General features: G+C 40.1%; 73 protein-coding genes, 1 pseudogene and 1 CRISPR repeat array. Of the genes and pseudogenes, 47 read left to right on the top strand and 27 right to left on the bottom strand.

What is annotated here, in order from left to right; translation table 11 throughout:
* The 7 genes and pseudogenes from ACTQ53_RS06105 to ACTQ53_RS06135 form a co-directional block, all read left to right on the top strand.
* A pseudogene (locus ACTQ53_RS06105) lies at window positions 1–259 on the top strand (transposase); the annotation flags it as partial.
* A gap of 134 nt (window positions 260–393) precedes the next feature.
* Entirely contained in the window at window positions 394–1005 is a 612-nt protein-coding gene (locus tag ACTQ53_RS06110; protein ID WP_441932429.1) for a DUF559 domain-containing protein, read from the top strand.
* Between the two features lie 94 nt (window positions 1006–1099).
* Window positions 1100–1525 carry a SprT-like domain-containing protein gene (locus ACTQ53_RS06115; protein WP_441932430.1) on the top strand — a complete coding sequence of 142 codons (426 nt, stop codon included), beginning with the start codon at window positions 1100–1102 and terminating at the stop codon, window positions 1523–1525.
* A gap of 97 nt (window positions 1526–1622) precedes the next feature.
* Complete coding sequence (locus ACTQ53_RS06120; protein ID WP_441932431.1) at window positions 1623–2120, top strand: DnaB-like helicase N-terminal domain-containing protein; 498 nt, start codon at window positions 1623–1625, stop codon at window positions 2118–2120.
* A gap of 227 nt (window positions 2121–2347) precedes the next feature.
* Entirely contained in the window at window positions 2348–3055 is a 708-nt protein-coding gene (locus ACTQ53_RS06125; protein WP_441932432.1) for an SDR family NAD(P)-dependent oxidoreductase, read from the top strand.
* A gap of 279 nt (window positions 3056–3334) precedes the next feature.
* Entirely contained in the window at window positions 3335–4234 is a 900-nt protein-coding gene (locus tag ACTQ53_RS06130; RefSeq protein WP_441932433.1) for a hypothetical protein, read from the top strand.
* A gap of 148 nt (window positions 4235–4382) precedes the next feature.
* Window positions 4383–4679, top strand: coding sequence for a tetratricopeptide repeat protein (locus ACTQ53_RS06135; RefSeq protein WP_441932491.1), 297 nt, complete (start codon window positions 4383–4385; stop codon window positions 4677–4679).
* Between the two features lie 60 nt (window positions 4680–4739).
* Here the strand turns inward: ACTQ53_RS06135 and ACTQ53_RS06140 are convergent, their stop codons facing one another.
* Window positions 4740–4925, bottom strand: coding sequence for a hypothetical protein (locus tag ACTQ53_RS06140; protein WP_441932434.1), 186 nt, complete (start codon window positions 4923–4925; stop codon window positions 4740–4742).
* A gap of 441 nt (window positions 4926–5366) precedes the next feature.
* Window positions 5367–6351: a CRISPR direct-repeat array (repeat unit 37 nt; unit sequence GTACGAGACCATCTTCCACTACAATAAGGATTAAGAC).
* 110 nt (window positions 6352–6461) lie between these two features.
* Here ACTQ53_RS06140 and ACTQ53_RS06145 point away from each other — a divergent pair.
* Window positions 6462–6938, top strand: coding sequence for a hypothetical protein (locus ACTQ53_RS06145; protein WP_441932435.1), 477 nt, complete (start codon window positions 6462–6464; stop codon window positions 6936–6938).
* A 65-nt stretch (window positions 6939–7003) separates the two neighbouring features.
* Here ACTQ53_RS06145 and ACTQ53_RS06150 read toward each other — a convergent pair whose 3' ends face one another.
* Genes ACTQ53_RS06150 through ACTQ53_RS06175 form a run of 6 tightly spaced genes read right to left on the bottom strand, consistent with a single transcriptional unit; the run spans window position 7004 to window position 14590 of the window.
* On the bottom strand, window positions 7004–9268 hold the full coding sequence (locus ACTQ53_RS06150; RefSeq protein ID WP_441932436.1) for a TIGR03986 family type III CRISPR-associated RAMP protein: 2265 nt from the start codon (window positions 9266–9268) through the stop codon (window positions 7004–7006).
* Window positions 9269–9283: 15 nt separating this feature from the next.
* Complete coding sequence (locus ACTQ53_RS06155) at window positions 9284–9682, bottom strand: TIGR04423 family type III CRISPR-associated protein (protein WP_287624273.1); 399 nt, start codon at window positions 9680–9682, stop codon at window positions 9284–9286.
* A gap of 2 nt (window positions 9683–9684) precedes the next feature.
* Entirely contained in the window at window positions 9685–11016 is a 1332-nt protein-coding gene (locus tag ACTQ53_RS06160) for an RAMP superfamily CRISPR-associated protein (protein ID WP_441932437.1), read from the bottom strand.
* A 4-nt stretch (window positions 11017–11020) separates the two neighbouring features.
* The gene (locus ACTQ53_RS06165) at window positions 11021–12541 is read right to left on the bottom strand and encodes a hypothetical protein (protein WP_441932438.1); all 1521 of its coding nucleotides are present in this window, start codon (window positions 12539–12541) and stop codon (window positions 11021–11023) included.
* Window positions 12538–13101 carry an RAMP superfamily CRISPR-associated protein gene (locus ACTQ53_RS06170; protein ID WP_441932439.1) on the bottom strand — a complete coding sequence of 188 codons (564 nt, stop codon included), beginning with the start codon at window positions 13099–13101 and terminating at the stop codon, window positions 12538–12540. The genes ACTQ53_RS06165 and ACTQ53_RS06170 overlap by 4 nt, the downstream gene beginning before the upstream one ends.
* A 4-nt stretch (window positions 13102–13105) precedes the next feature.
* Window positions 13106–14590: a Cas10/Cmr2 second palm domain-containing protein gene (locus ACTQ53_RS06175; protein WP_441932440.1), complete on the bottom strand. Its 1485-nt coding sequence runs from the start codon at window positions 14588–14590 to the stop codon at window positions 13106–13108.
* 120 nt (window positions 14591–14710) lie between these two features.
* Between ACTQ53_RS06175 and ACTQ53_RS06180 the strand changes: the two genes are divergently transcribed.
* The 16 genes from ACTQ53_RS06180 (at window position 14711) to ACTQ53_RS06255 (ending at window position 30102) form a co-directional block, all read left to right on the top strand.
* Window positions 14711–15406 carry a CRISPR-associated endonuclease Cas6 gene (locus ACTQ53_RS06180; protein WP_441932441.1) on the top strand — a complete coding sequence of 232 codons (696 nt, stop codon included), beginning with the start codon at window positions 14711–14713 and terminating at the stop codon, window positions 15404–15406.
* 4 nt (window positions 15407–15410) lie between these two features.
* Window positions 15411–16655 (top strand): TIGR02221 family CRISPR-associated protein, encoded by a 1245-nt coding sequence (gene csx2 / locus ACTQ53_RS06185; protein ID WP_441932442.1) that lies wholly within the window; start codon window positions 15411–15413, stop codon window positions 16653–16655.
* A gap of 13 nt (window positions 16656–16668) precedes the next feature.
* The gene (locus tag ACTQ53_RS06190) at window positions 16669–17697 is read left to right on the top strand and encodes a helix-turn-helix transcriptional regulator (protein WP_441932443.1); all 1029 of its coding nucleotides are present in this window, start codon (window positions 16669–16671) and stop codon (window positions 17695–17697) included.
* Between the two features lie 5 nt (window positions 17698–17702).
* A complete protein-coding gene (gene csx2 / locus ACTQ53_RS06195; protein ID WP_441932444.1) occupies window positions 17703–18998 on the top strand; it encodes a TIGR02221 family CRISPR-associated protein in 1296 nt (431 codons plus the stop codon).
* Between the two features lie 983 nt (window positions 18999–19981).
* Complete coding sequence (locus ACTQ53_RS06200) at window positions 19982–20200, top strand: hypothetical protein (protein ID WP_441932492.1); 219 nt, start codon at window positions 19982–19984, stop codon at window positions 20198–20200.
* An 18-nt stretch (window positions 20201–20218) separates the two neighbouring features.
* A complete protein-coding gene (locus ACTQ53_RS06205) occupies window positions 20219–20581 on the top strand; it encodes a hypothetical protein (RefSeq protein ID WP_441932445.1) in 363 nt (120 codons plus the stop codon).
* 80 nt (window positions 20582–20661) lie between these two features.
* Window positions 20662–20991, top strand: a complete 330-nt coding sequence (locus tag ACTQ53_RS06210; RefSeq protein ID WP_441932446.1) for a hypothetical protein — start codon at window positions 20662–20664, stop codon at window positions 20989–20991.
* Between the two features lie 37 nt (window positions 20992–21028).
* The gene (locus tag ACTQ53_RS06215; RefSeq protein WP_441932447.1) at window positions 21029–21343 is read left to right on the top strand and encodes a hypothetical protein; all 315 of its coding nucleotides are present in this window, start codon (window positions 21029–21031) and stop codon (window positions 21341–21343) included.
* Between the two features lie 557 nt (window positions 21344–21900).
* Window positions 21901–22443 carry a hypothetical protein gene (locus tag ACTQ53_RS06220; protein WP_441932448.1) on the top strand — a complete coding sequence of 181 codons (543 nt, stop codon included), beginning with the start codon at window positions 21901–21903 and terminating at the stop codon, window positions 22441–22443.
* Between the two features lie 381 nt (window positions 22444–22824).
* Window positions 22825–23343 (top strand): hypothetical protein, encoded by a 519-nt coding sequence (locus tag ACTQ53_RS06225; protein ID WP_441932449.1) that lies wholly within the window; start codon window positions 22825–22827, stop codon window positions 23341–23343.
* Entirely contained in the window at window positions 23343–24455 is a 1113-nt protein-coding gene (locus tag ACTQ53_RS06230; protein ID WP_441932450.1) for a hypothetical protein, read from the top strand. The genes ACTQ53_RS06225 and ACTQ53_RS06230 overlap by 1 nt, the downstream gene beginning before the upstream one ends.
* A complete protein-coding gene (locus tag ACTQ53_RS06235; protein ID WP_441932451.1) occupies window positions 24452–25741 on the top strand; it encodes an MBL fold metallo-hydrolase in 1290 nt (429 codons plus the stop codon). The genes ACTQ53_RS06230 and ACTQ53_RS06235 overlap by 4 nt, the downstream gene beginning before the upstream one ends.
* 4 nt (window positions 25742–25745) lie before the next feature.
* Complete coding sequence (locus ACTQ53_RS06240) at window positions 25746–26318, top strand: metallophosphatase domain-containing protein (RefSeq protein ID WP_441932452.1); 573 nt, start codon at window positions 25746–25748, stop codon at window positions 26316–26318.
* Between the two features lie 300 nt (window positions 26319–26618).
* Entirely contained in the window at window positions 26619–27920 is a 1302-nt protein-coding gene (locus ACTQ53_RS06245; RefSeq protein WP_441932453.1) for an AAA family ATPase, read from the top strand.
* On the top strand, window positions 27917–28522 hold the full coding sequence (locus ACTQ53_RS06250) for a hypothetical protein (RefSeq protein ID WP_441932454.1): 606 nt from the start codon (window positions 27917–27919) through the stop codon (window positions 28520–28522). The genes ACTQ53_RS06245 and ACTQ53_RS06250 overlap by 4 nt, the downstream gene beginning before the upstream one ends.
* Before the next feature lie 146 nt (window positions 28523–28668).
* Complete coding sequence (locus tag ACTQ53_RS06255) at window positions 28669–30102, top strand: hypothetical protein (protein ID WP_441932455.1); 1434 nt, start codon at window positions 28669–28671, stop codon at window positions 30100–30102.
* Between the two features lie 179 nt (window positions 30103–30281).
* On the opposite strand, the gene ACTQ53_RS06260 is transcribed toward ACTQ53_RS06255, so the two are convergent.
* The gene (locus ACTQ53_RS06260) at window positions 30282–31631 is read right to left on the bottom strand and encodes an ATP-binding protein (RefSeq protein ID WP_441932456.1); all 1350 of its coding nucleotides are present in this window, start codon (window positions 31629–31631) and stop codon (window positions 30282–30284) included.
* 474 nt (window positions 31632–32105) lie between these two features.
* On the opposite strand from ACTQ53_RS06260, the gene ACTQ53_RS06265 reads away from it, so the two are divergent.
* The 3 genes from ACTQ53_RS06265 (at window position 32106) to ACTQ53_RS06275 (ending at window position 34878) form a co-directional block, all read left to right on the top strand.
* A complete protein-coding gene (locus ACTQ53_RS06265) occupies window positions 32106–32423 on the top strand; it encodes a hypothetical protein (protein ID WP_006847953.1) in 318 nt (105 codons plus the stop codon).
* A gap of 140 nt (window positions 32424–32563) precedes the next feature.
* On the top strand, window positions 32564–34207 hold the full coding sequence (locus ACTQ53_RS06270) for an ATP-binding protein (RefSeq protein WP_441932457.1): 1644 nt from the start codon (window positions 32564–32566) through the stop codon (window positions 34205–34207).
* 26 nt (window positions 34208–34233) lie between these two features.
* Window positions 34234–34878, top strand: a complete 645-nt coding sequence (locus tag ACTQ53_RS06275) for an HAD domain-containing protein (protein WP_441932458.1) — start codon at window positions 34234–34236, stop codon at window positions 34876–34878.
* Window positions 34879–34935: 57 nt separating this feature from the next.
* On the opposite strand, the gene ACTQ53_RS06280 is transcribed toward ACTQ53_RS06275, so the two are convergent.
* Entirely contained in the window at window positions 34936–35853 is a 918-nt protein-coding gene (locus ACTQ53_RS06280; RefSeq protein ID WP_441932459.1) for a helix-turn-helix transcriptional regulator, read from the bottom strand.
* A 148-nt stretch (window positions 35854–36001) separates the two neighbouring features.
* Between ACTQ53_RS06280 and ACTQ53_RS06285 the strand changes: the two genes are divergently transcribed.
* Window positions 36002–36331: a hypothetical protein gene (locus tag ACTQ53_RS06285; RefSeq protein ID WP_441932460.1), complete on the top strand. Its 330-nt coding sequence runs from the start codon at window positions 36002–36004 to the stop codon at window positions 36329–36331.
* Window positions 36332–36626: 295 nt separating this feature from the next.
* Here ACTQ53_RS06285 and ACTQ53_RS06290 read toward each other — a convergent pair whose 3' ends face one another.
* From ACTQ53_RS06290 to ACTQ53_RS06310, 5 genes are all read right to left on the bottom strand, one after another.
* Window positions 36627–38933 (bottom strand): DUF262 domain-containing protein, encoded by a 2307-nt coding sequence (locus tag ACTQ53_RS06290; protein WP_441932461.1) that lies wholly within the window; start codon window positions 38931–38933, stop codon window positions 36627–36629.
* A 2-nt stretch (window positions 38934–38935) separates the two neighbouring features.
* Complete coding sequence (locus ACTQ53_RS06295) at window positions 38936–40720, bottom strand: GmrSD restriction endonuclease domain-containing protein (protein WP_441932462.1); 1785 nt, start codon at window positions 40718–40720, stop codon at window positions 38936–38938.
* Between the two features lie 450 nt (window positions 40721–41170).
* Window positions 41171–41488, bottom strand: coding sequence for a nucleotidyltransferase domain-containing protein (locus ACTQ53_RS06300; protein ID WP_441932463.1), 318 nt, complete (start codon window positions 41486–41488; stop codon window positions 41171–41173).
* A gap of 26 nt (window positions 41489–41514) precedes the next feature.
* A complete protein-coding gene (locus tag ACTQ53_RS06305) occupies window positions 41515–42555 on the bottom strand; it encodes a helix-turn-helix transcriptional regulator (RefSeq protein ID WP_441932464.1) in 1041 nt (346 codons plus the stop codon).
* A gap of 263 nt (window positions 42556–42818) precedes the next feature.
* The gene (locus ACTQ53_RS06310; protein WP_287594451.1) at window positions 42819–42974 is read right to left on the bottom strand and encodes a hypothetical protein; all 156 of its coding nucleotides are present in this window, start codon (window positions 42972–42974) and stop codon (window positions 42819–42821) included.
* Between the two features lie 243 nt (window positions 42975–43217).
* Between ACTQ53_RS06310 and ACTQ53_RS06315 the strand changes: the two genes are divergently transcribed.
* Entirely contained in the window at window positions 43218–43415 is a 198-nt protein-coding gene (locus ACTQ53_RS06315) for a hypothetical protein (RefSeq protein ID WP_441932465.1), read from the top strand.
* A gap of 68 nt (window positions 43416–43483) precedes the next feature.
* Here ACTQ53_RS06315 and ACTQ53_RS06320 read toward each other — a convergent pair whose 3' ends face one another.
* Both ACTQ53_RS06320 and ACTQ53_RS06325 read right to left on the bottom strand, forming a co-directional pair.
* Window positions 43484–44602 (bottom strand): porin, encoded by a 1119-nt coding sequence (locus ACTQ53_RS06320; RefSeq protein ID WP_441932466.1) that lies wholly within the window; start codon window positions 44600–44602, stop codon window positions 43484–43486.
* 19 nt (window positions 44603–44621) lie between these two features.
* Window positions 44622–45281, bottom strand: coding sequence for a cysteine hydrolase family protein (locus ACTQ53_RS06325; RefSeq protein WP_006847929.1), 660 nt, complete (start codon window positions 45279–45281; stop codon window positions 44622–44624).
* A 635-nt stretch (window positions 45282–45916) separates the two neighbouring features.
* Here ACTQ53_RS06325 and ACTQ53_RS06330 point away from each other — a divergent pair.
* The 4 genes from ACTQ53_RS06330 to ACTQ53_RS06345 all read left to right on the top strand — a co-directional run bounded on the left by ACTQ53_RS06330 (window position 45917) and on the right by ACTQ53_RS06345 (window position 50592).
* Window positions 45917–49111, top strand: coding sequence for a leucine-rich repeat domain-containing protein (locus tag ACTQ53_RS06330; protein ID WP_441932467.1), 3195 nt, complete (start codon window positions 45917–45919; stop codon window positions 49109–49111).
* A 562-nt stretch (window positions 49112–49673) separates the two neighbouring features.
* On the top strand, window positions 49674–49889 hold the full coding sequence (locus ACTQ53_RS06335; protein ID WP_006847925.1) for a DUF3791 domain-containing protein: 216 nt from the start codon (window positions 49674–49676) through the stop codon (window positions 49887–49889).
* On the top strand, window positions 49886–50374 hold the full coding sequence (locus ACTQ53_RS06340; protein WP_006847924.1) for a DUF3990 domain-containing protein: 489 nt from the start codon (window positions 49886–49888) through the stop codon (window positions 50372–50374). Before ACTQ53_RS06335 ends, ACTQ53_RS06340 begins: the two co-directional genes overlap by 4 nt.
* Window positions 50371–50592, top strand: a complete 222-nt coding sequence (locus ACTQ53_RS06345) for a hypothetical protein (protein ID WP_006847923.1) — start codon at window positions 50371–50373, stop codon at window positions 50590–50592. Before ACTQ53_RS06340 ends, ACTQ53_RS06345 begins: the two co-directional genes overlap by 4 nt.
* 123 nt (window positions 50593–50715) lie before the next feature.
* Here the strand turns inward: ACTQ53_RS06345 and ACTQ53_RS06350 are convergent, their stop codons facing one another.
* The 4 genes from ACTQ53_RS06350 to ACTQ53_RS06365 form a co-directional block, all read right to left on the bottom strand.
* A complete protein-coding gene (locus tag ACTQ53_RS06350) occupies window positions 50716–51279 on the bottom strand; it encodes a hypothetical protein (RefSeq protein WP_441932468.1) in 564 nt (187 codons plus the stop codon).
* A gap of 63 nt (window positions 51280–51342) precedes the next feature.
* Window positions 51343–53211, bottom strand: coding sequence for a WG repeat-containing protein (locus tag ACTQ53_RS06355; protein ID WP_441932469.1), 1869 nt, complete (start codon window positions 53209–53211; stop codon window positions 51343–51345).
* A 32-nt stretch (window positions 53212–53243) separates the two neighbouring features.
* On the bottom strand, window positions 53244–53501 hold the full coding sequence (locus ACTQ53_RS06360; protein WP_441932470.1) for a hypothetical protein: 258 nt from the start codon (window positions 53499–53501) through the stop codon (window positions 53244–53246).
* A 182-nt stretch (window positions 53502–53683) separates the two neighbouring features.
* Window positions 53684–54583, bottom strand: coding sequence for a hypothetical protein (locus ACTQ53_RS06365; RefSeq protein ID WP_441932471.1), 900 nt, complete (start codon window positions 54581–54583; stop codon window positions 53684–53686).
* 647 nt (window positions 54584–55230) lie between these two features.
* Between ACTQ53_RS06365 and ACTQ53_RS06370 the strand changes: the two genes are divergently transcribed.
* From ACTQ53_RS06370 to ACTQ53_RS06425, 12 genes are all read left to right on the top strand, one after another.
* Window positions 55231–58023, top strand: coding sequence for a helicase-related protein (locus ACTQ53_RS06370; protein WP_441932472.1), 2793 nt, complete (start codon window positions 55231–55233; stop codon window positions 58021–58023).
* A gap of 21 nt (window positions 58024–58044) precedes the next feature.
* Window positions 58045–62997: a type II restriction endonuclease subunit M gene (locus ACTQ53_RS06375; RefSeq protein ID WP_441932473.1), complete on the top strand. Its 4953-nt coding sequence runs from the start codon at window positions 58045–58047 to the stop codon at window positions 62995–62997.
* 21 nt (window positions 62998–63018) lie between these two features.
* Complete coding sequence (locus ACTQ53_RS06380; protein ID WP_441932474.1) at window positions 63019–70005, top strand: sacsin N-terminal ATP-binding-like domain-containing protein; 6987 nt, start codon at window positions 63019–63021, stop codon at window positions 70003–70005.
* Window positions 69989–72073 (top strand): AAA domain-containing protein, encoded by a 2085-nt coding sequence (locus ACTQ53_RS06385; RefSeq protein ID WP_441932475.1) that lies wholly within the window; start codon window positions 69989–69991, stop codon window positions 72071–72073. Before ACTQ53_RS06380 ends, ACTQ53_RS06385 begins: the two co-directional genes overlap by 17 nt.
* A gap of 7 nt (window positions 72074–72080) precedes the next feature.
* Window positions 72081–78212, top strand: a complete 6132-nt coding sequence (locus tag ACTQ53_RS06390) for a DEAD/DEAH box helicase (protein ID WP_441932476.1) — start codon at window positions 72081–72083, stop codon at window positions 78210–78212.
* A 7-nt stretch (window positions 78213–78219) separates the two neighbouring features.
* Window positions 78220–80316, top strand: coding sequence for a UvrD-helicase domain-containing protein (locus ACTQ53_RS06395; protein ID WP_441932477.1), 2097 nt, complete (start codon window positions 78220–78222; stop codon window positions 80314–80316).
* A 653-nt stretch (window positions 80317–80969) separates the two neighbouring features.
* Complete coding sequence (locus ACTQ53_RS06400; protein WP_441932478.1) at window positions 80970–81422, top strand: A1S_2505 family phage non-structural protein; 453 nt, start codon at window positions 80970–80972, stop codon at window positions 81420–81422.
* Window positions 81423–81492: 70 nt separating this feature from the next.
* On the top strand, window positions 81493–82479 hold the full coding sequence (locus ACTQ53_RS06405; RefSeq protein WP_441932479.1) for a hypothetical protein: 987 nt from the start codon (window positions 81493–81495) through the stop codon (window positions 82477–82479).
* Between the two features lie 51 nt (window positions 82480–82530).
* Window positions 82531–83739, top strand: coding sequence for a hypothetical protein (locus tag ACTQ53_RS06410; protein WP_441932480.1), 1209 nt, complete (start codon window positions 82531–82533; stop codon window positions 83737–83739).
* Window positions 83740–83813: 74 nt separating this feature from the next.
* Window positions 83814–84524, top strand: coding sequence for a hypothetical protein (locus ACTQ53_RS06415; protein ID WP_441932481.1), 711 nt, complete (start codon window positions 83814–83816; stop codon window positions 84522–84524).
* A 214-nt stretch (window positions 84525–84738) separates the two neighbouring features.
* Window positions 84739–87462: a hypothetical protein gene (locus tag ACTQ53_RS06420; protein WP_441932482.1), complete on the top strand. Its 2724-nt coding sequence runs from the start codon at window positions 84739–84741 to the stop codon at window positions 87460–87462.
* A 109-nt stretch (window positions 87463–87571) separates the two neighbouring features.
* On the top strand, window positions 87572–87862 hold the full coding sequence (locus tag ACTQ53_RS06425; RefSeq protein WP_441932483.1) for an HU family DNA-binding protein: 291 nt from the start codon (window positions 87572–87574) through the stop codon (window positions 87860–87862).
* A gap of 351 nt (window positions 87863–88213) precedes the next feature.
* Here ACTQ53_RS06425 and ACTQ53_RS06430 read toward each other — a convergent pair whose 3' ends face one another.
* From ACTQ53_RS06430 to ACTQ53_RS06460, 7 genes are all read right to left on the bottom strand, one after another.
* Window positions 88214–90433 (bottom strand): type IV secretory system conjugative DNA transfer family protein, encoded by a 2220-nt coding sequence (locus tag ACTQ53_RS06430; RefSeq protein WP_441932484.1) that lies wholly within the window; start codon window positions 90431–90433, stop codon window positions 88214–88216.
* Between the two features lie 8 nt (window positions 90434–90441).
* Window positions 90442–91152, bottom strand: a complete 711-nt coding sequence (locus ACTQ53_RS06435; protein ID WP_287594468.1) for a hypothetical protein — start codon at window positions 91150–91152, stop codon at window positions 90442–90444.
* A gap of 13 nt (window positions 91153–91165) precedes the next feature.
* A complete protein-coding gene (locus ACTQ53_RS06440; RefSeq protein WP_418323936.1) occupies window positions 91166–91741 on the bottom strand; it encodes a hypothetical protein in 576 nt (191 codons plus the stop codon).
* Window positions 91742–91892: 151 nt separating this feature from the next.
* On the bottom strand, window positions 91893–92273 hold the full coding sequence (locus ACTQ53_RS06445) for a PH domain-containing protein (protein WP_441932485.1): 381 nt from the start codon (window positions 92271–92273) through the stop codon (window positions 91893–91895).
* Window positions 92274–92432: 159 nt separating this feature from the next.
* A complete protein-coding gene (locus tag ACTQ53_RS06450; protein ID WP_441932486.1) occupies window positions 92433–94892 on the bottom strand; it encodes a hypothetical protein in 2460 nt (819 codons plus the stop codon).
* A gap of 3 nt (window positions 94893–94895) precedes the next feature.
* Window positions 94896–96098 carry an OmpA family protein gene (locus tag ACTQ53_RS06455; protein ID WP_441932487.1) on the bottom strand — a complete coding sequence of 401 codons (1203 nt, stop codon included), beginning with the start codon at window positions 96096–96098 and terminating at the stop codon, window positions 94896–94898.
* 56 nt (window positions 96099–96154) lie between these two features.
* On the bottom strand, window positions 96155–97156 hold the full coding sequence (locus tag ACTQ53_RS06460) for a glucosaminidase domain-containing protein (RefSeq protein WP_441932488.1): 1002 nt from the start codon (window positions 97154–97156) through the stop codon (window positions 96155–96157).
* A gap of 207 nt (window positions 97157–97363) precedes the next feature.
* On the opposite strand from ACTQ53_RS06460, the gene ACTQ53_RS06465 reads away from it, so the two are divergent.
* Window positions 97364–98098, top strand: coding sequence for a DUF4099 domain-containing protein (locus ACTQ53_RS06465; RefSeq protein ID WP_441932489.1), 735 nt, complete (start codon window positions 97364–97366; stop codon window positions 98096–98098).
* Between the two features lie 25 nt (window positions 98099–98123).
* Window positions 98124–98645, top strand: coding sequence for a hypothetical protein (locus ACTQ53_RS06470; RefSeq protein ID WP_441932490.1), 522 nt, complete (start codon window positions 98124–98126; stop codon window positions 98643–98645).
* Window positions 98646–98915 lie beyond the last annotated feature (270 nt).

A 98915-nucleotide genomic window follows, 5' to 3' on the forward strand; every position in this document is an offset into this window, starting at 1 on the left:
CGTTGAAGCAGCCATGTTCCAATACAGTTTTCATACACGTAATGGCAAGACCCGATACAGGGGCTTGCTCAAACATCGTATGCATGCATATAGCAGATGTATGTGGATGAACCTCCGAAGGATGGTAATATTCCAGATTTCAACATTTCAAAGATCGATATTTGCCCTTTTCGGGCCTATCAGAGAAGCTTTCGGCTCTTTCAAGGCAATTTCTCGAAAGATATTCACCAGCGGAGCCGATTGCTATGTTTCACTCTGAATGACCACACTGGTCAGACTGAATTCAAAATATGCCCCTTTTTAAAGTGGGCTCAGTAATATTATACGTATAACCGATTTTATTCTCCAAGAAAAAAGCAGTAACTTTGCAACCGAAATAAAAAAGTTATTATTATGAATGATAAACTTCAAAAAAATCCGAAAGGTACATACATCAGAGAAACCAGAGAGATGGCAGAAAATGCCGCAAAGAAGAATCCGGAATGCAATTTCATTGGACTGGATGAATATTTACCTACCCTGTATCCCGGTAAAACCTGGATTCACGATAAACCATTCGGAAAACGCAGCGGAAAGAGCTACCGAATTCGTCCGGACTACCTATGTGAAGAAGAAAAGATCATCATAGAGTTTGACGGACTCCAGCACTATACAAATCCAGCGAACATCAGAAAAGACCGTAAGAACCAGGCCATCTATGAAGGCGAAGGGTTCAAGGTGATACGTATCCCCTACTTCATCAATCTCACTAAAGAGGTCATTCAAGAGATGTTCGGCATTACAGTAATAGATGAAAAGTTTGATCCTGCAGTACCATCCATGTCTGCAAAATGGTCCAATACACCTGCTTACTGCTGCTATCAGGGAATCATGCGTATGGCCGAGGAATTCAAACGCTATCCTCAGCAATATAAAGTGAACATTGACCAACTGGAAGCTGACAATGATGAAGAGCTATCAGGGGCAGAGCTTTTAAAAGCTGCTATGAAAGGAAAACTGTTTTAGAAACCAAAAAATAGAAGAACAGATGAGAACATTTTTTCCAATGTCAGACGGTTCATACGGAGAATGGGAGATGACACCGTTGAATATACTTGCAATGAAATTGCAACTTCAATCAGCATATTTATTGGAGAATCTCTTCAATCTATACAATATGCAATTGTTTGATTTCTCACTTGAGACTCCAACATTCATAATCAACAACTCCAAGACAATAATTGGTAACTTCAGATATGAGTATATAGGGCAGAATGACAATTTCATTGTCATAGAAATCTGCGGGAGATACAGATACACCATGTATCAGCTGCTCAGTATCTTGATACATGAAATGCTTCATTACTACTTGTCAGCAGTCTATCATTTAAATACAGCCAACCATGATAAGATTTTCATGGATATGGCTGACAAACTTAATGAGAGCAATGATTTCCATATTACGCCTACTATAGATCTGACTGACTACGAAAGAATAAAAAGTAAATCTTCAATGAATAAACTGTGCGATTGGTTGTTTGGGTAAAGTAAGAAAACACTTCCTACAATACAAAAACTTTTAGTAACTTTGCACTTGCTTATTAAAGTAATAAACAATGAGTAAATAAGAAAGCGAAGTCATTATGACAGATAATAGACAAAGAAATAATGGAAAAAAAGGAGCTCCCCCGATTGATCCTAATTTCGCACATGTTCAGCCGCAGGCTGTAGAAATCGAGAGGGTGGTGCTCGGTGCTTTGATGGTTGACTCTGATGCCTTTTCTGTGGTATCGGAGCTGCTCAAACCCGAAACTTTCTACGAACCTCGCCATCAGAAGATATACGAGGCTATCCGTAATATGAATATGGACGAACGTCCTGTGGATATTATGACGCTGAACGATGAGCTCTCCAAGATGGGCGAGATTGACAAAGTGGGTGGTGTACACTATCTGATGGAGATTTCTTCACAGGTGGCTCCTGCTGCCCATGTGGAGTCTCATGCCCGTATCCTGGCGGAGAAAAAGTCATCAAACGTTACATTTATTATCCTGTCAACGGATTATTGGTGGAACTGGCTGATTAAATATATGAAAAGCAGGGCTAAGGAAGATTTACAACTCCTTAGTCCTGCTTTCTAACTCCAGCTTTTCTACACCAGTTATAATAACTGATGTTTTGTAAGTGCATTCTTATTGTAAGAATATAAGTATAGTCATTTTATGCAAACTATATTTATGACACAATTAGTATTAAAGAAATTTGGAAAATCATTCGTCTTTTAAATGAAAAAATCGTATCTTTGCATTGGCAATAAATGGTTTCTATTTAGAATTCATTTTACTGAACTTTTAAATAATTATAAGGAATGAATAAAACAGCTTTTATTACTGGTGCCAACAAAGGTATTGGCTTTGGAATCAGTAAATATCTTGGCCAGTCTGGCTGGGACATTATTATCGGAGCTCGCAATGAAGCAAGAGCTTTGGATGCAATGAGCAAGTTACAGGACGCAGGATGTACTGTTCTGGGATGGGTGGAAATAGAACTGAGTAACCAGACTAGTATCAGCAAGGCAGCAAAGGAAATCAATGAGAAATATCCTTCGCTCAATCTCCTGGTAAATAATGCAGGTATTCCGGGAGATATGTCAAAGACAAGTTGGGATACTGATATGAAGAATATCAAGGAAACTACTGATGTAAATTACTTTGGGACATTAGCCATCACCCAGGCACTCCTTCCGCTCATCAAGCAAAACGAAGGTAGAATTGTGAATGTGACAGTACCAAGCGAAATCAGTCCTTATTGGCATCCATTGGCTTACGTAGCAAGCAAAGCAGCCCAGAATGCTATGATGGGTGTGATGGCAATGGAGTTTAAGCAGAATAACATTCCTGTGGAGATTTTCAGCGTACATCCTGGACCTACCACTACAGATTTGAATGGCAATATGGACTTGCCGGGGTTTCATACGACTGACAAGGTGGGCGAGAAATTTGCCAAACTCATCAATGATGGTAAGTCTCATAATGGCGAGTTTATTGAATTATACCCTATTGTAAAAGAAGATTAGAGACTTTGCAATAGGAAAAAGTAAGTATTGTATTATCTTAATGCTATTGTCAATATGCTTGGAATTAGATCATACAAAGATTTGCACTATTGGGAATCATTGTGGCCCAATAGTAATCCTGGTAAACATAACTGGTATATTATTCTTTTGAGCAATTTAAACTATCAAACTCCGGCAATGCGATTGGTTTTTAATAACTATGAATATCTGCATTATAGGACTAAGAATATCCGTTATTTCATTCCAGGTCTTTTGAATGAAGAAAAAGGTATATATCCTTTGAAAAATAGAGATACTACAAAGCCTCTTGCCTTCTCTGAAAGATTTCATGTAGATGGATTCATAGAGACTGTGCAGTGGCTAGAAAATAATAATCCAGCTTACACATACAATGAAGGCATAGATATGATTCTGCTTCCATATACACGCCGGGAAGATTCTGCTACTGGCGAGGAAGGGTATGACTTCAAACACATGCTGTGGTATTGTCTGGATGACATCATGAATCAAGGAATCAATCTGATTTCGTTCATGAAAAAAGCGATGGATGTTGTTAGTGAAGACATGTCCTATGAGGAAACAAAAGCTCATTTGAATATTGCTGTTTCTACTGGGCTTTTAGAGGCACCTAAAATCAAGGTATCAATCGTTAAAATGCCGGAACAATGGAAACTTCCTGAAGGAAGGAGAACCAAGGAACTTTGGGCTATCAAGATTAATGTAAACGGGGAGTCTTTCAACATCAAGGTTGGTTCAAAAGACCAAAGAATGGTGTATGTATGTACACTCATCAGACAGAAACTCGGTGAACATATGTACCTTCATGAATTCTTCAGAAACGGTAGAGGTAGATATTGTAAATTTACCAAGCAAGGTTCCAAAGAATGGCTAAGGGATGTTTACAATCTGCTTTTCAATCATCCTGCAAGGGATTTTAGTGAATGGATGGAAAGAGTGGATGACTCTGAAAACAGGGGACGCAGCATCAATCAGGGAAAATCGCAGATTAATGCCTATATCAAGGATAGACTTAATGCGTTTGAGTTGGATGTATCAGAAATGCCAATCATAGACAAAATGGAGGATGAACATCAAGATTCTTACTACACCACTTACCTTCAGCCTGAAGATATAGAGATACCGGAAGATTTTTTGTCCATTCCTTTATCAGTAAGATGATGCAGAAGCGATGGACTGTTAAAACTTTGCTCATAATTAAGGCTCCTGTATGAAAAAAGATCGTGAAACAGCAAGTAAATATCGCCAGCAGGCCCTGGAAGGAGATCTGATGGCAATGAACAACATGGGTGTGTGATATGCACAGGGCATCGGTGTTGTGGAGAATCATGCCACTGCTTTTGAATGGTACATGAAAGCCGCTACACTGGGCGATATTTATGCCTGTTACAATGTGGCAGAATGCTATTATCTAGGTGACGGGGTAGAACAGGACTACGAAAAAGCACTTCATTGGTATCTTATAGCTGCAGAAAAAGGAGATGTACAGTCACAGGTAAATGCTGCCAATGCCTATTATCTTGGGCAGGGAACCACAGAAAATCATGCCAAGGCTCATGAGTGGTGGCTCAAGGCTGCCCAGCGAGGACACTTGCAAAGATACTGATGAGAAGTTTTCCTTTCTTCTGTAGTCTGGGTCAAAGTGGGCACAGACAAAGTAGGGGAGTTATTTTTTCATCAGGTTGTATTTGGCACTGTCCATGCGCTGGATACTGCGCAGGACTTCTGCCTGATTTCTGAGTGATGGCTCTGGGTGAGCAAGCATCTCGAATAGGTCTATCATGTTGATAGATGTATATTTTTCATTGGCAGCCACGATCTTGGTTCCCAATGATACAGTCTGCTCTTTCATATTAGTAGTGTTTTAATTGTTGTGCGAATTTTTGCATATAGAGAAATATATGGGTTTCTCTGCTTCTGGTCATTCCCTTGATGGATTCATTCTCTGAGAGGTAGTCATTGACTGGAATCTCTAATGGTTGGGAGTGATGGATATGCTAGATTTATGGTAGGAGATAGCCTTCTTTTTCTGATGTTTGTTTGTGCAGAATAGTGGTTTGGGGGGTGGTCTTGTCGTTTGTCTTTAGGTTTCTGTCTCCCCATTTTGTTAACAGAGTTAAATTTTGGGGATAAAAATGGCTAAATATTTAAGAATAATTGGCTTGCATATCTTGAAAAAAAGTCGTACCTTTGCACTCGCTAAGAAATAGTTAATTTTCGGTTAAGGAAAGTGAATATTTGTTTAGCGAAGTTCTTTAACTTATTGATAATCAGTAAAGTCTTATAAGGTCGAGTACGAGACCATCTTCCACTACAATAAGGATTAAGACGCCCTCCTTGATGAGCACGTAAATCTCTAAAAGATGTACGAGACCATCTTCCACTACAATAAGGATTAAGACCGTTCTCCCTCCAAATTACCAACGGTGATACCGCTGTACGAGACCATCTTCCACTACAATAAGGATTAAGACAACAAGTCCCATTGCAACATAGCGAATTCTATATGTACGAGACCATCTTCCACTACAATAAGGATTAAGACATCATAATGGTAATGTGTTAAAGAGTTATGAGAAAGGTACGAGACCATCTTCCACTACAATAAGGATTAAGACCAGTGTCACCACATACAAAGAAGAATGAACCTGCTTGTACGAGACCATCTTCCACTACAATAAGGATTAAGACTAAGTCCAATTTTACACATTGTAAGATCATCACCTAGTACGAGACCATCTTCCACTACAATAAGGATTAAGACTTGGAAAGCTGTCTACACAAACCAGATTGATGAATTGGTACGAGACTATCTTCCACTACAATAAGGATTAAGACCTGTTCCCATAAATGCAAACACCTTAATAAGAATTAAGTACGAGACCATCTTCCACTACAATAAGGATTAAGACACGCTGCAAAGATAAAATCAATATTTAATTGCATACCTTGTACGAGACCATCCTCAACTACAACAAGGATTTTGATACGAGACTCAGAATGTACAACCGTAACTTTTATAGTACGAGACCTTCTTCAACTACAATAAGGATTAAGACAAATATATTGCCCCTATTGTTGCCTCTACTTTGTGTACGAGACTATCTACCACTACAACAAGGATTAAGACTTTGCTTCTTCAAACATGTCTACTGTATTAATTACGGGTACGAGACCATTGTCCACTACAACAAGGATTAAGACATTGCTGTATGGCTCAATGTAGTGAGTTACACCATTTGTACGAGACCATCGTCCACTACAACAAGGATTAAGACATTGCTAATTCACACAAAGCTTTTTAGGGTTAGTTTGTGCTAGACCATAGGTCACTGCAAGTTGACAGGACTATGTTTAAACCTGCAAATAACTTAATGATATAACAATAATGAAACGATACAACATTTGGAATAAAATTTTCCATAGCAGTGAAGTAATCAAGGATATTGAAGATTACAAACTTCAACAAAGTCTTGTTAATAACTATGAGTGTTGGCTTACTAAAATAGGTAATGCTAACACTCTAATTGAGTGTATGACACTCCATAAGTATATATGGAGACAAGGGTTTAAAAATACTAACTTGGGTCCAGATAAATATGGGATGTTTAGAACTAAGGATATAAACTTTATGACTACAAATGAAGTTTATATAGGAGGATTTAACGGTCTTAAAATCTTAACTATTGAAGAATGGGAAGAGTGTAAAGAAGAATTATATGATTCTGAGCAAACTTGTTATAGTTTTATCTTAAGTAGTTATAAAAGATTATTAAAAGCTAATATTATAAATATTACAGATAAAGCTAAAATATTGGTAGAACAATATCAACAAAATAACTATAAATTATATAATGAGTATTAGAGTATCTACCTCAAAAAATCCCATATCAAGGTAGGGTGACCTTGGTATGGGATTAATATTCTTTCTTACTTTTGGTAGGAATCATAAAGTTCCTTGGCCTTGTCTTCGCCAAGGAAGCCTGTCAGCTTTCTCCAGATGCCACTCTTGTCAAATGGCTTGGCAAGTTCCTTCACTTCCTTCTTGGATGGTTCCTGTAGCAAGCGCATTGAGGTATTGAAGAGGTCGTTGCTGTCGGATTCTTTGAGCTGTGATGCCTTGGAGTCTTTCAGCCATTTCTCCACCTTTTGGAAGCATACCTTGAAGTCCTTGATGCTATAGTTTACGCCATCTCCTGCGAGTTTGTCAAGGGTGGCGCCAAGACCAGCTTCAAGTTTATTTGTTATAGTTATCAGGACATCTTGTTCTGCTTGTTGCTTTTTCTCTTCTTCCTGCTTGGCAATCTGTTCATCGATATCGGCAACTATTTGTCTTTCTTCCTGGATGTTAATTCCTTTTTTGAGAAGTTCATCCATGATGTCGTTATAGAGTTTCTTAGCCTCTTGGTATTCCTTGGCTTCTACACAGCTCTTGGCGAGCGCATATTGCTCGGAGAGTGATCTGCGGGCTTCTTTTTCTGCTCTTTCACCTTTAGCCTTGAGTGCAAGGTCTCTGATCTTATCCTTGTCTTCATCCGTAAGCCATGAGTGGATTGGTGTACCTTTTTCCTGAATCTTGTTGAAAGGATTCTTCTTCTCGAACTTGCTGTCTCCATACTCTTTCATCTCCATCATTCTGACTTCATCGTCTGTATGTTCACTGAGGATATTGACGAGTTGGGTGATGCTTTCGGTTTGTGCCCACAATTGCTGGTAGTTCTCATAAGTGAACACCGACATCATTTCTTCAAAGCGCTGCATATAGTAGTTCATGTCCTGGCTAAAGCCGCGAAGGGTGATGTCTTCCTTATCGATGTGGCATTTGCCGAAGCCAAAAGCCTTGGCCATACCCAGGTTGAAGAATACCTCTGGAGTCATATTGAAAGTAAGGGCAGCCAATATAGCTCCAATCTCAGCTTCTCTTGTGTTATGCAAGGAGATTCTCAGGGTAAAGGTTTGTCCAGCAGGAAGGGCCTTGAATGTTGTTCCCACATTCTTGTTTTCTCCTTGTGGAAGCTGGGTGGTGGTTCCCTTAGAGTGGATTCGATATAGCTTTCTTCCTGCGATACCCTCGTTTTCATCATAGGTCTTGTATGGTGAATGCTGTTGCTTCAGATACAGAGGATAGTAGGAGGCCTTAGGGGTTCCCAGAATTCCCTTTGTCTCAATAAGCTCAGAGTCCTCTACAGTTCCCTCCATGAAGGCATGGCTGATTTGTACTCTTCCCTTCAGGTTGTCGTCACCAGTGTATCCGAACAGGGTTTCTCCCAGGTCGTGTCTGGTCTTGTCGGCCTTTTGCAGGATTTCTACCTGTTGGCGTACATTGTTTCTGAATGGGAGTTTGAACATTCTGGACATACCGAGGATCTCCTGACCATTTTGCATCTTGAGATAGAATACCGGTATTTCATAACCCTTTTCAAGAGCCATTAGGAAACAGCCTTTTCCTTCTTTTTCCTTGGCGAAATCTGGAGTTCCTTCATAGATACTCTTGAAGGCTCTGATGGTTTCTTCGCTTAAAGGGATGCTCTCACCTCTGTCTGAAGGGAACAGCAGTTCATGTTTTTTACCTTGCATGAGTCCTGTGCAGACGATTCGGTAGTTTATTCCATCTTTTTCTCTCTCAGGATAGGTAGGATAATGGTTGGAATCCGAGCCTACTGAAACATTGGTTTCCCAGACAGAGCCATTTGGCTTATATCCTGGGAAATTCAAGCCTACTTCTATGCTATTGATCTTTTCCAGTTGTCCATCGCATGGGGTGAAGAAATATCTTTCACCTTCCTTTGAGAGCCAGCCTGGTATGGCATTATTTACCTTATTGAGGTATTCGGCGCTTTTAGCCTTATTCATTCTGTTGGCCACATCACGATAACCAAACCATCTGTTCTGGAAGTCCTTGTCCTCCTGCATCTTGCCAAAGGACATGATTTCTATGATTTCACGCAACATTCCCTTGATGGTGGTGCCTGGGATGAAGTAGTGGCGTTTTCCGTCCTTACCCATGATATGGGCAGAGTGCTCATTCAGTGCACCGTCGCGTGTGAAGAGAGGAGATACGTTCTTGATTTTCACCTCGATCACTCCATCCTCTGAGTCTGAGAATGGCAAGTCCTGAGTTACCTGCTCACTCCAGGAAGGGTAGAACACCTTTTCATTGAGTGGCACGAAATTATAGGGTGCTGTAATTTTCATTTTGCAGTTCCTCCATTATTTTTCAAATCCAACGAATATGTTTGCCTTGAGCTGAAGGGTAGGCATGTTTTCACAAAGCTCATCCTTCACCTCTTCCCACTGGCGCAGGAACTTTAGTGCCTTCACGCCAGGAAGACGGTGTGGCAGGTAGGTAACCGGAGTTGTGGTGGCAGAGCCATCCAGTTCTTCCTGCTTTACCTCGTATGTTGTTACGAAGTAATTTCCATCCACATAACGGATCTGGATAGAAGTGTTTTCTTCCGGGTTCCACAGCAGTCCCTCTACGACGAAAGGATTCTCGCCGTCTGTAAGGGTAAGAGAAAGAGGTTCTCCTTCTCCTATGATTCTTGGTTTGCTCTGGTCGCTTTGCCAGAGGTAGCCTTCATATTTTGCATTTTTTATCTGATGTTCCATGCTTACTCTTGTATGTTAAGTGTTCCGATGAATATACCATTTCCTCTGTTGGTACCACCGCCCAGTGGCAGGAGGCCGTCGCAGATGTCCTGGAGGGCTTTCTCGAATGCCTTTCTGACATCTTCGTCTTGAAGGGCTTCCTTTTCAACCCAGATCTCTTCCACGAGTTCCTGGTTTTCCGCTGTGCTTACCTTTTCCTGGAACAGGGCACCGTCCATCACTCCACCGGTAAACTTATCTACCCTGATGTGAGGAAGAACCTTTGAGTCCGTGTTCTCAATGAAGACATCTGAGAAGATGGCCTTTCCTCTGGATGGTTTGATGTCTCCTTCGTCCAGTGTGGTGCCGAAGATATCCAGGCATGCCTTGTTTCTGTCGCTTGCGATAGCCTCTGCGTTGTCTACAAAGTGCTTCGTGAGGCGGTTCCAGTGGTAGGCTGTACGGTGTGAAATGGCTCCTTTGACGGATGTTGCCGGTATCAGGCTCTTGGCCTCCTTGATTTCTGGCTTGCCGGTTGACCAGTCCACATAGTTTTCCTTGACGGGTGTCATATCGGCATCTTCGTCTCCGAATCCTGATGAGAACAGGAAGAAGTTCAAAGGCTTGAGAGTGAGGGTATATTTGATCCAGTCAGCCCCCTGCAGTTCGCTTGGCTTCTTCTCGATGGCCTCATTCCAGTCCTCTTCCAGCGATGATGACTTTTTCAGGTAGGCATCGAGGTCCTTTTCCTGGGTCAGGTCATAGCTTGCGTATTTCAAGCTCACGACCTTCATGCTTCCGAAACCGTTTCTCGTTCCGCTGCCGACTCTGAAGGTAGGAGAGGAGATGGTGTTCAGAATGTTCTGCATATTCTCGTCATCCTTCGTTTCTGAGAGGAGTTCCATCTCGAAGATGAATCGGGTGCCTTTATACACAACCTGTTCGTCGAACTTGCCATGGTTGGCGCCTGTACCCTTTTCCGTGATTCTTACATGCTGGCGGATTGGCAGTACCTCAAAGGCCTTGAGATACTCATCCTGCTCTATATTCTTAAGTCCGTCCATGGCCTTCTGGTTGCTGCCTAGAAGCAGTGCGTCGGAAATGAGGACCTTGGAGCCTTCTCCCTTGTCTCCTTTCTGATATCCGAAGATAGAGTCTCTCTCCTTCAGGTCTTTCAGGCTGTGACGGATGATGCCCATGAGTGATGTGCCCGGGATATATGGCAGGTCATTCACGTCTCTTGCCACGGGTGCATCTGTAATGATGTCCTTCTCGCCGCTACCCACTGCCAGAGGTGATGTTGCCTCCAGGGTGATGCGCGCGATCATGCGATATTTATATTTTGTTATCTGCATTGCTCTATTGTTTTTTTGCCATTTCAGAGGCAAGGTTCACTAATGCTCTTTGAGACAGGTCTCCATACTCCTGGTTGTTACCCATCTTCTCTATAAACTCTCTGAGGATTTTGTCTCTCTGCTTGGCTTTCCAGTCCTTGGCCTTGATTCCATGGGTAATATAGCCGATTGACTCTATGACTTCGGTTCTTGGATCTGTTGGAGACGGCTCTCGCTTTTTCAATTCCTTCTTGTCGAAGAGTTCAAGGAGAATCTTGTTCATGGTAGCATGCTGGAGGGCGATGCTGCGGATGGCTCCCCATTGAGAAGAGAACTTGCCTTGTGAGAACAATGGCTTGTACTTACTGACGAAATTGTTCACCTGTTCATAGATATAGACAGAAGAACTGTTCTTGTGCTTCTTTCTTGCCAGGAATGCTAGCAGCGGTGTTCCCTCCAGCGCTCTAGTCTCTGTAACCTGAGCTTTTGTCTTATGGGTGAGTTGAAGGGCTGTCTGACCATTTTCCCCTGCCTTTTGCAGCAGGTTCCATCCGTAGATGACCTTACCGAATCCCTCATTCTTATAGTTGCCTACATAGGAAGGAAGCTGTGAGAGTGTTGGCAGCTCATCAAGCTTGACAACGAAGACACTACCTTTTTCGATACCCACACGGTCTGCATCTCTGGTTTGGCGCTTGCCATTCCAGGGAGCATATTGGAAGGTTCTGATCTGTGACTTCTCCCAGTCGATTTCTCCGTTGAGTCCCAGCATCTGGGCTGTTGGCTGGAAGGTTGCCGTTCCTGTTTCATCCAGGAAGATGAGTCTGCCATCGGCATAGACCGTGATATAGTTGCTTCCATTGATGGAGAACTGTGATGCTGCAGATGGAATTTCCTGGAAGGAAGCTTTCGTGATTTCAATGAGGCCATACTGTGCCGTCTTGGATCTACCCACATGTTTTCTTCCTGTCAGCTTTTCCTCGATGATAGGGGCAAGGGCTTCATTGTCTATCTCTACAGAGAAATAGAATTCGCTTCCCTTCTCCAGTCCTTCATATCCGAACATCTGGCTGTCCTTACTCTTGCGAAGGGTTCTGTCATAGGCACTCTTGATGGCAAAGTTCTTCAGACTCTCTACTGCGTTAGCCTCGTTCTCTGCAAACTCATAGTAGCCTTCGCGGCATTGCTTGAGCTGCTGTGGCTGGCCTTGGATACCATTCTTGTCATCTGAGCGGCTATAGAAGTGGTGGATATAGCTTTCCTCACTCAAGGATTTGAGCTTTGGGTAGAAGAGGGATGCAGGAACATGGAGGCTTCTTGTCTTGGCATCCTTGGATGCCGGATGTGCGTCACCGAATCTTACATGTCCGCTATGGAAGATTTCTGCCTGCTCTTGGGGCTGGAAGTTCATGTAGTCTTTAGCTACGATGCCCAGGAAGCAGTTGCCTGGAATGAAGGTCAGGGATTCCTGGTTTCCTTCTGTGGCAGCTCGCTGGTTCAGGATGACATCTGAGAGCAGTTTACATTTGAATTGAAGAGTTTTCATGCCTTACCTCCTTTCTCTATACTGAATTTACATCTGCCCAGGCCTCTGTTTCTGCCTGTTCCCATATGTTTGATGAAGCCAAGTGCCGCTTCCAGTACGCTTTCCATGTCATCATCCACATAAAGGATTGTTGCATAGAGCGTGCATGGAATGGTGGTTTCGATGGTGCGAAGGCTATGCTCCTGGGTGATTCCGTTTTTTTCGTCAATGGCTGTTGCCACCTTATTTATATATAGCAGGTCTTCCACATGGTTGGAAAGGATACTTTCAGCCTCGTCTTCTTTGAGGGTAGCATTGGTGAAGAACAGGGTGCCGGATGGCAGCACTTCTTCAGCGGTAGCTGCCTTGCCGAAGGCTTTCTCCAGGTCCATGTCCAGACCTCTGAGGGCAGCATAGTCCTCTACAGCTTCTCGAATGAGGCCTTTGATCGTCTTGCCGGGAATATATGGCAGCCCTTTGGTGTCCTTGATGACGAGGGAGTCTGCGTCTGCTCCGGCAGAGAGTCCCGACCCGCAATGCCATGGTGAGAAGAACTCTATTTTTATATTTAAGTCTTTCATTGCTTTATCCTTCCTTTGTTTTTTGGGTGAGAATTGTATTTAAGTCCAGCAGATCCGCTGCAGGATAGAACGCATCTTCAGACAGTGTTCTCTTCTGAGGGGTGATGGCTTTTAGGAAAGTTCCCTTGGTAGAAGTTGAGAGCATGGTATAGCTGCGAGCAGCAGCCTGCTTGGCCATTTCTGTGTTCTGGTGCATGGCGGTCATCCATTTTCTGATGCTGGTCTTGGCTACGTTACCCTCTTTACCATTGAGTTGATTGGCTGCATCTTTCAGGTCTTCTATCGTCCAGTATTCCTCCGTCTGGTGCAGGAAGTAAGGTCCGAAGTTGAAGGATAGTCCCTTTTGTGGGGTCTTTTCCTTCAGGATCATATTAGGATAGCTTTCTATGAAGCTGCCCTGTACCTTATAGAACATCACACTCGATGGTGCATTTGGGGCATCTTTCTGGATGAGTGGATTCTTTGAAACGATTTTAGCCTGTGTACAGAGGGTTTCTGCCAGGTCATATCCGTAGTGGAATGGATAGGAAGACTTGATGAAGGCAATACCTGCGCATGCTGTGAGTCCGTTCTCTGCGCCCAGCTTTTGCTTGGTGGCATTCTCGAACTCTTCAAGATAGACCTTCACGTAGTCAAGGGCAAGGCTTGCCTTGCATATCATGGTCATGTCATCTCCACCCAATACTACAGGGCGGAAAGGGAAGATGCTTGAATCTTGTCTGTAGTCTTCAGCGGTATATACTTTCTTGAAGGCTGCATGAGCTGCCTGGCAGGTAGCCTGATTGAGGTTTGTTGAAAAACGCTCAAATTCTTTTGGGGAACCGCTGAACTTGGACAGAATTTGCCCCAGACCATTACCATCTGCATGGATAATGGCAATCCAGTCATTCTCTCCAGTGAGGTCCTTGATGTCCAAGGCGATGTTTTTAGGGGAGAGTTCCTTGATGCCAAAGCTCTTTTCTGCCAGGGTGATGGTAGCTTTGCCGCCGACTGATAAGTTGCGTTTCTTTAGTGTTCCCTCATCCAGGTATTCCTGACTTTCCTGAGTGACGGCTGGAAGACCTGTGGTCCTTGAACGTTCTACGCCCATGAAACCTACAGTCATGCTCTTGGAAGGTTTGTTGCGTTGGCTCTTCAGCTTTTTCTCCAGCTGATCCATGCAGGAAGCGAAGTTTGCTTTGAACTCTTCTTCCGTTACCTTTACAACAGCCTGGCTGATGGTGATACCGGGCGCAGCCAGCATCACTGTTTTTGGAAACTCCAGGACGGTTTTCTCACATTCCTGAAGGTTGTCATAGACACATTTGATGTTACCGGCTGCTTTGATGATTGACGTGCCCCCTTGCTCATAGGTGGATTCAAACAGAGTGGTACATACCTTCTCAACCAACTCACTGCCACCAACGACATCTTTAAGTGAGTTGGTTGAGAAGATAAATCCTTGAATGCCCTGTATGGAGGCTCCATATATGTATTTATTTTTCTCCATCTTGTTTTGTTTTAAGATTGTGGGTGTAAAAGTATAAAAAAAAGATGGGAAAAACTATTTTTTCAGCAAAAAAATGCGTTTTATCGGATTTTTTTTGTATTTTCGCCACAAAAACAAGAAATGGAAGCAACTAACATAGCGATATTGAAATTTAAGGAAAACCTGAGTTCAGTCGGGCTCAGGTGTTTTCGTGGGGCCATTATTGATTTGGCAGGCAGGGAAAATCCTTATTTTCACAATCATGAGGCAAATGGGCTGAGATATGGATATCCCTTGGTTCAGTACAAGGTGATAGACAGGCATGTTTGTCTCGTCGGAATAGCGGAAGCAGCCATGGCAGTGATGGAATTGGTGGGTAAGTTTCCTGCCAGTCTCAAGATAGGACAGAAGGAGATGGAGTTTCATGTTGAGGATTGTACGCTGACTCCTTATTTTCCTAAGATAGAAGAGTCTCCGAAGCTTTATCGACTGAGCTGTTATATCGCTCTTACTGATGAGAACTTCAAGAAATACCATTCCATGCTGGCTCTTACCGACAAGGTAAATTTTCTGGAGCAGGTCATCACAGGCAACATTCTTTCCTTTCTGAAGGGCATCGGCTATCATGCTGCTGAGCAGATAGAATGTGCCATCACTCAATTGAAAGAGCCTGTGGAACAGAGCTACAAGCATGTAAAGTTTGACACCTTTGATCTGATGTTTGTCAGCAACATGGAACTTCCTGACGGCATTGCGTTGGGAAAGAGTGGTAGCGTGGGCTTTGGTACGCTTTCCAGACGGGAGCTTCCTGATAGATTTAAAAACTTTAATCAGTAATATTATGGCAAAGGTACTCATATCATTTATCGGTACAGGTCCTCTGGTGAACAAGGGGACATTGGGGGAGGAGAAGTCTGCCCGTGAATATCGCAGGGCTTCTTATCATCTGGGTGAAGAGAATCTGGGTGAATACTCATTTATGGCAGCTGCTCTTTATGAAACACAGAATATAGATAAGGTCATATTGATCGGTACTGCCCATTGTATGTGGGAAGAGGTATATCGCTATTTTCAGGAGAAGAACGGCGGTGTGGTTGACGAGGATGTCTATTGTGAAATCGCAGAACATTGTGAAGCGGCAACCAGCAAGAGTGAATTGTATATCCCTCATGCCAAGGAGATAGAGGCGGCTATTGGAAAGGATGCCCATCTTGCTCTCATAAGATATGGCGTGAATGAGGAGGAAATCAATGAGAATATCAACAACATCCTGCAGCTGAACCAGTTGCTCTCTACGGGAGATGAACTCATCGTGGATGTTACCCATTCTTTCCGCTCATTGCCTATTACCATCATGAATCTGCTTCTTTATCTGAGGAATGTCAGCAGCAAGAATATCAAGATTTCTCATATATATTATGGTATGATAGAGATGAGCAAGGAATATGGTTATGCTCCGATTGTGGATTTGAAGAAAATCCTCAAACTCAATGACTGGATTGTGGGAGCCATGGCTTTCAAGCAGTATGGAAATGCCTATCAGATTGCAGGGCTCATTCAGCAGGAGGATCCGGATGTGACCAATCGTTTGAAGCATTTCTCGGATGTGATGAATCTCAATCATCTGTATGCCATCTCTCAGGAGACCCAGTCTTTGAGAGCTTTGATGAAAAAGGATTTTGATTCTATGCTTCCTGAAATGATTGTGAAGCCGGTGGTGAAGGATTTTCTCAATAATTTCAAGGGAACCGAGCAGGATCCAGCACGGTTCCAATATCAGCTGGCCCAGTGGCAGTTTAAGCACATGAACTATACGGCTGCCTTAATTTCCTTGCAGGAGAGCATTCTTTCCTATGCCTGTCAGCTTGCAAATCACGACCCTTTTGACAAGGATGAGCGTCAGAAAATTAAGGATGTTATTTGCAATGACAAGGAGTTCATACCATTTGAGTTGAGAGGAGTATATTTCGAGATTACCAAAAACAGAAATGTTGTGGCTCACGCTTTGGAGAGTAATTTCTCTTCGGGCAAGATTATTGAAAGTTTAAGAACATCGCTTATTACGGCGGGTAAATACATTAACTAATAATTTAATGATTATGGGAAAAGGTATCATAATGTATCAGAAGCGCTTGGAACTCATTGATGAATGTCTGCGCAATTATGAACGTCCAATGACTGTAAAGGAAATTTGTGACGAATGTAATCACAAACTAGGTGTGCAGTATACAGATCGTACGTATCGTAACGACTTGGAAAAAATCGAATTCGAGCTAGGCGGTAAAATAAACAGGGATCAGAAAAGAGATGGCTGCCAATGTTTGGTATATCAAAATGTTGGTTTCTCTATTAAGGGTGATACTGTTGCCAATCAAGTTGTTATATGCAATTTAGATAAAATCAAGAAAGCTTTGGGTGATTTCCTGGGATTGGGCTTGGAGTCTTCCTTGACCACCCTGACTGATGAAATCAACAAGTTCATGGGGTATGACGATAATAATCGTCCTGTCATTTCTTTTGAAAAAGTATTACTGGAGTCTCATGGAAGGGTGAAACCTCATGATTTGCTGGAGCTTTTACTCAAGGCTATCATACAGCATCAGACCATGGACATTAGATATGAGGTTCCTGGAAGAGGTAAGCGTGAGTGGACCGTATTTCCTCAGTTCCTCAAGCAGTATAACCAGCGATGGTATCTCATTGCCACCAAGCACAGAGACGAGGTGGAGGGCAAAATCTACAACCTGGCTCTGGACCGAATTCTCAAGATGGAGGCCAACCAGCATATTCATTATAAGGAATGTGACGTTGATTTTTCTGTTTACTTTGAAAATGTGGTGGGTGTAACCAAGCCGGATGGTGCGGAACCGATTTTAGTGAAGTTACGTATAGAACGCGGTGAGTATCCATATATAGAGAGCAAGCCTATCCATGCATCTCAGAAAGTAATTTCTGAATACGGAGACGACAAGGATTATGTTTACGTATCTTTATATGTGTATGACAACTTTGAGCTGAGAAGCAAAATCTTGTCATATGGAAGCAAGGTTACAGTCATGGAGCCTAAGAGTTTAAGAGATAAGCTTGTTCATGATTTGAAGAAGTCTCTTGAGAATTATCAGGATTAAGCATTATGGGAAGAAGGGTATTTTTATCTGTCTTGGGAGTGGCTTTCTATGAGACTTGCCGGTACCGAAAGGATGATTTTACGGGAAGTGAGACTCTTTTTGTACAGAAAAGTTTACTCGAATATCTACAGCAGCAGGAGAACTGGGGAGGAGAAAACGACCTGGTTCTTATGCTCCTGACGGATTTGGCAAGAAAGAATAACTGGGACAAGAATCTAAAGACCCGTTTCTGTGCCAAGCTTCAGAAGGAGGTAGCGTATCAGGGATTGGAGAAGATATTGCTGGATATGAATCTCTCTTACCGGGATATAGCGATTCCGGATGGGAAGGATAGTGAGCAGATGTGGGAGATATTTGAGGTTATCTTTGATGAGCTTCAGGACGGTGATGAACTGTATCTTGACATCACCAACAGCTTCCGTTATCTTCCTATGCTGCTGGTGGTGCTTGTCAACTATGCCAAGTTGCTTAAGAATGTGAAGGTGAAGGCTATCTTTTATGGTAATTACGAAGCACGTGACCAGGAGAGCAACATCGCGCCTATCATGGATCTGCTGCCACTTTCTGTTCTACAGGACTGGACGTTGGCGGCTTCTGATTATTTGCGTTATGGCCAGGTGCAGAAGCTTTATGAGTTGTCGGAATCTTCCATCAACCCTATTCTGAAAGATCCAAGTACCCGAACTGATGACGTCAAGCTATTGAGGGCTTTTGTCAATCGTCTGAAAGATTTGGTGGGTGAGCGTATCACTTGTAGGGGCTTGACTATCATTGAGAACAAGAATGTTGGCTTATTGGAAAAGGCTGCCAAAGATATACAGAAAGTCACGATTCCACAGCTAAAACCTGTGTTTGAAAAGATTAAAGAGTCCCTGGATATTTTTGGTGCGAAGGAAGATATCTTGAATTGTATCAAGGCAGCCAGATGGTGTTGTGATAATAAGATGTATCAGCAGACAACTACCTTATTGGAAGAAGGATTGATAACATTCTTATGTTGTCATTTCAAATTGGATTACAAAGAAGAGAACTTTCGTAATCTGATGGGACAGTGTTTAAGGGCAAAGACCCGTCCAAACGAGAAAACTGTTTTTAATGATCCGGCCTTGGCAGAGAAATTGTTAGATGACTCAGTAATCTGGGAGAATAAGCAGTTTGTTACAAGCTTTCAGAGTATAGGGAAGTTGCGCAATGATTACAATCATGCAGGATTCAATAAAAATCCAAAAGAAGTAAAGAATATCATCGATAACGTAGAGAGCTTAATGGATGATATAGAAAGTATTTTATCAAAAATATAGTTATTTTTTTGCCATCACTCTTTAGGAAATATCCTTTTATAGTGGTGGCAACTTTATATTTGGGTTTGTGATTTTTACTTATTTGTTAACTGTTGTGAAATTAAGCTTTCTTATTGGGTTATTTTTTAAGAATAATTGGCTTGCATATCTCAGGAAAAAGTCGTACCTTTGCACTCACTAAGAAATGGTTAAATTTCAGTTAAGAGAAGTGAATGTTTCTTTAGTGATGTTCTTTAACTTATTGATAATCAGTAATGTCTTATAAGGTCGAGTACGAGGCCATTGTCCACTACAACAAGGATTAAGACTCTGTTTCTCTGGCGATAGAGAATACTGCTTCTCGCAGGTACGAGGCCATTGTCCACTACAACAAGGATTAAGACATACTCCTATTCTTTTCAGGGTCTGAGCTTCTCAGCTCGTACGAGACCATTGTCCACTACAACAAGGATTAAGACTCCATATGAGGACCTGGCGGAGTAGCATTAACCATACGTACGAGACCATCTTCCACTACAATAAGGATTAAGACAGCAGCTTAACTCGGGCATATTCTGCCGGATTTTCGGTACGAGACCATCGTCCACTACAACAAGGATTAAAATTATACAGATACCTTTGGTATTCTATTAGTTGTTTCTTTCTTTTGATAACTTCTAATCATCTTGAAAGTGTAAAAAGTCAAAAATATTAGCTAATAGTTTGGTGGTTACTCTCGTTTTTTATACCTTTGTAGATACTTTGATATTGGAATGAAAGGGATATTGTTCTTCTTTAAAGATGAATAGTTGTAGATGATGCCTTATTATGTAATAGGTGTCAAACTTGGATTTTCGGTGGATAGTTTATGCAAGGAAGGCTTTGATACAAACGAGAGCCTTTAACTTGAAGTATAACTTATAAACAAACAATATAATGAGTATAGAAGAAGTAGATGCAGCTAACAGATTAATCATAATTTAATCTCTAAATACAGAGTCATCATTGCTGGATGCAGAGATTTCGATAACTATGAGTTGTTGAAAGAGAAGTGTGATTATTTCCTTCAAGACGAAAAGAAGGAAGATGTTGTAATCATCAGTGGTCATGCCTCTGGTGCCGATGCTCTCATCGCCTTCTGGGATGGTAAGAGCCGAGGCACAAAGAACATGATAGATACCGCTACCAAGCGAGGCTTACAGGTGGCTGTGGTTAGATATTAACAAATAAAATTTATAGATATGGATATTGTAAAGGAAATCATCAACTGTGAGACGAACACGAAGTTTGTTAGAGTTCACGACCATGGGTTTATTGATATACCAGACGTAATCTTCTACGTTCTCTACGAGAGCGGAGATACAGACGTAGTAGGATGTTGTATAGGTGAGGGATATCCTCAGATTGCCGGAGAGGTTGATGATGAAGACTGTCGTCTTCTTGGTGTCTTAACTGAAATCACGATAGATGACTATTTCAATTACCTTGAAGGTAGCTATGATGATGCGGTAGGTGCTGTAAAAGCATTTGTGGAAGAGGCAAAGAGAACACTTCCTCTTCTCCGCATAGATAAAAGCGTGGATGAATGGATGAAAGAACATTAATAAATATAATAGACTTTGTTCAAAATGTCAAATTGGCATCTTGAACAAGGCAGGGTAGTAACAATTTAAATATAATAATAATGAAACAGAAAGAAAACAACATAGATTGCGCTCCATCCAAGGATGAGGAAGGAGTAGCAAAGTGCTTAATACAGATGTGCAAGGACTCCAATGCTGCTATTACTTCCTTAAGTATGGACTGTGAAGATGGCTACGAAGTGACGATTTCTGCTCGCAAGAAGGGAAAGAGGACATATAACGAGTTCTCTCTAGAGCAGTTCGAGGCAATCAAGGCTATGGCAGAAGAGAAACTTGACCAGACTGAGGATAAGCAGAAGCTTCAGGACATCATCGATGTTTGCGATAGCAATATTGATGATATCAAGGAAAAGATGAAACCTACTTGCTAATATGTTTTTGAAGTTTTAATGTTTTAAATTTATAGATATGAAACAGAATGAAAATGAGATAAAGGGGAAAGAACTGTTTGAGTTATCGCTTACTTTCACAGAAGGTGACGAAGAGAAACAGTTCAGTGTAACCATGAAGGCTAAGAAGGACGGCAAGGAAACGTCTCTTGACCTGTTCGATAGTGACTTCCTCGAAATGAGCTATAATGGCGTGAAGATGGTGCTCAGCCAGATTACTTACCTATACGTGAAGAACCTTCATGATACAGGGCGAATGTCTGACGAAGAGTACAATGCTATCATGGCTCAGGCTGGACAGAAACCACAAGGCAAAGCTAAAAGTGGAGAGTAATCGTTCATATAGGAAATGGTATGATGCTGGGTGCGTACTGCCCAGCATCATACCATTTTCAAATATATTATTAAGGTATGTATAGAATCCTACATGTATCTGCAGACTATCTGCAATGTTCTTTCGAGCTTGAAAACATGAAAACACGAAAACAGGAAAACATGTGATGATTCTCTGCATGACTTGCTCTCTCTGTTTAAGTTGCAGCCTAATCATGAGTTTGAGGGAAAGGTAATATTCCTTTCTTGAAGTCAGTTTTCTCGTCTGTTTTTCGGCATTTAATTAAGTTCGTGTCTTTGGGAGGACATTAATTCTGTGAATGCTACATAGAATCTGATGTTTCTTTGATTGACTGTTAACATGGTGTTTGATTTAAAAAATAAACTGAGATGAAATACAAAGAGTATTCGGAAGAGGCTTATCAAAGCATTCTTTCTTACGTTATGAAATCCGTAGAGATAGATGAGAATGACCCTTATATCAAGCGTTTATATATTGCAGCTGCAAGGGTGCCAAAATTCTCTATAGAATATAGTTGTGAAGATATATCCCATATTATGCTTAAAATTGAAAAGGCTGTGTGGGCGTGGGAGAAAGAGAATACAGAAGGTGATTTCTTTGTTGATGGGGGGGAGAATTGGTGGATGGTAAAGAACCAAGTGGGAACCTTTACCTACACTACCAACCGTCTCTTTATGGATATATGCGATATCAAGGGTATCAAGGAACTGGTAAAGGACGTTATAGATAAATATAGGGTTATTATTTTAGCTAACCGTTATGTTTCCGACTATGAATTACTGCAGGAGTATTGTGATTATTATCTTCGGAAAAAGAAGAATATAGTTGTTATTTCTTGCCATTCTTCAGATTCTGATGCCCTGGATGTAAGATATGCTCAGGACAGAGGTTACGAGCTGGATATATACCCGGTTGACCGTGAAACCAACGGAGGGTTTGATGGATTTGACTATAACTCTCAGATGATTGTGAATGCTGATGGTCTTATAGTCTTATGGGATGGGTTTAATAGAAAGGTAAAGAATGTGATAGAAAAAGCTTGGGAGTATGACATCGAGCTGTATGAATTCAAGATTTAAAATATTACATGATGAAGAAGAGATTCATAAAGAAGAGGAAGGTGGACTTTGATATTTCCAAGGTGTGGTTTCTTTTTTAAACGAACATTGGATTTCACTACTGCCAGACTATCTGATAATGGCGTTTCTCAATTTAGGTGGAATCTATTGCACGAGCTAAGTGTTTACAAAGCTGGTCCATTATCGAAAAAATCCTATGGAAATGGTGGGGTTCTCGGATTTTATTTGTATCTTTGCTCCGTCTTTCAGAGTTTTGCCCTTCTATTCATGCAATACTAAGAACCGTGAAATTTCTGATATGATAAGATAATGAGCAACATAATGTTGTTCAGGTGTTTATAGAAAAAGAATTGTAGTGTTGCGTAATTTGGAGGAAGTTGAATGGAGAATGAGTATTACAAGAACTACAGCATTATCCCTACCGAATATGACAGTAGGGGTAGGAGAAAGTGTGATGGCAAGACTTTTCGTGATGTGGTAAAGGAGTTCGAATACGATTTTCACGAGACGTATAGCAGTGAGTATGCACTTAATTTTTATGCAAACTCCCGTACGATGGCACTTTTGGCGAAATCAAATGATGCGGCTCCTTTCCTGATTTACGGAATGGATTTGACTCAGGGAGACTCATTCGATCCGATACAGGACCCTTTTGTCACTCACGAAATGGAGAAGCATAGTCAGCATATTTACGTCTATGGCATTGACTCTGCCTTTATGACTGAGTTTGATGAATATGGTTATCCAGTTTGGGATGAAGATGGGGACATCTATCCGTTGACCTTGCTTGTTGACAATGCCATGAGTGATGGGATCGTTCGATTGGCTGTTCCAACAGGCGATGATGGAGATGAAATAGAAATAGCCCCAATAAATATAACACAATTTGAATATGCCTAATGGAAACGAAAGAACAGGAAAGAAACTGGCATCTGGTTCGCAACGATAATGGCGAATGGATAAGTGACAAGAATGTTGTCTTTCTTACGAAGCAGGAAGCAAGGTCGCTCCAGATAAAGGCCAGAATCTCAGGTAAGACATTATCTATTCAGCATGGATATGATGGTGATTTGTGGTGTTATAAGCATGAAATGGATTACATCAACCAAAAATTAATAGTTATGAACAATATCTCTTTATTGGAACCGGGACTTTTAGATGCAGGTCACAGCTTGTATCAATTGCTGAAAGGTGATCAGGCACCATCATGGTGGAAGCTTCTGACAAAGCATCATGAGCTTTATGTTGAAATCAGAAAGAAGAACGTGATTGACGTTTATTATTATGGGGGTAGAATGGCTGAAATATCATATGATAGGTTCAGCGATGGAGTTGTGGCTAAGGCTCATCCAAAATATTTAGGATATACTGATGTTAAGGATGAGAACTATTATAGAAGAAGCGTTGGCAAAGGTGGCAAGGAACAATTCACGCCCATCTATCAGGATTGCCTGAATTGGCTGGAATCAAGAGTAGAGGAACTCAAGGAAAATATCAGAAATATTTATTCTCAAGCTGAAAATGGAGAGAATACCAAGGAGAAATTCATTCAGGGAAAATTAATAACGGAAGGACGTGATAAATATCTGGATTCAGAATTTGCTCATCGTTTTCACGATCATGAGAAGGAGACGATCAGGATTGATATGGTAAAGATAGAGGATAACCGTATCATTTTTGAAGAACTTAAAAGAATTGGTGATAGCCGTTTGCGAACTAAGAATGGTGAACCGGAAATCTTGACCCAGATCAGAAATTATCGGGAGTTTCTTCAATGTAATAAAGACCGTCTTGCTGCGTATTACAAAATGTTATACCGCATTAAAAAGGAGCTGGACCTCCCTGTTCCTTCTGTTGATGACGTTGATAGTCTTACTGTTGACCCTGAGCCACAGTTGTTGATAGCTTGCAACTACAAGAAAGATACTGAAGGTCGTAAGAAACGTATAGACGATATAGAGAGAATCTTATCATCAGCAAATATTAACTACCGTATCGATAATTTCGTATGAATATCAAGGTTTATCGCGGCACCCACCAGATAGGTGGGTGTGTGACGGAATATGAATATCAGGGTAGGCATTTGTTTGTTGATTATGGCGAAGAACTGCCTGGTGGTCCTCAGACTGGAGATTTACAGGTTGAAGGATTAACGTATGGCGATATATCCAAGAGTGCCTTGCTGATTACTCACTATCATGGGGATCATATTGGCTGTATCCCAAAACTGCCGAAAGACCTGCCTATTTTCATGGGTAGAATCAGTCGTGATATTCAAATGGAACTTTCTAACCGTCTTCAGATGGTTGATGTTTTTCACCGGAATATGTCTGAACGTCTGAAAACTGTTCATACTTTTGAGCCAGGCAGACCTTTCAGCTGGGGGAGTTTTCACATCATGCCTGTTACTGTGGATCACTCTGCTTTTGATGCTTATGCTTTTAAGGTAGAGGCTGGTGGTGTTAGTGTCTTTCATACTGGTGATTTCCGCACTCATGGTTTTAGAAGTGGCAGGTTATCAGATGTCATCGAGAAATTTGTTGGCAAGGTGGATTATGCGGTCTGCGAAGCAACCAACATTTCTCGGCCTCTTGCTGCCAGTCAATCTGAGCATGATTTGCAGAAGGAGTACCAGGAGTTATTTAAAGAGAACACAGGCAATATTGTATATTCTTCATCTACCAACATAGATAGGCTGTTTGGTTTGTATCATGCTGCAAAGAATGCTGGGCGAGTGTTCATTATAGATGAGTACCAGAAGAAAATAATGGATATTGTTACTCAGCGGGATTCTTTGTGGAGTAAATCAAGGCTGTATCAGTTTTCGGAGCATTACAAGCCGTTTGTTCTTTCTGTGTTAAAAGGCGAATTCTGGATGAATGATAGATTCAAGGAACTTTTGGAGGAGAAAGGTTATGTGTTGATGGCTCGCTCTAATCCTAGGTTTGATAGTTTGATCAAAAGGATTCCCGGTGAGAAGCAGGTGTATTTGTCCATGTGGGATGGCTATGTTGATAAGAGCAAGGCTGCCTACAATGAGCAGTTGGCAAAATCTCTAGGAAAAGGCTATTTACGAATGCATACCAGTGGCCATTGCGACATGAATAGTTTGCGCGAGGTATTCCGGTTGTTGCATCCCAAGGCCATTGTTCCCATCCATACGGAGAAGCCGGAAGACTTTGCACAGTTGTTTGGTGACGAGTGGTCTGTTGTGGTGCTGAATGATGGAGAGAGCATCTCTTCTATATCGTCGGAAACTGCAGATGCTCATGATCCCATGGTTATATTAAAGAAATAGCAAAATGAAGATACTACATCTTTCAGATACTCATGGCTTGCATCATAGATTAGATGATATGCCAGAAGCTGATGTCATCGTTCACAGCGGTGACATCAGTAACAGTGGCACGGAAGAAGAGGTGCTTGACTTTCTGAACTGGTTCATCGGGTTGCCCTATCCGCACAAAATCTTTGTGACGGGCAACCATGATCTTTGTCTATGGGAGGCAGAGGGGATAGAGGACTTGCCTGGTAACATTCATTTTCTTCAGGACAGGGGAGTAGAGATAGGTGGCGTGAAGTTTTTCGGAATAGCCTACAATCATTCCGAAGCCATGATACCGGCAGATACGGATATTGTTGTGACACATGAACCGCCAGTCATGATTCTGGATCAGTCTAGTGGCATTCATTGGGGAAATGCTCCATTGCGAAACAGAATATTTGAGGTTAGTCCCAAATATCATCTCTTCGGTCACGCCCACCAGGATTATGGCACAGTGGAGCAGGAGGGTATCGTCTTTTCTAATGCGGCACTACTTGATGACATGAACCGATTGGTCAGAATGCCAAGACTATTCTCATGGGGTACTTAGGTCTATAGGTATATGTTTTTTCTTCTTTGTTGCTTATATCATTGAAATGATACCACTTCAATCAGTCTTTTCCTATTAAAGACATAACGATTTTGCCACTCATATATAAGATGGTGTGTATTTTTACCATACCAAAGTTCATCAATTTGTTTCAGATGATTGAATCTGCTATTATGAAGCAGTTGGCTCTCTTATGGCTATCAAAATAGCAGTAGGAAAAGCATGTGAAAAGAAAAAGTCCTCCAATTCTTTGCATATGTGATATTTTTTGTTTAGTTTTGCAGAAAAATTAGATAGAACATGAGATTACGCATTGAAAACATCAATAAGATCAAAGAAGCAGATATAGCTTTGAATGGTTTGACTGTGATCGTGGGGGAGAATGATATGGGCAAAAGTACCATAGGTAGAGCATTCTTTTCTACTATCAAGGCTGTCTCTAATATGAGAAGTTTGAGCAAAGAAAGTTCTGCCAACAAAGCTTCTAAGCACATTGATTCTTTATATAAGCACTTCTATGGGAAAAACATAATAGAAGGTGCTATGGATCTGTTGCCTCGTGTCAAATCTGAAATGGAAAGAATATGTCTGGATGAAGCTGAACGAAATGCTTTTCTGACTCATCTGAATGCTAGAATCGATGAGATTGATTTGTCTCCTCGCCAAAAGTCATTGCTCAAAGAAGACATAGTGAATATTCGGATTTGTTATGATCAGGTGGATAATCCTGCTGCTGTACTGAAAACGGAGTTGGCTTATCTCGTTGATTCAGAGTTTTTGGGGCAGTTCTGTTCTTCTAAGTCTGATTTTACCTGTGTTATGTTTGATACTGAAGAAGAGGGAAGTCTGGTATTTAAGGCTAAGAATAATCAAGTGACTGACGTCTCCTTTTCTGAAAGGGGATTCTATGAGGATATCACTTATGTTGAGTCCCCACTGTACTTCCATCTACTTGATAGCTTAAGAAATTCTGTTGCTTATCGGGAGATGAAGTCTGTTCCTGGATATAGACCAATGGTTCCTGCTCATGTGAAAGACTTTGTAGATAAGGTTTGGAACATCCAGAGCTTCCATGCTCAGCCAAGTCTGTTTGAACCTCAATCGAAGGAATATCACACAGAGGATATCATTCATGGTTCGTTTGCTTATGATAAGAGTTCACGTAGTATCGTTTATCAAAAGGATGGTATGAAAATCATGCCTATCAATGTGGCTTCTGGTATCAAGAGCTTTGGTGCCTTGCAGCTTCTGCTTGACGGTTATTGTATCTCTAACAACCGTCCTCTGATATGGGATGAGCCTGAGAATCATTTGCATCCTCAGTGGCAGGTGGAGTTAGCGAAGGTTATTGTTCAGATTGTTAATTCCGGTATTCCGGTGATGATCAGTACTCACAGTCCGTATTTTCTGCAAGCCGTGAGATATTATTCTGCAATGTACAGTATCGAGAAGTATGTGAACTACTATATGGCTGAGTTAGGCAAAGATGATATGGTAAGCATGAAGGAGGTTACTGATGACTTGAATCAGGTATTTCTTACTTTGGCTGAGCCTTTGAATCAAATCATGAACGTGGATGAAGTAAGGGGGAAACTGAAATGAAAGTTGCCAGTGAATTAATGTCGTATTTGGTGAAAGATAAGCATTTCTCCCTTTACTCTGTCTGTGAACTGCACAAACCTTGTGCTACGACTCCCCGGTGCTCTTTGGAGCCAGCAAGACGATTTGTGAATTTTGATGATGTAAAGACGGCCTACTGCAAGGAACACCAGATGATTTCCTGTGCTTCGGTAGATGGCTTGGCTGAAAAGAACGAAAAGCTGTTGTTCGTTGAAATTAAGGGGTGGGCTGACTTTCTGCAGTATCAAAAGAAAAATGTTGAGGAAAAGATTGCAAAACAGGTATCAGGCTATGATTTCATCAAAAAATTGAAAGATAGTATAGATATCTGCAATGATTATGCATCCAATGTAAATTTTTGTAATGCAGATAATCTTGCATATATCATAGTAACGGATATTGATATCAAAGAACAGCCTCTTCAGGCTTTCCAGAGTAATTTGATGGCATTGGCTCAAACATCTTCTTCTCTCGAAGTGCTATGTAACAAATATATGATGTCAAAAATTTGTTCTATAAAGGAAGTGCATACGTTCTATAAGCAGTGTAAAGAGTTGGATTCTTTCATTGATAATAGTCTCTAGGATTTGACATAAGGTAAACTAACGTTCTATTCCTGATCAGATGTTTTTCCTTTATGCTCAAGTGAGAGAAGTTTAGGCTTCCCGCCGGCAGGTGTTCAATACTTTTGTTACTGGAAAGATTGACAGATAAGATAAAATTAAAACGAATGGGAAAAAAGAACAATAAAACTGGTGCTCAGCCGATGAGTCCGGAGAAATATATCAAGGAGAAAGCACGTATGCTTCCTCTTGGCATGTGCTATACTTATGCCAACTGGGAAGATGCCGATGAAATTACGGTCATCGTGACACGTATTCACCCAAAGGGAACTGTAACATGTGCGGATTTCTGCATCGACAAGTTGTGCAGGGGTCTGATAAGAACCAGATATTTCTTCAACGTATCACCCAGAAAGTTGGCAGAAATTGTTGAGTACTACTCGGATAAAGAGAATGACAGGATGGTGGAGATATCATATGAGGTGGCTCACAATCTGATCTATGGTTCCATTGAATTTGCTGAGGAAGCCGGCATTGAACCTGTTGATGCATGGGACATTACTCAATATATCCTGGAAGAAGATGATGACAACGTTCCTCTCATTGAATATCAATGGGGCTTGAATGGTATGCATTATCTGCTTGCAGAAGACAGGTTGGAGGTATCTTGTTATCTTTCTACCATGCAGGAACATCTTGGCAGAAACTTCAAGTTCCGTGTAGGAGATAGTACGGCATATATTGGTGGATGGGATTGGCATGAAGAGGAATTTCAGGGTTGTGAATATGAAATCCATGAGGAAGTGTATGGCTACGAATTGCCATCATATCCAACTCATATCAAGCTGCTGCATCCCGAAGTGATGTCGTATCTGACTTTTCATGCCTATGAATGGATCCTGCCGGATCACATCATCGATCTCTTGCTGACTATAGATCACGAGGAGTTGCGTCAGGACTTGGAGAACATAATCAGGTATGGCTTGGGCAAATACCAGCATTTGAAAGCGACAGGGGAACTGTTTGCTGCCATACGTCATAGCATCATCCTTCTTGCAGAGGTGGGTAACATGGAATCTTTCCGTCTTCTGATGGATGTATTGAAGTTTGAAAGTGATTTCTTCGATCAGTTGAGCTGGCTGGCGACCAATTATCTCTTTGCCCCAACCCTCTACAAGTTGAATCCGGATCCTTTCTCTGAATTCACGAAATTCCTGCAGACGCCAAAGCTTGACCATTTCTGCCGCATGAACGTTTATGAATACGTGGAGTTCTATGTAGAGAAGAATCCTGCCTTGAAGGAACAGGCGACAGCGTGGGTGAAGGACATGCTCGTTTTCTATGATGGCAGATTGGAAACCTCTGACTGTTGTGATGGTTACGTGGTGGCTGCGGCTATTGATTTAGCTTGCAGCTTAGGAGCAAAGGATCTCATTCCTGTCATCAACAAGTTGCTTTGTACTTATCTTGTTGATTTTAGTGATTGTGGACTTACGGCAGAGGTGGTTGAAGGGCTTCTTCGGGGTGAACTGCTCAGGCAGGAGTATGCTCTTGATGTATATGAACGGTATCACAGGTTAGAGGAAGATAGCAACAGGTAATGGAGTAAAGGCATCATAGCATTCTTCCTTTGGCTGAGTTTTGGGCTTTAGAGGGTAGTGTTCTCTGCTAAATAGCATTGGTGATGCTTTTGTTTACATATCGTGCCAATTCATCAAAAAGGTCTTTTGCCTATGAGATGAATTGGCACTATTATATAAATAACATCAAAAATCTCATTCTACAACAGTCCTGCCATATATATTGGCAGATAGATCACTCCATCCTTCACCTCTACATCACCTGGGTGAAGCACATACGCTTCGGCAAGCATAGGAGCAAATTTGGCTCTTAGCTTATTAAGAGAGGTCGTGGTAAAGCTTTTACCTGATTTCACTTCTATAGGAGAGATGTTATGCCGATTCGTGATGACAGGCTTAGGAATCAGGAAATCTATCTCCATCCTATCTTCCGCACTTGTAGCAGAGTTCTTCGAAAAGAAAAACAATTCATAGCCAGAAGCTCTCAACATCTGCGCCACAACATTTTCGACCAACATACCTTCATTTAACTCCAGTTTTCCCAAAGCCAACTTCAGGTAAAGTTCATTTCCCATAATCGTCTTCAGGTTAAAAGCATGACTTATCAGCAAACCTGTATCAGCCATATAGCACTTCAAGGTGGTGCGTTCCTGATTCAATCGCAGTCCGATATCAGGGGCAGTAGAGTTATAGCAGATGTTTACCACCCTTGACTCAGCCAGCCAGAAAAATGAAGATTCATACTCCCGATAACGAGCCTTATCGCTAATGGCAGTCAACCGGAACTTCTTCTCATGTTTGCTGAGAGCCGAAGGAATCTCCTCGAAAATTGCTTTTACCTTGATTTCGTTGCCCACAGCATACTTCTCAATATCAGCCTTATACAGGGAAAGGATATTTCGCTTAACCATATCCACTTTCATGAAATCATGGGTTTCTACATATTCAATAACTGCCTGAGGCATACCTCCCACTATCATATAATGTCGGAAGTAATCCATGACCTTACGATGCAATGGCCCCAAAGCTTGCTTTTTCTCATAGCAATCGCGGATGAACGGCATCATTTGCTCATCTCCCATTGCCCATAGAAATTCCTCAAAATCCATAGGATACATATTCATGCGACATTCCTCCGATGGAATAACTATATCTTTCACATTCCTATTGATACTAACCAGTGAGCCTGTTTCAATATAATCGTACCGACCATCTTTTACCAGATACTTGATAGCAGCACGTGCTTTTGGATAAAGCTGTACTTCATCAAATATAATGGCGGTATTACGAGGATACAGCGTTACATTAAAATACAAAGCCAAGTAACTGAAAAACAAATCCAAGTTTTTCAGATACTTATCAAAAATTTCCATTAAATCACTATCTGCATTGTTGAAGTCAACCAGAATATATGATTTATATTCTTTTTGGGCAAACTCCTCCACAATATAGCTCTTACCTATTCGGCGTGCTCCATCTATCATCAAAGCAGATTTTCCTTGAGAATTCTGCTTCCATTGCAGCATTTCATTATATATTTTTCTCTTCATAATTTTCTGTTTATCACGTTATGACGACCTATTTATGCCCTATTTCTCACGTTTTGATGAGATAATAGTAGGCTATTTCTCACGTTTTGACGATTTTTTATGTTGCAAAGATATAAAAAAATGCCTTAAGTTATTCACCTAAGTCTTCTTTTTACATTATATTAACCTGTAATTTACAAATATTCTTTAAGAAACTGTCCTATTTATAGATTTTAATATGACTGATGGTAACAAAGAACATATATACAAATTGCTTCTTCGCTAAAAAGTTGCTTACCGAGTTAATGGTTAAGGCTATACTATCGGTCATATATCCAAAATTAGCTGAATGTTGAGAAAAATAGTTGCTCTGGAGAAAATATTTTCAACCTGTGAAACGAACTTTCATAGCTGCCCCGTAACTTTGCACCAGAATACAGAATCAGGCACAAAGTATATGAGTGTCAATTGTTTTACTTTTAAAATATCAGACAGATGAATACGGCATTAAAGATGAAATTGGAGGAAATGAACAGACGTCTGAATGAGGCTCTTGATACTGACCTCTTCGAAGAATCTGAGTCAGAATTTAATGAATTTCAGGCTGAAGTAGATTCCTTTGAGAGAGAGTTGGAGGAGATATCGGAGTTCAGGCAGGATCATCTGCAGCTTTCTGAGCTGAAGAAGATTGGTGCCATCCAGAAGAAAATCCGGCAGGTGAAGAATGGGTATAATTTTTATGACCCTGAGTATGAGAGAAGTGTTATGTTTCCTAATGGTGAGGACGAAGAAGAGGATGATTTCTTCATTTAAAAAAGATGACTGATGGGAAACAGACCTTATTTGAGAACCATATTGGGAGGAACTGACTTCAAAAGTCTTTCCCTCATGGAGAAAATTATATGTATTAATGTAGTGCTATTATGGTTATGCAAACGTCATGTAAGAAAGGTATGGAGCAGATGGACTTGCTCCAAGCCTTCGAGATTATCGTAGACAAGGCCAAGGGTTCTTCACTTGGTGAGAAGTTCTATCAGGAGGCAGACCCATATCTTGGATTTGTTTCTGACAAGTTGTGTATCTCCAAGCGTGCCAGTGCCATCATGGCATTGTTTGCCGACAGGTGTGATGACAATCACATCCAGTTTTCTGACTATACGGATTTTCTGGATTGCAGAATCCTTAGCTTGCTTCGATATTCCAAGGAGACAGAGGAACTTGTTGACAGGGAATATGTCTGCCGGAGTAAGGATGAAGGTCTTTACTACTGCATCCCCATGGAGGTGATGGAGGCATTTCAGCAGAATCAACGTTATATACCCTCTGATGTGGAGGAGCTTACAGCCAGGGAATTGTTTGACAAGTTCAATGAACTGTTCACAAAATGCCGTCGCAGGAAACTTGACAGGCAAATTTTGAAAAAGAAGCTCAGGGCATTGGTTCGCAAGAATGAGAACCTGGCTTTTGTCAAGGCCATATCTTCATTTGACATAGATGTGGAGGATACAGAATTTCCTCTTTTCCTGTTGTTCTGTACACTCTTTGTCATAGATGGTGATGACGATATCCGCTATCACGACTTGGAATTTCTCTACGAGGAGGGAGAGGCTGCCTGGAGATGGGCAAAGAGAGGCTTGAGCCAAGGTGACCATTTGTTCTTAGTGGAGAAGTTTATCGAGTATACCAATGATGATGGCTTTGTGGACAGGGAGTCCTTCAAGATTACAGACGATGCCAAGAAACTGCTCTTCTCTGAACTCAACCTGTCTTCCATGCGTGGTGTCCGGCCGAAGGGAGGGATGTTGTCATTTGAGGACATCAAACCCAAGCAGCTGTTCTACAACAGTAAGGAACGAAAGCAAGTTGATGAGCTGGCAACACTCTTGGAGGAAGAGCACTACCAGAGTATCAGAAATCGTCTGAGGGAAACCAATTTCAGGAGTGGCTTTGCTTGTCTTTTCTATGGCCCGCCTGGTACTGGCAAGACGGAGACTGTTCTTCAGATAGCAAGGAAGACAGGGCGTGACCTGATTCAGGTGAACGTGTCAGAGGTTAAGAGCATGTGGGTTGGCGAGAGCGAAAAGAACATCAAGGGTATCTTCGATGACTATAAGCAGAAGGTGAAGCAATCTGTCAAGGCTCCTATCCTGTTATTCAATGAGGCTGATGCTATCATCGGCAAGCGGCAGGTGGGAGCGGAAAGAGCTGTGGAGAAGATGGAGAACAGTATTCAGAACATCATCCTTCAGGAGATAGAGCAGCTGGATGGTATTCTCATCGCCACAACCAACCTCGCAGAGAACATGGACAAGGCTTTTGAGCGTCGTTTCCTCTATAAAGTTAAATTTGAGAAGCCTGATTTGGCTTGCCGCTCACAGATTTGGCAAGCGATGATACCTTCTTTGGAGGATGCTGATGCTTCTTTCCTTGCTGCCCGCTATGATTTCAGTGGTGGTGAGATTGAGAATATTGCCCGTCATTACACCATTCAGACCATTTTGCATGGTAGTCCGGAGAAGATGGTCAAGTCTCTTACCGAGTTTTGCGAGAGCGAGAGGTTGGAAGGAACCAGGGCCAAGAGAAAGATAGGATTCTAATGTATAATTAAAATTAAATATCCCCTATGGAGAAGTATATATTTTTGGATTTCGATGGAGTGCTCAATACTCCTAAAGGTAAGTTTGATCAGAAAGCGATAGGCAAGTTACGCCGCTTGTTGGAAAGATGTGATGCCAAGGTCATCATTTCTTCCACCTGGCGATTGCAAGGCGTGGAGTACATACGGCAATTATGGAAGGAGTATCATTTGCCAGGTGAAGTTACTGACTTGACTCCTTCATGTAATTCCATCACTTTCTGTAGTGCAGACGGTACTAAAGAGTGGCAATGCTTACATGAGGCAAAAGGATTGGAAATCGCAGAATGGTTGAGATTGAATGCCAAGGAGCCTTATCGTTATGTCATTTTAGATGATGAAGAGAATCTCCTGTTCAATCAACGTGAACATCTTGTAAAAGTTGATGGTAGCAAAGGTCTTAATAAGGCTGATGTGAGAGTTGCAATTCAAATCTTAAATACCAAAGAGATCAGTCAAATGAAACGTTGGTTTTATGGTGCCTTAAAATATATTGCTTTATATATTTTTATGGTGATACTTTTCATGACTTTTGTTTACTGGTATCCGGGGGAAAAAGTGATGAACACGAATCGTCATTTCCTTATGATTCAAAATAGTTTGCATCAATATCATTTTCCTTGGCAGAAATGAAAATGGCGGTAAATACAAAATTACGTATTTACCGCCTTAATCATTTGTTGAGAGGAGTTAAGAAGGGCAGATCTTGTATTTCTTAGCAAGGTTTCTCAACCTTTCACTCACCTCTTCCCTTAGCCATTGTGGTTCCAGTACTTCCATGGTGTCCATGTTGGAGAAAATCTCCTGTTCGAAATCAAACTCTGGTTTCAGGTGATACTCAAAGATGGAGTATTCATCGGTACGCTTCATTTCCTTTTGAGACTCATGGAGAGGAAGATTACGTATGTAGTTGCTCTGGAAGGCATCTATCTTGAGCACCACCTTCTGAACTTCGGAATCCTCGTTATTGATGATTCCGAAGCAATCCTTGAAATATTCGGCCGGTTTCAAATCCTTTGGCATCTTGAAAACTTTGTCTGAGATGATGACATTTTCCATACGGTCAAGGGCATAACAACGGATATCGTCTGTGCCAGGGCTATAGGCAACCACATACCAGCGTTTCTTGAAAGCCTTCACGAAATAAGGATGGATGTCAAACTCATAATACTTCTCGGAATTGTAACTATAGTAAGAGATGAAAATGACATGGTTGTCACGCATGGCCTTGATGATGTCTTCCAGAAAGTTTCTGCCAGAAGGCATGTCCTCAAGAAGGACTCGTTCCTTGAGCTTGCGGCTGTTGCTAACCATGGCATGGAGGGAGAAGGCATTGAGCATCCAACTTCGGGTACTTCCTTCCTCGAAGCAGTCGCCATACTCGATGTTGTAGCGGTATCCGCTGCCACATTCGATGTTTATCTCAAACAGTTCCTCGATGCTATGGATGTTGTTGATGAAGGTTCTTCGGGAGAGTTCCGTTCCCTCACTGAGGTCAGAGTCCGACCATCTGCTTTGGATTTCCTTCAGGGTGATGCCGCCCCTTTTCTTTGCCCGGTGGATGGTTTCCACGAGCCAGACATATTTGTTTAATTGGTTGATTGCCATATTATCTTGTTTTATTTTGTTTCTTATAATTTTGGTACAAAGATAACGGAAAAGTAGGAAAATATGTTGCACAAGTTGAATTATTTTTGATGTGTGAAGTGATTTTACACCCATTTCTTCTATCTTTGCATTAAAAACTTAGAAAGAAATGATGAATTGTAACAGAAACAGACAAATGGTCAAGCGCCGTATCTATTCCTTTCAAATGGACGGCGAGGGTAGGGCAGAGGCAATCTGTCGTGCCTTCCAGCAGTATACACTTGTAGATTGGGCCCTATATGATAGGGTGTCTTTTCAGATTGTATCTTCTGTGAAGCACCCTTTATTGATGAGAGAACTTTCTCAGCTCATGTCGATAGCGCAGTCATTCAAGGATTCTGCCCAGGTGGAACTTACCCAAAGGATACTGTCAGGTGACGAGCAAAGATTACTGTTGATTATACTGGCCTGCAAAACTGAAAACGTTGCAAAGCATTAATCTTGATTCCATGTGACGAAGCTCTGATAAATGATGGTTGGATTTTATAAAGATATTACTCTTTGTTTGCGAGGAAGGTGCTCATTCACCTACCTTATTATGCTATCTTGGAGCTTTTTAAGCAGTTTTCTACATTTCTCGCCTCCGTATGTGAATTTTGCAATCTCTTATTAGGGAGTTGGCATTCGACTCTATTATTTTATTAATATTTGTTTGTTAAAGACTATGCTCACGCCCTTGGGGGATAATGGGCGTGAGCATATAAGTATGTGATGATATTTGACTATCTCTTCTCTCATTTGACAATAGCGTTGTTGTTCAGAAATGAATCTATTAAAACATTGATATAATCATGAGCTTTTTTTATATCATCGTTTTCGATATGATGTTCATCGTTATCATAACCTATATACGGAATATCGAACAAAGGAGAATCCAGATTGGCAACTTGTTGCCAATTCCAGCTGTCACGAGCTGGGTAGATGGTATAACTATACGAGTAACCTAATAAAATATTTCCCCAATTAAATGATTCATATGGAATTATATAATTAGATTGAATATCTATATAGGCAGAAACAGCTCTGTCATCATAATAATTGAGAAGATATACTCCTTCCTTACAAGTATCTGCTTTCAAAACCTTTAGTGTAAGCCAAGACTTTATCAATTCAATATGGTCATGAGGGGCTCTGATAAACTCAGATACCTCATGTCGAATATAGTTCTTCATATATTCAATTTGGTCGTCACTTGATATGAGTTCCATTATTTGAGATTTTTCAAGCCACCATGGTGTTTCATCCTTGTGGGAAAAGTAGCAGCCCTCATATTCCCATTTTGTTCGTTGGATATGTCCAATCTGAACGAGTCCGGAAATTACACGGTACAGTCTATACCAATTCGAGAACTGGTATTCTTCTTTTTTTACTTGGTCTTCATTAAGCATTCTGCATAACTTGTCTATTTTCAAGAAACGTTCCTTAAGAGTTTCAAAGTCAATATCCTCTTTGTTACAATCGTTCCAAAGTGGAGTTAAATCGCCCATTAGGTATTCATTATCCTCCCATAAGTCTATGGCTTCAGGGTGTTCCTCACGAAGTTTGTCCTTGATTTGCTCATTCTTGTCATACCATATAGGAATGTCGATGAGAGGAATTTTAGAGAATGTAATCTTTTCGTTTTCAATATTGAGCAGATCTTTATCTTCTACTTGGTTAATTATTTGTATCAAATAGCGCCAATCCATTTTGTTTTGTCCCCTTCTTGTAGCTACATTATTTTCATCTTTCGCCCACAAACCATCGAAGTAATTTCTTCTAATGCGACGTGTAAATGCTGTAAGCTGTTTTGTATTAGGATGTTCTGCTAACAATGCAATCAGTGGCAAAACGATATCCAAATCAGCATTTCTAAGCCATTGCCAGACATTTTCTTGATTATCTAGGGCTATATCCTTATTCTGTCTTCTATAAATACTATGCAGAATAGTCTGAAGCTCAACATCGCTAGTTATTTTTTCAACAAGTCTTGTCAATGCCTTAAAATACTTTTCAATATTGTCAAGAGAACGGAATTTCTCATAATTTTCCATACTCAGTTTTACTTCTTTTGTTGACTCTTTCATCTTTGTTGGAGCACTTATGAACAGATTTCTTGGATTCAAAGGCACAGGTTTTTCATTCACCCAAGCTCTTTCCTGCATAAGCCCAATCTGCCAATACCACATAAAAAAAACTTGCATGCCATTGTCTGAAGTTGTGTCAGTCCCACGATGATTCCAGAACCATTCTTCTCTATCTTCCCATTGGTCTGAATACAATTGGACTTGCTCCTTGGTTAATTTGGAATTACCAAGAAGTATTGGCTTGATGTTTTCTGTGGGTGATAAAGGCTCACCAGTAGTGTTTATTATAACATAAGTTTCTTCTCCTCTTGAACGGTTCTCCATGTCATAATAGAGAACTCTAAGATTATTCAAAACAAATTTTCCAAGTTCCAAAAAACAATTAAATTCCAACGAATTAAATACATTATCTATGATTTGCAGTGCAGCAATCATACTTTGAATAGATGCATCGTTGTCATATTCTGCGAAATACCAGTTTGATAGTTTTATATCAGTAACTTCTGTATTTCTTTCGATGAACACGTTACGTGAAAGATCGCTTAAGAAATAGAGGGTACTTTCACGGATTGCATATTGCAGATGTGGCTCATAATCGTCTTTTCTTTCCTGTTTTGAGATAATATAATCGTCATATACGCCAGAACACTTAATGTTTATGTAGCCCAAAATCAAGAAAAGAGTTGTCAATCTTTGTTGACCATCACATATCTGGATATGATTATGTGGTTGTTCGTACCCGTAAATTAGCCCCATGGTGAGAGAAGAGTCACTCTTTTCTTCAAATAACTCGACAATATTCTTTACGAAGTCAGATACGAGTTCCTTTGTCTTGCTAGATTTTCTGTCTGTTACAGCATAATTGCCCCAGCAATAATCACGTTGCAGATCAGGGATGATAATCTTTGTATCACCTCCAAAAAGGTCTGCTAATGAGTATTCTTTGCCACTAATAAAACTTATAACCTTATTCATGTCTAATCTAAATTGTATAATTTCTTAAAAAGTTCGAGGAATTTATCTGCACTCTTCTCAATATCTTCTATTTCCCAGTTGCTGCTAGCAAATGAGGATATAGTATGGAGTAGATTTCTACTTTCAAAGCACCTCTCATTATTGAAAAACTTTTGTTTTTTCTCTTCAAAAGGCAGATTGCCAAATTCGGAATTATTTATACCATATAGCAGTACAAGATTTCCGATACAATGTTCGCTATATCTTGAATTGTTGCTGAATACGGCTTGTGAATCCTTCAACTCTGAAATTTGGTCTTTTTCTATCTCTTTACCATCTCCTCTAATATATAAAACCGTGTCATGTTCTTTATCATATTCAGTGTGAAAGAACTTCGATTTTGGATATATATGCTCAAGAGATTTATTTTCCCATATTGAAAAATCAAATTTCACACCATTCTGTGCATTAAGTCTGTTATACTCAGTAACGTTAAGCCATAATAATTGCTTAAAGGCTTCGTCATTTGCGACATTATAGACATGAGAATTTGACAGTTTCTCTAATGTTATCTTTGCTTTTTCTACACGCTTTTCTGAATTAGGAGTTTGCATTTCTGTATTTATAGCATCGATAGTATATTCTTCTACAATTTCTTTATGAGTACATCCAACTAAACGCCACTTGGCGTAATCATTCATTGCTTCATAATCACGTTTGTGTTCCAGAAAGTATATAATTATATTATATTTATCTTCTGCCTCACCATTTGAGCCAATAAGAGATAGTTTCAGATAATTATATGATGTAGGTGCATTAAAGACATCCTCGAATTCTTTTTGTAAATCGCGAAGTTCCTTAAATACTTCTTTTGCACTTGTTTTATTACCGTCAGGAATAAGCTGATTAAATGATTTGTAGGAAAATTCATTTTTTGAACCTGATTTCTTCTTGAAATAATATTCAAGGAGCAATCCCATTGGCTTATTGACATTAAAGAACTCCTTGACATCTTTTCTATTCCACCAATAAAGCCATTTGTCCCATTCTCTAGCATATTTTGAGCGTAGTGCGTTGTTTTCCCATTCAACAGATATGATTTCTTGAAGAACTGCATATGTGTCTTCTACACTTCTCATTTTTGGGAGGCCTTTAATCTCTTCAGGAAGTGAAACGATATGGAGCATCTCTGCTTTAATGAGTTCTTCATCATGCATAATAGCTTTTTGTCCGTTCATCATTGTAAATGTACGGACAGCTTTAGTGCGATCTATGACGATATAAAGTAGACTTATTTTATTCAAAAGATAATTCAAGAAATCAGTCCTGTCAGTAATCTCTGCAATGAGTTTGTTTATCTGGCTGATTGCCTGCTTAAAATAGTAGATGTCTTGAATTTTGTTATCAGAATCAAATGAGTTGTAGTCAAATTCTGGTTCTTTCAGTTTCTCCAGGAACTCTTTTGATTGCTTTCGAATACTATAGTTCAAAGAAATATCTTTATGTATTATATTTTTAGGGTCAAGACACCACAATAAGAGATATAATGTTGTAGTTCTCTGTTGTCCATCTATTAGGGTTACCTCATTACCCTCTTCAACAACAGTCATTCCTTGAAGAAAAAACTGCTGGTTAGGATTATTATGATAGGACTTAATAAGGCTAGAAACCAAATACTCAACCGAAGTCTCGCCTTTGGATTCTTTAACAGACCACTTATACCCCCTTTGGTAACTCGGTATGATGAATATTTTACTACCATTATCTGGGTAAAAATACTCCTTAAGAGTTTTGAAATTTGTTGCCATATGTTTGAATCTTGTTTAAAATTCCACATACCCCTGATATATAGGGGAAATAATAACAGCTTCTTAGTAAATAATTATGCCCCTTGTAGTCATTTTTTAACAAAGGAACAGCAAATTAATGAGTAACTGTTATGGATGCAAAGTTAAGCAATTTTTTGAGTAATCCAGTATTTTTAGTGTTAAAAGTTCATTGTGAGCCATTTAAATAGCACTTTTATTAGATTTACTGTACTGGGAGCTTTTTCTTTTAGTTCATAGTAGAAAACTTCCTTTCAATATAAAAAACTTAAAACCACATTTCTGTTTACCTTCAGGAATGTGGCTTTGAGTCTTCTTGTATTTTACTATTTGAGCAGCAGTACAGATGCGGCGTTGGATATTTCCGTGGCTATTCTGTTTACTGTATCGTACATCAGCTTGTTGAGCTTGTCATCATGACTGGTCTTTTTCTCAGAGTGAAGGGTTGGAGCTTTTGAAGAGGCGCAGGGCTTTCTTCAGATCCCAGCCGGACATGTCTGTTTCATCAGGGAACATCTGCTCGATGGTATCCTTTTGCTCTTCGATATGGAAGTACCACTCTGGTTCATGGACATAGATGAAGCGTACATCCCAATCGCTGTCAGGAGATGAGAAGTCCCATGCCCTGCTGCCGGATTCTACGGCATACAGTATTTTGATGTGGTGTTGCTCCTCGATTTCCCGAAGGTGTTTGCTGATTCTTTCCTGGATAGCGTACTGCTCTGGTTGATTATTGTTCTGTTCTTTCATTTCTTTCTTCTTTTTAATTGTTGTCTTCAATTGTCGCCTTCTTCGAAATGGAAAGGCTCTTCATAGATGTCTGCCATTTCCTTTGTCTTGTCTTTCATATAGCTCACGGCACATCGGGGAGAGATGACTCTTACTCCTGGGCCATAGCTCATGAGGACGGAGTAGAGCTCGAAGTTGATGACCACGGAGATCTTGAAGATGCAGCTGCCGTCCTTGTTTTCTCGGATGAGCTGCTGGCTGTGATGAAGGGGTTTGGTCTGGATATACTTACTCTGTTCTCTGGAAGCCCAGAACTTGATGGTGCGAGGCTTGTTGTCGATATTCTTGCTCACTCCTATGACATCGTCAAAGAACTTCTCGCTATCGAACTTGGGATTCTCACGGAATGGCTCTTCGATTGGTTCAATGGATACCATTCTGTCAAGAGCCAAGTTATATAGGACCAGGTCTTTCTTCACTGAGCCGAAAAGGAACCATCTGTTTCTGTATTCCTTCAGCAGATAAGGGTAGAGGATGTATTCGTTTGCCTCCTTTGCGTTGAATGACTGATACATGATTCTCAGAGTCTGCTTGTTGGCTATGTAATTGTAGAGAGGGTTCAGGAGTTCCAAGCCTTTAAGGTTTGGCACCGAGTCAAAGTGGATGATGGGCTTTCTGTTGCTTTTGCTGATAGACAGCTTGTCTTGCAGTCTTCCCACCACGTCTGCCATTTCCGAGAAGTGGTCAAAGTCCTCCAGTTGCTTGAGCATTTCTACGGCTTCTTTCATGATCTCATAGTCGTTTTCAGACAGAGGCATGTCGAAGATGGAATAGTTGGGGTCTGCATAGCGGTAGTATTTGCCGTCATACACCTCTATAGGGGCATTGTAGCCCAGCTTGTCACTACGCATAATCTGCAGGTCTGCCTGCACGGTTCTCAAAGACACGCCTTTTGAGATGCCTTCCATGTCATAGAGAGCATCGCTGCAAGCATCCACCAGGTTGTCGATGGTCCATCGGCGATACTTGTTTCTCAGGCAATTATCTATCGTCTTGTACCTTATCAGGGCATTCTTGTTTGCTGGCATAAGCTATTCTTTTTAAATTCTATTGCAAAGATAGCAAATAACTCCGCAATCTATTTGCGGAGTAGCCAAATTTTAACTTTTTCCTGCACAAAAAGATACAAAAGGAGGATTCCGGAAGCAAGAATCCTCCTTGATTTGTCGATTGAATGGATGCATTCACGAAAGAACAGGTTCGTAAGCGCTATATTTTTACCTGTTGTCGTTCTCATTGTCGGTAAGGCCATTCTTGATGGAATGTAAACTCCTAATATTTTGTAGATACCTTATCTTCCGTTGTCATGGTCATGAATCCATGCCTTCTGCTCATAGCTGAGTCTATCCCAGCTGGTACGAGGCTTTTTCTTGTCGGTGTGGGTAATGGCTTTGCCAAAACCTTTCAACAGCCATGCAAAGAACATAAACAAAAATATACTTCCCATAATTTTAAAATAGTTAGCCAGCACCTTGGAACCATTACTCGGTTTCTCTGAATCACGATGCAAAGGTAGGAAGTTTCTGTGCAGAGTATCTGTATAGAAAAATATTTTTGCAATTTTTGATGTTTTCATGGAAAAAAACGCTCTTTTGGTCTATTTTGATGAGTAGAGTTATATTTTTCCGGTTGGATATTGTCTTTTCAATGGATTTTGTTATATTTGCAATTGCAATTAAATTTTTGCTTTATGGAAAAGTTGAAGTCTTTTATCGATGTAAACAAACGAATTGTTCTGAACTTGATAGAGTTGGATGAACAGAATGCATCACAGGGGGTTAATCTGGATGATGCGGTTATTGCTGTGTGGAAAGCTTTGGTGTATCTCGATTATAAGAAGCTGAATACTAAAGATTCCAAGTGGCGTTATGTTGCTTTTATGAAGTAGATAGCTTATGACTAATAACAACATAAGATTTATGGGGGATGCATTCTGTTCCTGCATCCCCCATATGATTAAAATTTTATGGAAAGTTCTGTGTTAATCAAGCTGTAGTTATGCTTGCTAAGTGTACGGTTATTGACTAAGGCATACTCTGCAGAGAATTTCAGATTTTTGGTGAAATAGTAATCGGCGCCTGCTTCGTAGAAGGTTTGGGCTGAATTCCATTCACCATTATTTCTGTAGAGGTCATATCGAGCCTTTAGACTCACTTTGTTCTTTAGCACAGGCACAATACCTAAGGCATAGAAACCGTCTGCTTTGTTGCCATTGTCTGACAAATTGCAGTCCGAAGCACTGTCATCGTTCGTGTTGGTCATTGTTTTTGCAAAGGCTTTTCCTGTAGAGTGGATGTATTCTGAGCGGAATGTCCATCCATTAGAATCATATTCTCCACTGATGGCATATCTGTACTGAGGGAGACTTCTCACTCCCTTTTTCTGCTCGCCTGAAGTTTCGTCCGTCCAGGTGCCTTTTCGGGCGTAGCTACCTTCCCAGCCGGAAACACCAATACGCATACCCTCAATTGGCATCACCCAGAAACTGGCTACCACATTCTTTCTCTGATCTACGTCTTTGAGATTGATGCCCTGGCCGTTTACGACACTTACACCATAATGAAGAAGGTTTCTGCCGTTTTCATTCTCCAGGAAGTCTCCTTCTGCCATGATACCGATATCTCTACCGTTGCTTGAATGCATGCCTGAACGATCACTGTAGCCTGTGAATTTCAGAACTGCCTGCCCATTATCCATGAAGCCTACATCTACAGGGTGGATTGGACTCTCAAATGTAAAGGGTACCTGGAATTCACCTACTCTTACATTGAAAGCCTTGTATTTTTGCCATTCAATGAACAAATCTACCACGCGTGGTGAACTGGCGAGGGTAGAAGTGTTGCCTGTTATCTGGAGTTGTGTTTTCCAGTAAAAATCTCCTGCGACCTTGCCATCCAATGCCAGTCTTGCCATTCTGAGATTGAAGGTATTAGCTTCATTATCTTTGGGGTTTGTCCATTGGTATTGAGCAATGGCAAAGCCTGATATCCTTATGTTGTCTGCCCAGGTTGACTTTTGGGCGAACAATGAGAGTGAAGACATGGCCAGTAGGGCACTTATATATAGCTTTCTCATGTTTCCTGCCTGTTTGAATTTACTTGTACTCTTTTTCTACTTCATCCAAGGAAATACATTTGATGCCCATATTTTTCATGTCAAATACGTTGGCTGCAGCAACTTCTGGAGTCTTTGCCGAACAGGCATCTGTACAAACGACAGTTTCATAGTCATAGCTCATGGCGTCATTGGCTGTACCTCTGACACAGTTTGGATACTGTGTACCGGCCAAGACAACTGTCCTGACACCCATGCGTCTTAACATGAGATCAAGATTTGTGTTGAAGAAGGCTGAGTTTCTGAACTTGGGTGACATGATGTCTTCTTTCTCCGGCTTGAGACCATCTACGAGTGCTCCACCCCAGGTTCCTGGTACGCAATAACCCGTTTTTCCTTCAACAAAGAGGGGGATACGTGGTGCATCGACATCAACACCAGATGATCTGTGGTCGCGGGTTACCCAGACTACTTTCCAGTTCTTGCTTCTGCCATATGCGATGAGCTTATTGATTGCCGGTATCGTAGCCTTTGCGCCAGCTACACACAACTTTCCCTTAGGATCGACGAAGTCATTCTGCATGTCGATAACCAGGATAGCTACATCGTGCTTCTCTACTTTGGCTGTTGGGTACTCGTTCTGTGCGTTGGTTGAAAGAACTGCCATTGCCATCATTACCATAAAAACAATCTTCTTCATAATCTTACCTTTTTAATTAATACTCTTTGTTAACTTTTCGAGTGCAAAGGTACGCAGAATGTTTGGAAGAAGAAAATAATACCAGCAAAATGTTACTGATAACCTACATGCGCTTTCTATATGTTTTAATAAATTTGGATATGTGTAACAATGTGTAAGTGTAATGATTGTTTTCCTTACGATTTGAATAAATGTATAGAGAGGTGCTATATATGAGTACTATTTGACTCTATATAGTACCTCTTATATAATAGGAACATCCAGAATAATGAATGATTACTTCTTGTAGACTACTTTCAATTCTTCAATTTTCTTTTGGGCATCCTGAAAATTGGTTGTTAATGACTCTGCATTCTTGACAAAGACGGTACTGCTAGAGTATCTTTCTAGTTTCATATACCAGTTGGCCTTGCCGTTGGATACATAGTAGCCGATTTCATTACCTTTTGTTTGGTCGATTTACAGATGTACACGACATAGAAATGGATATTCTCTCATATATTTCCATTGGAATAGAAATAATAAGCGATGATTAATCATTTTTCTGCAGTTTCTTTTGTTGGTTTGAAATTTAATGTGTACTTTTGCCATGTCGTATATTCATACGGCTATATGAATCATTAATTGTAAAAGCTATGCAGTATCCAACCCTATTAGAATATATGAAGGCTATTCAAGATGCCGGTGTCAATCTTGACAAGTTGACTCACCTTTCTGTCGTATTAGATGGTCACGGAGAACCCTGTCACATCAGTGGTGATTCTTCCGTGGTATTCAAGATGCAGGACAAGACTACCGGGAAATGTTATGCTCTCAAGTGTTTTACGAAAGCTCAGAAAGAATGTGCTGATGCGTCTTCCAACAGTAGTTCTGTGAAGTATCTGGAGAAGGAACTCTTGGTTCAGAGTCAAGGTAAAGAGGAGAAATATCCGGTACTATTGATGGATTGGGTGGATGGTGATTCTCTGGGGGCTTGTCAGTTGAAAGTAGAGGATATGTCAACAGTAGCAACGAAAGCAGAGTTAAATGAGGCCATTACAGATGAATTTGGCGTAAAATACAGCAAAGATGGAAGAAAACTATTGAAAGTTCCACAAAAGCTTAAGGGTACTTATGCCATAAAAGAGGGGACAAATATTATTTGTGATTTGGCATTTTGTTGTTGCAAATCTTTGAAGAGTCTTATTCTTCCTGACAGTGTTATTTTCATTGGGAATGAGGCATTTAGTGATTGCGATTTGTTAAGCAGTCTCGTTATTCCTAATAGTGTTACTTCCATTGGGAATAGTGCATTTAGTGATTGCGTTTCTTTGAGTAGTCTCGTTATTTCTGATAGTGTAACTACCATTGGTGATGGTGCATTTTTTGGTTGCAGATCTTTGAGTAGTCTTGTTATTCCTAATAGTGTTACTAGTATTGGAGATAGGGCATTTTGGGCTTGCTCTTCTTTGAAGAGTCTTGTTCTTCCTGATAGCGTTACAAGTATTGGAGATGGTGCATTTAGTGGTTGCTCTTCTTTGCGTAGTCTTGTTATTCCTAATAGCGTTACAAGTATTGGGGATGGTGCATTTGATGGTTGCTCTTCTTTGTGTAGTCTTGTTATTCCTGACAGTGTTACAAGTATTGGGAAGAGTGCATTTTATGATTGTGAATCTTTGAGCAGTCTCGTCATTCCTGATAGTGTTACTAGTATAGGGGATAAAGCATTTAAGAATTGTACTTCTTTGAGCAGTCTTATCATTCCTGACAGCGTTACTTGCATTGGGGATAGTGTATTTTCTGGTTGCTGTTCTTTGGAGAGTCTTGTTATTCCTTGTAGTGTAGTGAACTTGAAAGGTAATCCCTTTTGCAAGTGGTATGGTGAACTGAAAAGCTTGCCACCTTACTTTATTTATGATAATAAAATATTGTTTGATAAGGACAAAAGCACAATTATCTCGTTCAGAGACAAAGATACTACATCATATGTCATTCCTGATGGAGTTACTAGCATTGGGGATGGTGCATTTTGTGATTGCTATTCTTTGAGTAGTCTTGTTATTCCCGATAGTGTGACTCGTATAGGGGATAGTGCATTTGATGGTTGCACTTCTTTGCGTAGTCTTGTTATTCCTAACGGTGTTACTATCATTGGGGATAGTGCATTTGAGGATTGCGAATCTTTGACGAGTCTTGTTATTTCTGATAGTGTAACTAGCATTGGGGATGGGGCATTTAGTGGTCACTCTTCTTTGAGTACTCTTGTTATTCCTGATAGTGTTACTCGTATTGGCAATAGTGCATTTTGGTGTAACGATTCTTTGCGTAGCCTTGTTATTCCTGATAGCGTTACAAGTATTGGAGATGATGCATTTTGTTATTGCTCTTCTTTGTGTAGTCTTGTCCTTTCTCATAGTGTTACTAGCATAGGGGATAGGGCATTTAGTGAGTGCTATTCTTTGAAAAACCTCGAAATTCCTGATAGTGTAACTAGTATTGGGCTTGGTGCATTTTGGGATTGCTCTTCTTTGCGTAGTCTTGTCATTCCTGATGGAGTTACTAGCATTGGGAATTTTGCATTTAGTGGTTGCTCTTCTTTGCGTAGTCTTGTTATTCCTAATAGTGTTACTTCCATTGGGAATAGTGCATTTAGTGGTTGCTCATCTTTGCGTAGTCTTGTTATTCCTGATAGTGTAACTAGCATTGGTGATGGTGCATTTGATGGTTGCTCTTCTTTGCGTAGTCTTGTCATTCCTGATGGAGTTACTAGCATTGGGGATATGGCCTTTTATGGTTGCTCTTCTTTGAGTAGCCTTGTTCTTCCTGATAGTGTTACCAGTATTGGGGATAGTGCATTTAGTGGTTGCTCTTCATTGCGTAGTCTTGTTCTTCCTGATAGTGTTACTAGCATTGGGGATAGGGCATTTAGTGGTTGTTCTTCTTTGAAAAGTCTTGTCATTCCTGATGGTGTAACTAGCATTGATGATAGGGCATTTGATGGTTGGAACGGTGAACTGAAAAGTTTGTCACCGTATTTTATTTATGACAATCATGTATTATTTAATAATGAAAAAAGTAGAATTATCTCGTTTAGAGACAAAAATGCTACGTCATATGTCATTCCTGATGGAGTTACTAGCATTGGGAATTTTGCATTTAGCGATTGCTCTTCTTTGCGTAGTCTTGTTATTCCTGATAGTGTTACTAGCATTGGGAATGAAGCATTTAGTGATTGCTCTTCTTTGAGTAGCCTTGTTCTTCCTGATAGTGTTACCAGTATTGGGGATAGTGCATTTAGTGGTTGCTCTTCATTGGGTAGTCTCGTTATTCCTAATAGTGTAACTAGTATTGGGGATAGTGCATTTAGTGGTTGCTCTTCTTTGGGTAGTCTTGTTATTCCTGATAGTGTAACAAGTATTGGAGATAATGCATTTAGTGGTTGCTCTTCTTTGAGTAGCGTTGTTATTCCTGATAGTGTAACTAGTATTGGGCTTGGTGCATTTTGTTATTGCTCTTCTTTGAGTAGCGTTGTTATTCCTGATAGTGTAACTAGTATTGGGCTTGGTGCATTTTGTTATTGCTCTTCTTTGCGTAGTCTTGTTATTCCTGATAGCGTTACTAGCATTGAATATGGTGCATTTTGTTATTGCTCTTCTTTGCTTAGTCTTGTTATTCCTGATAGTGTAATAAGTATTGAGAATAGTGCATTTAGTGGTTGCTCTTCTTTGCGTAGTCTTGTTATTCCTGATAGTATAACTAACATTGGGGATAGTGTATTTTGGGGTAGCAATTTGCCAAATGATCTTAAAGAGGAATTAATTTCTCGTTTTGGAGATAAAATATTTGGGTAACCATGATGGGCTCTGATGTGAAATTGGGCTACCTGATTCTGGGAATAGAGTAAGGTGGCCTTTTTCTGAAAGTTGTTTTCTTGAACTACCCACAAGCTAAAGACTTATGGCTCTCTATGAACGATTCAGAGCAATCAACATATGATTGCTCTGAACTATTCTTCTTTTGTTTTAATCGAGTTTTCTTATCTTAATGCCATTCAAGAAAGCTTTTCCTTGCAAAGACTTTAGATGTATATGGATGCTCGTGTCATTGTTTCTTGCAATATACCTACGCTTGAAGGATGGAAAAACTTGCTGAACTGTATGCTTATAAAAGGACGGCTGGGTATGTCAATCCTACCATCGGACTTGTTTTTTGTGCCTATTAAATTCGCATTTACTATACATAACAGGACGTCAAAGTGGATTCTGTTGCATTTTTAGTCTAAAATACCTTAATATTATGCAAAAAAAATGCCTTTTATGAAAAAATGTCGCAATAAAACATTATTTTTGTAGGGGAAATGCAATGAGAATATAAATTGCATAAAGGTTGTTTTAGAAGAGAAAGGGAACAATAATGAATAACGGACAACAAGACAAGGCTATGTTTGTATCGTTCTGCATAGAGCAATACGCAAAAGCTAAGAATATAACTACAGAAGATGTGGTAAGCTTGTTTGAGCAATATGGTATTTCAGAGCATTTCTGTGAGTTCTACGATGTGCTCCACACCCAAGGTGGTCAGTGGTTGGTCGAAGAAATTGATAAAATGATAAGCGAGAGAAGAAAATGAGCAAAGTATATCATGGAAGTGTTGAAGAAGTGAGAAATCCAGAGATACGCCAGTCGAACCGTTCTCTAGACTATGGCTCAGGCTTCTACACAACAACCTCTTACGAACAGGCAAAGAAATGGGTAGAGCGGAGAATGAAGGATAAAGGAGAATCTATCGGTTATGTGAATGTCTACGAATTGGATGACGAGGTAATGGAGGACATGAAATCGCTCTTCTTCGAGAATCCAACAGAAGAATGGGTGAATTTTGTGATGAAGAACCGTACCGAGAGGGACTTCACACATGACTATGACGTCGTGTATGGCCCTGTGGCTGACGATAGCGTTTATACTCAGTTTGCGCTTTATGAAGCCGGTATCATCAGTATGCCTACTCTCATTCAAGAATTGAAAACATACAAATTGGTTGACCAGTATCTTTTCCATACGGAGAAGTCGCTGCAAACCATTAAATTTGTTGAATCGAAAATGATAAAGTTATGAATGCAAAAATAACGCAAGACAACTTGTATATGTTGTTGCCATTGAAGATTGGATGGCTTGCCCCTTGGCTCTCTGAAGACAAGGGCATAAGTCTTACGGATGCCATCCACCTCATATATCGCTCAAAACTCTACAAGAAGTTATCCACCGAAAGTACCCAATACTGGCACTTTGGACCGGTAGACTTATACAATGAGCTGAAGAAAGAATTTCAATAGTAGAAGTTATGCTAGCTGTCATGTCTGAAAAAACTTGAATACAAAAAAAAGAGGTACTATATATGAGCTTGATTTGACTCTATATAGTACCTCTTTTTTTTGTTCATTCAAAATAATGAATGCTTACTTCTTGTAAACTGCTTTCAGTTCCTCGATTTTCTTTTGGGCATCCTGAAAATTGGTTGTTAATGACTCAGCATTCTTGACAAAGACTGTGCTGCTGGAGTATCTTTCAAGTTTCATGTACCAGTTGGCCTTGCCGTTGGAAACATAGTAGCCGATTTCAAAACCGTCATTGGTGACAAAGCGGTTTTCCAGGTAATCAGGATTTGCTGAGCAGTCTGTATCAGCTTCTACTACCAATTTGGCTAATGCCTTGTTGATTTCAACCAAGTCCGAGTACTCTATCATGGCAATGTGAGCAACGCTTCTATTGGTCTCAGGGTCTTCTATTCTGTAAAAGTAAGAATTGAACTGTTCGCCCATGGCAGTTCTTATGCTTGTGGACAAACTACCTAGGAAGCTCTCAGGGATACTTGGCATTCTGACATCTACAAACTTAAAAATCCTTCCTGTCTTGGAGGTAATCTGCTCAAACTTGGTGAGTTTCTTGGCTGCGTCATTTTGAGCATTTGAAACTACTGGCATCATCAATGCCATCAACATAATCATTACAATCTTTTTCATATCTTTGAGTTTTGGGAAGAGCCACCTTATTATACATAGATGACTCTTCAAGTTAATTGAATCCTAATCCACTACAGCAGTGTCAGCTTCAGTAGTGTCTGCTGCTACTTCGTCAGAGAACAGGTCGTTCAGGTATCCGTAGGAGATATCTTTTGGATCATCCTCTTCGCATGCATCCTTATATATGGAGATATCAATGTCCTTTACGGCTTTGAGTTGTCCCCAATATATGGTAACCTTGTCCTTTTCCATGGTGACGATGGCTCGCTTTCCATTGTTGAGGGTAACAACGACTGCTCCATTGTTCTCTTTAGCCACCTTGCCCCAAGTCTTGATTTTCTGGGAAAGGGCATTGAAGAGTGTTCTGAGTTTACCATGCATTCTGCCGTAGTTGTAGATTAAGAGGCCGAACATGGTTGGCTTCACCTTATTCCATACATAGCCGGTTGGTATTTTGTCATCGTGATACCAATAGTAGTCCCCAAAGTAATAGTCTATGACTTTTTTGGTTCTGTAGGTCTGTCTGCTGAGGTTGCCGGAATATTGGATGCTGATCCAGCCATTGATACCTTCAGATTCACCGCACAGCATGACGTCGTTCTTGAAGTCATACCAATAGGGAGTACCGGCCTTATGCTTCTTGTCACCGATGGCCAGGTCTTGTTCTACTTCCATCTTGACTGCCTGCTGCGGAGTTGACTGAAAGTTGAAGCCATACAAGCCGTCCTGTGATATGTTGAATCCTGCTACCAGTTTGTCGATATCCACAAAATCACTTTCTGTGTAGTTTTCTCCTTCATAGGTGCCAATGTCAACGATGTCTGGCAGATTCTCCAGCTGTTTTGCGTTCTTGTCAATGATAGAGTAGATCTTGTCATTGGGTTTCACAAGTGCATGCTTGCCGTCGAACATGGAGAATAGGGTAGCCTTCACATAGGAATCTTCACCTATCTGGTTGTCCTGCTGGTCAATATACTTGTATTCATAGGTATCTCCATTCTTGACCAAAGCAATCAAAGTTCCGTCTTCATCATAGTAGAGGAATTCATACTTGGCTCTAATCAGGGTTTCTCCCTTTACATTCATGAGGCCCCATCCGTCACCATTATTATAGGTGAAGACATCTCCATGGATGGTGCCTATATTCTTCAGTTTGGAAGTTGGTTTGACGATGATCTCTCCTTTATCGTTCATGATACCCCATGTTTCCTTACCGTCCTTCTTTACGGAGACGGCCAGTTTCCCATCTGTAAACTGGTATTGGATATTTTCATACTTGCCAGCTGAAAAGTTGAAGAGTTCCTGGCCGTTGGGATTAATCACTGAGATTTTTACCTTGTCCTTCTGATCTTTCTTGACTTCCTTTCTGTACTTGGCGTTCACTCCAATGAACTTTCCATCACCATAGTCGTTGAGAGAATAGTATTCCGGCTTTACTACACAGTCACCGTTCTGGTTGATCACTCCCCAAAGAGAATCGGTTGTCATGAATACGGCATAGTCTCCTTCGAAAGCTCTTACACCATCTACCTGTTTTCCGTCAATTTTATCGAGGTTTTTGACCACTCTTCCTTCCGTGTCAATGATTGCTACCGGTTGATTCTTGGGTGCAACAAGGGCTCTGCCATTGCGAAAGCCTGATGTATGTGCATAGTCACCACCGATTTTCTTCGGTTTTTCCGTGGCATCATACATTTCCCATACTCCTTCTTTGGTTCTTACGAAGAATCTTCCATCTCTAACAACGGTTGGCTTGTTTTTGAACTCCTCCTTGAAGAGGACTTTACCATCAAGGGAAATCATGCCCCATTGTCCATCGGCGGTTTCCAGGAAAGGGATATACTCTACGTTGCCATTCTCTGTTTTTGAGCAAGAGAAAAACATCATGGTGAGCATTGCCACTACAAGAAATGATAAATTTCGTCTGTTCATATTGGTTTTATTTTGATCAGGTTTGAAAACTGTTAATATTCTGCTTCTGGGTCATATTCCGGATCATCTTCAAAGTGATCGTAGTCATCCTCCTGGAAGGTATCTTCATCAGGATAGCTGTCAGATGAAGAGTCGGATGGATCGAAGTCCTGGTTTTCACAGGTGCAGTCCCAATCTTCACATGTTCCTTCTTCGTAGGCGTCACGATAGCCGTCATGGTAGCCTTGGTCATAGCGTTGGCTTTGCGCTTTTAAATCGGGAGCTGTATGATGCTTTTGCTTCCCAAACAAGAAATCTAATAGTCCCATAATCTTATAGTTTTTGGTTTCACTGGTGCAAAGATAGTTTCTTTCAGTGCAGTCTATCTGCACTGAAAGAAAAAATTGTTAGACTATGAATCGATCAGAACTTTTGTAAAGGATAAAGGGTGAATATTTTTGGCTCACCCTTTATCTTATTATTCTCTAAATACTTAATGTATCAAATAGCCACCTTCAGTAGTTCCTACTATATAGAACTTATTTGGAGTGCCAATCTTAAAGCGCTTGAATTTGTCAGAGGTCTTCATGCCATAACACTCACTCTTTTCTTTCACGTCTTCTGTAGCAGACTTTTCAGAATAGTTGGTGATGGCTTTTACCCAAAACACATTATCTATGTGCTTTTCTGCAATATCATTTTTGGCGAATCCGTAGGCTATACGGTTATTGAAGGTATAAGGGGTATTATCCTTCGAATATGAGCCCAGAAGATACGTTTTAGAAGGGAAATCCTTTTCTTTATCGCAAGTACGTTGCCAAGATGGAGATACTGAATATGTTCCAAATACTTTGAAACTCTTGGCAGGAATACACTCGATTTCCTTCTCCTTTACGGTAACACTTTGCGTTGTTGACTTGATGAACTTAGTCAGGCTTGATGTTGATTTAGCGTTACCATTCCAGGAATAGGTGTCATTTCCCCAAAATCCGCTACCTGAAAGATAGGCATTTGCTGAACCATAGCCTACGCCTTTGGCTATACTGTTTACGGAAGCCGATGCTGTGGTAACCTGATTGTAGGTTGCAGTAGAATAGGTTCGTCCCTGATAATACTCATTGGCCAAGCCATTCAAGGTGAAGAACGTCTGCGTTAAGTTAACGAAGATGTCCTTGTCAGTCTTGTTTATAATGGCGAATTTCACAAAGCCGCCTTCCGACCATAAGTTATACAACACTTTGCAATCCTCATTCTCATACACTAAAGAGTTGTCCTGCATCTTCATGTTGCTATCATAATCAACATCGTATACTTGATAGAACGTACTCTTGCATGATACCATGCTCAAACCAAGAACAGCAACCAAGGCTGTCTTCATAATAAACTTTTTCATATGCGTAATGTTTTAAGTGATTATTTGCCAACAAAGTTATCAAAAATATCAATTGATTGAATCTCGTGGCACTATTTTTTATGGAATATTATACTTTGATTTTTGTACATCAAAAAAACTTCTTTATCTGAATTCTGATACACTGTGTCGGATAGTTCCGTTTGTTTTGATATTGGGAGCTGCATGATGCTTTTGCTTCCCTAACACGTAATCTAATAGTCTCATTGTATATTGTTTAAAATGTTGTATTCGAAAAAAATAATTATTTTAGGAATATTTCTCAAAATTTTGACAGTTTTTTGAAATATATTTAGTATTTTTGCATTTGTAATAAACAGCCGAAAAATGGACGGAACAATTAACAGAATCAAGGTGATGCTGATAGAAAAGCAAAGGTCAAACAAGTGATTGGCTGAAGCTCTCGGTGTTGTACATAAGGTAGTTTCATTGTGGTTTACAAATTCTGCTCAACCTTTAATGGAGACGTTCATGAGAATTGCCAACTTCTCGAAGTTGATATCAATGAACTCATTCGTTTTGAGGTGTTGTCAGATACAAAAACAAAAGATAGAGTTTTGTTTTTAGTAATACCCATGTTACGTTTCGGTTTTGGTTAAATTAAATATAGAAAAAGAAAAAATATAGATATGGCAAATTATGCTGCAGGTCAAAGAATAACGGTCAGAGGTGAAGACTTTCTCATCACAAATATCGAGCCTAATGTAAACGACAGCTATCTGTTGCATTGTATTGGCATTAGCGAGCTTGTGAAGAACCATAACTTCATTTTTGATACAAGCATCGACAAAGATATAGAGATTGTAAGTCCTATCAATACTCAACTGGTGCCCGATAAGGATCCAAGATGGCGTAAGACAAGGCTTCTTGTTGAGACCGCCATCCGTAACAACGCATTTTTCTCACAGAAAATTACCGTGGCGCAGGGTGGTGCGTTTGATATTGCAGAGTATCAGATGGAACCTACGTTAAAGGCACTCGAATTGCCACGCCCTCGTCTTCTGATTGCAGATGGCGTGGGTCTTGGTAAAACCATTGAGGTCGGTATCTTCCTTAGTGAGATGATTCGTCGTGGTAGAGGTAAGCGTATTCTGGTTTGTGCCTTAAAGAGTATCCTTGCTCAGTTCCAGGAAGAAATCTGGAACCGCTTTGCCATTCCCCTTGTTCGTCTTGATAGTGTAGGTGTAGCTAAGATTCAGAACGAAATTCCTCTGAATAAAAACCCTTTCGACTATTACGACAAGACCATCATCTCCATTGATACTCTGAAAAATAATGGTCGTTTCCGTGCATGGCTAGAGAAGACTCATTGGGATATTATTGTGATTGATGAGTGTCACAAGGTTGCAAACGATGCAAGTCTGCGTGGCGACCTAGCTCAGTTCCTTGCGCAGAAGTGTGATTCACTGATTCTCACCTCTGCAACACCTCATAATGGCAATGCCGAGTCATTTGCTAATCTCATGCGAATGCTTGATCCTATCTCTATTCCTCGTAGCGGAGAATATACACAGGAGGATATCAAGCCCTACTATGTACGCCGTTTCAAGAAGGACATTGAGGACGAGAGAATTCGTGGTCAATTCCAGAACCGAAAGGTTATAAGCATACCTGTTAATCTGCACCCTGAGGAAGAAAAGTTCCTGAAGGTGCAGCATACTCGTTTCCAATCTGTAAACAAGGCCGACAGTAGTGATCCTTTCTATGCTTTGTCGCTATTCAAGAGTTATCTGTCATCTCCATATGCAGCTAAAGCCTCTTTGGAAGAGCGTTGTAAGAAAGATGACAGTATTGAGATTGAGGAGCTTCTTGATTTGGTTAATACCAATATCACTTTTGGTATTGACAGCCGCTATGCTGCATTCAAAGAAAAATTAAAGGAAATCTGGAAGAAGAATCCTCAAGAGCGTATTGTTATTTTTACAGAGAGAATTGCTACGATGAAATTCCTCGAAGAAAATATCAAAAAGGAGTTCCGTCTCAGCGATGATCAGGTGAAGCGTTTTGATGGTTCACTCTCTGATACAGAGCAGGAAGATATGGTTAACGATTTTGCTAAGAAAGATAGCAAAATCCGTGTATTTATTTCTAGTGATTCTGGCTCTCAGGGTGTTAATCTCCACTACTTCTGTCATACGATGTTCAACTATGATATACCTTGGAGTCTTATCACCCTCGAACAACGCAATGGTCGTATAGACCGTTATGGTCAGAAGCAAACTCCTGTCATCTACTATCTCGTAGCTAAAGGACAGGAAGAAGATTTGCGTACCGATTTTCGCATTCTTGACAAGTTGCTGGAAAAAGAGCAGGAGGTACATGATGTTCTTGGTGATGCTATGAGTGTCATGGAGTTGTATAACAGTAAACAGGAGGAAGATGAGGTAGCAGAAGCTCTGCGTAAGGGCGATGAAGAGTTCTTACAGCCTGCACGTCGTCGTCAGCGCGGCGGTTTTAAACGTCCTGACGTGGTTGCTACCACTCCGGCCAAAGAGCATTTGTCAGAGAAGATCTTTGAGCATAAACTTTCGCTTTATAAGTCTGATGATGACTTCTATAAGGATCTCTTCAATGAATTGGAGGCTATCGATTCCATCCACCATGGTGATGTACGTTGGCAAGATGGTGGTGTTCCTTACGTTGAAGTAAAGAATAATGCAGAACTCTCCGATGTGTTGTTCGATATACCACGTGAAGCTATCCCTTCGGATAATATCTTCCGTCTGTGTGCAGATAAGCCTACACTGAACAAGTCTATTGCGGATTCTCGCAAGAGCAAAGATGGCGGCTGGAGCAAATTCCTGCCGCTGTATGACTTGCACCCTATTATTCAATATCTGCTTACCAAGTTTACAGCATCGGTGCCAAAGAATCAGGCATTTGTTGTTAAGGGAGAGCAGATTCCAGAAGGAATGAGTTACTACTTGTTCTATGGTAGCCATGCGAATGGACTTGGACAGAACCTTATCAGTAAGTTCTTTGTTGTACCTGTTGACAAGGAAGGGGCTTTAAGGGACAAACCTGTTTCACTGTTTGATTTCCTTAAGGAATATCATCTGACAGATGGATTCCTGCAAGGTGTACAGGAAAAGGATATTGAACTCCTTCAAAAAAATCTAAAGAGCGCTATTGACTTTGGTTCTGAGCTCTATATGAAGGAAAAACAGTTCGAGGTTGCCTTGAAGAAGGAGAAGGAATTGGATGCCTACAAAAAGAAGCTCAATCTTTGGGCTACCAATGCCGAAGAGACCCTTTTCCAGGTAGATTCAGATGACATCAAGATTACACGTCGCAATCGCGACAAAGAGATGGAGGAAATTAAGAAAATCAGTGATCAGTCGAGCCAGTTCTATCAGGACATGTGTTCACTCGATAAGGCTGAACCTTATATGCGTCTCTTAGCTGTTTTCTATAATTTTTAACCCGATTAAATCAAGGTCATTATGGCTGACAATATAAAATATCGTTTTATCCAGAATGTGGGAGATTATTTCCCTTCTGGTTATTTCAGTGATGACTTCTTTGACAAAGTTCAGAAGTGCGCTGGTGTTTCAAATGACGAAGTTAAGGACATCTGTGGTCCTTATGTACGTCTGAAACAGGAATATAACGACTACAAGAATTTCATAATCAATGATCGTCCCCGTGAGGAAGATGCCATCAAGAAGACGCATGACTTCCACACTCGTTTGTTGTCGATTCTAGGTTACGACACCGCCCATCCATATCTGGAGCACTATATCGTTAACGATGAGTCCACTCCTGTTGAGATGATTCCTGTGCGCCATGTCATCCGTCAGGGGCAGCAGGTCAAGATGCTTGTAATGGAGATGCAGAATCTTATTACTGTTGACGACAATGAGCCGGCAGGTTTATTTGAGCAGCAATATGAAAGCGAAGAACGTAGCGGACAGCAGAAATATGCTGCCCGCCAGTGGCGTTATGTCTTTAACTTGGATACAGAGAAGTATAAGATTTCTCCAGCCATCATCAATAAGGCTATTACCCACATTTTCCTTCTTCCAGAGGAGCGTCGCCCACACTTTATCTTGATGTTGGCAGGCAATACTGTATTCCTCTTCGACGAGGATAAGTGGGCTAAGGGTAGCTATTTGCAGTTCTCTTTGGATGACCTCTTTGCTCAGGCAAGTATTGATGCCAAGCATCGTACGCTTTATGCGCTCTTCCACATGCTTGTGTCTAAGCATACCTTAGCTGCCGAGGGTGAAATGGTGCTGATGGATACCATCATAGAGGAAAGTTATAAGAATGCCTATGAGGTAACGAAGGATCTTAAGGAAGGTGTGATCTTTGCCGTAGAAACTCTCGCTAACGAAGCTCTCTACTGGTGGAAACAAAATAACAACATTCCTGTGAGCGACTATACTGATGATACTTTCGAGTCAGAGGTGAAGGACGACTGTCTCACCATCATTTATCGTCTGCTTTTCCTTTTTTATGCGGAGAGCCGAGATGAACTTGAAATCCTTCCAGTTGATGATGAGGTTTACAAGCTTGGATATTCTTTGGAGTCTTTGCGCGATCTTGAGATGGTGCGTCTTAATTCTGATGCTAGTCGTAATGGTTATTTCTTTGATGACAGCATACGTCATCTCTTCTCTCTACTTTCTGATGGTCACAACTTTAAGGAGAACAACATCAACAGTAAGAGTTTCCGAGTGCGTCCTATAGACTCACCACTTTTCAATGACAACAACCTCAAGCATCTAGCTAATGTTCGTATACGTAACATCAAGTGGCAGGAGATTATCAAGGCGCTTTCTCTCTCAAAGAAAAAAAACTACTGTGGACGTATCAGTTATGCCAATCTCGGTGTGAACCAGTTGGGTAGCGTTTACGAGTCATTGCTCGCCTTCCGTGGTTTCTATGCAGAGGAAGATTACATCGAGGTACATAAGGCAAATACACCTCAAGATGGAACCTTCCTTGTGCCATATAGTCGTATGGGTGATTTCGATATATCTGAGGTGCTCTGCGACCCAAAGACTGGCAATCCTGTTATTTTGCCAGAAGGAACTTTTGTATATCGTCTGAATGGACGTGACCGCCAGAAGTCTGCCAGTTACTATACTCCAGAGGTGTTGACACGTAGTACCGTGAAGTATACGCTCAAATCCATTCTTGACGAAGTGCGTGCCAACAAGCGTCAGGCTACGGAACTCCTTGAACTCAAGATTCTTGAGCCTGCTATGGGTGCAGCTGCTTTCCAGAATGAGGTCATCAATCAGCTGGCAGAGGCATATCTTGCTGAACAGCAGCGTCAACAGAGAGAGAAGGGATTGCGCAATTGGCGAATCTCTCCTGACCATTATCGTGATGAGTTACAGAAGGTAAAAGCTTATATTGCCACCCACAATGTTTATGGTGTCGATCTTAACCCAACTGCCATAGAGTTGGGTAAGCTCTCTTTGTGGCTTAATGTTATCCACAAGGACATGGAGACCCCATTCTTTGCCAACCGTTTGACTGTGGGTAATGCGGTCATCGGTGCATGGCTCAAGGTGTATAACAAACAGGATGTCTATTGCATCATTGAGCGTTTTGGTGCCAAGCCAAAGGTTAACAAGTGGTGGGAGAAGGCTCCTCACAAGGTTAAGTTCTTCAGTAACAGAGTTAACCGCTCTGTCAACGAGGTGTATCATTTTCTCTTGCCAGATGCTAACATGCTGGGCGTGCGCAGTATCAAAGAACAAAAGAAAGCTCATGCTAGCGAGGACAAGCGTATGGCTGCCATCCTTAAGGACTGGACAGCTCCTATTGTAGATGCAGATTTCAAGACACTTCAACGCATTTCTGGTAAGATTGATGTGCTTTTGAAGGAGTATTTCACCGATCAGATTTCTATTGATAAATATACCAACAACCGCAAGGAAATATGGGATGGTATAGACCACAGTGCCAGTGAATCACTTTTCAAGGTGGAGGAGCAGGCTGAATCTTATGCAAACAAGCAGCAGCTCTTTGACACCCGATATCGTCATGACAATGCCTATCGCAAACTCAAACTTGCGATGGACTATTGGTGTGCCCTTTGGTTTTGGGAGTATGACGATGCTGCCGATCTGCCTACTCGCCAGGAGTTTTGGGGAGATATCGAAGCATTGCTTGATGTGGACAACTCTCAGCTGGATACCAAGACTCGTCAGGCATTGGAACGTGCTGGCTCGGATGTAGTTTCTGAGGATATGCCAGAGTGTGGGAGAATGACCGAAGATGAATCTCAGATTGTAGTGAAAACTCAAAATGAGATTCTTGCTAAAAGCCATGCACAGACCTCTCTCTTTATAGACGAGGATCCTCCACGCTTGAAAATTGGCGGTCGCCTTGCAAAGCGTTATCATTTCTTCCATCCTATGTTGGAGTTCATAGAGGTATTCTGGCTTCGTGATGGTTTTGATATTATCTGTGGTAATCCGCCATGGCTGAAAATGGAAGTCGATATTCAAGGTATTATTTCTGAAAAATATCCAGAAGTAGCAATTCGTAACATAAAAGCAGCGGACATAAAATTGCAATATAAAGATGAGTATTTTAAGGAGTGTCCTTCTCTTGAATCTCTTTATAACAATGAAGAGATAGGCACAACTTGTACCATAGAATTTATGAATGCATATTGTTCATATCCTAAACTTGTAAACCAAAAAAATAATTTGTACAAGTGCGTTTTAACAAATGGTTTTGACCTATTAAATGCAGAAGGATTCATGGGTATGTTACACCCTGATGGAATATATGATGATCCTAATGCACAAGCACTTCGTTATGAAGTCTATCGAAGATTATGTTTTCATTTTCAATACCAAAATGAGTTAGTCCTTTTTGCAGAGGTAGATCATCATACTAAATATGGTTGCAATATATATCGCGGAAAGGCTACTCAAATATCATTTGACTCTATCCATAACCTATTCCATCCAAATACTATAGATGGGTGTTACGCTCATGATGGGCACGGTGTATGTGGGGGAATCAAAGATAATAACGGTAAATGGAGCACAGAATGTCATAAGCATAGAATTGTTCATTTTACAGAGAAAGAACTTCGTATCCTTGCTGCAACATTTGAAGGTGACGAGAATCTTTGGGAAACAACGAAACTTGTGAATGTTCACTCATCTGAAATTGTTAATGTACTCAGCAAATTTATAAGTGTAAGTACAAAAGCAGGAGACTTTGACTATATTATTGGGGATGGTCTACGTGAGAATACTGCAGTAGAAAAAGGAATAATGCAACGAAATACACGATATCCAAATATAAATCATTATGAAATGATTTATAGCGGACCACATTTCTTTGTAAGTAATCCTTTTTATAAGAATCCAAGGTCTATTTGCAGACTGAATTCTGATTATGATACAATTGCCTTAACATCAATGGAGACAGAATTCACTGCAAGGTCAAATTACGAGCCATTAATGCCTAAGCCACAATATATTGAAATGGTAAATGGTTTTGTCGTTGGTCACGAAAAGGATGGAAATCCCATTTATGATAGATGGATAGATTATTATAAATTGGCTTTTAGCGCAATGGTAGGTCCTTCTTCAGAAAGAACGTTAGCAGGTGCAATCTTACCACCCAAAACCTCTCATGTACATGCTGTAATCTCTATTGCATTTAAGGAGAAAGTGAATCTTGTTGAATTAACAGGCATGTGTTCTTCTCTTGCGTACGACTTTTACATGAAAGCCATTGGTTCGAGTAGTATTATTCCTTCACGTTTAGCATCCTTCCCACTGGGTATCGCTGAAGAATACAAGCCCGCCATCTTTGCTCGAACCCTCCTCCTCAACTGCCTTACCACTGTCTACACCGACCTCTGGCAAGAGATGTGGGACGGAGCCTACAAACAGGAGTCATGGAGCATAGACGACACACGTCTGAAGCCATTTGATCAGCTGCATGAGAACTGGGCATGGGACATTCCATTGCGCAATTACTTTGAGCGCCGTATGGCATTGGTTGAGATAGACGTAATAGCAGCCATGGCATTAGGCTTGACATTGGAAGACTTGGAAATGATCTACACCATTCAGTTCCCCGTTCTTCAGCAGAACGAGGCAGACACATGGTACGACCAAAAGGGCAACATCGTCTTCACATGCTCAAAGGGTTTGACAGGCGTTGGACTCGACCGCAAGCGCAATACTAAGACAGGTATGCTTGGATGGGAAGACATACGTGGAGAGCAGATAGACGAAAATACCTATGCTGGTACATCGCCTACCCATACCCACATCATTGATCCAGCCAAGAGTGAGCTTTACGGTGGTCAGCAAGTTACCTACTATGCTCCATACACCAAGTGTGACCGCATTGCTGACTATCGCCGTGCTTGGGCTCACTTTGAGAAAATATTCAATCAAAAATGATCATAAAACTCATATAAATATATGGAAATAAGAAAGAAATCAGACCTTTATAACGCTAGTGTTGAGGAAATTGAGACATTCTTCAAAAATGTTGTTTTTAAAGGACAGTATAGTGATTTTCCTCACGAACGTGAAGACAAGCGTTTTTGTGGAAAGATTGAACATATTACAATAAATGGTGAGACAAATGACCTTTGTCCTACCTGTATATTTGTGCCAGATAGATTCAGCCAATATGTAAAGACTGGGCTTTGCGAATTCAATGCTCTGCCTAATATTAAAGTCTTAAAAGATGAACGCCATCAATATAAACTCATGATTACAAGAGTGAAAAATGTGGTACAAAAGACAGTAAAACGTGATAGAAAAGCCGAATCAACATTCCGTTATAATCTCAAACTTAAGGATGATAAGTTTGTAGGACAATTCACGGAAAATAAGGATGGAAGTTTTACTATTCGTGATATCAGACGTAGCGATTTTTCGAAACTTATATTACAGAATGGTAAAGAGCAGGCACCTATTGTATACCATCCTCATCTGTTTAAGCCAAAAAATGGAGTATATTACGAATTCTCTTGGATTTTAAATGGCGAGAAGGAGAATTATGTCTATCTGTTTAAAGTTGATGAGACTGGGTCTTTTCAAGAAGTTACTCCAAGAAATCTTGTCAAAAGACTTCACGATGATATCATGAATTATCCAGCCGGTGCTGGTCAGAAGATTGTCAGAATGTTGGATACATTAAAAACTCAGTTGACAGCTAGTGGCAAGGAAATCTTTATATATGAATTGCTCCAAAATGCGAACGATTATCCGGTAACAATTAATGATGTAAAACAGAAGGTGGACGTAGAATTTCATCTTACGTTGTCTTCATTGGTATTCATGCATTCTGGTGCTGTTTTTAATGAAAGGAATATAGCAGCGATATGCAGTATTAATGATAAGGAGAAAGATACAAATAAAGATACCATTGGATATAAAGGTATTGGTTTTAAGACCGTCTTTCTTGACAATGAAAATGTCTATCTGCAAACGGGTGATTATTCTTTTAGATTTGATCGCCAGGCAACAAGAGATATAGTTGATACTCCTTGGCAGATTTTGCCTATATGGACCCATTATAAAGAATTAACTCCTGCAGAACGTGCTATTTTCACCCAGGCTAGCGATAAATTTAGAGTAAAGTTTGCACTTAGGCCTACTAAAATTGATATTTTAAGAAATAGTGAGCATAACTATGCAGACATGTTTCAGGAAATATTTAAGAATGAACGTGTTATTCTATTTATACCTAATCTATCAAGTGTAAAGGTATATCTGAATGGTACTCCTGTTCCTGATATAGTATGCTGTAGAGATAATGCATCTTGGAGAGTTGATGAATTTAAAGAAAGTATAGCTGAGGAGATTACTGAAGCCATTAATTCTGACATTGATGAGCAAGAAGATAATGGAGCTCTTAAAATTCCTACAAAGTATTATAATTTTAATAGCACTAAGGTTTCTTTTGCATGTGAAATTGATGGACGAAAACTAAAGGTAGTTAAGGATACATGTCTCTATTGCTATCTTCCAGCTAAAGATGCAACATGGGGATTGAAATTCCTTATGAATACAGATATGATTCCAAATGGTGCGCGTGATGATGTTGAGGTTGATTTCTCAAACTCAATCAATGTCAATGAGACCATTGCGAATATTGCTGGCTCTAAATTGTTTGAGTGGATTTTGAAATTAACAAAGAGCGGTGAATATGAATTGGATTCAATCTATAATTTGATTCCTAGTTTTGCGTCATTAAAAAGCGGAAAATTAAAATATAAGGATCTGATAGATTCTTTTGAAAATGGATTTGTTGATAGAGTGAAAACAGATGATCTTGTTCCTACTCAGGATGGTTATGTCTGTTTGTTAAATGTAATTGTTGACAAATCTGGGCTAACATCTAGCGGCATTATAAGCGATGAGGATTTTCTTAAATTTTCTGATAACGAGGAGAAAACTCTGCCAAATTTAGAGTTGCGTACTTCTAAATCTTTTGAATCTTTTGCGGTAGTCTATCTGCATAAGTTTGATGCTGAGGAAAATATCTTTGATATGGATAGCCTGCGAGATATGATTGGTAAGGATGATTTTCAAGAATGGCTTAAGATTCAAGAGAACAACAATAAGTTCCTCAATTTCTTGCTTGATAAGGGCTATCTCAAAGATTTTATGGGAGTAAAAATCTTCTTGGATTCCAAAGGGGAACTATTCTGTGCGTCCGATCTGTATTATGACATAGACAAATATTTGGTGGATCTGCAGTCTTTTACCAATCATATTTCATATATAGATCCTACTACAAGAGAGTTTTTCAAGGATAATGATGAATGGAATAAAGTTATAGAAGGTGAATTCAATGAATTCAGCTGCAATAGCTTTGTTGACAAAGTCTTATTGTCTAGCTTGAATATTGCAGAAACGAATGATAAGCTCAAAGATAAGGATACGTCCATACATTTTTATAAGTTTTTGGCTGAAAATGTTCAATTCTGCGAGAAATATAAAAGTTTGCCGTTCTTTGATGACCAAGAAGGTGTTGCGGATAATTTTACTGACTCTTTTGTGTTCTTCTCATCAGAGAAAGGACACACTGTATGTGGGCAACAGTGGATGTCTTCTATCAACGTTCATTTCCTGTCGAAAGATTACGAAGAAGTATCTAAAAAATTTTTCATCGATCATTTTGATGTTAGAAACTATTCCAATGTTATTGTTATAGAGGAAATTGTTCTTTCAGAGACATATCATCAGTATATAGAGGACGTTATCACTGAAATAGAAGACAGTAAAGCTTTTATTCTCTTCTGTTACGAAAACAAAGCATTGTTTAAAGATGGTGCCCTGAAAAATTATAGGCTTCATGTCTATGATGGCAATGGAGATTCTGACTGGGTTTTTACAGAATCAAATATATTCTTTCAGTCTTCAAGATATGATTTTTATTCATCTAAATTATGGATAAATAGCGACTGGATGTATGAATTGGATGAAGATTATTTTGCTATTTCTGACAGCAAAGGAGATTTGAAAGATTTTTTCAAGTCAAAGTTCTATGTCTCAGATTTAGCAGAAGAGAATTTCTATGTCCATGTTGTAAGGACTAATTTGTCAGATATATTCAGACTTACAAGCGGTTCTTCTGATCGGGACGGAAGTAAGAATATAGACTTTATCCATTATCTTGATGACAATTTCAAGATGATCTTTGAAGAGAAACATGATAAAGATAAGTTTAAGGACTTTAAACCAGTATCTAACGTCCTTACTAATCTAACTATTGACAGCAATGTTTATGTCTATGATGAAGAACTTGCTGAGATAATTTCTTATGATTGGTTCCCTGATAACCTTGTTTATCTGTGTCATAAAGATGCAGGTAATTCTCGTGCTCTTGTCGCAATGGGATGTTCTGAATATAATTTTGGTAATTTCTTCGATGATATGATATCTGAGGAGATTTCTTCAATCAATGACACCATCATAACAAGGGAACAGAGCGTTGCTTTTCATTCGTTTGTCATAAACCATCTTAGCTCGTTGACTCCTGATCAACAAAAAAAGATGGTCGATGCACAGGTATTTCTCTATGGTCATGACACGCCAGCTTCTATTTCAAAAGGACATCAGATATTGAGTGCAAAAGCAAGGGAGCTATTTGATAAGGGTTTTGTAGATATCTCTGATCTTGACATTATTGACCCTATCTATCAGACTGAGAAGAATTTAGAATACTGGGAAACAAGGCTTGAAAATAGTAAGTTCAACATAACTCATTTCTTTAGTTGGTTGAAAGAGAATGCGTCGACATTCAGTGAGACACTTCAGGATACAGAGAAAAATGTTATGTTCTGGAGATGGATTAAAGAGAATGCAACAGACAGCTCTTTGCAGGAGTTACCTGCTCTTCCTGTTCTTCTTAAGGATGAGAGTATTGATGATAGTGATGATGCAGTTTACTTTTCTGATGAGTATATGGGAGACTTAGCTATTGAGTCAACCGTAAAACGCTTTGACTCGGATGCTCCATTCATTAGCCCTAAGTATATCTCAGAGGGCGATTCTATCGAAGACTGGAGAAATTTCTGGATTAAGGTGGGGGTCAAGTATGAAATCGTTGATATTCTCATTGAAACCATTCGTAAAGGACTTGAAAATGTTGAAGATGAGTCTCTTCCTAGATTGCTGGCTGATAATCGTGATGTTTTGGAAAAGCATTACGAGAATGGGTTGGTACCCGAATTGTGCGCACTCAAAGTGAAGGCACATGATGGTAAATATTATGCTCTTAATGAGGCAATTTATATTGACTGTGAGAAAGAAGAACCTTTCCCTTATATTGAATTACCGAATCAAATAAAATTCGATTCTTCTGAAGAGCGTCGTCTGATTAAGGATATTATTGAATATGTCGATGGTGACTGTGTGAAGACGTTAAGCGAATGGCAACAACGAAAGTTGGATTGTTATTTAAATATGCAGCAGGATAGTCTTGAAAGCGTTCGTGTGTTTCACTTCGACTTTATAAATGAACTTTCCTACATTAGAAATGCGGGTAAAGATTCCTTAAAAGAGTTAGACCATATTGAAGAAATTCTGCTTTTAAACAAGGATGGTGAATTCTGTACAGCATCAGAACTCACTATGGGTTCTGTGTACAAACCATTCTTTGATTTTGAAGCGTGTGGAATAGACTCTCTTGAATATGTAAGTGATACTTACAGTGAAAAGTGTTCGGAATATGTCGGACGCATTTTCAGAGATCTTAAGATGCATTGTGATTTCCAAGAAGATGATATAAACTTTTTGGAAGAGCGTACTTGTGCTATTTACTTCTGGAGTAGCTACCTTTTAAAGAAAGATTCTATTCCTCATATAAGACAATTTATTTTAGATAGAAAATTTGATGATGTGGCATGTATTCCAACAAAGGATTACATGAAATGTTGTTGTGACCTATATTATGGGGTAGAAGTATCTAAGTATGTCAAGAGCATAGAAGATTGGGAGAACAAAGTTCCTCTTAGCAGTTTGCCTGATATAAAGTTGTCTGATGATACGACTTTATTTAGCAAGTTGTCATTTAAGAAATCTCTTGACTTCTTGGATGCTTTATATGCCCTTATAAGTATTAAAGGTCAAGACAGTAGAACCCAATTGCTCAACTGGATGATAGATGATTACGATGAATCCTTTGATGCAAAGATTCAGGAATATCGTGATGATGAGCATGCATTATGGTATAACAATAAGAATGAACTTATGCAAATAAAGGAATTATATGCTCTTGACTATTCGAACAAGGCTCTTGAACAATATTTTGGGACCAATGTTAGAATTATCAATAAGGCATATTTCCCTGCTGGTGAATCTTTTAAGAAAGCGTGTAACATTCTTGGAATCAGAACAATTACACAAGATGATCTCAAGATGGAACCTGTTAATGATACTCTCTATACTTCTCGTGATACCGATCTTAAATTATATGCTCTTGTTATTGCAGGAATAACTGATTCAGAGAATTGGAAGAATATTTATGAGGGTTATTGTGAGCGTTTGGATTCATTAGTTCTTCACCGTTGCAAATCAATTTTGATTACTTATTCTGAGGACAAAGATATCAATCAGTCGCTGAGAAAATTCTATCATAATGATGGTGAAAATGATTTCTATTTCGTTGATTCTTTGGATGGAAAGCGAGTATTTGAGTCTTTTGTGAAAGAGTATATAAAATATCTGGGAATCAATACAGAAATAGACAAAGATGTTATAGAAGATATCATGGACAGCAGTGTAAATGCTCTTTCAATTATAAAAGAGCAGAATTCTCTTATGCTTGATGAGGAATTCAAAAACGAACTGGACAAATTGATACCAGGTATTAAGCGAGAATTGACGGGTAATGAAGCTGAGGACGATGAAGATTGTGTAAGTGATTACCGTCCATCATTCACAACACAGGAAACAACCTCGACAGATGATGATACTGATGTATCGCCAGATGATGAGGAAGATTCAACTAATGAAAATGAACATGGTTGTATTGATTCTGACGAGGGGGAGCATGCCGTAACACCTTCAGTACACGTGTCTACTCATTCGAAAGGAAGTATATTTGAGTCAGTAAATGCCGTTCAAAGAGATTCTTCTTCTGATATGTATTCTCCTCAGAATGTAGGATGGTCATCAGGTGTGAAATCTTCTCCAGGAGTCAGAAAGTCAGCATCTTTCACATCCAATACTGCATCTACAGCACCTTACGATTATTCTGATATGAGCGGATGGAATCGTGGTAGTAGTACGTATGTACCTCAAAAGCCAAGACCATTCTCTCCTGAGGATGTGCGCAATTTTGGCTCTCATGGTGTAACAAGAACATTGGAAGTTCTTGAGCCTACTAGAGCAGAAGTCAATGAGATTAATCATATATTGGGAGAAGATCTGTCTGCCGAACAAGTTGCCGACCAGAACTACCTTGCCCAACTTCGTCTTTACAATAATCTTGTGAAGAGGGGTTATACTCCTGTAGAAAGCAAGAGTGACTTTATACGAAATGCTCATTTGAAGAATGAGCATACGCTTTGCGGCGGTAAATATATTCATAAATGTAGTGCTGCTGGCGGTATAATGTATCTGTCTCCTGCTATTTGGAACAAGATAGCAGACGATAGATGTGTTGTATGCGTTTATCTCGGTGCAAAAGCCAACGAGTTTATGTACTTCAATTCTATTGGAGATATTCTTGAATGGATTGGTGAAGACGATATTATTATCAAACTTACGGGTGAGGAGAAAGCTGAGGTGGTTAGAGTGTTGTATTCAGGTGTCCTCAATGGGGTTAAGGGAACTGCCTACACGCTCATTAGAATCAATTCTAATGAAAAGTACAACTCTCTGTTTGCGCAGCTTCCATCAAGCGATAGTATTAATGAATCAGAGGAGAATGAAGATGACTATTAATAAGAAAATACAAAATTATCTGTATTTCTTTTCGGATCAGGTTCGTGAAGCTGAAATGGAACAAAAGTCCATTATCAAGGCTCCTATGAACCAATTGTTCCGGAAGGAAGAGCTTGTCGTAGGTTACGTGGACCATGTAAACGACAAGCTCGGACATGTCGTTCTTAAGTTTCCAAAGGATAAGGCACCTCGTCTGAAAGTGCAAAAATCCATTATGGTAATAAAGAAAGAAGCAAAAGCTGAACTCGGACAGAGTGTCATGTCATGGACATGTTCGTTTCTGGATTTCTGTAAAAATGCTAAATATCATTCAAATACATCAGATTTGCTGCCACTCTATTATACCAAAAAGGGTGATAGCAGCTATGACTATGTTGGATGTACAGGTCTGAGTACGTCTTTATATGATTTGTTCAAGAAAACTACGCAGTCAGGAAAGTCATTGTCAGTAATAGTCTTTGCTCCTTTCCCTCCTGTAGATTATTTTAATAACCTTGTAAATTTCTTGGAGGTTTTTCATGATATGCCAGAACAAATGATTGAGCCGAAGATGGACTATGATGACTGGCATCCTGAAGAATTACAGTACGATTCAAATAAAGAAACTGCAATTCCTGAGAGAATACTTCAGACCTTGGAAGAAGACCACTGTTGTATTCTTCAAGGACCTCCGGGAACAGGAAAGAGCTATACTATCGCTCATATTATTGCTAAATATTTGACTGACAATAAGACGGTTTGTGTTACAACGATGGCAAATAAAGGCCTCATGGAACTGGTGCAGCAACCTCCTCTCTTGCCTTTCTTGCGGGATGGAAAGATTTTCAAATCTAACCTTTCTGCTGATGAAAGGAGATTGATACCTTCGCTTAAACCCATAAAAAAGGGATTCGTAGTGCCCAATGGTGAACTGTTTTGTTCTACTAATTATGTCTTATCGCATGCATATAATAGTGATAGCATCAGTGAAGATGGGCTTCCTACCTATGATTTGATGATTATAGAGGAGGCTTCTCAGGCGTTTCTTGCTTCTATACTGGCATTTAAGAAACTTGGTCGCAAGTGTCTTATAGTTGGAGATCCTATGCAGCTGCCTCCAATAATTAGCAATCCTAGGAAAGCCTTATATAATGCATGGAATGCCAATACCCAGATAGAAGGACTCAAAGCTTATGCACTCGGCACAGATGTAAAATCGTACCGAATAACAACAACTTTCCGTCTGACAAAAGCAAGTGCAGAATTAACAGGTATATTCTATAGCAACAGATTCCAGTCTGTGCAGAAGCATCCTCTCGATTTTAGACGATGTAGTTCTTATCTGTTTCCTGAAGGTGGTGGGGTAATTTATCACTACACCCAGGACTATACTAATGGCATTGTTTCTGGGGCTGGTTTACATATAGTTAGCCAAGTTGTTGATGAGCTCACAAGGAACTATCCTAATCGTTCTTTGGCTATAATATCTCCTTTCAATGATACTGTCAAACAGCTACAAAAGACATTTTTAACAGAATCGTCTTTGGATGACTTTACCATCGAAACAATAGATAGAATTCAAGGAATGACAGTGGATTATGCAATTCTGTATATTCCAGGAAGAAATCCTGGATTTGCTCTGGATGAAAGAAGATTCAACGTTGCTACTAGCCGTTCAAGAAGTACAACATTGATTATTTCAGATATTCCACTAACAAATCTGCATTCTATTTCCCCAAGGGTTGCTGCTTTTATAAAAAAGTGTAAATCGTTAGATAATAAGAATGTTCATGTTTGTAATGATAACAGTGATGTCCTTGAGGCAATGAAACGAAACGCGGCAAAAGCCATATACCCTGGCCTTGAAAGCATAGTGGATCTACTTCTCGACAATGGCATTCCATTTAGTATGGATGGTGATGTTGATTTGTTGGATCACAATGATGTTGTCATAGCCAGTGCTGGCATGTTGCTGAGAGATTCTAAAATCGCAATAGATCCGGTTGATGAAGATTCTACAGTAAAGTTTATGGCAGCAGGGTATACAGTTGTTGATTCTGCTTCTTTTAATTTGTCAATGATAAAATAACGATAATATGCTACCACTCCAACAAGCACGTGAAGTACGTGATTCGATAATTGAGTACATCAAGGCAACCTTCAAATTCAAGGAGAAGGATGTCAGTGATGCTTTCTATCGCTTCATCGAGAGTAAAGACGATGGACTATTTGAAGGCCCATACATCTCGTTGAAGACTCCTTTTGTGTCTGCATCACAGGAAGAGAGTAAAAATATTCCTTTGGAGATTGTTCCTAACTTTCCTCCATATTTGCATCAGTTGCAGGCATTTCATCGGCTCTCTGTGCAGAATGGTAATGAGCCAAAGCCAACATTGCTTACTACAGGAACAGGTTCTGGTAAGACAGAATGTTTTCTTTACCCTATCCTTGACTATTGCTACAACTGTAACAAGTTCAGTCGACAAGTAGGTGTGAAGGTAATTATCATGTATCCTATGAATGCCTTGGCAAGTGATCAGGCGAAGCGTTTGGCAGAAACCATTTGGAACGATTCTCGGCTGAAGGGAAAAGTTACAGCCGGTCTTTTTGTTGGTGAAGGGTTAGATTCGAAAGATTACCCGCGTGATATGGGACCAGACCATATCATCGAGAATCGTGATGCTATCCTTGATACTGTTCCAGATATCTTACTGACCAACTTTAAAATGTTGGATTACGGACTGATGCGCCAGCGTTTCAGAAACCTATGGAAAGGCAACATTGACACGGACTTCAAAGCTCTGAAGTTTATCGTTCTTGATGAGTTGCATACATATGATGGTGCACAGGGTACTGATGTGGCAAATTTGATTCGGCGTTTGAAGTTGAAATTGAATTTGCCAAAGGGTGCATTGTGTCCAATAGGTACTTCTGCGACTATTGGCAATGGACCAGACAGTAAAAAACGTTTATGTGAATATGCCTCGGATGTTTTCGGAGAGGTGTTCAAGGAAGAGAATGTAATAGAGGAACATAGAATACCAGTTTCTGAATACGTTACAGATACAGTTACAATTCTTCCTGATATGAAGTTGATCAAGAGCTGTGAATTTGGTGATGAAGATACAGTAGATTCATACATGAAGCGTCTATGTAGGGTGTGGCTTAAGAATTCAAGTATCACACCCGTAGATGCTGGAACATACTTGCGTAGCATGGGTATTGTGAAGTCACTGCTTTCTATTTTGAGTACTGGTATTCTCTCATTTGAGGACGTTTTGAAGAGAATGATAGACCAGGATGTAAACTTCCGTCGGCTTTATCTTGACGGAGGTGAACGTGTGTGCTCTATTGTTATCGAGAATCTCCTGGCTCTGATTGCTTATTCAAAAAGACCTCTCAATAATTCTGGGAAGCTCATTCCTATGCTTTATCTGCAGGTACAGCTTTGGCAGCGAGAACTCAGCGGTATTCTTAGATATTTCCAAAAGGAGCCTGAATTTGTATGGAGACATAGTTTGAAGAAGGATGAAGATCGTATAGCCTTGCCTATGTACTTCTGTCGTGAATGCGGTGCAAGCGGCTGGCTTTCACGTCGTTTAGCTACTGATAATTTCTATTGCTCGGACGTTTCCACTATCAACAAGGCTTTCATGGATAGAGAAAAAGAAGTTGTACTTCTGAATATTGAATCCACGAGACATAAGGCTATAGATGAATATATCAATGATAATGCCATCAATGTAACACGCCATCTTTGTGTTAAGAATCTACATGAGGTGGGTGAAAGTGATGGTGATACGTTGAGAGTTCGTATATGTAGTAAGACAACATCGACACGTAATGGTAATCAGAGGTTTACGACAATCTGCCCAGAGTGTAATAGTGATGCAATTTGCGAGGTGGGAGGACGTACCTCAACATTATCAAGTGTTGCTATCAGCCAGGTATTGTCCAGTGACTTTGATCATGCAGAAGAGAAGGATAGAAAAATTCTTGTATTCACAAATAGTGTACAGGATGCGGCTCATCAGGCTGGTTTCTATGAAGCAAGGACCTTCCGTTTCTTATTCCGTCAGTCTATGCAGCAGTATATCAATAGTATTGATAAACCTGTCAATATTAAAGAACTACAGGAAGGCTTCAAGGAATTTTGGAAGGGAAAACTATCAGAAGGGGACTACTACAACCGCTTCTTGCCTGCAGACTTGGCTTCTCATATAGACCTTCGCCATAACTATCGCGAGGGTAATGGCTTCATGTCTTCCTTTAAGAAGGAATTTGATATACGCGTAGATTGGGAAATCGTAAGCGAATTTGGTTTGACATCACAGCTTGGTCGTACTCTTGAAAAGACTGGTTCTTCGGCTACCTTCTTCAAGAGTGAAGAGATTCATAAAGTTTATGACTTAATGAAAGACTTCCTGGTAAATAATCAGTTGGAGTATGTTGCAGAGGATGAAAAGTCATTCTGTCATTTCGTATATGGTATCCTTCAGCGCATGAGAAGACATGGTGCTGTTGATCACCCTTATCTGTATAAATACAGAAATGAGGCTCTGACCCTTTGGGCGCTGAACTGGAAGTTTGATGCTCGTCATTTCCTGAATAGAATGTTTGGTGGCGGTATTCGTTTTCCAAAGCTGATTGGTGTGGCATACCTTGATAAGAATAGCGAGATGCTTGATATGGCTGTGCTTAGACGTGAAAGACCTAATTGGTTTACCAACTATTTCTGGCGGCATTTTAACTGGCCTATTGAGCGTAACCTCACCTTATATAATGACTTCATCCGTGAGCTCTTCATCAAAATGGAAGAGGTGGGTCTTGTTAATAAGGCTCCGCAGGGTGGGGGGAACTATGCCATCAACCCTGATCATATATGGGTAAGTAAGAACGTCAGACACATTAAGTGTAGTAATTGTCAATCAACCCTATATGTTGCCAAGAATGATTATCTTGCTGAAGAAACTCTCTGTCTTGACTACAAGTGTCAGGGTACATATTCTGAGGAGATGCCCCCAGAACTTAACTACTATCAGCAGGTATATAACAGGGCTTTATCTCCTCGTGTGTATGCTAGAGAACATACTGGTTTGTTAGAAAGATCTGACAGAGAAAAACTTGAGAAGGACTTCAAGGAGCATCCACATTCTAATTCGGTCAATGTTCTTTCTGCAACATCAACCTTGGAAATGGGTATTGATATTGGTGACCTGAATGTCGTGGGCAATACTGGTATTCCGCCTAAACCTAGCAATTTCCTGCAGCGAGTTGGTCGTGCTGGTCGTAAGGAAGGTTCTGCCCTTGTGCTTAACTATGCCCATGCTGGAGAACCTCATGATATGTATTATTTTACCTATCCAAGTGACATGATGGAGGGTGAAATTAATACTCCTGGTTGTTTCCTTGAGGCAAAAGATATCCTGCGTAGACACTTCTTTGCCTATTGTATCGACTCATGGATTAGTGCAGATGCCAATAATAAGATGCCGTCTCATATCAGTGATTTGAAACTGACAGAAGATGCAATGTCATCTGATGGTTTTGTTGTCAATAGGATTATCGGTTTTATCAAGGAGAATAAAAATACATTGAAGACCAGATTCGCTGAGCAATATGACGAGAAGACACAGCCATCTCTCACTATTTTGGCTAAGACCTTGGATGATGAATCTTTCTATCAGAATATTCTGAAGGAGTTTCATGGCTTGTCAGATCAGTTATTCGGACTTCTAGAGGAACTGAACAGTTATAAGGAAGAGGAAGATAGATTGCAGCCAAATGATCCGGCGAAAGCCGCAATTAAGGATTTAATCAAGGCTTGTAAGGTTCAATATGGTAAAATTCTTGATGGAAGTCTTATAGAGTTCATGACTAACTGTGGACTCTTGCCTAACTATGCCTTCCCAGAGACAGGTGTCAAGTTGCAGGCAAGTGTCTATTCGACACAGGAAAAGGAAGATCATAAGAATAACGTTGCTGAGCCAAATGTGATAGAACTGGCACGTTCTGCCTCACAGGGTATAAAAGAATTGGCTCCTGGTAATAAGTTCTACACTCAGAAATTTCAGCTTGAAGTCAGTGGTATCCCCACATTTGATTGGAAGGATAACCTTGTGACAATGAAATACTGTTCTAAGTGTGATTGCGTAGCAGCAGAAGGAACTTCGGATTTTTCTCTTGCCGTTTGTCCTAAATGTGGTGATCCTTCATGGGGAGTAAACCAACATAAGTACTTGAAATTTACTAGTGCTCGCAGTGCTATGTTTAAAACAGATGCAGTTCTGGATGATTCCAACGATGAAAGAATTAAAGAACAATTTATCGTAAAGAAACACTTTATGTTCCGCCATAAAGGTGTTGTTTCGTCGTATGCAATGAAGAACCTCGGTTTTGGTATTGAGTACTGTAATAACATGAATCTGTATGAGGCTAACTATGGCATGCAGATGCAGACTGGAAGCAAAGTGGAAATTAATAATGAAGGAAGCATACCGGAAAATGGCTTCGTAACTTGCAGATACTGTGGCAAATCGACACCTTTGCTTTCAAAGTTAACTAAGGATCACAAGCCGGTTGAACAGCATTACCGCTTCTGTAACCACAAGAATGTGAATTTTGTGGATGATAGGGATGGAGAGGTGTTTGAACGTCTCTATTTATACCGTCATATGCAGACTGAGGCCATTAAGATTTTGCTTCCAGTTCAGATTATGGATGCTAAAGCTGCAGTTGAGATGTTCAAGGCTGGTATTGAACTTGGTATGAAGGAGTATTATCGTTCTTCTCCTGAACATATTCGCATTGATTCTTATACTGAGGTGAATCAGGCTACTGGTATGAAAGATTACTATCTGGTAATGTATGATATCATTCCGGGTGGTACTGGTTATCTTGCAAAGCTCTATAATACTGATGAGTTCTCTAATATGCTGATGTTAGCCTATGATAAGATCAAGGATTGTACTTGCCAATTGGAAGGTAAAACTGCATGTTACCGTTGTATCCTGACTTATGGAAATCAGTATAGTAGAGATTCTTTCAGTCGTGAACAGGCAGAGATATTATTTGGCAAGCTTGTTGGTGGTTCTAAGTCGTGGGAGCGCATAGAAGGTTCTGTAGGAACTATTGCACAGAATGGTGCAGCTGAGGACAGTGAGCTGGAACTTAAATTTGTCAGAGCTCTTCAGACCCTGGCTAAGAGTAACAATTGGTCTTTCGAGAAAGTTGCTGATGATAATGCGTATCATTACGAGTTGAAAATAGTCAATAAGGATTCTGATACTGAGATTCATTATTATATAAAGCCTCAGTTCGAACTGACTGTAGCCTATGGAGTGAAGCATAATACTATTCCGGATTTTCAATTTATGTGCATTTTTGCCAAAATAAATGGCGAGGAAATCAGTGATCTTGTGAAGATTCCATGGTGGTCTGTCTTCCTTGATGGTTATCAATTTCATGCATGTGAACCAAACATGCGATTCTATAGTGATTGGGAAAAACGAGAAGGTATCAAGCAGGCTAAGCCACAGCGTATGTTCTCATGGACTATTGCATGGGAGGATATTCAGCTGTTTGAAACAGAGAGAGAGGATGAGTTAGGCAACAACTCTGTAACTCGTTTCGGTCAGTTGCTGGAGAAGTCTATGCTTGGCTCGATAAAGGAAACATGCTATTGGTGTATTTATGATAGCCCAAATTTCTTGTCGAATGGTGGATCTTTATATTCTGGTAGTGTCGAGATTGTTCCTGATTGTGATGTAGATCTAACTGATTACTCAACAGATGATGAGGTTGAGGAAGCATATAGTCAGGGAGTAAAGTATGACCTGCAAATAATCAGGGGCTTGAAATCTATAGATAAAGATGAATGGATTGGTTTCTGGCGTAGATACAATTTGATACAATTCTTCTCATGTCATCAATCTGAGACTATTGACAATTCGGTTGAGGACAATGTTGATCGTGATGTGATTAAAGAACTTTATCCTGGTATGGAGGATATTGTAGACATCTTGCTTGATAACAATGTTCCATTTAGTCACGATGGAGTCTTCGAGTTGACAGATGAAGATAATGCTGTCATTGCAAGTGCTGCTATGATTATAGATAATCCTAAGATTGCCATTGATCCCTTTGGCGATAATGATAAGACTGTTTTTACTGATAAGGGATATAAGACTATTTCGCAAGAAGAATTTTGTGTTGAACTAATAAAATAAAATATATATGAGACTGTTTTTATCAGAAACATTTTTTGATGCAGTATTTAAACTGCCGAAGAAAATTCAAGACAAGGTAGTGGCATTCCAGAGAAAATTCCGTGAAGATAATACTTCCGCAGGAATACATCTGGAGCCAATCGCTCAGTTCAAAAACTCCACTCTCCGTACAGCGAGAGTCGATGACAACTATAGAGTTGTTGTGGGTGTTCTCGATGGAGAAAACTATTCTCTGCTGTATGTAGGTGATCATGAAGATGCCTATCGATGGGGAAAAAATAAGCGTTTTGTCTGGAATGAACATACGCAGGCTTGCCAGCTCATTACCATTGAAGAGACACAAGAGCAAATTGTTGTCCAAGGACATGATGCGAATAAAGTATCTATTTTTGAGGGCATTTCAGAGGAAAAACTTCTTAAAATCGGTGTTCCACAAGATATCATTGCAAGAGTACGGAATATCAATACCCTTGATGACTTGGATGTTTTGGAGCCTATTCTCCCTGTTGATGCGTATGAGAACATTTTCAATATAATGGATGGTGAGGATATCGATTCTATCATTGCAGCCATTGAAGAAGGTCAGGCTAAAGAAAATGAGGATAAACTGCTTAGCGATAATAATAAGCGTCGTTTTGTAGAAATTACGGATGATGATGCGCTTCAGCGTATTATAGATCAAGGTATGGATAAATGGCAGATTTTCCTCCATCCTTCACAGAGAAAACTCGTCAATGCAGAATATAAAGGTACGATGAAGGTTAGTGGTGGGGCTGGTACTGGCAAAACCGTCGCTGCGCTCCATCGACTAAAGCATCTCTGCGAAAATCCAAACGCTAAGGTCTTGTTTACAACATACACCAAGACGTTGAGCATAAACCTTGCCGACTCTATTGAGAAACTTGCTGTTCCAAAGAATAAGTACATTCTTAATAACATAGATAGAGTTCTTCTTGATACAGCTGAGAAATACAAGGTTAAGGAAGGATATAAGGTTCTTGACTACAGTGGTGATGAAGAGTCTCTTAAGCTTTGGCGTGAAGTACTTGAAACTGAGGTAACAGAGTACGATGAGCAATTCCTTTATGACGAATACATTGATGTTATCGTCTACTTTGGCAATAAGGATGTGAAGCAGTATATGATGCAGCCTCGTGTAGGACGTACAAAGGCATTAAGTCGCAAACAGCGAATCGAAATTTGGAAGCTCGTTGAAAAGTACATTGCTCTCAAGAAGGAGAGAAGAGTAGTTGATCGTCTTGAACTCTTCAATGAAACTACTAATTACTTGAATGAGAACAATATTCACCCTTATACTAATGTCATAGCTGATGAGTTTCAGGATTTCTCCAATCCAGAACTTAAGTTCTTGAGGGCGTTAGTTCCAGAAGGTAAAAATGATCTTTTCCTTACTGGTGATCCTATCCAGCGTATTTATAATGGCCGCAAAATAAACTTTGGAGCTGCAGGCATTAATGTAAGAGGTGTGCGAAGTAGAAAATTGAAAATTAATTACCGTACCACAGAACCTATCAAGCGTGTTGCGATAGGTGTTGTTACTGGCATTGATTATGATGATATGGATGGCGGAAAAGAGTCACTTAATGGTTACGTTTCGTTAATTCATGACGGTGTTGCCCCTCAGTATAAGATAGTTGATGATGCTAATTCTGAGGTTCAGCAAGTTGTTGAATGGATGAAGGAGTGTCTTGATTCTGATATTAAATTGTCTGAAATATGTATTGCTGCACCTAGCATGAACCTTCTAAAGGAAATGCAAAGCAGATTGCACCATGATGGTACTGACTATCGCATTTTAAAAGGAACTCAGAAGCAAGGTTGTTCTGACGGAGTTGATCTCTGTACATTCCATTCACTTAAAGGTTTGGAATATCGTGTCATCATTCTCATGGGAGTAAACGAAAGGAACATACCATCTAGAGCAACAGATAGGTATCCATTTTCTGGCATGGATAAGGTCACACAAAAGGAATATCTCTCTGCTAAGCGTTCTTTGCTTTATGTTGCCATAACTCGTGCAAGACAGCTAGTTTACATGGTAGGGTTCGGAGAACCTTGTGGTTTGCTGGATGCATCAAAATAATATATGTGTTATAGTACAGTATATTCTGTTTCTCTCGAAAACAAGCTCATGGGTTACGATATAAACAGACTGTATGCAAAAATGCTTGTATCAAACTTGTCCTTTTAATCAAATTGGAAAGTTGCATGTTGCATATATATTCATTGGGTTGATTATTAGGTATTTGGTGTGCCAGGTTTCATGCGTCGTCTGTTCTATGTTGCAGGAAAAGTCAGAGCATTGTTTATGCCTTATTCTAAAAAAGTCATCCATCTGCAGAGTGGATGACTTTTTTAGTTTTCTCTGGCTGCTCCCTCATCGGTCGCAGCTATCCGGTCAATGTATTTTTTAAATTATCTACAAGCTAGAGACTTGTGGGTGTTTTATTTGTGTTGTTTCTTTTTTGTGTCTTTTTTTATTTCTGTGCAGATACACTGCACAGGAAGCTCGTAATTTTGTGGGCGATTTAAATTTTGTTTTATGAGCTCAGTATGAATTTGCATTTTTCATTAAAAATGCATTCCTGAAGCATATTTATTGGTTATTTTGGCATGTTATTCAAAAAAATATAGTATTTTTGCATTGGCGAGTGCTTTTTTCTCTGTAAGTGCAGATAGGTTGCATAATGGCTTTCTACTTTTGCATCTAGTATATAAACGAAATATTATAGAAGGATGAAAAGAAAGAACATTTATACAGATGAAGAGCGTTATTGGATGACAGGTGGAAATACGGGAACATTACCTACCCGTATCATCCCGTCTGTTATTTACTGCTTGGCACCAAACGAAATCTTTGTATTTGGAAATAATGCGCTAGGTATGCATCATGCAGGTGCTGCTCGTGTGGCTTACAATGAGTTTGGTGCAGAATGTGGAAATGGTGAGGGATTGCAAGGTCAGTCTTACTCTATTCCCACGATGGAGGGTGAGCATAGTGCGAAGCTTGCTGTCATAAGATTTACGCAATATGCCAGGGAGCATCCGGAACTGAAGTTTCTGGTAACTCCTGTGGGTTGCGGTATTGCTGGTTATACTCCGGACGAGATGGCTCCTATGTTCAAGGATGCAGCTTATTTGGAGAATGTGTATTTACCCATCAGCTTCTGGAAGGTGCTGATAAAATGATATGATATTATTATCATATAAGTTCAATTTTTAAAATCGAGGATTATATTTTTGTTGTATTATGTTAAGTTTGGATGGAACAATGGAACTTGTGGTTATCATATATGGAATAGCATGGCTTTTATCGCTATTATTTCTTGTATATGTGTTTTTTACGGAGAAAGAAAAAATATTTCGCCGTGACAATTGGCATGTCTGGCTTTTAGTAATTGCTTTTACACCTATCATATTATTGGGTATAATTTTGTACATTTCCATTTCCTGTATTTGGGATAAAAAGAAAGATCGTGATTTTAAAAAAGCAAAAGAAATAGAAGAGACCAAGAAAAAGCAGGCTGTTGAAAATTATAAAAAATGCTCAGATTCATTGGTTGAAACTTCTGTAATCGAACAAATTAGTAGAAAATTGCTAAATATAAATTTTGACACATTCAGAATGCCTGAAGAATTGCAAATGATGGTTATTGGTAAAAGAATCCCTACAGACGAAGAGAAAATATTAGGTGTACTAGACAAAATAAAATTATTGGTAGGCTATAGTTTGGAACTTGAATTCCCCGATGATTCGGGATGTGGTGGACGTACTTACATCAATATCAAGAAACCAAATGGAAACTTAAGTAAAAAGTTTTTAGATTTTGTGATTGTTGATGACTCACCATTGGGTGCTTTACAGATTTATTTTTTAAGTAAACTGTGGCATCATCTTCCTATGTTTTGGCATGGATATTATGATCAGAGGTTCAGTGTTTTCTCCAAAGATGATCTTTTAAAGATTAAAGTTAGGTCAAGAAAAACACGAGTTGAGCGTCCTCTAAAGCCTTCAGATATTTATGAAGAAGAAAATGACCTTCCCAAGGAAGCATTGGCTTGTGATGTGACTCCTAAAGTTACTCGATACGAGGATAAGTATTATGTCAGTTGCTGTTATTGGTCTGAGTTTGGAGGGCTGATTCGGGAACTTGTTGAAATCAAGATTGAAAACAACAAGGTTACAGAATTTCTGGATGCAAACCGAAAAGTCCTTTATAGATACCATTGTGGTATTATGTACTAATGGGTTTGACATATGCAGAAATAATTAGTGTACAATAAAAATACAAATACAATGACAAATCTTTCTGAAAAATTTCTATCAAATCTCATACAACGTGGTTATAATTATGTTGATAGTGGATTTTGTGTTTGGGCGGATTGGAAACAAGAGATGTCTTTGTTTCTACATGCTTCGAATAATGACCTGTTGGATTTATCAGAAACAGATATAAATGATATTATTCAATTTGTTTGGAATCAATCATATACAATAGAAAAGAAAGTGAAAAAAATATCTGAATGGGCTTTTGTCAAGAATCAGGAAACTAAGTATCAAAAGGAAATGCGCAATAGTATCGATCGTCTATTTAAGGCGATTGAAAACTATCGTAAAAGCGAATTCTTTGAAGAACTTCTGAAATTTTCAGCACAGTTTAAACTCCTTGCTCCATATAATGCCATGATGGTAAAAACTCAAATGCCGTCAGCTCGTTATGTTTTAACTGCGGCAAACTGGGAAAAAAAGTATGATAGAAAGCCTAAAAGGAATGCGAGACCTTTAGTCATTCTCCGCAAGTATGGTCCTGTGGATTATGTATTTGAAATAGGTGATACGGAACCCATTGAGAAAAGTCTCTTCGCCATGTCTGAAGAACAGATATTGGAACTTATAGCTGATCCTTACTCAACTACAGGAAAAATAGACAGGAAGGACTATCATGCATTGGTTCAGTCTTTGTCTTATTATGGTATTGCGCTTGAAAAATTTCGAGTTGCCTCCTCTTTTGGTGCTCAAATACTTAAAACACCATGTAAAGTAAATATTAAAGGCATTGAAGCAAAAGGACATTATGTCATCAGTATCAATGATAAGTCTAGTCTTGGGACAGCTTTCGCTTCAATCTGTCATGAACTTGGTCATTTCTTTTGCTACCATCTTACAGCTCCTAAAAAAGGAAAGGACGATTGGTGGACATGGAGACGTTTGAGTTGGGAACAAAAGGAATTTGAGGCTGAAATCGTATCTTTTATTATATGTGAACGATATGGAGTAGGCAATAGATCATGGGAATATCTATCTCAGGTATTAGGTAAAACGGGATCTATCCCAGAAGGTATCAGTATTGACAGAATCTTTAAAGCTGCTAATGAGGTAGAGCGCATGCTTAATGAGGATTTGGATCCTCGGACATGTTTGCTTTACTTTAATGATAAGGATTTCAAAAAACGATATGATATGGCTTATCCAAAGAATGAAATTCCGATAGATTTTGAAAAATGAAATGTCTTTATGAAATTAAAATGTTGATTCCTATGAAGAAAACTTATATTCGCATATCACCAGATATAGATGTTTTGTGCATAAATAGTGATAGTTGCTGTGCTAGTGCTTATGGCGACGAGATTTATAACGATAGTCCTTGGCTGGGCCCTCGTTTCAGTATCGTCGTACCAGGAATAGAGGAATGGGTAAAACGATATGAGGATGCAACCGATTTTGCAGAAACAACAACTGAGCCTTCCTTTGACTGGATTTCATGGCATTACGAGGGATTATGTTTCGCTAAAGCAATTTGGGAGCAAATGCCTAGATGCTACGAGCTATATTATGAGCCGCCATTTGAGGATCATAGCGGCACTATGGGGAAACTTCTAATCGATGAAAAGGTTGATGGGCTGATTGACAGATTGCGTCCGCTAGCTAACCTAGCTTCTGCCTCTCTTTCTATCAAGGACAACATCGTGTATAAGTTGGAGCGAAAAGGGGATAGCATGCTGATTAGGTTTCGTATTAATAACCTGGTCTTTGATTTGCCTCTTTCTTTCAAATGTTTGACAGGAATTAAGCAATGGTTGAATGACATCATCGATACAAAGACCGGTGTGTGCACTGTTCATGTACAAGAATATGACCTTCATTATTCGCATCAGACAGTAGGCATGCATCCTGAGATGGGCCGATTCTGGATTTCAAAGTGCTATCCCTATGATAGCAAGTTTTGCGCATACGTGGATTCTCAGGAATTTGTGAAAGGGTTCTTGACTCTAATCTCTATGCTTAAATAAGGTGAAAATTTTGAGCCATTTTTTGTCGTTGCAATATTTAACGGCAATTTTGGACTCAATATTAATTTTAGAATACATGTATATGGACGCTAGTGACTCAATTACTGTTGTTTGTCGTTTCTTCATTAAAAAAATCCTAATATTTAAGGTAAAAGGTTCTGCGTCTCAATTTAAATTGCTATTTTTGTAGAAACAATTTTAAACTGAACAGCTTATGCAGATATCCACACAAATAGAAGATTCCCTTTATGAAGAAATGAGGAAACATCCTTTTTTCTTCCTCAGACTACATGAAGAAAACAAACATGGTTATAATAGTAGTGAAGAAACCTATTTGTACTGGGAGGCAATTGACCACGAGGATGTAATTTGTTTCTCAGCAGGGAATTTTGGTAATATAAGCATCAGGTATTGTTTATGCAAAGTTGATAAAGGAGAGTTTGTTCTTGACAAAGAAGGACATTTGAATGAAAATATGGTTACTATGTATTTTCATGAGGTTGTTCCATCAGAAAATGATTTATATGCCATCTTATATGACTGCGTGTCAAGAAGCATGAATCTGGATGATAAATATTCATTTGTAACCTTACTATGGGTTTTGGATAAGTGTTCTATCTCCCAGCAGACTTTGGTTGATGTATTGCGTAAAATTCCTAATGCTCAATCACGTGTTTATGTTCTTGAGATTTTAAGACAACATGGACGTTGCCTTTCGAGAAATAAGCAAATGGTATTGGCTAATGTTTGCGAGGAGTTTGGAGCACGCTATGATATATATATGCCAGCCATGTTGGTAGAGGCTCTTGATTTTTGCCAAGGAAAGGGGATTGACAGGAAGCATGCCAATCTTTTTTCCCTGGTAGATTTTGTCATGAGTTCCAGAACTGATATTGATTTATCAGCTGCAGTAGGGACTGATAATCCTTTAATCAAACTACGCTTGTGGTTTAAGTCGGATAGTTCTTTTGGGGATTACTCCATTTTACCTTCATTGTTTACTCTGGTATCAGAACCAGTTAAACTGCTGATGGTGAAAAGATACTTTCATGATGTCAGATTGGGGAATACAGAATTCGATTGCGAACTCATTAAGCAATTCATTGATAATAAGTATGATAGTTTTACTCGATACAGATATAGTATTACCACTCCAATGGATTCGATAATATTGACTGTACCACTGCTGTGCGATACCCTTTTGACCTTATATAATACCAAGGGAAAGGAGTTTCAGACTTTCAATGGTATTTTGGATTTTGCTATTACTCATTGTGATTCTTCTCATCCTTCTGTGGATTGGAAGTTAGAAAGAATTTTGCCTATTTGCAACCATGGTGTGATAATCAATAATGACTTTAAGGGATTTGTAGATTATCAGTATGTTTGCGAAATAAATGAGTCTAAACTGCAAGATAAGGAAGGGGTAGAAACAGTCATAAGATATCTTCTTGATCATCACTTTTCTAGAGTATATTACCCTTCATGTATACATGAGAATGGCTCTATGCTTTTGAATGGACAGTGTGAACTTTGTCCAAAGATCAATGAGCCTAATAATCGAAACAGTTCTGGGCAATTAAACTGTGTTGTCTATAAACCATATGCTGATAGATGGAAAGTTGACGTGTCTGAGCCAAGTATGAGTACTTTTGTAAGTAAGGTGATTGATTCAGAATCAGAGGCAAAGCAGAATGCAGTTGGTAGTGTACTCACATGGGACATGGTTTCAGTTAAATCCTTTCACCAGTATGTTTTAAATTTAGCATCTAAATATACAAACTTGGGCAATGGTGAGTTTTTGGTTCCTTCATACAAAGACAAGAGTTTTGAACTGGGTGTCTTGGAAAAATTCTGGAACATTAGGCGGGTACGTATTATGCCTCGTCTGGGGATTAAGGTTAATGAGAACTTCGATGTGTTCGGTGTATGGAAGGACGTTAGCAAGACTCTTTCTAAAGCAGAACTTCAAAATGAACATTCATCTGGATATATAGCTGCAGAAGAGAAATATCGCCAGCTTGTTTCTGATGAAATTTCTAAGAGATGTGTTGAATCTTTAAAGTCCATATTGGGAACCAATGAATACAATGGTGAGTATTTTGAGATTCCATATCAGGAGGATGTTTTGGAGAATGTCCTTAACAAGTATTACTTTAAGGATTCTTCTACTGATAACAATCAGAAATTCGCGGATGAGTTTTTAATGGAAAAGCCAGTGAATTCCAAGTTTTTGTCATTTTGTGCACCGAAGCAAAGTGAAGATAAATTCTTTGCCATCAATTTACCATATTTCTGGTGTAGAGGTAAAGAATGCTTCCACAATAATCTGGGTAATCAGACACTTGAAGAAGAGAATAAATGGTGGAAATATTCCTTATATCATCTGGTGGAAATCATTGGTTATCCTAAGTTGCACAAAAAGGATGCTGGATATGAGCCGGATGATGCTGTGCGTACTTTCATTGCCATCGTGAACAAGGTAATGCAAAAGTTTAAGAGGTTGAAATGTAGAGGGTGCGGACATCTGATGTTTGCAAACAAGAGTCGTGGATTCAATCGATACAATTACTTCTCTTGTGTCAATCCCTTATGCCCTGAGCATGGGAAATCTATCTATTTGAACTACTGTTTCAAATGCAAGAGAGGACTGATAGATTCCAGGGATACCAAACGGTGTCCGAACAACTGGTATATCTGTCCGGATTGCCTGGCTTGTTGCGATGATAGTATGTATGCCAGACAGGTGCAGCTCTATATATTGGCCAATAAGCCGGTTCCGGACAAACTGAATGCCATGTTGGGACATGGACATAATGATAAGAACATGTTTTTCTGCCCTGACTGTGGTTGTCAGATTTTGATTACCAAAGATGAGCATGATAATGAAATCAAGATTTGCCCTCACTGCAAAAGGGATTTCAATGATAAGTTGTAGTTCATTTTACTGGCTGAAGTATAGGAGCAGATGGTAGTTTTCATAGAAATTACTTGCTCATTTCAAAGGTTTTTCATATCTTTGCATTCTGTTTTTAATAATAATGAATATGAACAAAACTCAGATTGTATCGGCATTTGCTGAAAAGGCTGGCATCACAAATAAAGATGCCTCCATGTACTTCAACGCCTTGATGGGTGTTTTAGCAGACAACATTGTTGAGGGGGATGGCGTAATTGCTATTCCTGATTTTGGCCGTTTCTCTATCAAGCATATAGCGGAACGCCAGGGTATCAACCCTGCAACAGGTGAGAAAATTACTATTGCAGCTCGTGACAAGGTAGTATTCAAGGCTTCTGACAGCCTTCCCTATTTTTCACGAAAGCATAGTTGTGAGTAGGTAAGGATAGTAAGTTTTATATCTTAAATCGGTGAGCCATCAGTGAAAACTGGTGGCTTTTTTAGTACTGTACAGATAGGATGCACTGAAAATTTGTACTTTTGTGGCAAATTATTGAGTAATTTGTGACGTAGTATCTTATTTTTTGTACTTTTACAGGTTGAAAACGGATACTATTATCCGCTAACATTAATTAAATGGCTTATGGAAGAGAATATTTGTCCTGAATGTGGCAGTCCCAATCTTCAGTGGTATGAGGATGGAACAGTGGAGTGTTTGGATTGTGGGTTCGTTTTCAACCCATAGTTGAATTTGTGATATATGACTCCACTTTTTAAAGTGGAGTCATTGTTATTTAGTAGGAGATGATTCCTTTTTCTCTGATTTACCGAATTCAGTTTGTATCTTCTTGATCATGTCCTTTACTTCCTGGTCAATGCGGTTGAAGTTATTGTAGAGAATTCGCTCCTTGGCATCCATGGACTTGAAGTTGTAATATATAGGAAGAGGGTAGTTCTTATAATCCTCTTCTTCTGCCTTGATTGCGTCCATGTTGAAGTTCGTTTTGCAGAAGAACTTGGAGGTTTTGAACTCCTCGGCCTCCTGGATATTCATAGAGCCATTCTTGCCGGTCTTGGTTACGGTAAAGTCTCTAGCTGTCTGTCCGCAGATCCAACCGGATGCCATATCGCTGATTTTTGAGGCAGGTACCAAACTGTCCATGTTCTCATTGAGATTGATGGAAGTACGGTCTCTATCAATCGTAATACCTTTCTTGAGTTGGACAACCTTTCCGAAAATGTCTCCAGATAGCCAGTCCAAGGTATCCTTGCTTCTGGCGGAACCACTGATGACATTGCCCACGGTAGTGATAATCTTGTCTTTACCCACCTTGCCATAGTCAGCTTCAAGCTGAGGTAACTCCTGAAAACCGAGAGTGACGGCAACTTTATTACTTCGAGCTGTACCGATAAGTCTGTCAATCTTATGAAAGTAGAGTGTCGGCAGCTCATCCACAATGATACTCACAGGGACGTTTTTGCCTTGACCACTATTCACTCGGGTTACCAGACGGTTGAGAATCAAAGCATTCAGTGCACCGATGATACTCTCCATTTCTGGGTCGTTGGCGATAAGCAGATAGCTTGGATTTTTCGGGTCAGAGACCTTCAAGTCGAAGTCATCTCCACTGAAAACCCAATAGGCTTCCTTAGTGGCAAGGCGCGATGTCTGCACTCGGAGCGTACCTATCATACCTTCCAGCTGTTCCATAGCCTTGTTGTCAAAGGCTGTTTTGAATGGTCCCAAAAGGGGATATACTTCGGGGTCGGTGACCAGAACCTCGAAAATCTCTTCATAAGAGTGGTTCAAGAAGGAGAGTACATGAGGCATGTCGGAGTACTGGCCTTTCCAATAAGCTGGCTCCACCAGTTTATCCATCTGTCCCAGGCAGCCTTTGGCATACACTCGTCCTGTGAGTCGTTTATGATGAGTCTCTGGGTCTTCGCTATACTCTGCATCCAGTTCATGACCGTATTCATCGTATGGTTTCTTGCCGTAGTTGACAAAGAAATAGATACATGCGGCCAGGAAATTGGTGGCTGATGTCTGGAAGAACTGGTCGCTACCACCACCTGAACCCTTTTGACCTTTCTGGAGGGATTCAATGAGTGTTTCTGCCGTTTCCTGTGCTGCAGCCAGATTGCCTATATACTTTTGTTGGATAGGATTTACTCTACAGCTGTATTCTACGTTTACGAAGTTAATGATACGGAATTTACACCCTTCCGGTATTTTCTTCTGTTCCTTATTCTTTCTATAATGATAATATAGCTTGGTGGCCAGTGTCGGAAATTTATAATCGTACACCACCATCGAGAACCCTTTACTGGAATGCTGCCTAATATAAGGTTCTATAACAGAGAATGTTTTACCTGAGCCAGGGGTTCCCACAACCCAGGTTCCTCTGAAAGGATTGATGATGTTGATCCAGCCATGACGGAATTTCCCCTGATAGTAGAAGCGCATCGGTATGTTCACGGAATAAGGATTACTGACACACTCTGTGGATTGCTCGAAACTCTCGTTCTCCAAGTTGAATCGGTCTTTGAGCATGCCGCTTCTGAAGTACTTGGATATATTGTCAAGTGCTACCTGTGTCAAAACCGTTCCGGCAATTGACAATAGCATATATACCCAAATGTTACCACTAAGTATGCCTATTTTGAAGTGCCAATCCCAATAGTAGATACCAACAGACAGCAAAACCATCAGAAGGCCTGAGGATATAGGCCAGATAACCATTTTCTTGGCATCATACTCAATCTGCTTCTTATTTTTTGTACCAATGCAGGTAATAATGACCATGATGAGGGTCACCAGTTTACTATAGGGCAGGAACTGATATACAGACAGGTGCTGAAGTTGGCGATGTAATCCTGTTATGATGCCTCCCAAGAAATCCAAATCTTCGGGATTGATGGCATACATGAAGAACTCCAGGAGCAAAGTCACATAGATGACAGCCCTAAACAGGGTATAGGTTCCTTGTAACTCTTTTGATTCTTCCATTGTTGTATTTACTTGTTACATTTTACACTATTGGCTTTTTGTTTCCAACGTTCCTGGCATGCCGTGACAATTTCTGTCATGCTTCTGGTTTTCCTAGGATTGCCCCTGAGTTCATACCAGGAATCCATGAGCGTGGTGAAGGAAATGAGCCTGTTCATCTTTCTCATCTTATAGTTCAGAGCACGGAGACTTCTTCTGACATTACTCATGCACTCGATTCTTTCCTTGACAGTCATCTTCGCATTCTTATCCTTGTCTTTATTCAAAGGAACAAGAAGTTTGATGTCTGCTGCCACTTGCATACCAGTCTCGACCACCTCCGTATAAATGTTGTTCTTCCTTTCTGATACTGCTACAGCTATGAGATTAGCAGGACAATCGGATGATGTGGCTTTCAGCTGCTTGATGTTCTTGAACGCCTGATCCACCTCATAATAGATGCCATAAGTCTCGGCTGCAATACTTAGAATATCTCCAAAGCTATCCAGATAAGAATTGAACTGCTTTTGAAAATCAGTGATTTCCTCCACCTCTTCTCTTAGGAATTTATGCCCCGACAGGTTAAGTGTCATGGCAGCATCCTGGGCTATAAGCGTTTGCTTCGCCTGTTTTGCATAAGTATAGAACATACCGGCTCTTATTACGTCTCCACCAACCCATGCCTTTGCCTGAGTATGAAGAAGCAGGAGTGTTCCACAAATCAAAATATATCTATTCATTAGCTCATGCATTTTATTGGAACCATGGTTTGTGTTCTTGCCTCATACGATAGAATCTTGCCACTTGTTTCATGGCCTTGCCATGTCGCCTGATGGCATCTGAGGCTATCATACCATTTGTTTTCTCAATTTTTCCGGCTATGGCTCTGTTCCATACGTCCTCAAAATTGTAGATACAGACACTAAGAGCAAGGCTGCGAAGTTTTTTGTTCAACACTTCTAGTTCCTCGCTCAGTTGCCATAGGAGCATCGTACGCTCAGCACCATTGAGCATGCTCTCTTTACCACCTGCCTTGATGACTTTGTTCAAGATGCGGTAGGCTTTAGTAAACTCTGCCGCAGTTTCCATGTAGAGATTATTCATGCTCATGGAGGCGAATACACCTTCTGGATTGATTTTTCTGGCTTGGTCAATCTCCCACAAATAGGTGAGTGTCTGCATGCCATCTTGATACAGAGTGGCTGCTGCAGCTATTTTCTCTGCGTAGCCCTTGGCTGTTGTGAGATAGGCATTATACTGCTTTTCCCATTTTTTCATGGTGGCAGCATCCTTTACCATCGATCCCTGTACGCCTGCAAGATCATTCATATTGTCAGTTTGACTTTTTATTTTGGCACTTACATTAGCTTCTCCTTTTTGTATGGCAGCATATTGCAGGGGATTGGAGGTTGCTACCCCTTGGCTATGACCTTTAATCCAGACGGAAAAAATGAATATGCCTGCCAGAAGCAGCTTTTTCTTAATTTGTAATTTCATAAATTCCCTTTTTCCTTTTATTAAACTCAACTCTGCGTCGGATTTCTCCGACAATATCCTTCCTTGCCTTGATTCCCACCAGTTTGAGACAGCCATTGGTTCGGTCTCTGCTAAGGATGATGACCGTTTTGATACCGACCAATAGCTGTAGTAGGTTTTGACGTTGCTCATAATCCACTACACGATAGAGTTCAATATAGTGAGTTGTTCTTGCCACCAAACCCTTCCTTATAATTATCTGCTCTGAAGTTATTGTGTAACTTGTCACCAGTTGGGACAGGGTAGCCAGCACAAACATGAATATCCCAAAGATGGCAAAGGAATAGAAAATCCAATGCTCAAGTTTAGTGATATGATGCCCCATCCATATGCATCCCAATATGAATGGTATGAAGAGCAGGTTAGTGAGCAGAATGTATCGGCAGCATGGACGTAGTTTCACCTTGGGATAGGCATTTGTTTCGAAGTTATACATATGATATTGATGAATAGTACTACTTTTACTTGATTTTGGGGAGATGGGCTATATGCCCATTCCCCTACCTTCTCCACGTGACATGGCTGCTTCATGATTGAAATTCTCAAATTTGGCCGCAGCCACTTCCGCCGGTGAAACTACCCCAGGCTTGAAATAGACACCTTTATGCTCATAAATGTCAGGACGTGGCATGGCTGGTCTTGATAGACTGGCTGCTACGTCCAAGCCTGTTGTCACTGCCGCCAATATTGCTGCTCCCAAGTTGAACCCATGTCCTTCCTTTGTACACATCTTCACTTCAGGGAAAATCTTGTCAAAGAGCTTCATGCGTTGCATATCATTTACCGCCAGGAACTTATTATATTCCTTTTGGGTAATCTCGTGAGAGAATACATTGCCATCGATGACAGCGGACATCTTGTATTTACCCTCAATTACCTTTCCGTCAGCATCTTTGAGACGTTCCACGGCAATGTCACTGACTTCCGTGGCTCTTCCATGTTCACCACTTCTTCTCCACTCCTTGCTTGATTTGAGATTTTCAAGCCCCTCACCATTTACCTTGGCATCACCCAGGAGAGTTAGCTTGGTTTCTCTCTGAAGGTCAGAAAGAGAGATGTCTCCCAGTGACTTGCTCTCTGAAAGGATGAGTTTTTTGATGTCCTCCTGTGACAATGAATCCACAGAAAGGCCTCTTTGTTTGAGAAGGTTGGCTATTCGCTCATTGCTATAACCGGAGTTCAAGTTCTGCTCTGCATGAGATTGTGGAAGCTTGAGTTCCTTAACAACAGTCAGTTTATTACCCTTATCATCCGTTATAGGTATAAGTTGGGTAAGCATCTTGGCTCTCCCATCGTCAGTAGCATTTCTGAAGTCCTGATACTGTTTCTCGGAAATCTTGAAAGCCCACATGCCCACATCGCTGGAATCGCGCAGGTTCAAGAGATAGTTGCCTGAGATTTGATCCTTCCATACCATGGCTGAGGTAATGAGTGCCTTGGTGTTGTCACTTGTCAAACTATAGTTACCATGCATGCTCACTACCCCTTTAGCCGTTTCCAGATTCCCCGATAGAATATGGTCTTCGTTCTTGCCATTGCTGGCGTCTTTTATCTTCACCTCATCAAACACCTTGTCAAAGAGTTCCAGGCGATGCTCATCATCGTAGTTGATGAACTTGATATAGTCTTCCTTGGAAATCTCATGACTCATCACCTCATTATTGATGACAGCTGTCATTCTGAATGAAGTCTTCTCCCCATCGTGAGTGGGGTAGGTTTGGATTTCTCCTACGCTTACTCTTCTGCCATCCTTGACAGGAAGGTAGAAAGCCTTATTCTCAGTGAGCATTCTGCCATCGACGACACCTATGGAGTTCCATCTGTCAATATAACCTGTATGATAATCTGTTCGCTGATGTCCCAATGTAATGATATCGATATGCTTTTGATGAGCATTCATTGCATCTTGAGCGATAAAGATCTCCTTCTCTGCCTCAGGCTTGAGCTTGATATCAACATAGTCCTTGGAGTTGAGCATCTGCCGAGTGATTTTGCCGGCAAAGTCATTTTCAATCACCTTATTGATTATAGAGAGGCGCTCGTCTATGGACACCACATTTTTGCCCTTGTTACCTTGCTTGCCTGTATCCTTGAAATTCTTCGCCATGAGTTTGGAGAGTTCCTCATTGGAAAGGTCGTATTGAAGATTCTTGTTGACGGAAGAAGACTTGATGGTCAATGTCTTGTTCTTATCATCAATGACGACTCCATGGGAAGCTAGTATATGTTGGAAAAGTTCTGGTGTAGCATAAAGAGTGGATCCCATGGCCTTGTCCAAAGGTTCTGCCAGTCCTTTTGGACGAGCCAGCATTCTTGGCTTAGAATGAATCTCCAAGTTATGAAGAGGGTCGGCAACCTGTGTGCCTTTATCATAAAAGCCGTATGCTCCACTTTTAAGCTCTCCTGGTTTCAGCCTTCCATCAGGACGGTCAACTACAACCGGTGCAGAAGAAGCGAAAAAAGGTCTTCCTTCAATTCGTCGTACATGGTAGCCTCTTTGCGGAAGCAATGAAAGTCTATCCATGAAGGAATTGAATTTTCCGTATTTTGCTCCCATGAAAGGATGGAACTTGGGTTCTCTATAACCATATTCTCCATCCATGATGGTGTGCCCCCATTGCCCCATATTAACAGGAGAATTGGCATTCTTGGCCGTTACCCATGCATTGGGCATATAATAATCGTTCTTCACGATGGATGTGAACGTCTCGTATGCCTTTCTGTTAAATGAATTGGTTCCTCCTGATCTGAGATTCTCAACCTGACTTTGCGTCAAGGTGTAGTATCTTGGGGTGGAGGAGTTGTGTGCAAGGGTTATAAGCTGCATCTCACCTGATGGAGTTAGAGAGAGATGTGCTTGCATGCCATTGGCATTCAGGGTAGCCTGTAGCTGGGGAGCGATATCATAGCTCCCAAAATTGGAATTTCTTCTGAGTAGAGTCATATCCTATTTATTTTCCAGTGATGAATTGTCTTTGGATAAAATGACACATGTATGGCGATTGGCCGTGTATGGCTTATATATATCAATTCCTCCATGGCTCACACCTTGTAGCTTTTCCTTTTGTACACCAGCATCAATCAGCAGCTTGGCTATATACTTAGCTCTTTTGATACTCAACTTTCTGTTATACTCTTTACTGCCAGTGCGGCTATCTGCTGCACCAATGACTTTTACTTTGAGATTATATTCCTTCACTGCAGCTGCTATCTCAGATAGTTCTATTTTCTGTTGGTTATCAACGAAATCAATGCTGTTGATTTTGAAAAAGAACAAGATAGGAACGTCGATATTCTTATCAAGTATGACATCACCCGAACCCATTGCGCTCCTTATTCTTTCTCTCAGTTCATTGAGGCCTCGATAGTTGTTCTTAGGATAGGAAGATACTTCTCTTGGCACATTGCAATGATAGTAAGGGACCGTTTTTAATGTTTTTTTCTTCCATCCTTGCTTTCCTATATCTATTGTAAGTCCCAAGTTGGCATGAAACAGGTTATCTCTGAGTGAACTTCCTGTACCCAGGCCATCGAATTTCTGAGCAGTGGCAATAGCACCAACTTCTGCGGACAAACTAAATCTGTCAGCTATTCTATAGCTGCATAGCATACCATAGTTGAGGGCAAACTCTGTCTTGTGGAGGTGTGAATTGTGGATGGCACCAGCTCCCATGTAAGGACCAAAGTTCCATTTTGGCATTTTCTCATATTCCTTATGATAAAAGGATGATATATTGACCATCAGATCAAAGTGATAGTTTTCATATCTTTCCTTGTTGAGATTAGCTGTCTTGAACTTGAATCCATCAAAGGCAATACGGGTACCAAAGTATGGAGTATGCCATTTGCCCAAGGTGATTTCCAAGTTGGGAGTTACTCTGTCAAAGAGATCACCGCATCCCGATGGAGAACCGGCAAAAGCGGCAGCTCCAGTTCGTGCAGAGACAAACCAGTTGTCCAGAATGCCAGATGGCTTGAATTTTAGACATGATGCATCATGATTGGTAGTACACGTGGTCGCTGCATCCTGTATTGGTGTAGTCACTTGTGATACCACAAAGTTCTTCTCGGCCTCCGAGAAGACTACTTGGGCCTGTACAGAAATCACTGCCAGGCAAAGTCCGAGGAATAATAGTTTCAATCTTTTCATGCTCTTATTTTAATCTTTTATGTTATATATATATTATAATGTGTAGTTGAGCAGAGTCACATCTTTTCAGCAAGATGATCGAAGAGGAAAAGCTTGTATCGGCTGATAATCCTCTCACAGCATCTGACGTAATGAATATTAGTGGCATATCCGGCAGCCTTAATCCCCCTGAGCCAATTGTGATGGTCAGTGGAATCATATTTATGGCATTTCTGATAGCGTTCACCCATTAAAAGCCTGGAATGATATTCCATGCTTTCTTCTGCAGAAGAGAAGTTGCAGAATTTCTCACTTGGCTTATCATCATTATGCAGACTATAGGGTAGTCCTTTTTCCAACCAGTTCTTGCTAGCCTTGATACCAAAGAAGTTATTTCCTTCCTTGGCTAATTTGCTTGTTCCCCAACCACTTTCAAAAGCCATCTGGGCTAAGATAACCGAAGATGGAATACCATATTTACGTTGCTGGCTCATGGCTAGTGGGGCATATCGCTTCAAGAAATCCGCCGGACTTAATTTATCTTTTTTGTCCAGGTCTAAAGCTTCTACAGCTCTTTGTTGGGTGTCCCTAACAAAAGTCAGAAGCAGGTAGGGATTCTCTATTTTCCCCAGGAGGCGGCATGTAAGATGCAAATGAGGGCCGGTAGCCCTTCCGGATGCACCTGTTTTTCCCAAAGCATCACCAGCATATACCGTTTCCTGATTCTTCACCCAGATTTCTGAGAGATGACAATAACTCAATGTATAGTTGCCTGCCTGCAAGGTGATGTAATGTCCTGCGATAGGATCATAACCCACTGTTTTGATATAACCATCAAACATGGCATATACCTCTTCATATTTAGCAACTAGGTCAATGCCTTGATGATTCCTTTTTTTCCCAGTGAATGGGTCAGACCTTATTCCGTATGTTGAGCAGATTTGAATGCTCTTTAAGGGATAGCAGACACTTTGGTACTTGTCTATCCAATAGTTCGCGGCTTCAGCAGATCCTTGTGCCAGAACATTTATGGGCAGCCAGAGCAAGCTTGTAATCATCCATTTCAATCTTTTCATCATTTCTACCTTATTTATATAATACAGGGTGCAAAGGTAAATGGAAAGATTGAATTTATAGGTAGAAAATGAATTGAAGTTATTTTTTAACACAAAAGCAGTTCTTTTGTTAATATATTATCATAGATATGTTAAAAATAAAGTTTAATTATGCAGAGGAGGAAAAATTCATTTTTTAGCATTACCTTTGCCGAAAAATTTAGATAAGGTATGACTAAGGTAGAAAGATTTCAGGATAATGAGATTCCTTATGAGCTTCTAGCTTCATTTGGACTCTCGCAAGAAATGGTAGATGACCTTCCACAGAAGGTATTGGAGCAGTTGCTCTCTGGGCAACGAACTCCACTTCTGCCTATTTGCAATGTAGATGAGAATGGAAATTGTAATAACTCTCTCGCAAGACTTTCTCTAGTGAGGACAGAAGATGGCATTGATGTCATCTTCATGTCCTGCTGGAAAAGCAAATTGCTGGAAGAGTTTGAATTACAGCAGCAACAGGCTCTCAAAAACGGAAGAGCCCTATATTCAGCTGAAAAAAATGCGTATTATCAGTTGGATTATGCTACCCAGCAGATTGTTTCCATGCCGGCCTATGTAATACAGCATAACATGCGTGTACTAGGCAGACAATTGGATATGGAAGCCTCAGATTTTGAGCAACTTAAAGAAGGGGATGTTCTTTGTCTGATTCAGGAGGACAAACCAATTTCGTTAGGAATTGACCTGATGCAGGATATAGGTATTCGTGTAGTGAATGGAGATAAAGAACAGTGGCAGAGAGAATTCACTGGAGACGAATTTCCTCTTTACAGTTTTGGCATCAGCGGTTGTTGGGTGAATGATGGGCATTTTTCCTATGTGAAGGAAGAAGACTATACTCAGGACATGTTAGATGCATTGGCTGAGAGAGTGAACCAGGTAAAGAGAGCTGCATTCCATCGCTAGTATTCATTTTTAAAGGATAACAGGTATGATACTAAGTGGATTTCAAGAGGAGCATCAGCTTCTCGATTGGTATGAGCAGGATTCAATCTCTGCTCTGCAATATATTGAACATCATTCAATAGGTATGATCAACCGCTTCAAGAAGTGGTGTCAGGAGAGTGGAAGCTGTGAAGATGAAGAATCTGCCAAGGATTTTTTAGATGAATATAATGGATTATTCTTGGACACTGTAGTCAGTAAGAATGAGAATTCAACTGCAGCAGATACTTCTATGTTTCATCAATGGTGTGAGAACAGCGAGTTTTTGGATGAGCTATATTCATCTAAGCCCGCCCTTCATGTGACTCTCTGGCGATATCAGAATCCATGTTCCACAGATAAGCAGAAATGTGCCCATGACTTGGATGTTTCCACAGGGGAAATTGAGAAATGGTGGTCTGTAGTGGATTTCTTGAATTTTGAACATGGAGGAAATTATCAGCCAGTAAGGTTGGACGAAGAATCCATATCAATGGCGATTTTGTATGTTTGCCAACTACATATATAGATAAGCTTTTAAATTATTATCCAATTGTTAGTACTATTGTGTCATTCGTGAGAATAGCATAAGTAACAGATGTTTTTAAAAAGTTTGAACCGACTCATAGTGTATTATTAATAATTATATTCTCAAATCGCATCGCTTGTGATGAGTAGTGCGATTTTAAGGGGGTGTAATTTAAACTGTGTCAAGGCTTGTTCTTAACTTTCATTCCCACTCCCTGCTGGGGGCATGCCCCCAGCAGGGAAGCCTTTTCGGCTGCAAAGTTACATAATT

It is taken from the genome of Prevotella sp. Sow4_E9_plate (assembly GCF_052116205.1).
Classification (GTDB): Bacteria; Bacteroidota; Bacteroidia; order Bacteroidales; family Bacteroidaceae; genus Prevotella.

Bases quoted from the DNA above. Each gene is read 5' to 3' on its own strand.
- ACTQ53_RS06110 (WP_441932429.1), top strand. From the start codon at position 394: ATGAATGATAAACTTCAAAAAAATCCGAAAGGTACATACATCAGAGAA.
- ACTQ53_RS06115 (WP_441932430.1), top strand. From the start codon at position 1,100: ATGAAATTGCAACTTCAATCAGCATATTTATTGGAGAATCTCTTCAAT.
- ACTQ53_RS06120 (WP_441932431.1), top strand. From the start codon at position 1,623: ATGACAGATAATAGACAAAGAAATAATGGAAAAAAAGGAGCTCCCCCG.
- ACTQ53_RS06125 (WP_441932432.1), top strand. From the start codon at position 2,348: ATGAATAAAACAGCTTTTATTACTGGTGCCAACAAAGGTATTGGCTTT.
- ACTQ53_RS06140 (WP_441932434.1), bottom strand. From the start codon at position 4,925: ATGAAAGAGCAGACTGTATCATTGGGAACCAAGATCGTGGCTGCCAAT.
- ACTQ53_RS06145 (WP_441932435.1), top strand. From the start codon at position 6,462: ATGAAACGATACAACATTTGGAATAAAATTTTCCATAGCAGTGAAGTA.
- ACTQ53_RS06150 (WP_441932436.1), bottom strand. From the start codon at position 9,268: ATGAAAATTACAGCACCCTATAATTTCGTGCCACTCAATGAAAAGGTG.
- ACTQ53_RS06155 (WP_287624273.1), bottom strand. From the start codon at position 9,682: ATGGAACATCAGATAAAAAATGCAAAATATGAAGGCTACCTCTGGCAA.
- ACTQ53_RS06160 (WP_441932437.1), bottom strand. From the start codon at position 11,016: ATGCAGATAACAAAATATAAATATCGCATGATCGCGCGCATCACCCTG.
- ACTQ53_RS06165 (WP_441932438.1), bottom strand. From the start codon at position 12,541: ATGAAAACTCTTCAATTCAAATGTAAACTGCTCTCAGATGTCATCCTG.
- ACTQ53_RS06170 (WP_441932439.1), bottom strand. From the start codon at position 13,101: ATGAAAGACTTAAATATAAAAATAGAGTTCTTCTCACCATGGCATTGC.
- ACTQ53_RS06175 (WP_441932440.1), bottom strand. From the start codon at position 14,590: ATGGAGAAAAATAAATACATATATGGAGCCTCCATACAGGGCATTCAA.
- ACTQ53_RS06180 (WP_441932441.1), top strand. From the start codon at position 14,711: ATGGAAGCAACTAACATAGCGATATTGAAATTTAAGGAAAACCTGAGT.
- csx2 (WP_441932442.1), top strand. From the start codon at position 15,411: ATGGCAAAGGTACTCATATCATTTATCGGTACAGGTCCTCTGGTGAAC.
- ACTQ53_RS06190 (WP_441932443.1), top strand. From the start codon at position 16,669: ATGGGAAAAGGTATCATAATGTATCAGAAGCGCTTGGAACTCATTGAT.
- csx2 (WP_441932444.1), top strand. From the start codon at position 17,703: ATGGGAAGAAGGGTATTTTTATCTGTCTTGGGAGTGGCTTTCTATGAG.
- ACTQ53_RS06205 (WP_441932445.1), top strand. From the start codon at position 20,219: ATGGATATTGTAAAGGAAATCATCAACTGTGAGACGAACACGAAGTTT.
- ACTQ53_RS06210 (WP_441932446.1), top strand. From the start codon at position 20,662: ATGAAACAGAAAGAAAACAACATAGATTGCGCTCCATCCAAGGATGAG.
- ACTQ53_RS06215 (WP_441932447.1), top strand. From the start codon at position 21,029: ATGAAACAGAATGAAAATGAGATAAAGGGGAAAGAACTGTTTGAGTTA.
- ACTQ53_RS06220 (WP_441932448.1), top strand. From the start codon at position 21,901: ATGCTTAAAATTGAAAAGGCTGTGTGGGCGTGGGAGAAAGAGAATACA.
- ACTQ53_RS06225 (WP_441932449.1), top strand. From the start codon at position 22,825: ATGGAGAATGAGTATTACAAGAACTACAGCATTATCCCTACCGAATAT.
- ACTQ53_RS06230 (WP_441932450.1), top strand. From the start codon at position 23,343: ATGGAAACGAAAGAACAGGAAAGAAACTGGCATCTGGTTCGCAACGAT.
- ACTQ53_RS06235 (WP_441932451.1), top strand. From the start codon at position 24,452: ATGAATATCAAGGTTTATCGCGGCACCCACCAGATAGGTGGGTGTGTG.
- ACTQ53_RS06240 (WP_441932452.1), top strand. From the start codon at position 25,746: ATGAAGATACTACATCTTTCAGATACTCATGGCTTGCATCATAGATTA.
- ACTQ53_RS06245 (WP_441932453.1), top strand. From the start codon at position 26,619: ATGAGATTACGCATTGAAAACATCAATAAGATCAAAGAAGCAGATATA.
- ACTQ53_RS06250 (WP_441932454.1), top strand. From the start codon at position 27,917: ATGAAAGTTGCCAGTGAATTAATGTCGTATTTGGTGAAAGATAAGCAT.
- ACTQ53_RS06255 (WP_441932455.1), top strand. From the start codon at position 28,669: ATGGGAAAAAAGAACAATAAAACTGGTGCTCAGCCGATGAGTCCGGAG.
- ACTQ53_RS06260 (WP_441932456.1), bottom strand. From the start codon at position 31,631: ATGAAGAGAAAAATATATAATGAAATGCTGCAATGGAAGCAGAATTCT.
- ACTQ53_RS06265 (WP_006847953.1), top strand. From the start codon at position 32,106: ATGAATACGGCATTAAAGATGAAATTGGAGGAAATGAACAGACGTCTG.
- ACTQ53_RS06270 (WP_441932457.1), top strand. From the start codon at position 32,564: ATGGAGCAGATGGACTTGCTCCAAGCCTTCGAGATTATCGTAGACAAG.
- ACTQ53_RS06275 (WP_441932458.1), top strand. From the start codon at position 34,234: ATGGAGAAGTATATATTTTTGGATTTCGATGGAGTGCTCAATACTCCT.
- ACTQ53_RS06280 (WP_441932459.1), bottom strand. From the start codon at position 35,853: ATGGCAATCAACCAATTAAACAAATATGTCTGGCTCGTGGAAACCATC.
- ACTQ53_RS06285 (WP_441932460.1), top strand. From the start codon at position 36,002: ATGATGAATTGTAACAGAAACAGACAAATGGTCAAGCGCCGTATCTAT.
- ACTQ53_RS06290 (WP_441932461.1), bottom strand. From the start codon at position 38,933: ATGAATAAGGTTATAAGTTTTATTAGTGGCAAAGAATACTCATTAGCA.
- ACTQ53_RS06295 (WP_441932462.1), bottom strand. From the start codon at position 40,720: ATGGCAACAAATTTCAAAACTCTTAAGGAGTATTTTTACCCAGATAAT.
- ACTQ53_RS06300 (WP_441932463.1), bottom strand. From the start codon at position 41,488: ATGAAAGAACAGAACAATAATCAACCAGAGCAGTACGCTATCCAGGAA.
- ACTQ53_RS06305 (WP_441932464.1), bottom strand. From the start codon at position 42,555: ATGCCAGCAAACAAGAATGCCCTGATAAGGTACAAGACGATAGATAAT.
- ACTQ53_RS06310 (WP_287594451.1), bottom strand. From the start codon at position 42,974: ATGGGAAGTATATTTTTGTTTATGTTCTTTGCATGGCTGTTGAAAGGT.
- ACTQ53_RS06315 (WP_441932465.1), top strand. From the start codon at position 43,218: ATGGAAAAGTTGAAGTCTTTTATCGATGTAAACAAACGAATTGTTCTG.
- ACTQ53_RS06320 (WP_441932466.1), bottom strand. From the start codon at position 44,602: ATGAGAAAGCTATATATAAGTGCCCTACTGGCCATGTCTTCACTCTCA.
- ACTQ53_RS06325 (WP_006847929.1), bottom strand. From the start codon at position 45,281: ATGAAGAAGATTGTTTTTATGGTAATGATGGCAATGGCAGTTCTTTCA.
- ACTQ53_RS06330 (WP_441932467.1), top strand. From the start codon at position 45,917: ATGCAGTATCCAACCCTATTAGAATATATGAAGGCTATTCAAGATGCC.
- ACTQ53_RS06335 (WP_006847925.1), top strand. From the start codon at position 49,674: ATGAATAACGGACAACAAGACAAGGCTATGTTTGTATCGTTCTGCATA.
- ACTQ53_RS06340 (WP_006847924.1), top strand. From the start codon at position 49,886: ATGAGCAAAGTATATCATGGAAGTGTTGAAGAAGTGAGAAATCCAGAG.
- ACTQ53_RS06345 (WP_006847923.1), top strand. From the start codon at position 50,371: ATGAATGCAAAAATAACGCAAGACAACTTGTATATGTTGTTGCCATTG.
- ACTQ53_RS06350 (WP_441932468.1), bottom strand. From the start codon at position 51,279: ATGAAAAAGATTGTAATGATTATGTTGATGGCATTGATGATGCCAGTA.
- ACTQ53_RS06355 (WP_441932469.1), bottom strand. From the start codon at position 53,211: ATGAACAGACGAAATTTATCATTTCTTGTAGTGGCAATGCTCACCATG.
- ACTQ53_RS06365 (WP_441932471.1), bottom strand. From the start codon at position 54,583: ATGAAAAAGTTTATTATGAAGACAGCCTTGGTTGCTGTTCTTGGTTTG.
- ACTQ53_RS06370 (WP_441932472.1), top strand. From the start codon at position 55,231: ATGGCAAATTATGCTGCAGGTCAAAGAATAACGGTCAGAGGTGAAGAC.
- ACTQ53_RS06375 (WP_441932473.1), top strand. From the start codon at position 58,045: ATGGCTGACAATATAAAATATCGTTTTATCCAGAATGTGGGAGATTAT.
- ACTQ53_RS06380 (WP_441932474.1), top strand. From the start codon at position 63,019: ATGGAAATAAGAAAGAAATCAGACCTTTATAACGCTAGTGTTGAGGAA.
- ACTQ53_RS06385 (WP_441932475.1), top strand. From the start codon at position 69,989: ATGAAGATGACTATTAATAAGAAAATACAAAATTATCTGTATTTCTTT.
- ACTQ53_RS06390 (WP_441932476.1), top strand. From the start codon at position 72,081: ATGCTACCACTCCAACAAGCACGTGAAGTACGTGATTCGATAATTGAG.
- ACTQ53_RS06395 (WP_441932477.1), top strand. From the start codon at position 78,220: ATGAGACTGTTTTTATCAGAAACATTTTTTGATGCAGTATTTAAACTG.
- ACTQ53_RS06400 (WP_441932478.1), top strand. From the start codon at position 80,970: ATGAAAAGAAAGAACATTTATACAGATGAAGAGCGTTATTGGATGACA.
- ACTQ53_RS06410 (WP_441932480.1), top strand. From the start codon at position 82,531: ATGACAAATCTTTCTGAAAAATTTCTATCAAATCTCATACAACGTGGT.
- ACTQ53_RS06420 (WP_441932482.1), top strand. From the start codon at position 84,739: ATGCAGATATCCACACAAATAGAAGATTCCCTTTATGAAGAAATGAGG.
- ACTQ53_RS06425 (WP_441932483.1), top strand. From the start codon at position 87,572: ATGAACAAAACTCAGATTGTATCGGCATTTGCTGAAAAGGCTGGCATC.
- ACTQ53_RS06430 (WP_441932484.1), bottom strand. From the start codon at position 90,433: ATGGAAGAATCAAAAGAGTTACAAGGAACCTATACCCTGTTTAGGGCT.
- ACTQ53_RS06435 (WP_287594468.1), bottom strand. From the start codon at position 91,152: ATGAATAGATATATTTTGATTTGTGGAACACTCCTGCTTCTTCATACT.
- ACTQ53_RS06440 (WP_418323936.1), bottom strand. From the start codon at position 91,741: ATGAATGATCTTGCAGGCGTACAGGGATCGATGGTAAAGGATGCTGCC.
- ACTQ53_RS06445 (WP_441932485.1), bottom strand. From the start codon at position 92,273: ATGGGGCATCATATCACTAAACTTGAGCATTGGATTTTCTATTCCTTT.
- ACTQ53_RS06450 (WP_441932486.1), bottom strand. From the start codon at position 94,892: ATGACTCTACTCAGAAGAAATTCCAATTTTGGGAGCTATGATATCGCT.
- ACTQ53_RS06455 (WP_441932487.1), bottom strand. From the start codon at position 96,098: ATGAAAAGATTGAAACTATTATTCCTCGGACTTTGCCTGGCAGTGATT.
- ACTQ53_RS06460 (WP_441932488.1), bottom strand. From the start codon at position 97,156: ATGATGAAAAGATTGAAATGGATGATTACAAGCTTGCTCTGGCTGCCC.
- ACTQ53_RS06465 (WP_441932489.1), top strand. From the start codon at position 97,364: ATGACTAAGGTAGAAAGATTTCAGGATAATGAGATTCCTTATGAGCTT.
- ACTQ53_RS06470 (WP_441932490.1), top strand. From the start codon at position 98,124: ATGATACTAAGTGGATTTCAAGAGGAGCATCAGCTTCTCGATTGGTAT.